The sequence below is a fragment of the Arthrobacter sp. 10L430 genome (genome assembly GCF_056395245.1).
Genome location: NZ_JBFTJD010000005.1, coordinates 171613 through 286955, shown reverse-complemented (window position 1 = coordinate 286955; position 115343 = coordinate 171613). Strand labels below are relative to the sequence as shown.

At 65.0% G+C, this 115343-nt stretch carries 109 protein-coding genes (2 of these 109 only partly in view); 73 read left to right on the top strand and 36 right to left on the bottom strand.

Going from position 1 to position 115343, the window contains the following annotated elements:
* The 3 genes from AC1DDG_RS07820 to AC1DDG_RS07810 form a co-directional block, all read right to left on the bottom strand.
* A protein-coding gene (locus AC1DDG_RS07820) for an ABC transporter substrate-binding protein (RefSeq protein WP_476875589.1) crosses the window boundary here: on the bottom strand, positions 1–1039 show its 5' portion. 263 nt of this gene lie to the left of the window's left edge; 1039 of the gene's 1302 nt are visible here — the first part of the coding sequence; it begins with the start codon at positions 1037–1039; its stop codon lies off the left edge, out of view.
* Between the two features lie 66 nt (positions 1040–1105).
* The gene (locus AC1DDG_RS07815) at positions 1106–2101 is read right to left on the bottom strand and encodes a LacI family DNA-binding transcriptional regulator (protein WP_476875588.1); all 996 of its coding nucleotides are present in this window, start codon (positions 2099–2101) and stop codon (positions 1106–1108) included.
* A gap of 174 nt (positions 2102–2275) precedes the next feature.
* Positions 2276–3280, bottom strand: coding sequence for a LacI family DNA-binding transcriptional regulator (locus AC1DDG_RS07810; RefSeq protein ID WP_476875587.1), 1005 nt, complete (start codon positions 3278–3280; stop codon positions 2276–2278).
* A gap of 658 nt (positions 3281–3938) precedes the next feature.
* On the opposite strand from AC1DDG_RS07810, the gene AC1DDG_RS07805 reads away from it, so the two are divergent.
* From AC1DDG_RS07805 to AC1DDG_RS07795, 3 genes are all read left to right on the top strand, one after another.
* On the top strand, positions 3939–4124 hold the full coding sequence (locus AC1DDG_RS07805) for a hypothetical protein (protein WP_476875586.1): 186 nt from the start codon (positions 3939–3941) through the stop codon (positions 4122–4124).
* Positions 4125–4588: 464 nt separating this feature from the next.
* Positions 4589–4852, top strand: a complete 264-nt coding sequence (locus AC1DDG_RS07800; protein ID WP_476875585.1) for a hypothetical protein — start codon at positions 4589–4591, stop codon at positions 4850–4852.
* A 244-nt stretch (positions 4853–5096) separates the two neighbouring features.
* On the top strand, positions 5097–5537 hold the full coding sequence (locus tag AC1DDG_RS07795) for a hypothetical protein (RefSeq protein ID WP_476875584.1): 441 nt from the start codon (positions 5097–5099) through the stop codon (positions 5535–5537).
* An 87-nt stretch (positions 5538–5624) separates the two neighbouring features.
* Here the strand turns inward: AC1DDG_RS07795 and AC1DDG_RS07790 are convergent, their stop codons facing one another.
* The 4 genes from AC1DDG_RS07790 to AC1DDG_RS07775 form a co-directional block, all read right to left on the bottom strand.
* Positions 5625–6107 carry a helicase associated domain-containing protein gene (locus tag AC1DDG_RS07790; protein WP_476875583.1) on the bottom strand — a complete coding sequence of 161 codons (483 nt, stop codon included), beginning with the start codon at positions 6105–6107 and terminating at the stop codon, positions 5625–5627.
* A 205-nt stretch (positions 6108–6312) separates the two neighbouring features.
* Entirely contained in the window at positions 6313–6747 is a 435-nt protein-coding gene (locus AC1DDG_RS07785; protein WP_476875582.1) for a hypothetical protein, read from the bottom strand.
* A 366-nt stretch (positions 6748–7113) separates the two neighbouring features.
* The gene (locus AC1DDG_RS07780; RefSeq protein WP_476875581.1) at positions 7114–8781 is read right to left on the bottom strand and encodes a phosphodiester glycosidase family protein; all 1668 of its coding nucleotides are present in this window, start codon (positions 8779–8781) and stop codon (positions 7114–7116) included.
* A gap of 255 nt (positions 8782–9036) precedes the next feature.
* Positions 9037–11934, bottom strand: coding sequence for an alkaline phosphatase family protein (locus AC1DDG_RS07775; protein ID WP_476875580.1), 2898 nt, complete (start codon positions 11932–11934; stop codon positions 9037–9039).
* 871 nt (positions 11935–12805) lie between these two features.
* Here AC1DDG_RS07775 and AC1DDG_RS07770 point away from each other — a divergent pair.
* Both AC1DDG_RS07770 and AC1DDG_RS07765 read left to right on the top strand, forming a co-directional pair.
* Entirely contained in the window at positions 12806–13201 is a 396-nt protein-coding gene (locus tag AC1DDG_RS07770) for a hypothetical protein (protein WP_476875579.1), read from the top strand.
* A gap of 39 nt (positions 13202–13240) precedes the next feature.
* The gene (locus tag AC1DDG_RS07765; RefSeq protein WP_476875578.1) at positions 13241–14425 is read left to right on the top strand and encodes a cation:proton antiporter; all 1185 of its coding nucleotides are present in this window, start codon (positions 13241–13243) and stop codon (positions 14423–14425) included.
* A 478-nt stretch (positions 14426–14903) separates the two neighbouring features.
* On the opposite strand, the gene AC1DDG_RS07760 is transcribed toward AC1DDG_RS07765, so the two are convergent.
* On the bottom strand, positions 14904–15815 hold the full coding sequence (locus AC1DDG_RS07760; protein ID WP_476875577.1) for an SMP-30/gluconolactonase/LRE family protein: 912 nt from the start codon (positions 15813–15815) through the stop codon (positions 14904–14906).
* A gap of 393 nt (positions 15816–16208) precedes the next feature.
* Complete coding sequence (locus AC1DDG_RS07755; protein WP_476875576.1) at positions 16209–18269, bottom strand: phosphocholine-specific phospholipase C; 2061 nt, start codon at positions 18267–18269, stop codon at positions 16209–16211.
* Positions 18270–18857: 588 nt separating this feature from the next.
* On the opposite strand from AC1DDG_RS07755, the gene AC1DDG_RS07750 reads away from it, so the two are divergent.
* The 10 genes from AC1DDG_RS07750 to AC1DDG_RS07705 all read left to right on the top strand — a co-directional run bounded on the left by AC1DDG_RS07750 (position 18858) and on the right by AC1DDG_RS07705 (position 30576).
* On the top strand, positions 18858–20552 hold the full coding sequence (locus AC1DDG_RS07750; protein ID WP_476875575.1) for a phospholipase C: 1695 nt from the start codon (positions 18858–18860) through the stop codon (positions 20550–20552).
* Between the two features lie 73 nt (positions 20553–20625).
* Complete coding sequence (locus AC1DDG_RS07745) at positions 20626–20793, top strand: hypothetical protein (protein ID WP_476875574.1); 168 nt, start codon at positions 20626–20628, stop codon at positions 20791–20793.
* Between the two features lie 404 nt (positions 20794–21197).
* Positions 21198–22949 carry an Ig-like domain-containing protein gene (locus tag AC1DDG_RS07740; RefSeq protein ID WP_476875573.1) on the top strand — a complete coding sequence of 584 codons (1752 nt, stop codon included), beginning with the start codon at positions 21198–21200 and terminating at the stop codon, positions 22947–22949.
* Between the two features lie 388 nt (positions 22950–23337).
* Positions 23338–23490, top strand: coding sequence for a hypothetical protein (locus AC1DDG_RS07735; RefSeq protein WP_476875572.1), 153 nt, complete (start codon positions 23338–23340; stop codon positions 23488–23490).
* 45 nt (positions 23491–23535) lie between these two features.
* Positions 23536–24054 carry a hypothetical protein gene (locus AC1DDG_RS07730; protein WP_476875571.1) on the top strand — a complete coding sequence of 173 codons (519 nt, stop codon included), beginning with the start codon at positions 23536–23538 and terminating at the stop codon, positions 24052–24054.
* Positions 24055–24609: an RES family NAD+ phosphorylase gene (locus AC1DDG_RS07725; protein ID WP_476875570.1), complete on the top strand. Its 555-nt coding sequence runs from the start codon at positions 24055–24057 to the stop codon at positions 24607–24609. It begins immediately after the preceding gene.
* Between the two features lie 251 nt (positions 24610–24860).
* Positions 24861–25601 carry a hypothetical protein gene (locus AC1DDG_RS07720; protein WP_476875569.1) on the top strand — a complete coding sequence of 247 codons (741 nt, stop codon included), beginning with the start codon at positions 24861–24863 and terminating at the stop codon, positions 25599–25601.
* A gap of 27 nt (positions 25602–25628) precedes the next feature.
* The gene (locus AC1DDG_RS07715; protein WP_476875568.1) at positions 25629–26261 is read left to right on the top strand and encodes a hypothetical protein; all 633 of its coding nucleotides are present in this window, start codon (positions 25629–25631) and stop codon (positions 26259–26261) included.
* A gap of 1266 nt (positions 26262–27527) precedes the next feature.
* The gene (locus tag AC1DDG_RS07710) at positions 27528–28985 is read left to right on the top strand and encodes an FAD-dependent monooxygenase (RefSeq protein WP_476875567.1); all 1458 of its coding nucleotides are present in this window, start codon (positions 27528–27530) and stop codon (positions 28983–28985) included.
* A 979-nt stretch (positions 28986–29964) separates the two neighbouring features.
* The gene (locus AC1DDG_RS07705) at positions 29965–30576 is read left to right on the top strand and encodes a carbonic anhydrase (RefSeq protein ID WP_476875566.1); all 612 of its coding nucleotides are present in this window, start codon (positions 29965–29967) and stop codon (positions 30574–30576) included.
* 294 nt (positions 30577–30870) lie between these two features.
* On the opposite strand, the gene AC1DDG_RS07700 is transcribed toward AC1DDG_RS07705, so the two are convergent.
* Positions 30871–31251 carry a DUF7793 family protein gene (locus AC1DDG_RS07700; protein ID WP_476875565.1) on the bottom strand — a complete coding sequence of 127 codons (381 nt, stop codon included), beginning with the start codon at positions 31249–31251 and terminating at the stop codon, positions 30871–30873.
* A gap of 573 nt (positions 31252–31824) precedes the next feature.
* On the opposite strand from AC1DDG_RS07700, the gene AC1DDG_RS07695 reads away from it, so the two are divergent.
* The 5 genes from AC1DDG_RS07695 (at position 31825) to AC1DDG_RS07675 (ending at position 35664) form a co-directional block, all read left to right on the top strand.
* On the top strand, positions 31825–32436 hold the full coding sequence (locus AC1DDG_RS07695) for a TetR/AcrR family transcriptional regulator (protein WP_476875564.1): 612 nt from the start codon (positions 31825–31827) through the stop codon (positions 32434–32436).
* Positions 32437–32563: 127 nt separating this feature from the next.
* Complete coding sequence (locus AC1DDG_RS07690) at positions 32564–32977, top strand: YegP family protein (protein ID WP_354962134.1); 414 nt, start codon at positions 32564–32566, stop codon at positions 32975–32977.
* Between the two features lie 420 nt (positions 32978–33397).
* A complete protein-coding gene (locus AC1DDG_RS07685; RefSeq protein WP_230118076.1) occupies positions 33398–33763 on the top strand; it encodes a hypothetical protein in 366 nt (121 codons plus the stop codon).
* Between the two features lie 204 nt (positions 33764–33967).
* Complete coding sequence (locus tag AC1DDG_RS07680) at positions 33968–34243, top strand: hypothetical protein (protein WP_230118075.1); 276 nt, start codon at positions 33968–33970, stop codon at positions 34241–34243.
* Positions 34244–34401: 158 nt separating this feature from the next.
* Positions 34402–35664: a MinD/ParA family ATP-binding protein gene (locus AC1DDG_RS07675; RefSeq protein WP_230118074.1), complete on the top strand. Its 1263-nt coding sequence runs from the start codon at positions 34402–34404 to the stop codon at positions 35662–35664.
* A gap of 25 nt (positions 35665–35689) precedes the next feature.
* Here AC1DDG_RS07675 and AC1DDG_RS07670 read toward each other — a convergent pair whose 3' ends face one another.
* From AC1DDG_RS07670 to AC1DDG_RS07645, 6 genes are all read right to left on the bottom strand, one after another.
* Positions 35690–36619, bottom strand: a complete 930-nt coding sequence (locus AC1DDG_RS07670; RefSeq protein WP_476875563.1) for a DUF6177 family protein — start codon at positions 36617–36619, stop codon at positions 35690–35692.
* Positions 36616–37041 (bottom strand): hypothetical protein, encoded by a 426-nt coding sequence (locus AC1DDG_RS07665; RefSeq protein WP_476875562.1) that lies wholly within the window; start codon positions 37039–37041, stop codon positions 36616–36618. The genes AC1DDG_RS07670 and AC1DDG_RS07665 overlap by 4 nt, the downstream gene beginning before the upstream one ends.
* Positions 37038–41021 carry a type VII secretion protein EccCa gene (eccCa, locus tag AC1DDG_RS07660; RefSeq protein WP_476875561.1) on the bottom strand — a complete coding sequence of 1328 codons (3984 nt, stop codon included), beginning with the start codon at positions 41019–41021 and terminating at the stop codon, positions 37038–37040. Before eccCa ends, AC1DDG_RS07665 begins: the two co-directional genes overlap by 4 nt.
* A gap of 3 nt (positions 41022–41024) precedes the next feature.
* Positions 41025–41927: a CpaE/TadZ family protein gene (locus tag AC1DDG_RS07655; protein WP_476875560.1), complete on the bottom strand. Its 903-nt coding sequence runs from the start codon at positions 41925–41927 to the stop codon at positions 41025–41027.
* Between the two features lie 205 nt (positions 41928–42132).
* Positions 42133–43500, bottom strand: a complete 1368-nt coding sequence (locus AC1DDG_RS07650; protein ID WP_476875559.1) for an EsaB/YukD family protein — start codon at positions 43498–43500, stop codon at positions 42133–42135.
* The gene (locus AC1DDG_RS07645; RefSeq protein ID WP_476875558.1) at positions 43497–43769 is read right to left on the bottom strand and encodes a hypothetical protein; all 273 of its coding nucleotides are present in this window, start codon (positions 43767–43769) and stop codon (positions 43497–43499) included. The genes AC1DDG_RS07650 and AC1DDG_RS07645 overlap by 4 nt, the downstream gene beginning before the upstream one ends.
* 195 nt (positions 43770–43964) lie before the next feature.
* Here AC1DDG_RS07645 and AC1DDG_RS07640 point away from each other — a divergent pair, with 195 nt between their 5' ends.
* The 6 genes from AC1DDG_RS07640 to AC1DDG_RS07615 all read left to right on the top strand — a co-directional run bounded on the left by AC1DDG_RS07640 (position 43965) and on the right by AC1DDG_RS07615 (position 49134).
* Positions 43965–44306 (top strand): hypothetical protein, encoded by a 342-nt coding sequence (locus tag AC1DDG_RS07640; protein ID WP_230118067.1) that lies wholly within the window; start codon positions 43965–43967, stop codon positions 44304–44306.
* Between the two features lie 82 nt (positions 44307–44388).
* The gene (locus AC1DDG_RS07635) at positions 44389–44694 is read left to right on the top strand and encodes a pore-forming ESAT-6 family protein (protein ID WP_230118066.1); all 306 of its coding nucleotides are present in this window, start codon (positions 44389–44391) and stop codon (positions 44692–44694) included.
* Positions 44695–44714: 20 nt separating this feature from the next.
* On the top strand, positions 44715–45095 hold the full coding sequence (locus AC1DDG_RS07630) for a DUF6507 family protein (RefSeq protein WP_476875557.1): 381 nt from the start codon (positions 44715–44717) through the stop codon (positions 45093–45095).
* A gap of 31 nt (positions 45096–45126) precedes the next feature.
* Positions 45127–47400 (top strand): DNA/RNA non-specific endonuclease, encoded by a 2274-nt coding sequence (locus AC1DDG_RS07625; protein ID WP_476875556.1) that lies wholly within the window; start codon positions 45127–45129, stop codon positions 47398–47400.
* A gap of 72 nt (positions 47401–47472) precedes the next feature.
* A complete protein-coding gene (locus tag AC1DDG_RS07620; RefSeq protein ID WP_476875555.1) occupies positions 47473–48048 on the top strand; it encodes a hypothetical protein in 576 nt (191 codons plus the stop codon).
* A gap of 108 nt (positions 48049–48156) precedes the next feature.
* Positions 48157–49134 carry a dienelactone hydrolase family protein gene (locus AC1DDG_RS07615; protein WP_476875554.1) on the top strand — a complete coding sequence of 326 codons (978 nt, stop codon included), beginning with the start codon at positions 48157–48159 and terminating at the stop codon, positions 49132–49134.
* A 70-nt stretch (positions 49135–49204) separates the two neighbouring features.
* On the opposite strand, the gene AC1DDG_RS07610 is transcribed toward AC1DDG_RS07615, so the two are convergent.
* The gene (locus AC1DDG_RS07610; RefSeq protein ID WP_476875553.1) at positions 49205–50095 is read right to left on the bottom strand and encodes a ribonuclease Z; all 891 of its coding nucleotides are present in this window, start codon (positions 50093–50095) and stop codon (positions 49205–49207) included.
* 161 nt (positions 50096–50256) lie between these two features.
* On the opposite strand from AC1DDG_RS07610, the gene AC1DDG_RS07605 reads away from it, so the two are divergent.
* Positions 50257–51474 (top strand): pyridoxal phosphate-dependent aminotransferase, encoded by a 1218-nt coding sequence (locus AC1DDG_RS07605; RefSeq protein ID WP_476875675.1) that lies wholly within the window; start codon positions 50257–50259, stop codon positions 51472–51474.
* Between the two features lie 22 nt (positions 51475–51496).
* Positions 51497–51916 carry a nuclear transport factor 2 family protein gene (locus AC1DDG_RS07600; protein ID WP_476875552.1) on the top strand — a complete coding sequence of 140 codons (420 nt, stop codon included), beginning with the start codon at positions 51497–51499 and terminating at the stop codon, positions 51914–51916.
* A 105-nt stretch (positions 51917–52021) separates the two neighbouring features.
* Here the strand turns inward: AC1DDG_RS07600 and AC1DDG_RS07595 are convergent, their stop codons facing one another.
* The 3 genes from AC1DDG_RS07595 to AC1DDG_RS07585 all read right to left on the bottom strand — a co-directional run bounded on the left by AC1DDG_RS07595 (position 52022) and on the right by AC1DDG_RS07585 (position 54296).
* Complete coding sequence (locus tag AC1DDG_RS07595; RefSeq protein WP_476875551.1) at positions 52022–52885, bottom strand: glycoside hydrolase family 16 protein; 864 nt, start codon at positions 52883–52885, stop codon at positions 52022–52024.
* Between the two features lie 592 nt (positions 52886–53477).
* On the bottom strand, positions 53478–53855 hold the full coding sequence (locus AC1DDG_RS07590) for a cupin domain-containing protein (protein WP_476875550.1): 378 nt from the start codon (positions 53853–53855) through the stop codon (positions 53478–53480).
* A gap of 207 nt (positions 53856–54062) precedes the next feature.
* A complete protein-coding gene (locus tag AC1DDG_RS07585) occupies positions 54063–54296 on the bottom strand; it encodes a hypothetical protein (RefSeq protein ID WP_230118057.1) in 234 nt (77 codons plus the stop codon).
* 165 nt (positions 54297–54461) lie between these two features.
* On the opposite strand from AC1DDG_RS07585, the gene AC1DDG_RS07580 reads away from it, so the two are divergent.
* Positions 54462–55115 carry a DNA alkylation repair protein gene (locus AC1DDG_RS07580; RefSeq protein WP_476875549.1) on the top strand — a complete coding sequence of 218 codons (654 nt, stop codon included), beginning with the start codon at positions 54462–54464 and terminating at the stop codon, positions 55113–55115.
* A 24-nt stretch (positions 55116–55139) separates the two neighbouring features.
* Here AC1DDG_RS07580 and AC1DDG_RS07575 read toward each other — a convergent pair whose 3' ends face one another.
* Positions 55140–56474: an ammonium transporter gene (locus AC1DDG_RS07575; RefSeq protein WP_476875548.1), complete on the bottom strand. Its 1335-nt coding sequence runs from the start codon at positions 56472–56474 to the stop codon at positions 55140–55142.
* A gap of 421 nt (positions 56475–56895) precedes the next feature.
* Here AC1DDG_RS07575 and AC1DDG_RS07570 point away from each other — a divergent pair, with 421 nt between their 5' ends.
* Positions 56896–57342: a DUF1810 domain-containing protein gene (locus AC1DDG_RS07570; RefSeq protein ID WP_476875547.1), complete on the top strand. Its 447-nt coding sequence runs from the start codon at positions 56896–56898 to the stop codon at positions 57340–57342.
* A gap of 331 nt (positions 57343–57673) precedes the next feature.
* Complete coding sequence (locus AC1DDG_RS07565; protein ID WP_476875546.1) at positions 57674–57850, top strand: CsbD family protein; 177 nt, start codon at positions 57674–57676, stop codon at positions 57848–57850.
* Here the strand turns inward: AC1DDG_RS07565 and AC1DDG_RS07560 are convergent.
* Complete coding sequence (locus tag AC1DDG_RS07560) at positions 57837–58343, bottom strand: metallophosphoesterase family protein (RefSeq protein ID WP_476875545.1); 507 nt, start codon at positions 58341–58343, stop codon at positions 57837–57839. The two genes, AC1DDG_RS07565 and AC1DDG_RS07560, sit on opposite strands and share 14 nt — an antisense overlap.
* Positions 58344–58375: 32 nt before the next feature.
* On the opposite strand from AC1DDG_RS07560, the gene AC1DDG_RS07555 reads away from it, so the two are divergent.
* From AC1DDG_RS07555 to AC1DDG_RS07540, 4 genes are all read left to right on the top strand, one after another.
* A complete protein-coding gene (locus tag AC1DDG_RS07555; RefSeq protein ID WP_230118051.1) occupies positions 58376–58900 on the top strand; it encodes an NUDIX domain-containing protein in 525 nt (174 codons plus the stop codon).
* Positions 58901–58911: 11 nt separating this feature from the next.
* A complete protein-coding gene (locus AC1DDG_RS07550; protein WP_476875544.1) occupies positions 58912–59265 on the top strand; it encodes a TraR/DksA family transcriptional regulator in 354 nt (117 codons plus the stop codon).
* Between the two features lie 84 nt (positions 59266–59349).
* Complete coding sequence (locus tag AC1DDG_RS07545) at positions 59350–59538, top strand: DUF1918 domain-containing protein (RefSeq protein WP_230118049.1); 189 nt, start codon at positions 59350–59352, stop codon at positions 59536–59538.
* A gap of 46 nt (positions 59539–59584) precedes the next feature.
* Positions 59585–60076, top strand: coding sequence for a hypothetical protein (locus tag AC1DDG_RS07540; RefSeq protein WP_476875543.1), 492 nt, complete (start codon positions 59585–59587; stop codon positions 60074–60076).
* Here AC1DDG_RS07540 and AC1DDG_RS07535 read toward each other — a convergent pair.
* The gene (locus tag AC1DDG_RS07535) at positions 60047–60751 is read right to left on the bottom strand and encodes an endonuclease/exonuclease/phosphatase family protein (protein WP_230118047.1); all 705 of its coding nucleotides are present in this window, start codon (positions 60749–60751) and stop codon (positions 60047–60049) included. The genes AC1DDG_RS07540 and AC1DDG_RS07535 overlap by 30 nt on opposite strands.
* Before the next feature lie 293 nt (positions 60752–61044).
* Here AC1DDG_RS07535 and AC1DDG_RS07530 point away from each other — a divergent pair, with 293 nt between their 5' ends.
* Entirely contained in the window at positions 61045–61848 is an 804-nt protein-coding gene (locus AC1DDG_RS07530) for a thioesterase family protein (RefSeq protein WP_476875542.1), read from the top strand.
* A gap of 27 nt (positions 61849–61875) precedes the next feature.
* Here the strand turns inward: AC1DDG_RS07530 and AC1DDG_RS07525 are convergent, their stop codons facing one another.
* Positions 61876–62259, bottom strand: a complete 384-nt coding sequence (locus tag AC1DDG_RS07525) for a DUF2177 family protein (RefSeq protein ID WP_476875541.1) — start codon at positions 62257–62259, stop codon at positions 61876–61878.
* A gap of 16 nt (positions 62260–62275) precedes the next feature.
* Here AC1DDG_RS07525 and AC1DDG_RS07520 point away from each other — a divergent pair, with 16 nt between their 5' ends.
* Both AC1DDG_RS07520 and AC1DDG_RS07515 read left to right on the top strand, forming a co-directional pair.
* The gene (locus AC1DDG_RS07520) at positions 62276–63025 is read left to right on the top strand and encodes a lipoate--protein ligase family protein (RefSeq protein ID WP_476875540.1); all 750 of its coding nucleotides are present in this window, start codon (positions 62276–62278) and stop codon (positions 63023–63025) included.
* An 81-nt stretch (positions 63026–63106) separates the two neighbouring features.
* Positions 63107–64162, top strand: coding sequence for a LysM peptidoglycan-binding domain-containing protein (locus AC1DDG_RS07515; RefSeq protein ID WP_476875539.1), 1056 nt, complete (start codon positions 63107–63109; stop codon positions 64160–64162).
* 10 nt (positions 64163–64172) lie between these two features.
* On the opposite strand, the gene AC1DDG_RS07510 is transcribed toward AC1DDG_RS07515, so the two are convergent.
* Positions 64173–64793, bottom strand: coding sequence for a LysE/ArgO family amino acid transporter (locus AC1DDG_RS07510; RefSeq protein ID WP_476875538.1), 621 nt, complete (start codon positions 64791–64793; stop codon positions 64173–64175).
* Between the two features lie 72 nt (positions 64794–64865).
* Here AC1DDG_RS07510 and AC1DDG_RS07505 point away from each other — a divergent pair, with 72 nt between their 5' ends.
* Complete coding sequence (locus tag AC1DDG_RS07505; protein ID WP_476875537.1) at positions 64866–65747, top strand: LysR family transcriptional regulator ArgP; 882 nt, start codon at positions 64866–64868, stop codon at positions 65745–65747.
* Positions 65748–65792: 45 nt separating this feature from the next.
* On the opposite strand, the gene AC1DDG_RS07500 is transcribed toward AC1DDG_RS07505, so the two are convergent.
* The gene (locus AC1DDG_RS07500; RefSeq protein WP_078028863.1) at positions 65793–66050 is read right to left on the bottom strand and encodes a mycoredoxin; all 258 of its coding nucleotides are present in this window, start codon (positions 66048–66050) and stop codon (positions 65793–65795) included.
* A gap of 106 nt (positions 66051–66156) precedes the next feature.
* Between AC1DDG_RS07500 and AC1DDG_RS07495 the strand changes: the two genes are divergently transcribed.
* The gene (locus tag AC1DDG_RS07495) at positions 66157–66906 is read left to right on the top strand and encodes an SOS response-associated peptidase (RefSeq protein WP_476875536.1); all 750 of its coding nucleotides are present in this window, start codon (positions 66157–66159) and stop codon (positions 66904–66906) included.
* Positions 66907–66930: 24 nt separating this feature from the next.
* Here AC1DDG_RS07495 and AC1DDG_RS07490 read toward each other — a convergent pair whose 3' ends face one another.
* Positions 66931–67350 carry a VOC family protein gene (locus AC1DDG_RS07490; protein WP_476875535.1) on the bottom strand — a complete coding sequence of 140 codons (420 nt, stop codon included), beginning with the start codon at positions 67348–67350 and terminating at the stop codon, positions 66931–66933.
* Positions 67351–67364: 14 nt separating this feature from the next.
* On the opposite strand from AC1DDG_RS07490, the gene AC1DDG_RS07485 reads away from it, so the two are divergent.
* Positions 67365–67691, top strand: a complete 327-nt coding sequence (locus AC1DDG_RS07485) for a chorismate mutase (protein ID WP_476875534.1) — start codon at positions 67365–67367, stop codon at positions 67689–67691.
* 14 nt (positions 67692–67705) lie between these two features.
* Here the strand turns inward: AC1DDG_RS07485 and AC1DDG_RS07480 are convergent, their stop codons facing one another.
* On the bottom strand, positions 67706–68092 hold the full coding sequence (locus tag AC1DDG_RS07480; RefSeq protein ID WP_230118038.1) for a hypothetical protein: 387 nt from the start codon (positions 68090–68092) through the stop codon (positions 67706–67708).
* 143 nt (positions 68093–68235) lie between these two features.
* On the opposite strand from AC1DDG_RS07480, the gene AC1DDG_RS07475 reads away from it, so the two are divergent.
* From AC1DDG_RS07475 to pdxS, 6 genes are all read left to right on the top strand, one after another.
* Positions 68236–68580: a DUF6504 family protein gene (locus tag AC1DDG_RS07475; RefSeq protein WP_476875533.1), complete on the top strand. Its 345-nt coding sequence runs from the start codon at positions 68236–68238 to the stop codon at positions 68578–68580.
* Positions 68577–72134 carry a DNA polymerase III subunit alpha gene (locus AC1DDG_RS07470; RefSeq protein ID WP_476875532.1) on the top strand — a complete coding sequence of 1186 codons (3558 nt, stop codon included), beginning with the start codon at positions 68577–68579 and terminating at the stop codon, positions 72132–72134. The genes AC1DDG_RS07475 and AC1DDG_RS07470 overlap by 4 nt, the downstream gene beginning before the upstream one ends.
* A 175-nt stretch (positions 72135–72309) precedes the next feature.
* Positions 72310–74274 (top strand): threonine--tRNA ligase, encoded by a 1965-nt coding sequence (thrS, locus tag AC1DDG_RS07465; protein WP_476875674.1) that lies wholly within the window; start codon positions 72310–72312, stop codon positions 74272–74274.
* A 21-nt stretch (positions 74275–74295) separates the two neighbouring features.
* Positions 74296–74883 carry an HIT family protein gene (locus AC1DDG_RS07460; protein WP_230118034.1) on the top strand — a complete coding sequence of 196 codons (588 nt, stop codon included), beginning with the start codon at positions 74296–74298 and terminating at the stop codon, positions 74881–74883.
* Complete coding sequence (pgsA, locus tag AC1DDG_RS07455; protein ID WP_476875531.1) at positions 74873–75493, top strand: phosphatidylinositol phosphate synthase; 621 nt, start codon at positions 74873–74875, stop codon at positions 75491–75493. Before AC1DDG_RS07460 ends, pgsA begins: the two co-directional genes overlap by 11 nt.
* 139 nt (positions 75494–75632) lie before the next feature.
* Positions 75633–76559, top strand: a complete 927-nt coding sequence (pdxS, locus tag AC1DDG_RS07450; RefSeq protein ID WP_476875530.1) for a pyridoxal 5'-phosphate synthase lyase subunit PdxS — start codon at positions 75633–75635, stop codon at positions 76557–76559.
* 137 nt (positions 76560–76696) lie between these two features.
* Here pdxS and AC1DDG_RS07445 read toward each other — a convergent pair whose 3' ends face one another.
* The gene (locus tag AC1DDG_RS07445; RefSeq protein WP_476875529.1) at positions 76697–78709 is read right to left on the bottom strand and encodes a M3 family metallopeptidase; all 2013 of its coding nucleotides are present in this window, start codon (positions 78707–78709) and stop codon (positions 76697–76699) included.
* A 94-nt stretch (positions 78710–78803) separates the two neighbouring features.
* On the opposite strand from AC1DDG_RS07445, the gene AC1DDG_RS07440 reads away from it, so the two are divergent.
* Positions 78804–80075 carry a CapA family protein gene (locus tag AC1DDG_RS07440; protein WP_476875528.1) on the top strand — a complete coding sequence of 424 codons (1272 nt, stop codon included), beginning with the start codon at positions 78804–78806 and terminating at the stop codon, positions 80073–80075.
* A 22-nt stretch (positions 80076–80097) separates the two neighbouring features.
* On the opposite strand, the gene AC1DDG_RS07435 is transcribed toward AC1DDG_RS07440, so the two are convergent.
* Both AC1DDG_RS07435 and AC1DDG_RS07430 read right to left on the bottom strand, forming a co-directional pair.
* On the bottom strand, positions 80098–80868 hold the full coding sequence (locus tag AC1DDG_RS07435) for a type 1 glutamine amidotransferase (RefSeq protein WP_476875527.1): 771 nt from the start codon (positions 80866–80868) through the stop codon (positions 80098–80100).
* Positions 80865–82157 carry a MurT ligase domain-containing protein gene (locus AC1DDG_RS07430; protein WP_476875526.1) on the bottom strand — a complete coding sequence of 431 codons (1293 nt, stop codon included), beginning with the start codon at positions 82155–82157 and terminating at the stop codon, positions 80865–80867. Before AC1DDG_RS07430 ends, AC1DDG_RS07435 begins: the two co-directional genes overlap by 4 nt.
* Positions 82158–82248: 91 nt before the next feature.
* On the opposite strand from AC1DDG_RS07430, the gene pdxT reads away from it, so the two are divergent.
* From pdxT to AC1DDG_RS07385, 9 genes are all read left to right on the top strand, one after another.
* A complete protein-coding gene (gene pdxT / locus AC1DDG_RS07425; RefSeq protein WP_476875525.1) occupies positions 82249–82971 on the top strand; it encodes a pyridoxal 5'-phosphate synthase glutaminase subunit PdxT in 723 nt (240 codons plus the stop codon).
* A 3-nt stretch (positions 82972–82974) separates the two neighbouring features.
* Positions 82975–83730, top strand: coding sequence for a YebC/PmpR family DNA-binding transcriptional regulator (locus tag AC1DDG_RS07420; RefSeq protein ID WP_230118028.1), 756 nt, complete (start codon positions 82975–82977; stop codon positions 83728–83730).
* Positions 83727–84305, top strand: a complete 579-nt coding sequence (ruvC, locus tag AC1DDG_RS07415; RefSeq protein WP_230118027.1) for a crossover junction endodeoxyribonuclease RuvC — start codon at positions 83727–83729, stop codon at positions 84303–84305. Before AC1DDG_RS07420 ends, ruvC begins: the two co-directional genes overlap by 4 nt.
* An 82-nt stretch (positions 84306–84387) precedes the next feature.
* Positions 84388–85032: a Holliday junction branch migration protein RuvA gene (ruvA, locus tag AC1DDG_RS07410; protein ID WP_476875524.1), complete on the top strand. Its 645-nt coding sequence runs from the start codon at positions 84388–84390 to the stop codon at positions 85030–85032.
* Complete coding sequence (ruvB, locus tag AC1DDG_RS07405; protein ID WP_476875523.1) at positions 85025–86113, top strand: Holliday junction branch migration DNA helicase RuvB; 1089 nt, start codon at positions 85025–85027, stop codon at positions 86111–86113. The genes ruvA and ruvB overlap by 8 nt, the downstream gene beginning before the upstream one ends.
* A 245-nt stretch (positions 86114–86358) precedes the next feature.
* Entirely contained in the window at positions 86359–86742 is a 384-nt protein-coding gene (gene yajC / locus AC1DDG_RS07400) for a preprotein translocase subunit YajC (RefSeq protein WP_476875673.1), read from the top strand.
* Positions 86743–86853: 111 nt separating this feature from the next.
* Positions 86854–88611: a protein translocase subunit SecD gene (gene secD, locus AC1DDG_RS07395; RefSeq protein WP_476875522.1), complete on the top strand. Its 1758-nt coding sequence runs from the start codon at positions 86854–86856 to the stop codon at positions 88609–88611.
* A complete protein-coding gene (gene secF, locus AC1DDG_RS07390; RefSeq protein ID WP_230118023.1) occupies positions 88611–89624 on the top strand; it encodes a protein translocase subunit SecF in 1014 nt (337 codons plus the stop codon). The genes secD and secF overlap by 1 nt, the downstream gene beginning before the upstream one ends.
* A 148-nt stretch (positions 89625–89772) precedes the next feature.
* Complete coding sequence (locus AC1DDG_RS07385) at positions 89773–92166, top strand: RelA/SpoT family protein (protein ID WP_230118022.1); 2394 nt, start codon at positions 89773–89775, stop codon at positions 92164–92166.
* Here AC1DDG_RS07385 and AC1DDG_RS07380 read toward each other — a convergent pair.
* The 3 genes from AC1DDG_RS07380 to AC1DDG_RS07370 form a co-directional block, all read right to left on the bottom strand.
* A complete protein-coding gene (locus AC1DDG_RS07380) occupies positions 92047–92763 on the bottom strand; it encodes a hypothetical protein (protein ID WP_476875521.1) in 717 nt (238 codons plus the stop codon). The two genes, AC1DDG_RS07385 and AC1DDG_RS07380, sit on opposite strands and share 120 nt — an antisense overlap.
* 87 nt (positions 92764–92850) lie before the next feature.
* A complete protein-coding gene (locus AC1DDG_RS07375; protein ID WP_230118020.1) occupies positions 92851–94500 on the bottom strand; it encodes a DUF349 domain-containing protein in 1650 nt (549 codons plus the stop codon).
* A 70-nt stretch (positions 94501–94570) separates the two neighbouring features.
* Entirely contained in the window at positions 94571–95371 is an 801-nt protein-coding gene (locus AC1DDG_RS07370) for a peptidylprolyl isomerase (RefSeq protein ID WP_476875520.1), read from the bottom strand.
* Between the two features lie 258 nt (positions 95372–95629).
* Between AC1DDG_RS07370 and hisS the strand changes: the two genes are divergently transcribed.
* Complete coding sequence (gene hisS / locus AC1DDG_RS07365) at positions 95630–96982, top strand: histidine--tRNA ligase (protein WP_230118018.1); 1353 nt, start codon at positions 95630–95632, stop codon at positions 96980–96982.
* A gap of 3 nt (positions 96983–96985) precedes the next feature.
* On the opposite strand, the gene AC1DDG_RS07360 is transcribed toward hisS, so the two are convergent.
* A complete protein-coding gene (locus tag AC1DDG_RS07360; RefSeq protein ID WP_230118017.1) occupies positions 96986–98260 on the bottom strand; it encodes an APC family permease in 1275 nt (424 codons plus the stop codon).
* 100 nt (positions 98261–98360) lie between these two features.
* Between AC1DDG_RS07360 and aspS the strand changes: the two genes are divergently transcribed.
* The 6 genes from aspS to AC1DDG_RS07330 all read left to right on the top strand — a co-directional run bounded on the left by aspS (position 98361) and on the right by AC1DDG_RS07330 (position 105217).
* Positions 98361–100154 carry an aspartate--tRNA ligase gene (aspS, locus tag AC1DDG_RS07355; RefSeq protein WP_230118016.1) on the top strand — a complete coding sequence of 598 codons (1794 nt, stop codon included), beginning with the start codon at positions 98361–98363 and terminating at the stop codon, positions 100152–100154.
* A 97-nt stretch (positions 100155–100251) separates the two neighbouring features.
* Positions 100252–101034 (top strand): GNAT family N-acetyltransferase, encoded by a 783-nt coding sequence (locus AC1DDG_RS07350; protein WP_476875519.1) that lies wholly within the window; start codon positions 100252–100254, stop codon positions 101032–101034.
* 316 nt (positions 101035–101350) lie between these two features.
* Entirely contained in the window at positions 101351–102121 is a 771-nt protein-coding gene (locus tag AC1DDG_RS07345; protein WP_476875518.1) for an IclR family transcriptional regulator, read from the top strand.
* Between the two features lie 221 nt (positions 102122–102342).
* Positions 102343–103602: a cytochrome P450 gene (locus tag AC1DDG_RS07340; RefSeq protein ID WP_476875517.1), complete on the top strand. Its 1260-nt coding sequence runs from the start codon at positions 102343–102345 to the stop codon at positions 103600–103602.
* Positions 103595–104884, top strand: coding sequence for an NAD(P)/FAD-dependent oxidoreductase (locus AC1DDG_RS07335; RefSeq protein WP_476875516.1), 1290 nt, complete (start codon positions 103595–103597; stop codon positions 104882–104884). The genes AC1DDG_RS07340 and AC1DDG_RS07335 overlap by 8 nt, the downstream gene beginning before the upstream one ends.
* Before the next feature lie 9 nt (positions 104885–104893).
* Positions 104894–105217, top strand: coding sequence for a 2Fe-2S iron-sulfur cluster-binding protein (locus AC1DDG_RS07330; protein WP_476875515.1), 324 nt, complete (start codon positions 104894–104896; stop codon positions 105215–105217).
* Between the two features lie 15 nt (positions 105218–105232).
* Here AC1DDG_RS07330 and AC1DDG_RS07325 read toward each other — a convergent pair whose 3' ends face one another.
* Positions 105233–105907, bottom strand: coding sequence for an acVLRF1 family peptidyl-tRNA hydrolase (locus tag AC1DDG_RS07325; RefSeq protein WP_476875514.1), 675 nt, complete (start codon positions 105905–105907; stop codon positions 105233–105235).
* Between the two features lie 62 nt (positions 105908–105969).
* Here AC1DDG_RS07325 and AC1DDG_RS07320 point away from each other — a divergent pair, with 62 nt between their 5' ends.
* From AC1DDG_RS07320 to aroC, 9 genes are all read left to right on the top strand, one after another.
* Positions 105970–107493 (top strand): replication-associated recombination protein A, encoded by a 1524-nt coding sequence (locus AC1DDG_RS07320; RefSeq protein WP_476875513.1) that lies wholly within the window; start codon positions 105970–105972, stop codon positions 107491–107493.
* A 171-nt stretch (positions 107494–107664) separates the two neighbouring features.
* Positions 107665–108291, top strand: coding sequence for a 30S ribosomal protein S4 (gene rpsD, locus AC1DDG_RS07315; RefSeq protein ID WP_476875512.1), 627 nt, complete (start codon positions 107665–107667; stop codon positions 108289–108291).
* A gap of 144 nt (positions 108292–108435) precedes the next feature.
* Positions 108436–108810, top strand: coding sequence for a DUF948 domain-containing protein (locus tag AC1DDG_RS07310; protein ID WP_230118008.1), 375 nt, complete (start codon positions 108436–108438; stop codon positions 108808–108810).
* 18 nt (positions 108811–108828) lie between these two features.
* Positions 108829–109059 carry a DUF6167 family protein gene (locus AC1DDG_RS07305; RefSeq protein ID WP_230118007.1) on the top strand — a complete coding sequence of 77 codons (231 nt, stop codon included), beginning with the start codon at positions 108829–108831 and terminating at the stop codon, positions 109057–109059.
* A gap of 115 nt (positions 109060–109174) precedes the next feature.
* Positions 109175–111853 carry an alanine--tRNA ligase gene (alaS, locus tag AC1DDG_RS07300; protein ID WP_230118006.1) on the top strand — a complete coding sequence of 893 codons (2679 nt, stop codon included), beginning with the start codon at positions 109175–109177 and terminating at the stop codon, positions 111851–111853.
* Between the two features lie 7 nt (positions 111854–111860).
* Positions 111861–112460 carry a Holliday junction resolvase RuvX gene (gene ruvX / locus AC1DDG_RS07295; protein ID WP_230118005.1) on the top strand — a complete coding sequence of 200 codons (600 nt, stop codon included), beginning with the start codon at positions 111861–111863 and terminating at the stop codon, positions 112458–112460.
* A complete protein-coding gene (gene mltG / locus AC1DDG_RS07290; RefSeq protein ID WP_476875511.1) occupies positions 112457–114151 on the top strand; it encodes an endolytic transglycosylase MltG in 1695 nt (564 codons plus the stop codon). The genes ruvX and mltG overlap by 4 nt, the downstream gene beginning before the upstream one ends.
* Positions 114148–115008 (top strand): shikimate dehydrogenase, encoded by an 861-nt coding sequence (locus tag AC1DDG_RS07285; RefSeq protein ID WP_230118003.1) that lies wholly within the window; start codon positions 114148–114150, stop codon positions 115006–115008. The genes mltG and AC1DDG_RS07285 overlap by 4 nt, the downstream gene beginning before the upstream one ends.
* Before the next feature lie 26 nt (positions 115009–115034).
* Positions 115035–115343 carry the 5' end (the start) of a chorismate synthase gene (aroC, locus tag AC1DDG_RS07280; RefSeq protein WP_230118002.1) on the top strand. 891 nt of this gene lie beyond the right edge of the window, so the window shows 309 of its 1200 coding nt (coding positions 1–309); its start codon is at positions 115035–115037; the stop codon falls past the right edge of the window.

Here is a 115343-nt window from a genome sequence, read left to right as displayed (position 1 = left end):
GCTGGTCGGTGAGCATCTTGATGAACTCCCAGGACAGTTCAGGGTTCTTGGACGTTTTGGAGATGGCGAACGCACCGGCGCCGAAGACCGTCGACTTGGTGGCGTTCTTGGGCCAGGGCAGGATGTCGTAGTCCGAGAAGCCTGCTGCCTTGAATCCGCCGGTGACAAAGTGTCCGGCGCCGGTCATAGCTGCCTTTCCGGCAGGGAAGAGCTGGTAGGGGTCAGAGCCCTTGGGCTGGGGGGCCACGCCGTACTTGGTGACCAGATCGCGGACCCACCCGACGGTCTCCTGAAGCTTAGGGTCGGTGAGCTGGGAGGTCTTGAGGTCATCGCTCATCATGGAGGTCCCGTTGGAGTACAGCCACGGCGTGATACCGAAGGTGTAGTACGGCAACGCAAAGCCGTAGACCTTGTTGGCGCCCGAGCCCGTGGTGAGCTTCTTCGAGATGGCCAGGAAGTCATCCCAGGTCCAGTCCTCACTGGGGCGTTCAATGCCTGCCGCCTTGAACATCTTCGTGTTGTAGTAGATGACCATGGTGTTGAAGGTGTTGGGCATCAGGTACGTTGAACCGTCCTTGCGGAACCCGTTGAGGAGTTTTGGATCTATGCTGTCCTGCAGCGTCTTCGCTTCAGGATCGTTTTTCAGGAATCTGTCCATCGGTGCGAACAGCTCATTGTCCAGCCCGAGCTGGACACCTTCGGTGGCGATGTTGATGACGTCGGGTGCCTGACCTGCCGCGGCCTGCGTGACGAGCTTGTTGACGTACTCAGTCCAGGTCGTGATCGGGGTGAAGTTGTTGTTCACCGTTACGTTCGGATACTTCTCCTTGAACCGGGCCGCAACACCGTCGTATACGGCCTTGTCGCCGGGATCGCCCCAGTTGGACACGGAGATGGTGGCGGTGACGTCCTTGGCTGGCACGGTGTAAGGCCCGTCTGCTGCAGGGGCGCTGCCGTTCTGCGTCCCGCCGCACGCGGTCAGCGCGAGGAGCGCCGATGCGGCTGTGGCCGCCATCGTGATACGCAGGGTCTTTTTCATGGGTGATGCTCCTTTGCATGCGGGCGTCCTGTTGAAGGTCGCCGCTGGATCTGATGCGGGTGGTGTCTAGTCGGTGGACCGGCGGAACTCGATAGTTGAGTTCAGCCGGCGGGTTTGGGTCCTGCTGCTTGGCTCGTTGATCCGATTCATGAGCAGCTCGACCGCGCTTTCGCCCAGCTCGAAGGCTGGCTGCCGTACGGTGGTGATCTGCGGCTCGAACAGGTCCGAATAAGTGAAGCCGTCGAACGTGGCGAAAGCCATGGTTTCCGGAATGGAAAGGTTTGCCTCCTGTACTGCTTTCAGGGCGCCCGCGGCCAGGACAGTAGAGCAGGCCAGAATAGCCGTGGGCCGGTTCTCCGGGTCGCGGAGCAGGTGTCCCACACGTTCCAGGGTTGCGGCCGCCGTGGAAGTTCCCTGACATATGATTCCCGGCGGTGTTCCCAAGCCCTGAGCCTCCAGTGCCGCCCGGAACCCCTCGAAGCGTTCCTTCAGGGAAGGCACCCTTAGATCCCCGGCCACGAGGAGAATGCGCTCGTGTCCCCTTTGTGTCAGATGGGCCACAAGGGCTGTCATAGCCGATGCGTTGTCCACACCGACCTGGTCGACGTCCAGGTCAGCCAGACGGTCCAGCAGAACCAGCGGCTTGTTCTCCTCCTGGATCCGCGTCAGCAGATCCCGGCCGGAGCCTGCTGCCCGCGCGATGATGAGCCCGTCAACCCGTCTGTCGAGCAAAGTCTCCACCGCGGTCCGCTCCCTGGCCGGATCCTCGGCCGAGTTTGCCAGCAGCAGCGACAGCCCGAGCTGCGCGGCCGCTTCTTCTACGCCGTGAACCATGTCTGCGAAAGCGGGCTCGCCGGCATCTGAGACCACCAGCCCGATGGAGTCCGTTTTGGAGCGCCGCATGGATCGGGCCAGGGCATCGCGCCGGTAGCCGACGCTCTGAACTGCAGCGAGCACTTTGGCGCGTGTCCCGGGTTCCACGCGGCGGGTCTCGTTGATGACATGGGAAACAGTAGACGTCGAGACGCCAGCCAGAGCCGCAACATCTACGATGGTTGCCATTTGGGCGTCTCCTTCATCGAAACGATTGCGCGAACGATTCGATAGTAGAGGCAAACGTTTCGATGTGCAATGGGTCACATGCAAGAGGCCGTGAATTTCTTTCGTACGGCAGTGAGAATTCTTTGCCGCCTTCTACGGATGAAGGCCTATTGATGCTTGGAAAGGCTCATGCCGTTAGCGCGTGGGGGCGGGCCCGCTGGACGCCCGGTACTCAATGGTGGGCGCGATACGGACGGTCGAGGGCGCGGCTGCCTTGTCGTCGATCCTTCGTGCGAGAAGTTCTGCAGCGGTCACACCGACCTCGAAGGCGGGATGGCGGACGGTCGTGAGGAGCGGCTCAAACAGGTCGGAGTATGCGAAACCGTCAAAGGTAGCGAAGGCAACGTCTTCCGGCATGCAAAGCCCGCGGCGCTTAATGATCCGGAGGGCAGTGGCGGCCAGGACCGTGCTGCAGGCAATCACGGCGGTGGCCCGGTCTGGCCCTACGAGTGCCTTCTCGATCTGAGCTTGAATCACATCGGGCTCAGTAGCGGTGATCGTTACCTGTCCGTCTGCTGGAAGCCCGGCGTTGGCGACGGCCTCGCCAAAGGCCTCCAGCCGTTCCCGCAAAGTAGAAACTCTGGTGTCGCCCGCGATCAGCAATATCCTCTGATGCCCTTGCCCCGCCAAGTGTGCCACGAGCTCGACTGTTGGCCCCCGGTTTTCGATCCCCACCTGGTCAAACGGAAGATCCGAGAGCCGGTCCATGAGCACCAAAGGAGTTTCCTGTTGCGCGAAAGCCGCCAGCGCATCGGGGTCAGAGCCGGCGGCCCGCGCCAGAATAAGCCCGTCAACACGCCGCTCGAGGAGTGCCTCCACCGCGCGGGCTTCGCGCTGTGGGTCTTCGGCGGAATTAGCCAGCAGTAAGGTGACTCCTTGGCGGCCTGCGGTTTGTTCCACTCCCCGGATCATCTCTGCGAAAGCCGGCTCTCCGCCGTCGGAAACGATGAGCCCGATGCTGTCTGTCTTGGAGCGGCGCATTGCCCGCGCCAAAGCATCCTGTCGGTAAGAGGTTTCCTTAATGGCCTTCAGTACCCGTTGCCGGGTCTCTTCACCGACGTGGCGAGTACCGTTAAGGACGTGTGACACTGTGGAAATGGACACCCCGGCAAGCTGCGCCACTTTTACCATCGTCGTCATTGTCGGCCCCTTGGAAAAAGCGTTTGCGCGAACGTTTCGCATTCACCGGCTAGTCTACAGAGGGCCCGTAGCGCAGCGCGGGAACGGCTCCATCCACAGCACGTTGGCCGCGGATGGCTACGTGACGGCTGGATGGAATCCTGCATTACCGGAGTTGGTCCTGTTGATGAAGGCTCGCCGATTGGAAGGCGTGGATCCGATCCGTGTCGGCGCGCTACCCGTTTCCTAGAGATCCTCGCTGTCGCCACGGGTGGCGGTACGGACAGTTTGGCCGGTGACCACAAGGTTTACCGTAGTTTCGACACTCCGTGGCTTCGCTGGCTCCGAGCCAAGCGCCATGTGGTCTAGGTCAAGTGGCCCAAGGCCCCGTAGCGTTGTCGACGACCCGGATCCGGGCAATCTGGCCAAAGTAGGCCGAAACGTCCCAGTTCTGCCAGTTCAGTTCCCTGCATTTGCGCCGGTCGCAGTCCCCGCCGGCCGCATGAAAAGGCGACGAATCTTCGTCCGCGTGAAGCTTGAAGATTGGATCTTGACAGTGTGGCCGAAATCAAGTTCACTCATACAAACGATCGCGCAAACGTTTTTCTCCTGGTCTAAAAAATTCTTGAGCAGGAGACGGAGTTCAAGCAGATTCGGTGACATAAGGAGGAGTGCCGTCTTGGAAGCACTAAAAAAGTTGGTCAGCAGACGCACAGTGGTTCGCAGCTTGGCTCTGGCAGCTTTGGCCCAAAACTTAATAACCGTTCAAATGGCGGAAGCCGCGGTATCCGATACAGTCAACGCCAACATGCAGGCTCAGGCTCCCGGTTACACCGGCCATGCGACCATCGTCGGCGTGCTCTAGCCCCGGCATCTTCCTACGGACAGTTCCTAGCGACCAGCTCCTTAGGGCCGCCAGACCAAAGATCGCCAGGGCATACATCGCCACGTGGGACACATATGCCCGCCAGTATCGATGAGCCTCTCAGCGAGGAGTGGAAGCGAGTTCACGACCTTTTCCGTCCGGCGGCCCAAGAAGGAACTCCGCGTAGGCCGATGGTTCACCCTCTCCAGCTAGATCGACCGACGTCCAGCCAAGGGCGAGGCGACATCTGGACGAACAAGGTAAGTAGCCTTACGATGAAGGCGCGTTATTGAGCCTTTGGGCTCCGGGGGGCAGCCCAATTGGGGAAGGCGGCCTCGAACGCCGCCGGTGGCGGCCCTGCAGGATCTCCTCGGGGCCGCCCCGGCAGTCCGCCGCGTTGTCTGCCCGTCCAGATGTCCACCACATCCATAGAGTTGCCGTTCTCGAACTGCTAGGCTCCCTCCATGGCCAGATGGTTCAGGCGCAAGACCCTCAGCTACGCCCGGACCTGGCTGATCGTCTTTGCCTTCCTCAACCTCGGCAACGCGGCCCTGACCGTATCCGAGTATCAGGCCGAAAACCGCGTCCCGCTCAGCGCTTGGGGATCCACGGCGATTTCTGTCTTTAGTGTCCTGGCTGCGGTCTACTACCAGAAGCGCCTGGATCAGGCCCGAGCCATGGTCGGGATCATGCGCAACCCCGATTCGGCTAAGCGACAAATGGGCTGACGGAGATGCCCGTTGGATGACCAGCCATGCGCAGGCGATGAGACCGCGGACCGGATCATCGAAGAGCGCACTTCCAGACCCTGACTTACGCCGGCGCTTCCCGTCGCATGGCCGGTCGGCTAGGTGGTCTCAGCACCAGTGTGAGTGCGTCGACCTTGTCAGTTTGGACCGGCGGTACCTTGAAGGATCACCTGTCAGTCTGGAGCGCATGCTTTGTACAGGTGCCTGGGCGTAACGTCGTGACATGGGCAAGCTTCTAGGGCTGGTGTCGGTCGGGGCTGTGCTGATGGTCGCGGCCTGCACATCACCGCCGGAGCCACCGCCACAGTTGCAGATTGAATCAGAACGCCAGGGGCTTCTCCCGAAGGAAGCGGTCACATCAAAGCCGACTCCTTCCGGTCCGGGTGAGCAGGGGCTGCCCTTCCCTTTGGTGGGCTGGCTCGAGAACGGACGCAAATTCGCCATTGTCATCGGCGGAAGCCTCGGCTGCCCGTCTTTTCCCTCCTCGATTGAGGTCGTTGACCGTCACCGGATGAAAATCGGCGTCGGCACGAGGGGCGGTCCAGTCTGCGACTCCGCCTGGGTGGGGCGCACGTTCGTGATCCGGACCCCCACGGAGATCGACCCGGCCCATGAGGTCACCGTCCAATACGGCGATACGACCGTCCGACTCCCGGCACTGTGACAACACGGCCCGGCGCCCGCGCAGAAATCAGCGCCCAGAACCTGCCCCTGGCGCGGCTCAGGAGTCGCCCCTTGGCCACCGGCCGCGCTACCTTCCGGTCCGCCGCCCGGGGACGGCGGCATCCAGGGCTGCCGCCTTTGCTGAGTCGAGCTCGCCACGGCGGGCCTTGAACCGCTGAGCATACAGCCACACACCGAGGTCGTGCTCTACGCCGGTGATGGTCGCCTTGTGCCGCGGCCAGTCATTACCTGCCGCGCGGTACCTGACCAGGGTTGCGAGCCGCTCCGGCCACCTGTCCTCATCCGCCTCGGCGCGGGGCTTTCCTTCCCAGCCGGGAAGCACCTCAAGGCCTTCACGGATCGCCGGGCCAGCCGGCCGGCCGGCCCGGGCATCCTCACGCCGGCGCTGCAGCCACACCGCCAAGGTCCGCTCCGAGACGCTCTCGGCGTTCCGGGACAGGTAGTGCCCGGTCTCCTGGACCATGGCCACGAGCTGGTGCATGCATTCCAGTCCCTGGGCCGTCACCCGGGAGGATCCCGTGCCGTTGGCCGCCTCGTGGGCTTCCCACACCCGGGGTCAGAAGCTCGCGCAAGGCCAAGGTGGTAGGCAACCGTTGGTGCAGGGACGCCGGCCAGCCCCGCGATCCGGGCCCGCGTCAGGCCGGACCGGTACATCAGCACCCACTCCGGGTTCGGAGCCGCATCCCGCCTCGTTGTCGCCACGGCATCCATCGTGCCATCTGACGTGTGCCCTATTGGAAGCACCAGATGGCCGCCTACGTAGCTTCCAGGGCCAGCCTGCCATCGGGCTTGCGAATAAGGATCCAGTAGTGGTTCGTCGCCGTCCACGGGTTGCTACTGGTCGGCGCGCGTTGTGCCCAGGCGACGACCCTTTCCAGCCAGACATCCCGGAGTTGCTGGCCGAGGTCGTAGCGCAGCTCCGAGGGAACGGCACCGATCGACATCATCAACGGGCTGAAGTCAGAGTCTCGGGTACCGAAGTACTTTGCCCGTGAATCCGACGGCCGGTATGCGTGCAGAACGTAAGGACCTCCTGACCTAATCCGATCGGTCCGGCTGAAGGAAAGGCTGCCCAGGCTCACACCCGCGGCGACCAGGGCGGCAGTGACCTCATCCCGCCCCAGCGGGTAGGCCCACCCCGTGGGCAGCTTGTCCCGGTCATAGCGCTGCCACGGTCCTTCTTCTGTCATTCCTGCATCGTAGACGCCGCGGCGGACGCCAGTACCTTGCCTTGGTGGACTGCGTTGGGCGCGTGAGGATGTGCCGATGGGGCATAAGAGGCAGTCACGGAAGAAAATTCTGTCCAGGCTTGAGCAGTCAATGGCTCAGCTGCAGCCGGTCAGTATTGCCCGTTCCGTCAAGAAGGGTACGGAACGGCACGGCGTGGTCCAGGAGATAGGCGATGAGTGGATGCTGATGGCATCGATCCGGGATGGCGGCTACCTCAATGGGTGCATGGCCCTCCGGCCTAGGTATGGCCCGGACGCAGCCGTCCGCGGTGCGCAATGTCTAGCCCGAACGCATCGCCGCCTGCACCTACTCCGGTCTTCCTGCCGTCAGCCCTTGCGGCGGGGGAGTACGAGAAGGGCATCACCCACAGGGCGCTCGCCGGTTGCGTCGGAGGGAGAGTTCACGACCTTCCCGTCTATGGCCAGGGTGGTCGATCCGCCGCCGTCCAGGTTTATTGCATCGACCATTCCCAAGGAGCGGGCAACATCGGCCGATTCCTTGATACTCAACCCCAGTGCCGTCGTCTGGCGACCATCGGCGGTGACGATCAGCGTGCGCCCCTGGGCGTCGACACCGGCGATTGTGCGGGGGTTGCGTTTGTGGACCCAGCCGTAATAGAAGCTGTTGCTGTCGCCCTCGTGGACCATGCCGTCCCGCTTTGCGGTGATCCTTTCCTGGCCGCCGGACACCAGCACCGGGCCGCCATTCACGACGTCGGTCGAGGAACGGGCCTTCAGCGGATTGCCCTGTTCGTTGATCAGGTCGGTGTCGAGCTTGAGCGGGGTCCCGATCTTAGCCACGCTCTTCAGTCGCTGCACGTCTACCCCAATAGCCTGGAGCGTCCGCCCGTGGGCGGGAACGGCCATACCGCGGGAACTGTTGACGGCGGTGACGGTGCCCCGTTCATCGAGGACAACTTCCAACCCCGGTCCTGAAGGCGTTGAGGCCGCGAACTCGGGCGTGAAGCCGACGATTTCGTCCGGATCAGTGCAGGTCGCATCGTGCACGGGGAGCGAGGTTGGGGTGTCGTCCGTCCCGCCACAGTTCCGGATCAGCCCCGGCACACGGTTCAGGCCATCCACCGCCAACTGGGCCTTGCCAGGCGCCGTGAGAGTGCCGTCCCAGTGCAGTCGCTGCACTGAGGAACGGTTCGTGGTGCCGTCAATCACGAGTGATGGCCGGTCGCCGACGGGCTCGCTGAGGATTTTCCCGTTGGTGACGGCGGTCCCGGCCGGGTCGCCCGGGGCGCCGGCTTTGGGATCCAGCACGAAGTAACCGCCATTGGTGGCTGCCAGTGCGCCGTCCGCGGCGGCCAGAGCGCTGGTTGTTTCCCGGTCCTGGAGGTTGGGTCCGAAGCTCGAGCTGAGTTCGCCCCGGAACTTCTTGGGGTCGATAGTGAGGACTTCGAGCTTCCAGGGGCCGCGGGTTTGTCCGCTGGTGTCGGAGTCGCCGTCCCAGCCGGTGTATAGCACCGAGGATGCGTAGCCGGCGGCCTTGATCTGTGCCACCGTGGCTGTGCCGTCAGCTTTGGATGAGAACTGCCCGGCTCGCACCCGGTATCCGAGGTCGCCTCCCGCGTCCGCGAGCTGAGGGGATTGCACATGTTCGACGCGGGCCTGGATGCCTGCTGCCTGAAGCTTTGCTGCGACTGCCTGGGCGTGAACCTGGTCGGAAAGGGCTGATGCAGGGGCGTCCGGGTCGGGGGAGTTCGCGGGGATGGCGACCTCGGCCGTCCAGAAAAGGGAAGCGTCCGGGGCTCCGCGGGTGATGGAGGTCCGGGTCAGTCCGGGGGCCAGCGTGGTGACAGTGCGCTTCTCGGGCAGATCCGAGGCGCCGAGATCCAGCTTGGCTGCACTGATCGGGGTGGTAGCTGGGCGTGAGGATACTGTCGGGGCTGCATTGACGGGGCCTACGGGGGTGAGGAAGGCTGCCGGGAGTCCCAGGGCCAGGGCCGCGATGGCAGCTCTGCTGACGCGTTGTTTGGGGAGAGTCATGCAGCCGAAGTTATCGCGGTCCGCCCATCCCGACGGCACTCAAACGGCGCTGTTCAGCGAGATTTGACGAACCGTTCACGCGCCGTTTCACCTTCCAACGCCCCGGCGACAGGGCATGCACGAGCGGACCTACCCCCAGTCTTCGGATCTTTCCTGAGTCCCAAAGCTGAAGGCCAACTCCGCAGAGGTGGCCTTCAGCTTTGGGGTGGATGCCGGCGATGGGTGATCGGCGGTCGTCAGCCGGTCAGTGGTGGATTAGCCGTCCTCGTGGCCGGTCGAGCCGGCGGGGATGCCCGGCACGTTGTTCGGGCCATAGATCTTGGCGTCGCCCGGGTACGGGCTCTGCCAGTTGTGGGCCTGGTACCAGGTCCAACGGTTGAACAGGTACGGGTTCGCGGAGTCTTCCTTCGCGCCTTCCCCGGTCAGGTGCTGCTGCTTGGACCAGGTGTCCCACTGTTCGGCGATGTCCTGCATCGGGGCTGGGACGGACGCTGCTTTGGCTGCGTTGGTGTTCACCGAGGTGGCGGCTGCGCCGGTCTGGCCCAGTGTGTCGGGGCCGCAGGCCGGGGCGGTCGTGACCCCTTCGGTCAGCGGGACCTGGTTCGGGACCGCCTTGTACGGGGTCAGGTCGGCCTTGTTGGTGAAGGCGGCGAACATCGGGGTGGCGGCGGCGACCTTCTGGTTCAGCGGCTGGGCACCGAGGATCTGCTCGATGGTCCGCACCATGTTGATCTGTGAGTAGAACGTGCTGACGGTCTTGCCGTGCACCGCGTACGGGCTGATGACCTGAACCGGGGCACGGTGGCCGTCGACGTGGTCGGCGCCGTCCTGGCTGTCGTCCTCAGCAATGAAGATCGCGGAGTCCTTCCAGTACTTCGAGTGCGAGATCTCGTCCACGATCTTGCCTACGGCGAGGTCGTTGTCCGCGACCTGGGCCCGCGGGCCGGCGGGGCCACCGGTGTGGTCGCTGGACAGCCATGTCATCTGGAAGTTCTTAGGACCGTTCTTCTTGAAGTCCTGTTTCCAGGTCTCGTAGCGGTAGATGTCCGGCACCGAGGTGTCGAACGGCGCCGCGTTCGGGTCTGTGATCGCGTTGAGCGAGGGGATGTCCGAGCTGGCGTGCATCTGCAGCGAGGGGGTGAAGAGCTGGGACGGGTCGCCGCCGGCCATCGTGCTCGTAGCCGCGCAGTAATACTGCTGCCAGGTCGCGCCGGCCGGCTTGCCCTCCCCATACTCGAACTCCCCGTAGTTCCTTGCGGTCTTGCCCGCAGACTCGATCGCGGTCCAGAGGAAGCCGGAGCGCTGGTGGCCCAGGACGTCCTCTTCGGTGTCGTACGAGCGGGCGTACTCACCTGCGCTGGTCTCGCTGTAGGCAGGGTTGTCGCCCTGCATCATCCAGTTGTGGCCCTCGGCCGAGTTCGTGCCGATGTCGTACGTGTTGTCGTACAGGCCAAACTGGCTGGCCAGTGCGTGCTGGTTCGGGGTGACTTTCGCGCCGAACTGGGCGAGGGAGGCGTCGCCGTTTCCCTTCTTCATGTCGCCGTAGATCTGGTCGTAGGTGCGGTTCTCTTTGACGATCAGGAACACGTGCTTGATCGTCGACGGGTCTCCGATCCGCTTGGGCACGGCCACGGCCGGGATCTTGGCGGCGGCTGCGGCCGTAGATTCCTTCACGGAGCTGCTGTCCCAGCCGTTTTGCTTGAACACGGTCTCGGTGTGGTGCTGGATCTGTTCATCGCTCGGCAGGATGAATTTGGTGAGCGAGGCGGTGGTGGAGTGTGTGCCGTGACCGGTTGCGACCGTGGTGCCCGGGCCCTTGTTGAAGCTCAGCTCCGGCCCGCGCGCGTCGATGCCGCGGGTGTTGGTGACCACGATCTGGCCGTTCACTGCGGTGACGTTCTGCGGGAAGTAGTCGGTCGGCAGCAGGCCGATGTAACTGGCGGGGTCCTTCGGGTCCTTCTTGTTGACCTTGTAGACCGCAATCGCGTTCGCACGGCCCAGGGAGACCAGCAGGTGGTCCCCCTGCATCGTGATGGCGGTTGGCTCATAGCCCACCTGCGAGGAGGCCCCCGGCTGGGTCGCGATGGTCTGCAGGACCTTGTTGCTCGCGGTGTCCACGACCGAGACGGTGTCGCTGTTGGTGTTCGCCACATACAGCGTGGGGCCGTCCAGGTGCATCGCGGTCGGGTGCAGCTGGACGTCGATCGAGGAAACCGGAGCGGAGGTGTTCGCCGTGTCGATGACGCTGAGCGTGCCGGTCGTGGAGGTACCCAGGTACGTGTCCGCGGGAACCTGCGTGCCGTAGGAACCCATCGTCGCCTCGCCCGTGGCGGCCTGGCGGCCTCCCTCGTTGGAAACGTAGAGTCTGGTGCCGGCGAACTTCAGCTGGCGGGGGGCGATGCCGGTGCTGAAGGTCTGCTTGACCGTTCCCGCGGCCGGGTCGATCGCGACGACGGTGTTCTGGCCGTTGACGGCCGCGTACAGCGTTGAGCCGTCCGGGGAGAACGCCATACCGGCGGTCAGCGCCTTCTTCCCGTCAGCGGTCGGGATGCTGATCTTCGTGCCGGCGCCGAGCGAACCGTCCGCGTTGAAGGGGTAGCGGACGAGGCCCGTGGCGACCGGGGCGTAAAGGAACTTGCCGTCGGGGGAGAAGACCGGTCCTTCCTGACCCACCGAACCGTCGGTGAGTTTCTGGTAGGCCGTGTCCTGGTAGCCTGCGTTCCTCCCCGCCGTCGCGAACGAGGCGGCCGCGAGGGTGCCGGCAGCCGCGACCGGCTTGTAGGTCTTGAGGTCAAATACCTGCAGGGCGACCGAACGGTCGGCGCTGGTCCCGACCAGGTAGCGGCCATCGGGGCTCACGGTCGAGCCCATGATCTTGCCGAACGGCGTCATCAGACGGTCACCGATGGGCTTGATCACCTGGTTCGAGGAGACCTGCTCCCCGTTCTCGTCCTGGGCTCCGACCTGCTGCTGGCCGAAAGGGATGGTCGACGCGACGGCGAGGCCGCCGCCCACCAGGGCAAGCATGCAGCTCGTGGCCACGATCGAGAGCGGCTTGCGAGCGAGTACGGCTGCCGACAGCCGACGCAGGCCGAAGTGACCGGGGTGTTGCTCGTCGAGGGATCTTTCGGTGGTTCTCGAAGGTCTTGTCATGCAAGTCAACGTACGAGTCGCGGCTTAAATCCAGGTGACGTTTTTGGTGCACCTGGGCAACCATTTGCCACCTGACTCGTGCCAGGTTGGCTTAGAGACCTGCGCGGCGAAGTTACCAGGAGGTCTTAAGCTTGCGGGGTGTGACGAGGCAGACTGAGACTTGGCCGTTGAGTTCGATCGTTGCCGAGCGGGCGGGGCGCAGGGCCTGGACGATCGCTGGAAGCACGGCGGCACCAGGTCGTTGACCACGTCCAGCGGGGTGAGTACTGTGAGCCCACTATTCATCCGCGCCGTGGAGGCAGCTGTGGGCGGCAAATTCCGAGAGCAGTACAGACTATGAATTTCTGGCCGTCTGGCGGGTCGTGCGGACCCCGCGTGAAGCCTTGGATATTTTGTCCGATGTCGGGACGTTGGCCCGTTGGTGGCCCTCCGGTGTTTGACCGTCATGCCACCGGATCTTGGAAACCCGGACGGCACCGGAAAGGCCGTCTTCTCCGTGCCCCCAAGGGTTGGCTGCCGTACACCCTGCGCTGGAGGTTCACGGTCACCGGGCCCATCATGGAGCATGGCTGCGCGGTCTCAGCACAAGGCGACCTGAACGGTACTGGACGCTGGACGTTCGAACAGGACGGGCAGGAAACGGTGATCGCCCACGACTGGCGGGTCTGCCCCGCGAAACCGCTGGTCCGGCGCCTAAGCTGGCCACTCAAGCCCGCCCTTTCCGCGAACCGCCCTGGGGCGATGGCCCGCGGCGAGGAAGCCCTCGCCCTTGAATTAGAACCGCGATGCCCCGGCACGGAACTTTCCAAGATCCCCCGGCCGGTGCCGCCTATGTTTGCGGGCCGATACCGCCGGTTAAGGACCACAACGCATGCGTGACGACAACAAGGGCGAGGTCCGCTGGTTGCCGCAGCCCGAGGCGCAAGACTATCCGGGCGCGGCGCAGTATCTGTCGTTACTTGAGTCCGAAGACGTCGTTGCCACCATCGTCGCATCGCTCATGGCCGCACCCATCCAGCATCGCAAGGCCAAGGACATTCTCCGGGCCGCGAGGCTGGTGTTGCTGCCCGAGGACAACGCCCATGTGGCCTCGGACCTGAAGAAAATCCAGGACGGCAAGAAGCTCTCGCCCATCCTGATGGTCAGGGGCGACCTGGCCCGGGGCATTCCCCCGCAGGTCGCTGATGGCTACCACCGGGTGTGCGCAAGCTACTACACGGACGAAAACACCGACATTCCACTCAAACTGGCTGACGCGCCCCGGTAACCATCACAAGTCAACCGCACTGCCGGCAGAAGGAGGAACGTGTCGTTCTTTCAGCTTTCGCTGATCGCCACGGTCGCGCTCCTCGGGCCGCTGCTGGCGTTCCCCCGGTCATGGCACCTTCCGGTGGTGCTGGGGCAATTGCTGGCTGGTATAGCCATCGGGCGCACGGGTTTGGGCCTGGTGGATTCCTCGGATCCCACGTTCACCTTTGCCGACGACGTCGGGTTCGCCCTCATCATGTTCGTCGCCGGGACGCATGTCCCCGTGCGGGACCGAGCCATCCGCGCCGCACTGGGTGGTGGCGCCCTGCGTGCCGGCATCGCCGCGGTGCTCGCGGCCGCCGTCGGAACCGTCATTGCCTTTGTCTTTGGCACCGGACATGCTCCCCTTTACATCGTTCTGCTCGCTTCCTCTTCTGCCGCCTTGGTCCTGCCGATCGTCGATTCGCTGCGGCTGACGGGACCAAAGGTCCTGACGACGACGGCGCAGGTGGCGGTAGCGGACATCGCCTGCATCGTGGCGCTTCCGCTTGCTGCCGACCCACCCAATGCGCCGAGGGCAGCGCTCGGGGCAGCCGTCGTCGCGGCGTGCGCTGTGGTTTTGTTCTTTGTGCTTCGCTGGCTGGAGCGCAGCGGCACGCGGGGACGGGTACATGACGTGTCCGAGGACCGGAAGTTCGCCCTGGAACTAAGGATCCAACTTGCCTTGCTCTTCGCGCTCTCCGGGCTTGCCGTCGCGGGCCGCGTGTCCATCATGCTCGCCGGGTTCTCCTTCGGCCTGGTGGTCGCAGCCGTGGGCGAACCCCGGCGACTGGCGCATCAACTCTTCGCCGTCAGCGACGGCTTTCTAGGGCCGGTGTTCTTCGTCTGGCTGGGCGCATCACTCGATCTGCGCACCCTCGCCGGAAGCCCCAGAATGATTCTCCTGGGGATTTGCCTTGGACTGGGAACCCTGCTGGTCCACGGAAGCCTGCGGTTACTCGGCCAGCCCCTGCCGCTCGCAGTGCTTGCAGCATCGCAATTGGGAGTGCCCGTTGCCGCCGCCACTATCGGCTCCCAACTGCATTTGCTGGAACCGGGAGAAGCCGCGGCCATGATCCTCGGAGCCCTCATCAGCATCGCGGCAAGCACCGCCGCGGGCTCACGAGCCGCCGGCACGTTTACACAGCCCGCCCCGGCGCCGGGGGGCAAGCCGTCCGAGGGCGGCCCGACCGTGGCGGAGTAGATCCCCTAAGCTACGGGGTGGCTTCCGCCAGTCTCTCAGTTCCACCGTGCCCGCCATGAAGCCGAACGTCAGAAGTGCTCCACGGAGCTTCCCTGCACTGGTCACCCGTACCTCGTCGCCTTTCGATGTTGCCCTGGCTTACGCAGGGAGCGATTGACGGCTCGGTGATCGAGGACGGCCCTCGAGGCCTCCCCGGTCGTGACAGCTGAGCAGCTCTGGTCCACGTCCGCTTCAGTGTTTAGGAAGGAAACGGTCACGGTCTTGTTTCCACTACACCACGGAGGGTCGTCATTCCCGCTGCATGCTGGAAGGCATTTCGGATGCCTTCGCGGCGAAGGATGAAACGTAATATTGGCTGCCAGTCTTCTGACCCAAAATGTAAGCGACCTTCCGCTCGTGCGATAAGTCGGGTGGGGGAGCGGACCCTTGCTGGCCGCGCTGGCTACCGTGACCGAGCCTGTGGCCTCAGACCAACGGGTTAGTTCCGTGCGCCTAGACCCGATCCGCCTGGTGCGTTCGTCTTTTGGGCAGCATCCCGTGTGTTGGTACGGATTCGGTACAGGCTGGTGGTTGCCGTTATGTAGAGATCCTGGCCGTCCAGGCCGCCGAAGCACAGGTTTGCCGCCCTCTCGGGCAGTGGAAGGGTGGCCAAAAGCTTGGCGGATGGGGAGTAGACCTGTACCGTGGGCCCCGCCGAAGTCCAAATCCTGCCCTGCACATCCACTCGGAGGCCGTCAGCGGGGTGATCGTCGTCGAACCCGATGAAGGTGCCGGCGAGGCTGCAGGTACCGTCAGCTACGTCGTATGCTGCAATCCTCAGTGGCACGCTATGACTTGGACCAGCGGTGTCCGCGACGTACAGCACCGACTCATCGGGCGAAAAGGCGAGACCGTTCGGGTGGACCAGGTCTTTGATCACGTCGGTTAGCGTGTCAGTCGCCGGGTCGTAGCGGAAGACATAGCAGCCGCCGTACTCTTGGTCGCCCTCGTGTCCCTCCACGGTGCCGGACAGGATCCCGTAGGGCGGGTCGGTAAACCAGATCGTCCCGTCTCGGGCGATCACCACGTCGTTGGGCGAGTTCAGTCGTCTGCCCTCGAAGGAATCGACCAGAGTCGTGACAGTCCCGTCACGGTCGCGCTCAACTCGGCGCTGTCCATGGCTGCACTGCACAACGCTTTCGTCAGTATCCAGTGTCCGGCCATTGGTGAACTCGACTCCCGTTGCGTATTCCCGGGTAATCCCCGCCGCGGAGGAGAACTCGAGTATGCGGTCATTCGGTATGTCGCTCCAGCGCACGGCCTGGGACGAGGGCACCCACACCGGGCCCTCGGCCCACGCCGTGCCATTGAAGAGTCGCTCCAGTCGGCCAGTCATCAGTTCCGGACCCATACGATTTCCTCCTTTGATCCGTCTAGTTTCCCCGTTTGTCGTCAGTGATCGAGCCACCGGCACGCGCAAGTGCTGATTTCCCCCGGTGACCTGCTCATTTTGCTTGCCGTAACCCGCGGTCGGTGCCGGTGGGAGTGCGAGATCATCGAGGCAGTCATGACGAACACGCTCATCGGATACGTGAAGGTGTCGACCAAAGGCGACGACAACGGTCGGCTGATCGAGGATCTGCTCTGGTCAGGTGTCCAAATGGATGACATTACAACGTCGGGGCAATCTGCAGAGGAACGGGTGAGCCCGCCCGGTTTTGATCAGGCCTTGAGTTCCCTGCATGCACTTCCGACTGGTAGGAAGCCACAACCGGGCGGGGTGTGGGCCCCCGCCCGGGTCCGGTCAGCGGCCGAGCTGCGGATCGCTTGTGAGCGTTCGGCCGTTCTCAATCCGGCCGGCGAGGAGACGCACGAACGCGGTGTCCGCGGCGGCAGTGACGGTGAGGTCGTACCAACCGCCCTGGGTCGGGATCACGACCGTCTTGCCCTGGCCGGGTTTGAGCGTGAGCGTCTGCGATCCGGTTCCGTATGCGTCGACCAGTGTGAGGGTGGCGGGGGTGGTTCCACCGTTGGTGATCTTCAGCCGCGCGTGGGAGGCGGTCCCGTCGCCGGCGATTGTGACTTGGATGTCGCTGGCCGCCGTGGTTCCTGCCAGGCGGCGGTACCAGCCCGCGGGGCCATGCATTTGCACGTCGTACTTGTCCCCAAGCGGCCATGTCGCGTCCAGTGAGGCGCCCGCCCCGATCGTGTACGAGTAGGGCGCTGCCGGGAGCAGGTTGGAGCGGACCTGTACGTGCGCGCCGAGCGTGCCCTGGTTCGTCCAGGACGCGGCGAGCTTACCGCCGGCGACCGTTGCCCGGACGTCGAGCATGTAGCCGAGCGGGCGGGATGGCCTGGTGCCTTTCTCCTGGGACGGCATGGAGTTCACTGGCGGTGGCGTCGGGACGTAGTCCGGGTGGAGGTTGTGGTCCGTCGGCTTGTACGAAGATGTGTCCGGCAGTGCCGGCGCCGCGCCGCCCCTGGCGGAGAAGTCGAACGCGCTTGTGAGGTCGCCGCAAACCGCACGGCGCCAGGGCGAGATGTTCGGCGACTTCACACCGAACCGAGCCTCAAGAAAGCGCACGATCGAGGTGTGGTCAAAGGTCTCCGAGCACACCCAGCCGCCCGTGCTCCACGGCGAGACGACGATCATCGGCACGCGCACACCGAGGCCGAAGTGTCCCGGGGCGTCAGCGTGGCCCACGGCAGTCCTGCGGCCGTCGTAGTATTCACCGGACGTCGAGACCGTCGAGGCGCCTGGGATTTGCGGCGTGTTGGGGTGCGGCGGAACGATGTGGTCGTAGAAACCGTCGTTCTCGTCGTACATGAACAGCACGGCCGTCTTGCTCCACACGTCCGGGTTGGAGGTGAGGATGTCCAGGATGTTCGCGGTGTACCAGGCGCCGAAGTTCGGTGGCCAGTTCGAGTGCTCCGTGTACGCCTCAGGGCCCGCGATATAGGACACCTGGGGGAGCTTGTCGCCCGCAACGTCCTCGCGGAAGATGCGGAAAAGGTCATCCCGGGCCTTGGCGTTCGTTCCCGTGCGCGCCTTCTCGTACAGCGGGCTTCCGGGCTTCGCGGCCTGGTACTGCTTGAAGTACAGGAGCGAGTTGTCGCCGTAATTGCCGATGTACGCGTCGCTTGTCCAGCCCCAGTAGCCCTTGGCATCGAGGCCTTCGCCGATGTCCTGGTAGACCTTCCAGCTCACACCGGATTTCTCGAGCTCTTCAGGGTAGGTGCTCCAGGAGTATCCGGCCTCGTCGTTCCACAGGTCCGGGCCGTTACCCGTGTAGTCGTTGCCCGTGTAGCCGCTCAACATGTAATAGCGGTTGGGGTCGGTCGGGCCGAGGATCGAGCAGTGGTACTGGTCGCAGATCGTGAACGCGTCCGCCAGGGCGAAGTGGAACGGGAGGTCGTTCCGCTCGTAGTGCGCCATGGTTGCCTCTGACTTTGCCGGCAGCCATTTGTCGTACTTGCCGGCGTTGAAGGCTTCGTGGGTCATTTTCCACGAGTGGTCGAGGTCCTCCATGAACTGCATGCCGAGGTTGGGCGCGGTCGGGTGGTAAGGGAGGACGTCTCTGGTCCCGTTGTTCTGGTAGAACGCGTTCTTGCCGCTGGGCAGGGTGGCGGGGTGTGGGTCTGAGAATCCGCGCACGCCTTTGAGGGTGCCGAAGTAGTGGTCGAACGCGCGGTTCTCCTGCATGAAGACGACCACGTGCTCGATGTCCTTGATGGAGCCCGTGGCCCGGTTGGCGGGAATGCTGGCGGCGCGGGCGATACTCTCGCCGAGCATCTCGGCGATGGCGGTGCTCGCGGCGCCGGCGGCCGTGAGCTGAAGAAAGTGTCGACGGTTGAGGTTGGGCATGAGCTGCTCCTAGTGCTTGCGTCACTGGTGAAAACCCCGAGGAAGTGTTCCGGCGCCAGGTTAAGGTGGGTGGCGGCGACGAACGCTGGGCGAAGTGTAGCTGCGTGGAACGGGGCGTACCGCCCCGGCTGCTCACAGCCTTATGGTTTGGTATTACCAGCGGGTAACCGGAACATGGAGGCAGGGTAAACGTCCGGAACGCCGGAGCACGTCCCGCCAGAACCCTCAAATCCGGGCGGCCATAACACTGCTATCACCGGAAATCCGTTGCCCGCATCGTTCGCCATCCCTCATTCCGACAGGCTTCCCGCTGCGCCGTGCGGCAAGCTGCAGCCCGGCCCGGCCGCACGACCGCGGGGGCAACACTAAGTGAACTTTCCTTTGTTGCCCGCCGTTCACGAATGGTTTACCTGGGCAACTTACTGTCGGCGTGCGAGCGAACCACCAGCGCCGCAATGCCCCTGGTCCACCGGGCGTTCTCTGTCCCTTATCGCGTCGGGACGGGATCCTGCGCGACGGATCCGGTGCCCCCTGCCTAACGGCCGGCAAGCAGAGCCGGCTCCCGATAAGGAACGAGTAGAAGGTCTCATGCCTCATCCAGCAAAGCGGTTCCCCAAGAAGCGAATAGCTCTTGCCACCGGTGCCGCGGCCGTCGCTGCCTGCACCCTGACCAGCGGCCTGCTGGGCCCCGGCGCCAGCCCGGCCTCCGCCAAGGAAGCACACCCGTCCGGCACCGGCACGCCCATCAAGCACGTCGTGGTGATCTTTGGAGAAAACGTCTCCTTCGATCATTACTTCGCCACGTACCCCAAGGCGGCGAACACGGCGGGAGAAGCCCAGCAGGGCACCGCCGCTGCCGCGGCCCGGTTCACTCCGGCGGCCGACACCCCGAAGAACATCGCGACCCTCGCCCATGACGGACTGCTCGCCCCAAACAACCCCAACGCCGTCCAGCCCGCCCGACTCAGCCCGGCCCAGGCCGTCACCTGCGACCAGGACCACACCTACACCGCCGAGCAGAAGGCGTACAACGGCGGCCTGATGGACAAGTTCGTCGAGTTCACCAGCCGCGACGCGTGCGGCGCCAACCAGTACGGCCGTGCCGGCCTCACCATGGACTACTACGACGGCAACACCGTCACCGGGATCTGGAACTACGCCCAGAACTACTCCATGAGCGACAACCACTTCAGCACCGTCTTCGGCCCCTCCACACCCGGCGCGCTGAACCTGGTCTCCGGCCAGACCCACGGCGCCAAGGAGTTCACGGCCGCGGGACAGCTGCTGGCGCCGACGGCCAGTGACAGTGCCGTGCGCGTCCCGGACGCCAACGGCGTGGGCACCGTTATCAACGACCCGGACCCGGTGTATGACGACTGCTCGAACAACAGCCACGCGAAAAGCAGCAACCTCATCGGAATGACCGGCAAGAACATCGGTGACCTGCTCAACGCCAAGGGAGTGAGCTGGGGCTGGTTCCAGGGCGGATTCACGCCCACGACCGCAGCCTCAGGCACGAGCCCGGCATCCTGCGGGGCTACGCATTCGAATGTCGCAGGGGTCTCCAGCACTGACTACAACCCGCACCACCAGCCGTTCCAGTACTACGCCTCCACGGCCAACCCCCACCACCTGGCCCCGGCCAGCGACGCGGAAATCGGCCACAACGGCCAGGCGAACCACCAGTACGACGTGAGCGATTTCGACAAGGTCGTCAACAGCGACAACATGCCCGCAGTGTCCTTCCTCAAGGCGCCGAACTACCAGGACGGCCACGCCTCCTACTCTGATCCGGTTGATGAGCAGAACTTCATCACCAAGCAGCTCAACGCCATCCAGAAGTCGAAGAACTGGGGCAGCACCGCCGTCGTGCTTGCCTACGACGACTCCGACGGCTGGTACGACCACGTCGCGGCCAAGGTGAAGAACTCCTCCAACAGTCCTGACGATGCGGCCTGGTGCCTGAATGCCTATACCAAGGGCGTTCCTATGTCCGGCGGCTACGCCGACCGCTGCGGCCCCGGCCCGCGCCAACCGCTCGTGGTCATCTCCCCGTACGCGAGGAAAAACTTCGTCGACCACACCGAAACCGACCAGGCCTCCATCCTCCGCTTCATCGAGGACAACTGGAGCACGGGTCAGATCGGCGACGCCTCCGCTGATGCGACGGCCGGGTCGATGACCGCCATGTTCAACTTCCACCACCAGCGCAACGACAAGGTGCTGCTGAACGAACAGACCGGCGCAGTCGCCTCCATCACCCGCACGCCAAACCGCAGATAGCAGGCTGTCAACACCCGGTAAGCCAAAGGAGGGGAGCCCAGCGGGCTCCCCTCCTTTGCTGTCTGGTAGGCACGTGCACCAGCCCGACCCCGGAACTGAACTGGAGGAACTCCTGCCGCACATCGAAGCCACCCTGGACTCGCACCCGGATGCACGTCTCGCCACCTCCCTGGACCATCTCGCCCGCACCGACGAGGCCGAACGCCATGGCCTTGCTGCCTCACACCTTGTACCGAGCTGACGGGGACGGGGACCCAATCGGGGCCCCTCGCTCCGGCCGTCGCCCAATGCTTCTGCAAGGTGCCCCTGTCCGGGGTAGCGGCTGGCGAAACCCGCCTGGGGGCGGACACAGGAAAAGCCCCGCGGCCTTGGAGGGAATACGGGGCATTTCCTAGCGTCAGGCCCGCCAAGTCTGTGACTCGGTGGGCCTGGTGTCCAAGGTAAAAGTCCTTCCTGAGAATTGCCTCCGAAACTCCAAGGAATTCACCGCGTCCGTGACGCTACTCGGGCGGTGCCAGGGGTTTTCGTAAAAGGTTTCCGCAGGGTCGCTTCCCGATACTGGCATCCACGCCGGCCATGGACCGGAGTGCATCATCGGCCCGGACTCGGCCCGGTGAAGTCTGGGGCTTCTGAGGGGAGTTTTCCATGAAATCTGAAAGAAACCATCAACGGGTGGCGGCCGGTCTCGCCGCCGGTGCGCTTGCCATCCTGGCGGTGCAGAGCGCAGCAGTGCCGGCTTTGGCCGCCATCAACGCGGTCCCGGTCGCGCCGCATTCCATCCTTGTTTTCCCGGTCCGGGACTTCGTCTCAGCATCCGGGTATGCCAGGACCGATGTGGCCACTGTTCAGGTACTTCGTGGCGGGGCCGTCATCGGTACCGCGTCCAACCTCACCCCGCAGGACGATCCCGGGACGCCGGGCTTTGACGGTCTCGTGGAAGTCAACCACCCCGGTGGAGGTTGCTGGGACGGTGTCACACCGGACATCCGCACCGGGGATGTCGTCCGCGTTCTCACCGCCCCCACCGTCGGGGACGAGACCTTCACCGCGAACGTCACCGTCACCCAGCAGGCCACGAAGACCGGACCCGGCACCGTGGTGATGAAGGGAACGGCTGTCGCCCCCGGCGGCGGACAGATTCCCATAGACCAGCTTGAGGCCCGCATCGTGGCCAAAAACCAGTCCTTCGTCCTCAACGGCAAGCGCACCCTCCGGGCCAGCGCCGCCGCCGGCGACGACGGCGCCCTGGCCTACGACGGCCCGGGCCTGACCACCTGGACGGCCACGTGGACAGGGCTCACAGGCGTCAGCGGATTCGATGGTCTTTCCGATGCGGACAGGGCATCGAACCCCGTCAACTCCGAAAGCCGCGGGATGTGGCTCGGCCGCAACCCCGCCCTCCTGACAGAAAACACGATCTTCGAGTTCGGTCAGATCGGAGGCCCCACCGCCCCCTGCACCGCGCCGCTGGCGAAGGGTCCGTCGATTCCCGACATGACTGCCGCTTCGGACACCGGCAGCTCCGCCGCGGACAACATCACCCGCAACGTCACCCCCACCTTCACCGGCGCTGTGGCACTCCCTGATTCCACGAGCGCCACGCTGTACGTAGACGGGGCGGCCAGCGGCACGGCCGCGGTCGCCGCGAATGGCAGCTTCTCGCTGACCCCGACCACGGCTCTGACCAACGGCCGACACACGATCACGGCCAGCGAAACCACGGCCGGGGGAACCGAAACCATGTCGGCCGGTTCCCTTGCCGTGACGGTCGATACCGTGGCGCCCCTCGTGACGGCGAAGGCCCCGGCAGTTAACTCCATGGCGGTAAGCCAAACGGGCAATGTCACGGCAACCTTCAATGAGCCCATTTCGGGTCTCAGCGCTGCGCGCTTCACGCTGAAGAACGCCGCCGGAGCCGTCGTTGCCGCACCCGTGACCTGGACCGCTGCGACCCGCGTTGCCACCTTGAACCCGACGGCGACCCTCGCCGCGGACAAACGGCACACGGCAAGCCTGACTGCAGGCATCACGGACCTCGCGGGCAACCCGCTGGCCCCGTCCTCCTGGGTCTTCACGACCGGGCCCAGGCCAGTGATGGCCACCAGGACACCAGCGGTCAACGCCACCGGTGTCAGCCGGACCGCCAACGTCACGGTCACCATCAGTGAGGCCGTCACCGGTGTCGCAAACGGAACCTTCGCGCTGAGGAACGCCACCACCGGGGCGCTCGTCAGCTACGCGGTCAGCTACAACGTCTCCACCCGGGTGGCAACACTGAACCCTAACGTGACCCTGGCCGCCAACACGAGATACACGGCATCGATGTCCTCAAGCATCAAGGACGCCGTCGGCAACACGCTCGCCGGAGGCTCCTGGAGCTTCACCACCGGCCGGTAGTGCACCCAGGTAGCAGGACGTCCGCCCGGTACCCCCCCGACAAGGGGTACCGGGCCGACCTCATGGGGCTGCGTGTGGAAACCGAGAAGCCTTTGCAGCTCACTGACAGACCCCGACAGCGGCCCATCGGCCCAAAACGGGGACCGCCGAGGAACAGTCGACGCCGACTCCGCCGGTTAGAACACTTTGTCCGAAGCCTGGATGGCGAGGGCAGGTTCCTACCGCTAACGGGTGCGGGGCCGTCCGGACCAGGACTCCACGGAGGCTACTCGGCACGGTCCCTACGCAAATCTACAAGGACGTCCAGGACCTGGGCCCGATCATCCCGGTCCATCCCACCCGGCTGCGCCTGGACCGCTCCCGGCGGCTGGCTCCCGGCCAGGTCTACGTGACGCGGACCGGCACGCTGTACCACCCGGCCTGGTGTGCGGTCGTCGCCCGCAAATGGGACAACGACCCCGCCGGGCTGATCCTCATCTCCGAAGACACGGTCGGTCGGCGCAAGGAATGCACGGACTGCGAGGAACCGCTCACCGACTGAGCCGCAGCTCTTCCGGCCGCCCTGCCCAACAGATAGTGTTGGCCTATGGAAAAGCAGCGGAAGGCCGTGGAGCAGACCGTCATCCTGAAAGGCGGCGGCCGCGAGACCCCGGTCAAAATGCGGAACGGCGTCATCCTTCTTCCCAAAGGATTCAGCGTGGCACCCAGACGCGCCCCGGCCCGGCACAGGACGCTGAAGGCGGTCACGGTCAACCTGGCAGGTCTGAGGGACGCGCCGGACTACGGTCCGCAGGCCATCACGCAGCGGCTGGTGAACGCGCTCGGCAACAACGCGGTGGCGGCCCTCCTCGGAGTTAATAAGGACAGGCCCGGCCGGTGGGTCTCCGGTCAGGACGCGCCGAACGAAGAGAACCGCGCCCAGCTCGCGGACCTCGATGCCCTCGTGGGCCATCTGCACAGCGCGTTCACCCCGGCCCAGGCCAAGCTCTGGCTGGAAGGCCAGGACGCCCACCTGCGCGCTCGCCCCATCGACGTGTACCGGCTCGAGGGTGCAGCGCCGGTGATCGAGGCGATCCGCGCCTTCGAACAGGGAGCGTTCGCCTAGGTGGAGTTCTGGCGCGTACTCAACTGGCACCCCGATGCTTCCTCCCCATCCGAGAACGGGCACCCGCTCTACATTTGGCCGCGGCAGGGCGCCGGCCGGGTGGACGACCCGGACCACCAATACATGGTGCTCTACGTCGGCGACTCGGCTGAGGGTGCCGTGGCTGAAGCCCTCGGGCGGTACCCCGTTTGGACTTCTGACATCCTGGCCCCGCCACCGGGAACACCTGACGGCACGAGGAAAGTGCTGGTGAAGTACGAGGGAGATCCGTCGATCCTGGATCTGGATGACCCGGAGGTGCTGCAGGACTGGTCCCTGCGGCCCAGCAACGTTGTCCCCCGGGACCGGGCCTCCACCCAGCAGTGGGCGCGGTCCATGTATGAAACCGGCGACTACGCCGGCCTCTCCTGGTGGTCCTTCTACGAGCCCCGCTGGGCAAGCTTCGGTCTGTGGGACGTTACCGGGGTGACGCTGGCCGGCGACCCGGAACCACTGACCATGGCCCATGATGCCGTTCAGGAGGCAGCTGCACTTATCAGGCGAGTCATCAGCTAGGCCGGTCCAAGGAATGCACGACGGTGAGCCACTGAAGCACCGCCAGGCCCGCCGTCTGCGCTTGTTCCTGATGAGGACCAACCGAGGGGACACGTGGAGCAGCTCGCATTGACGGCATCACTCGAGTCCTCCGCGAAGACCGGAAAGTTCTCTTGGTCCCAACACCGACCGGCTCCACGAATGGGTAACCAACTATCTTGAAGACAAGATCCGGGACTGAAATCCCTTTGAGCTGGCTAAAAAGGAACAATATGGCGGGGAACAAAACCCGGAATGAGATCTGGTACTACTCCATCTTTGGCGCGGTAGTCCTGATCGGGACTGTTGCACTCATGCTGTTCGGCAAAAACGCACAGGTGTCAGATGACATCGGGCCCCTGCTTGCCGGATTGGCGGTGAGCATCTACCTGTTCCGCTTCGGCGTACCTTGGGTATGGCTCAACTTCCTGCTCCTTGCATCGTTCCTCGTCGTCGGCCTCCTGCTGGGGCAGCCCGGACTCATGTGGATGGGCGGATACGTTGCCGGGTCGCAATTTGGTGTTGCTTGGCGGCTTTCGGTCGTCCAGCCAAAGGTGCAGTCCGAGTGGACCGTCAACGGTCGGGGCATGGGCACGTTGACCGAGGCGCGTAAGGCAGCCCAGGAAGCGCTGCACTCCCTGGACGGGGACAAGCGTGCGCGAGTCGTCGTTGAGCACGGCTCAGCACGCTTCGAGGTCGCCGGGACCTTGCCATCGAAGCTGGTATGCCACCGGAATCCTGATGCCGACGATGAGAACTCCTGGGCGATCCTGTCCCGGACCGGACATGCCTCAGATGAGTCGGTGGAAGTGCCGATGGGCCGGATGAAGGGTTTCATCCCGTCGCAATTCGTACACGACATTGGACCTGTCGAGGCGGCGCTGGAGGACTTCCTAAAGACTCCGAAGCCTCAGTCGCTGAGGCGGGAGTGGAACACCGACCCGATTGCATTCGACCTGCGCCTTAGCGTCTAGAGCAAGCACCCCGGAATGGAGACAGAGATGACTACCGATGTAAACGCCCTGACGCTCGACATGCTTAAGTTCGCGGGCCTGCTCAGACTCATCAGCCAGCCGCAATTGGCCCAGAATTATGAATCCCTCGCGGTGGAACTTCGATCTGATCGCTCAGATCAGGGCGTGGAAGATGCTCGGGAGTGGGTCCGCACAACACTCAGGGGAGGCAGCGGCGGCCTCGGTGACGTGTACGTGCAGAAGAAGGACGGATCCCTTGATGAGGTACTGGACCAGGAATATCAGGAGCTGCTTCAGAGGCTGACCGATTTTGCCAATGGTGGTGAAGCACCCCTATCGCCCCTGCTCAAGCAAATCGGGAACTCCATGTTCGCCAATGGATACGCGTACTTCCGCCAAGTTGAAGCTCCGGTCCGCAAGGGGCTGCTCGTGCGTGGTCACACCCTGTACGAAGTGATGACAGAACCGGGAGCGACGCGCCGTGTCGGGTGGAAGCAGTTGGGTGAAGCTCTAGGGCATGGACCTCAGTCTTCCCGGAGGGACATGCAGGAATGCCAAGCCGCAGCCCACCGACTCTTCCGGGAGGGCCGGAGCGACGACTGGGTTCACTACTCAAGCGCCCAAGTAGTGCCGGGAGAGTCGCTGCAGGGCCTCACATGACGTCTCGGCTTCAAGGCTCTGTTCGAGGCATCTAGCCCTCACCGCCCCATCACGTCCAGGACGTCGAATATGGTGCGGAGCAGCACCAGGGCCAGGCTGCACGCCGCGATCCACCGGCCGGTGACCTGGACGCGGGTTTCTCGCCTGACGGTGGGGCCGCACCCTGCCGACCGGGTGGGACCCCTGCAGAGCCTTGACGCTGCCAAAGCGGCCGCGGAACAAGATGCAGGGAACCGCTGCGGTGGCGCTGGATGGAGAACCGGTAAGTGTGGCGGGCCGAAGTCGGCTACCAGCGCGCCGCGGAGATCAGCAAGGGCACCATCCTGGAACGCGTTGACGTGGGGGTCGGCCTGATGACCTGATCATCCGGGCTGGCCGCCGGCCGCCGGCCCCTTTCCGGTAGCTCCGCTTCAGAGAAAAGGGTAAAGGGGGAAGATGTCGGGAAGATTCAACGCCGCGCGTGGGGGAACAGACTCTTCATCAGGCCCGACCGTCGGTGGGGCAGCGTCGTGCTGCGGCAGGTCGAAGAGCTGGAACTGAGTCTTCGGCTTGTCTTCGAAGAGGCTGTTTGTGATGGTCGTTGGCCGGACTGGCATTGCTGACCCCCTTTGCTAGCGCCGGAATTCATTCCGGCTTTCGTGAACGAAAAACGCTCCCTGCTGCTTGCCGCTCACCGCCCGGACAAACGCGGGCACCAAACCGGCTAAGCCTTGGCCCAGTCTTCCTCCCGCCCATCAAGTGTCGATCCGCCTTTCGTCAAGGTTTGCTCAAGAACCGTTTACATCTGCCAAGAGTCATGCAACCTCGGCCTGCTGCCGGGCCCTGGATTGGCGCAAAGCCGAGTTTGGCTACGAGGAACCAGCGGCGGTGATTCTGCCCGAAGCGACCACGTTCTGCACCATGTGTGTGGAAGTGATTCAGGGCCTCGGGGACTACCCGGCTCCGGCCAATGCCCGTTCGATGACCGGCCCTGCCCTGACGATGAGACCGTCAACCGGATGATCGAAGAGCGGACTTCGCGGATTGCCAATCACACCCGGGGCCTTTTGCGGTGGAGGTATTGGCCAGGTGGGCACCACACCGCTGAACGAGCGTCGACCGGAGGATGCGACGGCCGTGCCTCTCGTGCCTGCTGGCGCTGTGTGTTGCCACTTCCAATTTATCGCGTACACGGGGGCTTGCGGCAAGGCCCCCGTCATGCCGCAAACTGGCTCGGACGGGCCCTGAAAAGGTGCACGGAAAAGGCTTGGAGAGGCGGGGGTTGAGATGGTTGAAGTGATCGTTGCCGGAGGCGGTCCGACTGGGATGATGCTGGCCGGTGAGCTGACGCTGGCGGGGGTGGATACGGCGATTGTGGAGCGCCGCCCGACGCCCGAACTGGTGGGCTCGCGTGCAGGCGGGTTCCACTCGCGGACGATCGAAATCCTCGATCAGCGCGGGATTGCCGACCGGTTCCTCGCCGAGGGCAAGCCCGTCCAGGCGGCGTTCTTCGGGAAAACGATGCTGGACGTGAGTGACTTTCCTACGCGGCACCCTTACACGCTTGGCCTGTGGCAGAACCATATAGAGAGGATCTTGGCCGGATGGATCGAGGAGCTGGGTGTGCCTGTCCGCCGGGGTCTCGAGGTGGCCGGCTTCGCCCAGGACGACAGCGGGGTCGACGTGCATCTCGCCGACGGCGGGCCGATGCGCGCGCTGTACCTGGTCGGCGCCGACGGCGGGCGAAGTGCTGTCCGCAAGGCGGCCGGCATCGACTTCCCCGGCTGGGATGCGACGAGGAGCAGCCTGATCGCCGAAGTGGAGGTGACCGAGGAGACGCCGGCGGGCATCCGCATCGACGAGGTGGGGATCCACGGACTGCACCTGATGGAGGACGGGCGAACCACGCGGGTGATCGTGACCGAGAAACAACTTGGACCGGCGATCGAGCCCACCCTGGCTGACCTTGGCAAGGCGCTGACCGAGGTCTACAACACCGACTTCGGTGTCCACACTCCGACATGGATCTCGCGGTTCACCGACGCCACGCGGCAGGCAGCGGCCTACCGCAGCGGCCGCGTGCTGCTGGCCGGGGACGCCGCGCACATCCACGCTCCCTCGGGCGGGCAGGGGATCGGGCTCGGCATCCAGGACGCCGTGAACCTCGGCTGGAAGCTCGCCCAGGTGGTCAAGGGCATCGCGCCGGACAGCCTGCTGGACACCTATCACGCCGAGCGGCACCCCGCCGGGGCCCGCGCGCTGAAGCACACGATGGCGCAGTCGATCATGCAGCGGGCCGACCCGCGCATCGGCGCGTTGGCCGACACGGTGGCCGGCCTGCTGACGATCGATGAGGCACGGAAGCGGCTGGGCGGACTCATTTCCGGCCTGGACCTCCGCTACGACCTCGGTGAGGGGCACCCGCTGCTCGGGCGCCGTATGCCCGATCTCGACGTCGTCACGGCCAATGGCCCCCTGCGCGTGTTCACCCTCCTGCACGATGCCCGTGCGGTGCTGCTCAACCTCGGCGCGCCGGGCAGCATCGACCCGGGGCCCTGGGCGGATCGGGTGCAGTTGGTGGACGCCACGTACGACGGCGGGTGGGAGCTTCCGGTGATCGGTTCAGTCAGCGCTCCTGCGGCCGTGTTGATCCGGCCCGACGGGCATGTGGCGTGGACGGGAGACGGGACTCAGCCAGGGCTGGAGGATGCGCTGGCCGGCTGGTTCGGACCTGCGCGGCATTAACACCCCGCGAAGTACCGGCATTTCCGCTTTGTTGCACCTGATGCGGGAGTGCTTGACTGGAAGGTACGACGACGGCCACGCCGCCTTTCGCCGCCACCGGCGGTGCTCGAATGCGCAAAACACGTATGAGCTGATGGCCGGTATCTGGCCCACTGCCGACCGGTATCCTGACCTCTCGGCACCCCTGGTCGAGTTCGCCGGGTGTCCTGATTTGCTGCTCTGGACGGCTATCGGTCTCACGCCCATCTGGCAGCTCAAGCGCCGCAGCGCAAACAACGGCCCGGTGAAGCTGGCCGAAGCCGATGCGTGGAACCCGGCCGTCGTGACCCGCGGCGCAGTCGCCGCCGGCCGCCGTCGGCTTGACATTGCACCGGGCGGAGCGCCGGGAGGCCGAACGTGCCCAGGCGAAAGGTGCCGCTCCGACGGAACCGGAACAGCCGGAGTTCCGAGGCAGGGCTGGCGGCTCAACTACCTTGCGCCCGAACCTCGTCAGCACAGGTGCCTTCGACGCGAGGGTGGGCGGCCGAAATCGACCCTGCCTACCAGGCATAAGGGCAGCCGTCGGGGCCACGAGGAGTGCCCAAGCATCCTCAGCCCGAGGGGCCAGCGACGACTGGGGTACCAAAGCCCCGGTCTCAGAGGGCTTCAGTTCGTCGCCCGCCCCGGTCAAAGCCCGAACGCACCGTGCTCGGGAAGTGGTGAAGCAGCCGCTGAGCCCCCGCGGCGGGGCATGAAGGGCTGCTTCACCTTCAATTCAACACTGGCCGCCCGGGCACCGCACCAGTGGCCAATACCTGACTTTGTGCGTGCCTGGCTACTCGCCTGCGCAGGTGAGACCGACGCTGCGGATTTACGCCACCGGCATTCTGCAGGGCGGGTCCCGCCCCTATCGCCTAGCAGTCCGACCCAGACCCCTTAACCCGGCCGCGGAAGCGATACTTCCCCATATGAGTCAGGACGCCCCCGTAAAGTAAGCAGGGTGAGCAGAATCAGCCCGTACGATGCATGGCAGCGCCTACTTGAAGGCAACGCGCGTTTTATCTCGGGAGATTCACTGCACCCGAACCAGAACGCCTCCCGGCGCAGCGAACTGGTGAACACCCAAAACCCGTTCGCGGTCATCTTTGGCTGCGCGGACTCCCGTCTCGCCGCAGAGATCATCTTCGACGTCGGTCTCGGTGACGTCTTCGTGGTGCGCACTGCCGGGCACGTAATCGACGACGCCGTTCTCGGCTCGATCGAGTACGGTGTCTCGGTGCTCCACGTCCCGCTGATCGTTGTCCTCGGCCATGACAACTGCGGCGCCGTCACGGCCGCGAAAGACGCCGTGGAAACGGGGGAGGTGCCCCAGGGCCACATACGCGACTTGGTTGAACGGATCACACCGTCGGTGCTGAGCTCGCTGCGCGAGGACAAGACGGACGTCAACGACATGGTCGTCGAACATGCCAAGCAGACCGTGCGCCGGCTGCTGGACAGTTCACGGGTGATCTTCGACGCCGTGGACGATTACTCCACCGCGGTCATCGGCGTCGCGTACCGGCTCGAAGAAGGCCGGGCGCAGCTCGTCTCCACATCTGGCGTCCTCTAAAGCTGGCGGACCCTGCGCATCCCGGTGGCCGGATACGGCTAGTAAATCGAGTCCATTGAAGCACTGAAAAACGGCTCGGTACGCGTTCGCGGAAACGCTTCTGGTCCTGAGCGGGCCCTCCGCGACCTATTTCAGTCCTCCGCTGGTGAGAGCGTCCAGGCGCGGAAGGACTCCACGCGAAAGGCCCTACCCGCCCGCACGCGCCGCTGCAGCGGCAGCTGACCCAGTTCTCTCTCAACGCAGACCGTCTACTTGACATCACGCTGCCGTGGGCACGCTGACTGCGGCCGCTGGTCACGGTCGGTGACCGTGCAGCCAGCGCATGGCTTCGCGCTCGTCCGTGAAGTACTCGGTGGGGCATGGAGGCTTGGGGAGGCCGAGCATGCCGTGGGCAATGACCCTGTCCACGGGCGTGGCGCCGAGAATGGCGAAGGCCCTGACGGTGGCGGCTTCGCTGTAGACGCTGATCGCCTCTCTGCTGACGGAACCGACGCCGGTGATTTGGAGCAGTACGACCGAGGGTTCCCCGCCCATGAGCGCCAGAAGCCCTTCGCTGGCAGCGGCTCCATCCTCCGCTGTCATTCGTGCCCCAGGTTTCAGGGTGATCCGAACGATTCCTTCGCTGATCAGATCCACGCCAACATTGGCGGCAGCGGTGTCCTGGAGTGATTGCATTCGTGTTTGGGTCCCATCACGTGGCGAGTTAGTTTGGCCGCACAGGGACGCTCGTCAGGTGCGGCATAACGCATACGCGTCTTCCGCTCACCCCCGTGGCCTGACCTGCTCAGCCTACTGCTATTTTGCGTCAGACAAGTCGCAGTGCGGAGCGATTCCTCTGGGTGGTTACGCCGCCATCACGAACCCAGCAGGAAGTCTGCCAGAGCGGTAGTGGTCCGAAATCCGCCAAGAGATTTCGTCTAAGGTCAATCCGGTCATGATGTGCGGGACGGGTCGAATGATCCGGCGCGGCGGGGTCACTTTCCCAACCCACTGTCCGGGCGTACGCTGGGCGCCATCCAGTCGCCTGTATGGGCGATATGCAGCCCGGCCCAGGAAGGCAGCATCAATGTCGATAGGCATCAGGGGTAACTGGGACATGCCCAGCGTCTCGGCGCTGCAATGGCTCACCGACAACCCCGGATCCATGATCCTGCGGCGCACCATAGCCGCCATCATCTGCAAGAGATCGGCGGACCAGCGGAGTTTTTCGGCCCTGCATCGACGCCGCGGACCTAGGACATTTGGATCATGACCGCAGCAGAGGTTCCGCACGGCATGTCGCTTCCGGGGCCGCCCACGGTCGGCACTGTGGATCGTATCCTCGGCACAGCTTACGATTTGTTCTCCCGGCGGGGTATCCGGGATGTCGGCGTCAACGAACTGATCGAGTCGTCCGGGGTTGCGAAGTCGACCTTCTACCGGCATTTCCCGTCAAAGGACGATCTGGTCCTGGCAGTTCTGGCTCTACGGGACCAGATCTGGTTCGCGGAGGTCGTTGCCGAGGCACAGCGCCGCAGCGGGACCCCGGAGGAAGAGTTGCTGGTCATCTTCGACGTCTTTGCTGATTGGCTCGGAAGCGGCGGCTACGAATCCAACGTGTTTATCAAAGTCCTCATGGAAATGGGCCCTGACCATCCCTTGGGCCGTGCCAGTGTCGAATACCTGGCCAGGATCCGAGGACACGTCCAGACCTTGGCCAAGGACGCAGGGCTGGAGCACTCCGATGTGTTCGCGCGGGCATGGCACCTCCTGCTGAAGGGCTCTGTTATCTCCGCCATGGAAGGCGATGAGGGGGCCGCCGAACTCGCCCGGCAGATGGCCAAGTGTCTCATCCAGCGCCACCGCCGCTGCACGCTCTGACGGAAGAGCAGGGGGTCTGGAAGTACCCGCGTACTTGAGGGGGAGTTCCCCGTCTTTCCTAAAGGCCCCCTCCTGGTGACTGACTGCCGGCCAACCCTCATTGTTGCTGCCCGAACCCGGACTTATCATGGCCGAGAGCGGACAGCCGACCCCGCCCGTCCTCTCCAAACAGCAGAAACGGAGGCGCAACATGTCCGGGTACTTTGAAATTATTGATGCCCCTGACGGAGGATTCCGCACTCGGCTCCGAGGGCCGTCGGGGGAAATCCTGGCCGTATCAGAGACCTTTCCGACGAAGCGACGGGCGGCGGCCGGCATTGGTCTCATTAGGGAGGTTGCCGGGACCGGCCTCATCCGGGACATGTCCTCAGGGCATCGCGGGGAGCCGTTCCGGCGCAGGCTTCGGCTCCTTCGGGCACAATCCGGTCGCACCGTGGTTGGCCAGCTCCGGGCGCATCCAGATCCTTCGTTTGACAGCGCGGTCACCGCCAGGGCGACTCTGCAACGAGCCGGTTCACGCCGCTGGCATTCCGTCACCTGACCTCAGGTGGTGGAGCAGGGCGCAATGAGACAGCGGGTGGACCTCCCTGCCGGCAAGGCGAAGGAGCTGAAAGGCCGCCGGATGATCGCCGCGGCAAGGGTACAGGGGCGAATTGCAGGCCTAAGCGGCCGAGAAGTGGTGCCTCTCATGCCGGCGTCGCCCTTGTCGATCCCTTCGCTGCGGAGCTGACGCGCTTCCAGCATTGCCGCACGGATCAGGGGCACGAAGACGGAGGCCAGGACCGCGATGATCAAAGCGGAGCTCTAGGGCTGCGGAATGCCGGCTGTCTGCAGCCCCAAGCCCTCGAGTGAATCCGGCGGCCCGTGCCGTTCGCCTGCGGTGGCGGTACTCATTTTCTGCGTGCCTCTCGCGACCAGACACTCTCACGAGTAGCCTTTCAGCATCACCAGAGGGGTCACCATGCGCATACTCCAGACAGCCACCGATGCCATCAACGTTGCCAGGATTGACCGGATTGCCTATCTCAACCGCGAAGAGCGGATCTTTCTGACGAGGACGACCGGCAGGCCGGACTATGCCACCCCGGACCAGGGCGAAGTCATTGCTGACATAGGGCGGGCAGTCCCCGTCACCCTGGTCTACGTTGAGGACCAGCTCGAAGGGAGTCTCATCGTCGCGCGCCTCACAGACCTGATCGCCAATTCTGACTCCTCGGTCATCAAATTCGCCGAGGTTCGAAAGGATGCCCGGGACAGGGTTGCTGAAATGCGGTACAGAGATTCCGACGGCGGCGAAGATGCTCGCGATGTGGACTCCACTGACTAGGGGCACTCCACAGGTGAGGACGCCGTCGTTTACAAACGCGAAGGCGTGGTTGCTGTGCCCCGCCGCGGTGAAGGTGAGAAGGAAACTTCCGAACCGGAGTAGTGACATCGGACTCGTTGGCTGCCCCGGGGGAATAGCAGAACCTGCGAATGCCTTGTTCTGTGTGGGGCACCGAAGACTGGCTGCCCTCATGAAAGGATTCCCTTGCCCACCGCCTTTATCCCGTTCACCATGCACGCCACCGTCCAAGAGGGCCACAAACGGTCCTTCCGGACCGACATCGAGCGGCTCACCGCCGGCCACCGAGGCTGGGCGCCTCTGGATGTCGTGAAGTCCACAAACACCAAGGCGTTTTTTCGCGGTGCGATCCCGCAAAGTGAGCACACCGTAACCGATGCGAGTCTGGCCCGCTACCTCGAGGACCGCCTCGTGGCCGACAATGACATCCACCTGGATCTCAGCGTCACCATCGAGCGCTAGCAGCGCCAACGCAAGCCCCGGACCAGACAGGTCCGGGGTTCCTTGTTTGTGGCCGGAAAGCCCGAAAACGCGGCCGTGACATGACCCCGCCCACGGGCACCGGATAGTATCGCTGGGGCGGCGCCGTGTGGCGGACGCAGTACTTGAGGAGTGAAGTGATGGATCTGGGGGCCACACGCGTCGAGGTATTCGTCGATGGCAGGGTAACAGTTGGCGGGGAGCCCATCGCTCCTCCTGACGGAATGGACCCGTACTCAGCGGCCATTGCAGTCCTCGCCGAGTACGCCCGCAGTTCGGGTTCGCCGGCGCTTGCACATGCCGTAGACCACACCAATGGCCAAGAGGGCCGGTTCCGGGTGCTGGCCGATGGCACCGCAGAACCAGTCGCGGAGGCCGTATTGCCTGCTGCGCGGGAGGATTTCCCGCGCACCGAGCAGCCGGCTCCTCGGCCGGACATGGACACAGCGCCCGGCGCCGCGGGAGAACCCTCGCCGTACGGAGCGCGCCACATTGAGACCCAGTTCGTCCGGCCGGACCGTCCGCGGCCAACCAGCGGAGTCAGGGGCGTCCTGTACTCGGCCACCGGCGGGTTCGTGAACCTGGGCCCCAGTGCCAAGGACCAGGACGAGGCGGAACTGGAACGCCGGATCGCCCGGCCACTGTCCGGCAGCTTCAACACCGCCGTCCTTAGCCTCAAGGGAGGCATCGGCAAGACGTCCACCACGGTGGGTGTCGGGATGATCCTGGCCGAGTACAGGGGCGACCACCCCTGCGCCATCGACGCCAACCCGGACAGCGGGGACCTCGCCGAGCGCGCCCTGGGCGAGATGCTTTACCAGAAGGTCAAGCCCAGAACCGTGACGGACATCGTTCGTGACATCGATGCCATCAGCTCACTGACCGCCCTGACCGACTACATGCACCACGCGAACCGGTTGCACCTCGTGGCCGGTGAGCAGGATCCTGCGTTGTCGGACGCACTGACCGCCGACGAATACCTCAAGATCAAGAAGCTCGTGTCACAGTACTATTCGGTCACCCTGACGGACTGCGGCACCGGCGTCTCCCATCCCGCGATGGCGGGGGTGCTGCCGGAGGCCACCAACCTGGTGATCGCGTCCGGCTATGCCGTGAGCGGAGCAAAGCGCGCCAGGAACACGCTGCAGTGGCTGGCCGAACACGGCTATGAAAATCTTGCGCGGAACGCGATCGTTGTGGTCACGGACAAGGACCAGGTGTCCAACCGCGTAAACAAACGCGCCATTGAAGAGCACTTGGCCGGCTACTGCCGGCGGCTCATCACCGTGCCGCACGACCGTGGCGTGGCCGACGGGGACCGCATTTCGCTGGACAAGATCTCAGCAGGGACGCGCCGGTCATACAAGGAAATTGCCGCGGCTATCGTGGACGGCTACGTCTAGGCCAGGATCCTGCAGACCCAAAATCCTAGGCATCTGCTGCCAGGCCGAGCAGCAGACGCTCCCGAAGTGCCAGTGCACGGCCCGCGTCCCAGCCAGCCGCGTCCTGGCTCACCGCCTCAGGGAACCGGACCGCCAGGTGCCGCAGCGGCGGTGATCCCCGGAACTCGGCGCTGACGCCGTCGAGGGTGGAAGGATCCAGCCGCAGCTGGCGAACCAGGCCGGGCCCCATCAGTGCCAGTTGCGGCACGCGGAAACCGTCGTGGCCGGCCGGAACCGCGAGCCCGTCGGCACCGAAATGCAGCTCCACTCCGAACTCCTGCGCGCCGGACGCCACCGCCACCTTCTCGGCATTCCGCCAGTCAGGATCTGCACGCGCAGGATTAGCCCGCACCTCAGCGGAAACCATGGCATCAAAGGATTCCACGACGCCGGATCCCGTGCGGGCAACGGTCAGCGCACCCGCAAAGCCCCGGCCGGAGAACAGCATCGTTGCCGACGGCATGTGCTTCCGGAACCATGTGGTCATGGGTGCCGTCTCCCAGGGCTGACCCAGCGGCTCGGCGGGCCCGGCGTACTCCGGCCTGCCGCCGGTGACGGCCTGCAGCATCCCGGCCGTGAAATCTCCGATGACGAGTTCATGGCTCCCCGCATGCAGGACGCTGCCATGAAGGACGACGGCGGGATGCGGCGCCGGTGCGTCGCCCGGCCCGCGCGCCGAGAAGGCGCCGCAGAGCCCGGTTCCGTTTGGGACTTCAGTCACCCAAGTGACGCCGGAGGCCTTGAGGAACGCCAGCAGCGGATAACTGGGTGCTGCCAGCGGCTGGGTCTGCAGGGCGACGACGCTGCCGGGGGCGGCTGCCCGGGCGGCGTCGCCGAGCTGGGCGCGCAGCGTACGGCTTAGCCAGGGGTGCGGCGCCGGCGCGGCCACGAGCAGCAGCGGCAGCGTCGCGTTCACGATCCCCAGCCCGCGTTCAGGACCTGGTTGGCCTGCGGATCAACGACGAGCCCTTTGGTGCCAATCACAGTGATCATGAGGAAGGCGCGGACCGACTCGGCGGTTTCCTTGTCCGCGTCTTCCGACTCCGCATCTTCCTTGTCCGCATCTTCCTTGTCCACAGCGCAGCTGACTTCCGAGACCCAAGCCTCTCCCTCGAGCTGGCCGGCCACATCAGCGCCGAAGATGCGCTGAAGTTCCTCGTTGGCAGTGCGTTGGGGTGCGCTGAGCAGCGCGAGGTCTTCACCGTTGAAAGCGATGACCAGGTCCGCAGAATTCTCTGCGGGCACCAACGTGAACTTGTTTTCAAACTGCGCCGAAGCCCGGTGGAAGAGCCCCAGCCGTGGATCCTGGTCTGAAATCAGGTGGAAGTCGTAACTCACGGCTGGGCGGCCTCGCTGTCGTGGTGGAAAGTCTGCAGTACCGTGGCGTGCCGTCCGGGGCGGAGTATCCTGGCGCGCCCGGTGACCAGCGGCATGGGCCGCTCTCCGTTGGCGATCACGCCTTCGGACCGGTCGCCGGAGAACATGACCACCGGGGCACCGGCAGCGCGCAGTCCTGCGACGAACGGATCGTGCACAGTCAACGCCGCACCGCTGATCCTGCCAGTGACCAGTGCAAACAGCCCGACGTCGGAGCCCGAGGGCAGGTAACCGGCCAGTGGCCGCAGCGGCTGGCTGCCTGTTGCGGCGAGGATGTCGTAGTCGTCCACAAGCAGCACAATGCGGGGTGACCTCACAGGCGCGCCGGTGCCGTCGCCGAGCCGTTCCCTGACCTGGCCAGCGACAAAGTCGGCCAGCTGCGCGGCGCGCTGGCCGTTGGAGGCGTACTCGCCGAGATACTCATCCGGGATGAAATTTTGCAGCTGCTGCCGCGGATCGAACACGGCAAAAGCGAGTTGGCCGGGTTCATGCGTGGCGATGAGCTGGGTGGCAACGGCCTTGAGCAGGTTGGTCCGGCCCGTTTCCGGGTCACCGAAGATCACCGCTCCGCGGTCTGATCCGAACAGGTCCAGATGCTCTGTTTCGGCGTCATGCTCACGGATGCCCAGTGCGACCGTGCCGGTTACCGGGGCGCCTGCGGGCAGCGGGACGAGCGGCGGCAGCACCCGGACGGGGGGTGCCGTCCGGTCACTGAACTGCCGGAGGGCGTGGGCGAGTTCGCCAAGCTCGTCGGCGGAGTTGCCGGCGTCAGGGGCTTCGGCCAGGGACGGCAGCGCAAACTGGCCGATGGTTCTGTCCATGGTCAGAGCCCTTCCGGGCCGGTTCGGCCCCAGCGTGCTGGCGAGCCTGCGGTCCAGCGAGTCCGCGGGATCGGCGATGTGCAGTTCGATCCTGTTGCCGAGCAGCGATTGCCTGGTCATGCGGACCTCCGACCAGTTCCGGACGCTCACCACGACGTGGATCCCCAGGGAGCTGCCGCGGGTCATGATGTCGTGGACTGCATCTTCGATTTCCGGGAACTCCGAACTCAGGCTGCCGAATCCGTCGATCAGCAGGAACACGTCGGTGCAGCTGAGTTCTTCGAGCCGGCCTTTGCCGCGTGCCGACCGCATCGCCTGAACCGTGTCGAGCCTGTTCGCGTCAAACACCGTCTGGCGGATGTTGAGGAGGCCCTGGACCTCCTCAACGGTGCGTCGGAGCAGTTCGCGGTTTCCGCGGCCGGCCACGCCGGCGCAATGCGGCAGGTCCGCCAGTCCGGCGAGGGCGTTGCCGAGCAGATCCACGGCATAGAGGTTGACGTCGGACACGCTGTGACTCAGGGCCAGCGCAGCAGCGACGGTCCGCAGCGCCGTGGACCGGCCGCTTTGCGGCGCGCCGATCACTGCCAGGTTGCCGCCGCGCGCCGTGAAGTCCAGATGCCAAGGGCCCTGCCACTGCCGGGCGGGGTCATCCAGTATGCCGACGGCGGGGGCCAGGTAACGGGGCTGGGCCAGCCGCGGCCCTGTGGAGGTCAAGTTCAGGGCGGCGCCGGTACCGTGCAGGGACACGGCCGCCGGAAGGGGCGGCAGCCACACCGGCTGTGTCATGCGCGGCTGCGCGGATGCGAAGCCGACGACGGCGGACAGGATGGTGGGGCGGTCCCCGGAACCGTCGGACGAGTGGGTTTCGGGCTGGATCCCGACGCTGGAACCGTCGGGGGAGACGGATCCGCCTGCTGGGCCGGCTCCCTGCAGTACGGGGAGCGGCGGCTGTGCCCCTAGTTTGAACAGCGTGACCGGGACAGTCTCCTCGGCGGGGGCGCCGCCGTCGTCGTCCTTCGACGGAAGGGCGCCGGACACGTACGCTGCCCGGAATCTCTTGAACACCGTGGTGTCCACCTTCAGGATTCCGTGCCCCGGTGTGCTGGGCAGGTGGTAGGCGTCCGGAACATCGATGATGGTGCGGCTTTCGCTTTCCGAGTTCGTGTGCAGCGCGATCCGGTAGGCAAGGTACGTGTCCAGGCCGCGGAGCATCCCTGATTCGACCTTCTGGGAGGCGAGCAGCAGGTGGATGCCGATGGAACGGCCGATCCTGCCGATGGAGAGCAGCAGGTCGATGAAGTCTGAGCGGGCGGTGAGCAGTTCGCCGAATTCGTCGATGCAGACGAACAGATAAGGCAGCGGCTCCTGCAGCGCCGGGTTGCCCGGCGTCCGTTCCCGCGCCAGCCGGTAGTCGTTGATGTGGGCGAAATCGCCGCCGCGCTTGAGCAGTTCCTGACGCCGCTTGACCTCACCCGAGAGGCTGGAATGGATCCGGTCCACCAGGCTGGCGTCGCTCACCAGGTTGGTGACGAGGCCTGAGACATGGGGTGCGTCCTCAAAGGGGGCAAAGGTGGCGCCGCCCTTGTAGTCCACCAGGACCATGTTCAGGTCCTGCGGGGAGTGCGTGGCGATCAGCGAAAGGACGATGGTGCGGAGCAGCTCTGACTTGCCGGACCCCGTCGCCCCTACGCATAACCCGTGCGGGCCCATGCCCTGCTGGGCCGGTTCCTTCAGGTCCAGGTGGACGGGGGCGCCGTCATCGTCTTCGCCGATGGCCACGCGGAGGAAATCCGGACCCCGGTCCGTGTGCCACAGGCGGAGCATTGCCTCGGCCGTGTACTCGGTGAGCCCCAGGGCTTCCGCGTAGCTGCGGGATGACTTGTGCTCGCCGAATTCGTGCGACATCTCGGACAGGCGCAGGGGCGCGAGGGCACGCGCCAAGCCATCGGCAACCTCGGGCGGCACCTCGTCGGCAATGCCTGTGACCATTTGGCCGGTGGCCGTGGCCTCCACTGTCAGTGCATCAGATGAGACGGTCAGGCGAAGGTCAACGCGTTCGGGCTCGTGCTGCTGTTCCGTCAGCAGGTGGATCCTCGTGATCGCGAGCCGGTTCAGGTCAAGGCCGGCCGGCACGCCGGGAAGGGGCGTTGCGTCGTGTCCCGGCAGGTCCGAGATGACCACAAGGCGGGGCAGGGCGTCTGCCGGGAGCAGCTGGAAGTTACGGGCGGCGCTGGTGAGGGCCGCCGCTCGTGCGTCCAGTGAGCTTCGCAGCAGTGGGGCCAGCTCCTGGAAGGACGCAGCCTGCCGGACGTTGCCACCCGTCTCCTGCAGGTGCGGCAGCCATTTGGCCCAGTCCCAATCGTCCAGCTGCCGTTCTCCGGCGACGATGGCCAGCTCCACATCCTCGGGGGAGTGGGCGGCTGCGAGCTGGCCCAACAGGCTGCGGCATACCATCAGGGCCGCGGCGCGGTCACCGACGATTGAAACCTCGGAGACGGATCCCAGCGGCAGGGTCAGGGGAACATCCGGGGTGGACATGAACCGCTGCCGCAGCTGCTCGGCTTCGGACAGCATGAAAGTGTCGGGCCGCTCCACCGCGTCGCCGCTGTCCTGGACCGTGATACTCCGCCGGGGGACGGCACCCGTGCCGAAACGCGTCAGCAGGAAGTCCGGACTGGTCCGCCGCCGCTCCCACAGCCGGTGCGGATCATTGACCACATTTTCGACCAGCCTGGAGGCGGGCGGGTGTGCGGCGTTGGCCGAAGCCCGGGCACGGTGCTCCTCCGCCTCAAAGTCCTGCCGCCGCCGTCGCAGGTAGTCCAGGTAGAGGCGGCGTTTGGCCGCCCGCTGCCGCGTTGACTTGCCGCGCTGGGAAAACAGCAGCACCACGGAGGCCAAAACGGTGGCCACCATCATGATGGCTCCGATGCCGGCCAGGGATGAACCGCGGAACAGCATCATGACGGTCACGGAGGTCGCGGCGCCCAGCATGGGTACAAGTGCCAGCAGGTTTGTGCCGCCACCGGTCGCCAGCTGCGGGGGCGCGTCCAGCTGGGCGGCATCCGAGGCCCGTTCGGGGAGGGTTGTCCGGGCCGGCCTGTGGACGATTCGGATAGTCATGGCTCAGCTCCTGTTGGCCGCCAGCAGAGCCCGACCTGCCAGTTCCGTGGCGGCGATCCTGGTCCGTGAACCGAGCCTGCTGAGCTGGACGGCGCCGCCTGAGGCCAGGTGGCGGTCGTAGGGCAGGCCGTCCGCGGCTGCCGCCCCGGCCTGCCGCGAGCGCACGGTGGCGCTCAGCTGCTGGGCAGCCGGGAACGAATCCGCCAGGTCAGCGCGGATCTTGCCTAGGAGGGCCACATCGGCGTCTCCCGGCGGAGTGACCAGCACGACGGCGTGCGCCGTCGACAGCAGCGCGGCCGAGTGGCGCGACAGCGGGGAGTGCCCGGCGTCGACCACCGTGACGGCCATGAACCGCGACAGGGTAGAGGACACATCAGTCCATTCCGCGACGCCGATTGGCGAGTCGGCCAGCGTCAGCACGTCCCGGCGGTCCGCGGCAAAGATCTGGTTTCCGCACAGGACCGCACAGGCCGTGGCGTCCGGCAGGGTACGGACAGGTTGGGTACGCAGCTGATGCATCAGCGCGGACAGGGGCGCCGGTCCTGGCGCGCCCAGGTAGCGCAGAAGCCTCCCCGACTGGTCCGTGCTGTCCAGAGCCATGACCGTTTCCTGCCGGAGGCTGCCGAAGAGTTTCGCCAGGACCGCGGTCACCGTTGACGTACCGGCACCGCCGGCAGTTCCGACGACGACGATCCGCCGTCCCGTGGTGATGGGCGCCTCGACAGCGGCGCTGGCCCGGATCAGGCGCTCCGACAGCGACCCGGACGTCACAGCGTCGGTGACTTCGAAGCGGATCCGTTCCCACAACGTGTCGCCGTTCTTTCGGTGGCCTGTTGAAGAGCTCGGCGCGGGATCGGGACGCGGCGTCGTGTCGGGACGCGGCGTCGGAACGGCGGGCGTTTCCACGACCGGTTCCTGCGCTCGCGGTGCCCGGGCTCGGGGTGGCGCAGGAGCAGCGAGCGGTGCCGAATGTCCAACTGGCGCGGGCGCAGCGGCGACCATGCCTGGAAAGCCAGCTGCCGCCGTCGTTGTTTCCGGCGGAGCCGCATCCTCTGGGGAGGCCAGCCGTCGCTCGGATGTCATGCCGAGAGGGAATCCGTTGCGGCGTTTGTCAGCCAAAGGTCTGTCCTAGCTGTGTGTAGGCTCCGGACAGACCGAGAACCAGTGGGATGGTGGAGAGCACGCAACAGAGTTCTATCCGTGCGGCGACCACGCGGAGGCGGGCTGCGGTCTGGTCCCGGACCCGGGCCGCGGAGGCTGCCAGTACGAGCACGCCCAGACCTGCAGCCCCGGCCAGCAGGAACGGCTGCTCCGCCGCGCGGGAAAGCACAATGACGGAAGCCAGGAATCCGGCGGCGGCGGCGACATAGACTCCGGCGCGTTGTGCCAGCAGCGGCAGCGACAGTCCGCGGAAAGTCAGCGCGCCCAGCAACGCGAGGGGCAGCAAGGCTGCCCAGACGGGCCGGTCCGCGGCAGTCGCGGTGACGGCTGCGGCGGTTGCTGTCACTGCGGACGAAATCAGGGTCCACCCCGTGAGCGCCCCGTGGGCCGAATGGATGGCGTCCAAGGTGCTGCGTCGGGTGATGCGCCTGCCTTGGCGCTGGTCGTCGTCGAGGCCGCTGAGACCCGCAATCGCCGTGGCCATCCGCGGGGCGACACCCAGCGTGAAGATGCCGGCAATACCCGCCAGCCCTGCGGCCAGAGGCGCATCGGACGTGCTCCAGTTGAGCAGCGCCCAGGTCCCGCCCAGCGCCGAGAGCAGTCCGGCGCTGGAAAGCCAGGGAACATACTTCCCCGTCCCCACGGCCATGGCGGCCATGGCCAGAGTTATGGCGCCGCCCGCCAACAGCGCTCCCGTGCCAGGATCGGCCGTGGCCCAGGCAGCCGTCGTCACCGACACGGCGGCGCCTGCAGCCGTCAACGCCACCCCGGCCGGCAGGGCACGCAGGCGCATGACGGGGGCGCCGAGCAGGATGAGGGCCGCCGCGGAGATGATCCCGGTCAGCGTGCCGGACCCGCCGCCCGGTCCGGTACCTTGCAGCAAGACGGCGGCGGTGCTGCTGCCGGCCAGAAGCAGTCCTGCGACTGCGGCCAGTCCGACCGTCCGCAGGGTGCCTGACCAGAGCGCTGGCATCCGCTCGGTGGCCGCCGCTGCAAACGACGGGACGTCGTAGACCTCCGGGGCAGGCGGCACATCGCGCTCATCACGCAAGTACAGCAGTGCGCCGTCGACGATCCCGGACTGCCGCAGTGTATGCGACACATCCAGGGTCGATCCCAGGCTGGTGGTCAGGACCAACGACGTGATGAGAGCGGGGGCCGTTCCACGCGAGGGCTGTGGCGGCGCGTCCGGGGGCCCATCGTGCAGGAGCGTGAGGATTTGGGGTATGAGCGAGGCCAGTGGCTCGTCTGATGGAAGCCGCAGGTCCAGATGCCGGTGAGCGGAAATGACCGTGACGCGGCTGAGGGCTGTGCTCAAGGGGTGATCCCATTCATCATGGCGGAGTGGGTGGTGGCTGCGGAGCCGGCCTGCTTGCGGTTCTGGTCCTCCAACAGGCTGTGGACAAAGCTGTAGCCAACGCAGATCGCGGCGACGAGGGCAGCGATCAGCAACGATTGCAGGAGGCGGCCCGTTGCCGAGCTATAGCTCCGCTCCTGGGTGTTGCCGCCAAAGAGCAGTGAGTCGTCCAGCCTGTGCTTCCTTACGCGTGCTGATTCAAGTAGCCGGGCGTCATAGTCGTCTGCCACGAACGGGCCCCCTTCCATATCCGTTACCAGGGCACCCACAAACCTACCGCGGCACTATTCAGACTCCGCAAGTCACGCGTTGTCGGAGCCTGTTTAGTGCATCGACTGGACTTATGCGCCGGGATTCTCCATGCTGGTTAACGTGCCTTGGCGCCGTCCGGCGCCGGCGCGGTCTCATATTCCGGTGGGGGAGCTATGGCCATTTTTGATATGGGTGCCGACACGATCGGTAACCTGAACAAGCAGACTGACGTGTCGCATCAGGACCTCGGTGCCTTGGTCCGGCGTTTTGTGGATGCGGTGACGCCACTCGAGGGCCGATTCAGCGGAGCAGGCAAGGCGTCGTTTGATGCCTTCAAGAACCGCTCCGATCTCGTGGCGTCCGAACTCAACGCGGCCCTCGCCGCAATCGTGCACGGCCAGTCCGGGATGAACACAGCCTTCCAGCAGGGCGACCTGGCGGCCAGTGATAACGCCCGCCGTACGGAAGGGTCCGCGAACTTCGACGGCGCACGCTTCCAGGGCCGGGCCAACTGAGGCAGTTCCTGCCGCCTGTCCGCAACAAATTTTCCTTTGAATCCGGAACGGAGCAGGAGCCGCCGCAGGCTCCGACATACCCATGACTGCTAACCGCATCGCATACGACACCAACGTTTCCGCCCAGGTACAGGGCGACATTCAGGCGCTCGCCGCCCAACTCGAAGGCCTCATCGCCCAGCGCCAGTCCGACGTCAATCAAGCGATGGCCGACTTTCGCGCAGACGGCGTCGACGCCGAATACCAGGCGGTTGAGGCGCGGTGGGGCAACGCGGCGAACGAGGTCAAGGCAATCGTCGCGCTGGTCCGCAGCACGCTCGGCCTTAACGACGAATCCGCCTCCACGGCTGCCACCTCTGCCCGCAATGCGGTGCAGGGCATCGGCTAACGCGGTCGGATGTCCGGCTGATGACAGGCTCGTGGAACATCGACGTCGCTGCGACAGCGGCGACCATTAAGGCGACGGCCGCTCAGGTTGAATCCGTCCAGCCCGCACTCGTCGGCATGGGCAGGTCATTGCAGCAGGCAGCGGCAGCGATCCCGGGCGAAGCAGCCGTGGTGCTGGCCGCCCTAAACGATGTGCTGAACCTGGGAATTGGGCCCGCAGCCAATGAAGTGGTGGGACGGTCCGGGACCATCATCACGTCCACAGTGCAGGCAGTGAATTTCTACCAGCAGGGCGACCTTGCGATGGCCTCCTCGGCGCAGCGGAGTGCCGGTGCCGCGGCAGTGCTTGCGGGCGACGAGTCGGCAGGTTTCAAGAACGCCGGCCCGGCGACAGTTCAATGATGAGAATTTTAGTGAGGGGTTGAACGGCGAAATGGCTTTGGCTCCCGATGTCTGTGTTCAGACCGGATCGTCCGGACTGGATCCGAGCGGCGGCTTCCGCCTGCCCGACGTCGATGCCCTGGACGCTGCGGCGCATGGGCTGCAGCGGCACGCAGACGACTTCATGGCGGGCATCTCCTCCTCGGCCAGCCAATGGCAGGGGCTGGGGTCGTCGTACTCCACCGACGATGCTCCAACTGTTCTGGCCGCCTTCGGGAAGGTCACACCCGCCGCAGAACGGGTGCAGCGCGGCGGAGCGGAGACGGCGACTGCCCTCACCGCGTTTTCTTCAACCTGCCGGGAGTTGAAGCAACGCTTGGAAGCCTACGGGCGGCGGGTTCATTCGCTGGATGCGGACATCGATTCGTTTCCCACCTCGGTGGAAGTGACCACGATGGTTAAGGGTGAGCAGGTCACCACGAACGTCACCCGGCACTGGAGCGGCGACGCCGACCTGACAGGCCGGCGCAACGCCCTTGCAGCTGAAGTCGCGGCCATTCGCAGTGACTATGACGCGGCCCAAAACACCTGTGCGGCTGCCTTGGCGGTGCTCTCCGGAGGAGACGTGCGCACCGTGGCGCAGGCACCCATGACGGATCACCGGTCCGGAAACTGGGTGGATGACTGGCTGTGGGACGCCGGCACGTTCGTGGGTATCGACCACCACGACGAAGAGCAGCCCTGGGGCATGCAGACCGTCCCGTACCGGCCGAACGGGGTTTTGGGGTTCCTGCAGGGTGTGGGCGCAGGGGCGGTGGAACTTGTGGACGGTGTCTGGTCCCTGACTGGCACTGGAAACCAGGCAAAGCGCGATCAGGCCTGGGGTGGCATCAACACCCTGGTCACCAATCCGGGTTCTGTGGACTGGGGGTCAGTTCTTTCATCGTTTGCGCATTTGGACGAAGCGGGCACGAACCAGAATTGGGCCATGGGTGCTGCGATATTCAACACCGCTTCCTTGTTCGTTGGCGGCGGGGCCGGCGCCGCAGTGAAGTCCGGGACGGTCGCCAGTAAGGCCGGGCTGGCGGCGGAGAAACTCAGCATCGCGACGATGGACAGTGCCCGGCTTGGAAAGGTCTCCGCCCTGCTCGGGACCACGGCCCAAGGGCTCTATTCCACCGGAACGGTCCTGTCAAAGCCCGGTTCGCTGGCACTGAAAGTTTCCGACCTCGTCATGCCACAAACAACCGCCAACGTTCTGGACGCTCTCACCAAAGTCAAGGTAGGTGCGTGGATGGCAGCTGAGCAGGCGCCGGTGGCCGTCTGGGACCATGCGGTGGTCCGTCCCTTGGAAGGTGCGTCGACGCTCCTGCGAGCGACCGATCAGGCGATCCCGAAAGTTGCCGTTTCACCCGCCGGTGCAGCCAGCCTTGGACACGGATCAATGGGTCGAATGGCCGACAGCCTGGACTCGGCCGCGGCACATGTCCGCGCGGCCAAGGTTCCCGAGACGCCCATGGCGCAGGTTGTCAGCCCCGTTGAACACTTTCCAAAACCCGGGACTGTCACGCAGACCATCGTGGTCCGGCATGGGGAGGCGAATTTCCCGGTCAGCAAGAGGGATAGCTTCGCCGACCGCGTGGGACTCAAGCCCAACGCGGAGTACGTGGTTGAACACCGCACAACGATGAACCACGTGACCCATGAACCCGTGGACTCGATTGAGAAGTACTACACGGATGCCACCGGCAAGGTAGTCAGGGTAGACACCTACGCTGGAGTCCGCGGTGCGTGGTCCCCGGAGCTCAATAAGCCGGTGCCGAATGTGACATACAACGTGGTGGCAAAGGTCGACGGAGACCTCGAAAATACATTCACCTACGCAACTGACGCCACGGGACATGCCCAGAGTGTTTCGGGCCGCATCACGTCGACCTTTGCCGGGAACATGAACCGAAACGCCTGGCAGCAGCTGCTGGCAGGAAAGCGAGTCGGCGGACCGGCCTACGAGGGTGGGCATTCAGCACCCTCGTTCCTAGGGGGTGCAGGGGAACGAATCGGCCTGTTCGCCCAGCACCAGTTCCAGAATCGCGGCGCCGGTGTGCCTAACGCTGGCGGCCCCGCGTTCCACGAGTTGGAGCGTACGATGAGGGACGACGTCAAGCAGCGACTGGCGGCCGGCCAGGCGGTAGATCTGAGCTGGTCCATGGAGAACGTGCCCGGGCCTAAGCCCGGAATGCCGCACTCAATTGCGGTTGGGTACGAGTTCGCGGGCGAACGCGAAGTCTTCGACGTCTTCGAGAACCTCGTTCAGGGAGTGAAGTAGGTGCCAGATTTTAGCCAGTCGGCCGGGACAGCTGAGGTGCAGACGGCCCTCCAAGCTCTCCAGAGAACGTGCATGGGGCCGGATGGCGCCTTTGCCGACGTCGATGAGTTGGTCATCACGCAATCCACTTTTGCGGGATTCTCACACCGATACGGGGATATGAGGACCGGGGACACGTGGACCTTCACTACGGGCCGCCACCGCGTTCCTGTCTCTGAGCTGGCCTGGCTCGGCGAGTTCAAGAGGAGCGCGTTTCGTCCCGGTTTCGGTAGCTGGATCACGGTACGCGTCCATGTATTTCCCGATGCACCTGGATTCGTTGAGGTTTTCGACGAGGAAATTCCGGCTTCCGGAGGTGCCGGTGGAGTTGCATCCCGGCGAGTCGGTACGGCGGGCGTACTGACTTCGGAGTTATTGGCATTTCCCCGTACTGTCGACCACATTCCTCAGTGGATGTGGGATGTTTTTCGCGCCGACGGCATTTCCCCTCCGGTGTACAACGCCGATATGAAAACTGTCGACTGGGATAACAAACGTCTGCCCGTGTCCGATACCGGCACAGATTTCTCTGTGGATCCTGTGGTCATTGATCCGACAAAGGAGCCCGGCGTCTTTTCAAAGATCAGCAAGAAGATTTTCGGGAAATGAGCTGATCGGTAGCTGCCGGCGGACGACCACCGGGACCGGTCGCACCGTGCCCCTTGAAGTACGGCGGGCTTCGGAGGAGGATTTGCGGCAAAACTCCAGGAGGCCCTCATGACCCAGCTTGGCAAGTTTGAGAAGTACCTGATCGAGGAATTCTTCGACGATTACAGCGCTGGCGCCATGACCCAGCACGCATTCACTCGCAGGGTCGCATTCATCACCGGCAGCATGGCGGCAGCATCGGCCGCGATGCTGCTGGTCGGTTGCTCGCCGAATGAAGTTCCGCGCAGCACCGATCCCATGCCCACCCCGGCGCCTTCGTCGTCGCTTCCCGGGAGCAGCGCGGCTTCCGCCGGCGCAGTACCGGGGGCGAAAAGCCCCCTTTCCGTTCCTGAGGGTGCGGCGGGCCTGGTGACGGCCACGGTGCGATTCCCTGCCGGCGGAGCAGACGTCAGCGGCTACCTTGCCCGCCCCGAGGCCAGTAAGGCAGGGCCCGCTGTACTGGTCTGCCATGAGAACCGCGGGCTGACCCCGCACATCCAGGACGTGGCACGCCGGTTCGCCAAGGCCGGATACACAGCGTTGGCGCTGGACCTGCTGAGCAGGGAGGGAGGCACGGCGAGTTTGGACCGGGATGCCGTCCCTGGGGCACTGACCAAGGCCGGAGCACAACGCCACGTGGCGGACTTTTCCGCCGGTTTCGACTACCTGCAGTCCCAGGACTTCGTAGATCCGGACCGGATCGCCATGACCGGCTACTGCTTCGGCGGCGGGATCACCTGGCAGGCGGCGACGGAGCTGACTGGTCTGAAGGCAACCTCGGCGTTCTACGGACCCGCTCCCGATCTGGACAAGGTCCCGTCCATCAAGCCGGCGGTCTTTGGCGTGTATGCGGAACTTGACGACCGGATTACCGGCGCAATGCCGGCGTTCCGGGATGCGCTGGCCGCCACAGACGTCCGCCACGAGCTCAAGGTATATCCCGGCGTCGACCACGCGTTCCACAACGACACCGGAGATCGCTACAACGAAACGCAGGCGACCGCCGCCTGGAACGACACACTGGCCTGGTTCGGCAAGTACGTCTGACGGTGCGCGCGTTGGCGTGAGGCGTCCATGTGGCCCGTATGCTCACGACGACTACGTTGCGTCCCGCACGTTACAGCGTCCGCTGCCGGCTGGGGAATGTGATCCTGTCAAGGTCCTTCGCGGCCACGACTGTTGCCCCGCCGGCGCATGCCCGGGCCTGCCCGGCAAGCAGGTTGACATCCCCATAGCGGGACGAGAAGTGGGTGAGGACGAGCGTGCCGACTCCAGCTGCGGCAGCCAGTTCGCCTGCCTGCCCGGCGGTGAGGTGGGCGTACTGGGCGGCCAGGCCGGCGTCGTCGTCACTGAAGGTGGATTCCGCCACCAGCAGGTCAGCTCCTTCCGCGAGTTCCTCTGCGCCCCGGCACGGCGCCGTATCCATGACGAAGGCGAAACGCTGACCGCGCCGACGGACGCTTACGTCGTTGAGGTGCACTCCGCGCAAGCTGCCGTCCCTTTGCAGGCGGCCGATGTCCGGCCCTGCAATGCCGGCCGCTGCGAGCCGGTCCGGGAGGAGTGTGTGGCCGTCCGGCTCGGTGAGCCGGTAGCCGTAGGTCTCGACGCGATGCTTCAGTGGCCGCACTTCCAGCCCCGGTGCGATCTGTCCGGGACCGGAGTGCGGGTGCAATCGCAGGTCAATGCGTGGAGGGGTGACGGACACGAGCGCCCGGACCACGTCCTCGCCGGAGGCGGGATAGTGCAGGTGCACCGGATGCGCCACGCCGTCCAGAACCATGCGCGAAAGCACTCCGGGCAGCCCAAAGCAGTGGTCGCCGTGGACATGAGTGAGGCAGATGCGCGTGATTTGGCTGGCCGAGACTCCGGCGTGGATCATCTGCCGCTGAGTGCCTTCCCCCGGGTCGAAGAGCAGGCCCTCGCCGTCCCACCGCAGCAGGTAGCCGTTGTGGTTGCGGGTCCGCGTCGGAACCTGGGAGGACGTGCCAAGGACGACCAATTCACGCATGAAGGGAGTGTCTCACCGGCTCGCGGCGCAGGGCCATCGTGCGGGGCAACTTCATGGGGCGCTTGGGAACAATACTTCATATCTCTAATGGGCTGCGCGCGGGTTGGCGAAAACAAATCGGCGGCAACAACGTTCGTGGCGGGATTATGAAAAGATCAACCATGCGTCCGATGCAGCTCTCCAGCAAACTCCAGAACGTCCGGTATGAACTCCGAGGACCCCTGCTCCAGACGGCCAAGCAAATGGAGGCCGAGGGACACAGGATTCTCAAAATGAATCTGGGGGACACCGCGCAATTCGGACTTGAAGCGCCTGAATCCGTAGTGGTGGACATGATCCACCACTTGCGCGGCGCCCAGGGCTACAGCGATTCCAAGGGCATCTTCTCGGCACGCACCGCCATCTCACAGTATTACCAGACCAGGGGTCTCCTGCAGATTGGCGTCGAGGATATTTTCGTTGGCAACGGGGTCAGCGAACTCATTTCCATGAGTCTTCAGGCATTCATGGAAAACGGTGACGAAGTTCTCATCCCTGCTCCGGATTACCCCTTGTGGACAGCCGCCGTTTCGCTCACTGGCGGCAAACCCGTGCATTATCTGTGCGACGAGGACGAAAACTGGTGGCCGGACATGGCCGACGTCGAGGCGAAGATCACCCAGCGCACTAAAGCGATCGTTATTATCAATCCGAACAACCCCACCGGGGCCGTCTATCCGCGGCAGGTTCTGGAGCAGTTCGCCGCCCTGGCACGCAAGCACAATCTCGTCCTTTTCTCCGACGAGATTTACGAGAAAATCCGCTACGAGGACGCCGAGCACATCCACACTGCCGCAGTGGCGGACGATGTCTGCTGCCTAACGTTCAGCGGTCTGTCCAAGGCGTACCGCATGCCCGGCTACCGCGCTGGCTGGGTGGCCGTCACCGGTCCGCACGCGGCGACGCTGGCTTACCGCGAAGGGCTGGAACTGCTGGCTTCTCTCCGCCTGTGTCCAAACGTCCCTGCCCAGCACGCGATTCAAACCTGTCTCGGCGGCTACCAGAGCATCGATGCGCTGATCCGGCCCGGGGGAAGACTGCGGGAACAGCGTGACCGAGCGCTGAAACTGCTCACCGCCATACCCGGCGTGACGTGCGTCCCCGCCGCGGGAGCAATGTATTTGTTTCCACGCCTTGATCCAGAGCTCTATCCGGTAAAGAACGACGAGCAGTTTGTCCTGGATTTGCTGCGGGACCAGAAGATCCTGGTTTCGCACGGAACGGCGTTCAATTGGCCCGAGCCTGACCATTTCCGCTTCGTCATCCTTCCATCCGTGGAAGACATCGAGGAAGCAGTGCGCAGAATCTCCGCGTTCCTTGCAGCCTACCGGAGCAGCTAGCAACTAAAAAGGGAGCGAACTATTGAATGAAATTGTTGATCGACTGGCGGCGGCAATGAACGCCCATGACCTCGAAGCGGCAGCCGCGCTGTTCCACGAGGACTACCGAAGCGAGCAGCCGGCGCATCCTGGCAGGGCCTTCGTTGGCCGGGCCCAAATGCACGCAAACTGGCGGGCGATGTTTGCCGGCATTCCTGATTTCCGCGCGGAAGTGGTCCGTTCAGTCGACGACGGCAACACCACATGGAGCGAATGGTTGTGGTCCGGAAACCGGACTGACGGGCAGCGGTTCCACGTCCGTGGGGTGACCCTTTTCGAAGTGGCTGGCGCGTTCATCACCGCAGGCCGCCTCTACCTTGAAAATGTCGAGCGCGAAGATGTGGGCATCCAGCAAGCGGTGCAGGACCTGTCCGGACGCCGACCCGGCCGCTCAGGGGACTGAGCAGGCAGGCCCTGTGCAGTGCGGAAGCTGCCCCGACGTTCCTCCTCTCCGGCATGCCCGGAGGAGAGGAAACAGGGACCCGCCAAGCCTGCGTTGGTGCCCGTCTTACTTGTAGACGCGGACCCAGTCGACCTGCATCTGAGAAGGCGTGGTGCGTGCCCCGTTCGGGAACCAGTCGAGCTGCAGTGTCTGGTGCATGGCAACCGACGGCAAGTGCGCCCGGTTGGTGTCGGTGAAGGTCTTCACGCCGTCGATGTATCCGGTGATGCCGGAAGGAGTCCATTCCACCGCGTAGTTGTGCCACTGCGTCGTATCAACGGCCTTCGCCATCGTGGTCTGGGAACTGGAGCCGCCACAGGCGTAGTGCAGGAAGAACTTCATCTTGGTGGTATCAGACGTGCCCTCGGCATAGTCGACCTCGGAGCATTTCGAACCCGTGCTGCTGTTGGGCCAGAGGATCAGAACCGGATGATACTGCGGTGCCCGCGCGCTGGTCCTCATGCGGGTTTCCCAGCGGCCGTACTTTTGGCGCCCGAACTTTGCAGACATGCCGCCGGTGGTCCCGGCCGAGTCACCCTTTACCGTGGCAACGCCGTTGGCGACGGACCAGGCCTTCGCGCTGCGGACACCCTTGCCCGCATGCCCTGAACCCTTGTAGACGCTCCATTTTGTGGCGGCCGGTGCACCGGCGCGGGAGAACTCGTCGCCCGCAAGGACCGGGCCCCAGCGCAGGCTTGTGGCGGCCTGCTTGTCTGTGCTCGCTGTGGTGAGGTAGGAGGCTGGCACAACCGTCGTTGCCGCAGCGCCGCGTGCGTAGGACGCGGGGGCTGCAGCACCCGCTGCAGCACCCGCGGCTGAACCGGCGGCAACCGAGGGGCTGGTGGTGCCGGTTGCAGATGGAGCGACGCTGCACCCGGTCAGGGACAGAGCGCCGATGGCAATGGCTATGGCGAGCTTGTTCTTGGACAAAAGAGGACCCCTCCGGGCATAGGAATGGCGCACACGAAACACAGCTGGGGTGTGATGACGCATGCGGAAGTTCTTCGGCCCCCTTTACGGGAGCCGGGGCGGCAACGGTGCCGCCCGACGCGTCCAGAGCCCTGCGTTCAGGCATCCGGGGCCCGGTTTTCGGGCCAGCCCTCCGGGCCAGTCGCCAACGTTACCTGTTCGTGACCATCGACTGCAAACCGAAATCGGTTGACAGGATGGAATCGAGTGCTTGGCAATGTCCGGTCGCATGGGAATGGTCACCATGCAGGAGCAGGCGTCGGCTGGCGATTTTGATGTTTCGGGCGCAACGGCCCCGTGGGACCGACGCTGCCGTTCAGCGCGGGCTCTACCCGCTACCGATCAGCGCTATTGGCGCATCTAACGGCGCCTGCATGCAGCGGGCTCCCGGTGTTCAAGCGTCCGACGGATCGGTGGCCAGGTTCCCTGGTTACCGATCCGGGAAGCCGGCCCACGGATCCGGGAAGCCGGCCCACCGATCCGGGAAGCCGGCGCGGACCCAAAGACTGCAGGCAAAAACCGCGTCGGGAGCCGGCGGCGCGGCGCAGTAAGGCTAGTCCGCCGCCTTGGCGAACGTGGCAGCGCTCAGGAACTCGATGCCCGTAAACGAGTCGTCTCCTTCGACCCAGGCGTCGTGGCCTGGCGGGATGGTGTACGAATCGCCTTGAGTGATGTTGATACGTTTTCCATCAGTCGTTTCGACGACCAGTTTCCCGGCGACGCAGAAGCCGACGTGGCTGTTCTGGCACGAGTCGGTATTGACCACGGGCTTGATTGACTCGGACCAACGCCATCCGGGCTCAAATGTGAGCCGGCCAATGGTGTAGTCGCCAACCGTGACGACGTCGACCGCGGCCTTATCCGGGCGGCGCTTTTCGTCAGGGGTGTTGTGTGACTTCACATCCAGCTGAGTGACAACGTTACTGGGCATTGCACTCCTTCTTTCAACGTGGGGTGGATATGGGCCGTCAGGTCAGATACTGAAACCCGACAGCAGAATGAGCACGCGCGCGCAGATATCACGGCAAACCATTCACCAGATTGCGTACGGTGACAGCCTCCTCCGTTCGGTCGCAGTTGTCGATACTCCACGATGGAGGCCGGGACTCAATGGCCGGGGGTGCCTTTGCGCTGATGATCAACCGACGGGATGCCCGTGGTCGCAGGTGGTTTCGCCGGGCCTGACCTCATGCCCCTGGATGCAGGTCACGCCGGGAGGCGACGGCGTGTCATGCGCGATGAAGAACAGGCTGCTGTTGCCGTGGCTGAATTGGCTTTCTTCGCGCTGCAGCCATGAGGTGGTTTTGTGCCTGTGCTTCTTCGAAGCCTCAGAGTCATCGTGCTGTAGGTGCCGAAACGGGTTCGTGACCACGGCGACCTCGACCTTTCAATATTCCGTCGCTGCCTCTGCGCAGTGAAAGAGCCGGTGCAACGAGTATAGGCGCGGCCGCCGGCTCGGATAAGCCCTCACAATTGACCAAGACACGTGCATCAGGGGGATTAGACGTCGCGGCGCGGGACCGGAAAGAATAGTCAGGTGAGTGAGGCTGGCGAGTTCATCGACATCGCCCTTCAACGTGAAGGTGCGTGGCATCGGGCCGAAGATATGCGTCTCAAGCTTGGCGACGATCTTCAGTTCTACGGCTCCTCGGTTGGGGCGGTGCGGGGCACCATCCGCGATGCCCTCCGCCGCCACTCCGACCTGACGCACGACGAGGTCACCGCATTGAGTTCGGAGCTCTGGGCTGTGCCGGTTTTTGAACGCCGCCTCGCCGCCGTCGTACTGCTTCAATCCAAAGTGCGGCTACTGATGAACTCAGACCTGACCCGTATCGAAGGCTTTGTCAGGACGGCACGATTGCGCGACTTGGTCGATCCTTTGGCGGTGGACGTCGTTGGTCCCCTGATGGAGGGTCTCGACGCTCAGGGCAGGGGACGGGCTGACGCTGTGCTGGACCGGTGGGCGGGGGAGTCTGACGTCTGGTTGCGCCGTGCTGCCCTCTTGGCGCCGCTGCGGGCACTTCGGGGCGGCAGGGGTGACTGGGACAGGTTCTCCAGCCAGGCGAGGACCATTCTCGCGGAACCCGCGGGCGATGGACCCGAGTGCAGGGCAGCCCGTGAGGCAATCTCCCTCGTACTGGATGAAGTGGCGAAAAGCCGGCCGGAGTTGCGGCTTTCGACCGGCGTATAGGCGCGCGGCTGTACCCGAAGGCGCTTAGGCGCTGACCGTTTCCGGCACGGGCTGGACGCTCTGCTGCGCCGACGGCATGGTGTGGATGTGCTGGCGGAGCGGGTGGAACTGGCTTGGGCCAAGTCCGCCGAACTCGTACGCGGTCTCGGCGTGCTCGGTCAGGTCTACGCCCGTGACCTCGTCCTCATGGCTGACACGGAAGCCGATGGTCTTGTGCAGGGCGATGCCGATCACCGCCGTCATGAACGCGGACAGTGCAAGGGTGATGAGGACGGCAACAGTCTGGGCAACGAGCTGCTGGATGCCGCCGCCGTAGAAGAGGCCGCCGCCTTCGCCGTTGACGGGCAGGGCGATGAAGCCCAGGGCCAGTGTGCCGACGAGCCCGGCACCGAGGTGGACACCGACGACGTCGAGCGAATCGTCAAATCCAAACTTGTACTTCAGCTCCACGAACATGGCCGAAGCAAACCCGGCAACCAAACCGAGGGCCACCGCGGCGACAGGGCTGACGTTGGCACAGGCGGGAGTGATGGCGACCAGCCCGGCGACGGCGCCGGACGCAGCACCCAGCGAAGTCGGGTGGCCATGGCGGACTTTTTCGGTGACGAGCCAGCTGAGCATCGCCGCTGCCGGAGCCGCAAGCGTGTTGATCCAGATCAGTCCGGCCTGCTCGGCGGTGGTGGCCGCGCCGGCGTTGAAACCGAACCAGCCGAACCAGAGGATACCCGCGCCGAGCATGATGAACGGGACGTTGTGCGGCCGGTTGCTGGCGTCCTTGCCGAAGCCGTGGCGCTTGCCGATGATGAGGGCAAGAACCAGGGCTGCGATGCCGGAGCTGATTTCGACGACGGTGCCGCCGGCGAAGTCGATGACCTGTCCGAAGACTGCGCTGACCGCTCCGCCGTGGCTCATGAGGCCGCCGCCCCAGACCATGAAAGCGAGGGGGCAGTAGACGGCTGTGATCCAGAGCGGGACGAAAATGACCCAGGCGGTGAACTTCGCCCGGTCCGCGATGGCGCCGCTGATCAGGGCCACGGTGACCATGGCGAACGTTCCGCTGAAGCCGGCCTTGATCAGGTCGGAACCAACGATGTTGGAGAGGCCGAAACTGGCGAACGGATTGCCGAACACGCCCAGGAAGCCTTCGCCGCCGCTCATCGAATAACCCCAGAGGACCCAGACGACTCCGACGATGCCCGCCGAGACGAAGCTCATCATGATCATGTTGAGGGCAGCCTTCGCACGGGTCATGCCGCCGTAGAAGAGGCCCAGACCTGGGGTCATGAGTAGAACGAGTGCCGCCGACACCATTACCCAGACGTTTCCCGCAGTGAGTTCCACCCGTGTGTCCCTTCGCATCAAGTTTGCCAACCGGGCTCCGATGATGCCGGCCGATTTCCCCCGTATCGATACTCGTGGACGTTTGTTTCAGGCCATGGCTAGCCGAGTTACGTCAACGTTTCAGAAATCGTCCTAAAGTAAAGCCCGCATGACCGCTCTGTTTCCGGAATGTTAACGGGGCCGCTTGAGGCGCGGCCTTATTGGGCGCTCACAAGGCCTTTGGAGCGGAAACATGGGCCTTGGCCGGCGTGGCTCGGTGAGGATACGTCCAGACGGTTCATTACGGCTGCGTGAACGGCTCCTAACCGGGCATCCGGAGTGGCCGTGCGGCGGCCGGGATGTTGACCGCTACCTCGCGGCGCGCCCACGATGGCGTATGTGCAGTGCGGGAAACCCGTCTGTACAGTGCGGGAATCCCGTCGACGACCGAGGAGCAGCTGTGGATGATCCCTATAACCTTGATCGCTTTCTGACCGCCCAGAACGACGGCGGCACCTACGATCACGCACTGGTCGAGCTGCGGGGCGGCAGCAAGAGAGGTCACTGGATGTGGTTCGTGTTTCCCCAGATTGCCGGGCTGGGCCAGAGCGCCACGTCCAGGCTGTACGCCATCTCCTCGCTGGATGAAGCGCGGGCCTACCTCCGGCATCCGGTGCTTGGCCCGAGGCTGACCGAGTGTGCGGACGCAGTGGCCGGACTCAAGAACCGGACGGCGGGACAGATCTTCGGCGGCATCGACGCGCAGAAGCTGCATTCTTCCGTGACCTTGTTCTTCCGCGCAGCGCCAGCGGAACCGGCCTTCCAGAAAATTCTTGAACAATACTTCCAGGGACAGCCTGACTCCGCAACGGACGAATTGCTGGCGGAGCAGCGACCTCGCGGCTGACCCCTTCCTGGGGTGAGCGGATGGGCTGAGCGGCCAGGCAAGCGTTGTAGCCGGGTCCGGCGCTTCGGGGGGAGTGCGCCCGGACCCGGCAGTCCCTCATCGACGGTTCGCGGCTTCCTTCAACTTCAGGACACAGCTACTCTCGCTGCTTACTCTTGGGAAAAGCCCGGGCCTCAGACCCGATCTGGTGGTCCGTGCCGCACCCCCCAAATTGGGGGTCAGCCCATATTCTGCACGCCATCCGCCCGACTCTTCACCGGTCGGGTCGGCGGTTCTACACTGGAAACACGAGCCGGCCCGCAGCCAGCGGGGGCGCGACGGAAGGACAGTCATGGGTCTGGACGACAAGATTGATAACGCAGCAGAAAAGCTTGGCGGCAAGGTCAAAGAAGGCGCTGGCAAGGCCAGAGACGATGAAGGCCTCGAAGCCGAAGGCAAGGCTGACCAGGCCAAAGCCGACATCAAGCAGGCTGGCGAAAAGGTCAAGGACGCCTTCAAGCATGACTGACCTCGACCAGTTCCACGTCCAGCAGGCGGCCGTCGCCGACGGCGGCCGTCATGTACGTGCACACGGGCTGGCGCCGGCGGTCGGTGGGTGAGCCGGGGTTGAGCAGGCGCAGGCCACCGCCCGACGTCGTGTCCCAGGGAATGTGCGAGTGGCCGAAGACCACGACGTCTGCGTCCGGGAAGAGCGCTTCGCAGCGATCTTCCCGCCCTTTCGCCGGCCCAGTCTCGTGGATCATGCTGAAGCGCACGCCGTCCAACGTGACGCTGGCCGTCTCGGGCAGCCGCTGCCGCACGTCGCCGCCGTCGTTATTGCCCCAGACACCGATCAGCCTGCGGCTGCGCCGCTCGAAGTCGTCCAGTAGTTCCCCCGTCACCCAGTCCCCAGCGTGGAACACCACGTCCGCTTCGGCGACGGCGGCCCACACCTGTTCAGGCAGCGTCCTGGCCCGCTTGGGGACGTGGGTGTCGGAAACAAGAAGCAGCCGCAGGCTCATCAAAGCATCTTCCCATGGGGCACACTGGAACGATGGAGAATATGGTTTCGCCGCCGCCCGGAGATCCCCGCCGCCCGTTCGGCCCGCGTGATCCCGGCGACGCCTGGGTGGAGGGGGAGCGCGGGCGATTCTGGGGCCGGTTCGGTTCAGCAGGGCTCCTGGCCCACGATGCGGAGAAGGGTATCCTGCTGCAGCACCGCGCCACGTGGAGTGACCACGGCGGTACGTGGGGCCTGCCCGGCGGCGCGCTCCATCAGGGAGAGGACCCTGTCACCGGTGCACTCCGGGAAGCCTTCGAAGAGGCCGCTGTCCCGGAGGAGAACGTCAGGGTCCTGTTCACCTCTGTGTTCGACGTCGGCTACTGGTCCTACACGACTGTCGCGGTCGTCGTCCTGGAGCCGTTCGAAGCCGCCATCACCGACCCCGAAAGCATTGAACTGAAGTGGATCCCCGTCGACGATGTGGCCGGGCTCAACCTTCACCCCGCCTTCGCTGCGTCCTGGCCCGCACTCAGCGAAAAACTGCTCGAGCACGAACGGCCGGTGCTTCATGACTGACCCGCTGCAGCATGATTGATCTCGAGCGGTTCCGAATGCTTCTTGAAGCGGAACGTGCCCGCAAACTCGCCCTGCTGCCCGCGCTCCGCGCCGACATTGCCTCGGCCAACGCCGCCCGGCAGAACTCCAATGTGGACGACGAGCACGATCCTGAAGGCGCCACGATCGCCTTCGAATTGTCCCAGGCCTCGGCACTGCTGGACCAAAGCAGGTCCGGCCTGACACAGGTCGAGGCCGCCCTGGAGCGGATCTCCGCAGGCACCTACGGTTCATGCTCCATCTGCGGGGAGCAAATCGGGGAGGGGCGGCTTGAGGCGCGGCCGTGGACGCCATTTTGCATCCGTCACGCGCGGGGCAAAGCCTGACGAAACACGGCCCGTCATCCTGTCCTGACGCCCTGTTCCGAAGATGGGGCCAGCACCGTACGCTAGGGCTGGGAGGTGATTGCCATGGAGGCAACCCAGGGAGACCGCATCATCATCCACGGTAGGACGGTTGAATCGTCGGACCGGCATGGTGAGATTCTGGAAGTCCGCGGGCCCAACGGAACCCCGCCGTACCACGTCCGCTTTGACGACGGCCACGAGACGATTATGTATCCCGGCGGCGACTTCACTGTCGAGCACCGCCCCACATAGTCCCCTCCAGTGGGCGCATCCACGAGGCGGCCCGACAGGATCCTGATTGTCACTTTTTTCATCATCGCCGGCCTCGAACGGGTCGGGCCCTTTCGGGAACCCGGAGTACGAGACCGAGGATGTGTTTGATCTCGTCAAGGTCAACGGAAGATGGCTCGTGCAAACCGCCCCGTGGCGACTCGCCATCTGTCTGGTCTGGGCCGCTGTGTGGGGGTGGCACCGGTGGACGTGGCTGCATCCTGCCAATGGGCCCGGCCGGCTCGCAGAGGTGCCCACCGTGGCGGGCTCGGTGTTCGGACTGCTGATCGGCGCCGGCGGGGCGGTCAGCGCTTTGGGGGCGCTGCTCGATTCCGGCCTTCAGGGATTCACTGGCACTCATTCGATCGGGGCGCCATGGTGGGCCGGAGGCGGGTATGTGGTGGTGGTCATTGGCCGGAATGCCCTGATCGACGTCATTCCGCTGGCGGGCGATTCCCTGAAGGGAATGCCCGTGCCAGGAACTGCCGGGTCAGGACACGGGCTGCTGTTTGATCGGTGAGCGGTCCTGACCGTATTCCGCGGTGACCAGGATAGGCAGGTGGTCGGACTTGCCGCGGGGCAGCGTCTCAACGCTTTCAATGTCCAGCCCGAGGGACGTCGCGAAGTCGAAGTGGCCTTTGAAGACCTTGTAGCGCGTATAGGTCCTGCGGTTACTGAGCGACAGGGCGTAACCCGAGTCCTTCATGTTGGCGTGCAGACTCTTGGTGAAGAAGGGGTAGTTGAAGTCCCCGACCATCAGCGTCATGAGCCCGCTGCCCATGCTCAGCAGCTCCGCATGCGCGGCATGGATCTGCTTGCGGCGGAGCGAATTCGAGGCGGTCAGCGGCGCCGCGTGGAAGGAGCCGATGACCAATTCGTGGTCCGTCTCGTTGTCCACCATTCGGGTGCCGATCAGACGCTCGTGGGCGGGCGCCATCACACGGTCGTGCATGGACTTTTTCAGGGCAAAGGTCTTGGTTTCCAGCGCCGTGAACCGTTCGGTGCGGTAGTAGATTGCCAAGCCGAGCCGGTTGCCCTTGGTGAAGTCGGCCAAGTGCAGGGGACCGAGGGTGTCGGGCAGGTCGGCTGAATCGCACTCCTGCAGGCAAAGGGCATCGACCCCGAAGTTGCGGGCCAGATTGACCAGCTCGCCGCTCGCCTTGTGCTTGCGGAGGTTGTAGCTAATTACTCGCATCAGTGGAACACCTCTTCTGAGGGCTGCTAGAAGGACCAGTCTCCGAGTCTACCCAGAACATCATATGGAGAACGGGAGCTTTAAGCGCGCGCGTCCGGCGGTCGCCGCGGCCAGGCGGAACCAGCACCCAGCCGCGGCCGTCGTCGGTGTCGTTGTCCGATGTGGAGCACTCCCCGCACCCGAGTGGCCGGAGGATTCGGTGCCCCCGAGGCAGGGGGCCTGGGACATCTGCCCGGGGCGCGAAGCGATAGGGTGATTCGGGATGATCAATCAGAGCTTCGAAGGGGTCGACGTTGACTGCTGCACTGCCGGAACTCGCCGAGGGCGACTTCTATTACAAGGACCTGGGTGGGGGACGCTTCTGCTCAACCCTCCATGCCCAGGGGGCCTGGAACGTGCACGAACAGCACATGGCGCCGGCCTCGGGATTGCTCGCCGACCGGCTGGAACGGCACGAGCCGCGCGCTGACATGCGCATGGCGCGCCTCAGCTACGAGATCCTGGGCCTGATTCCCGGCGGCGGCTTCGACATCGTCACCACAACGCTCCGCCCCGGCCGGACCATCGAACTCCTGCAGGCAGAACTGGTGGCGGCCGGACGGGTGGCCATCCGGGCCACCGCGTGGCGGATGGTCACTTCCGATACCGCTGCCGTCGCTGCCTTCGAGGACACCGCGATCCCGTCCCCTGGCGACTGCAAGCCATACGACGGCGCCAGTGTTTGGCCCGGCGGGTACATCCGGTCGCTCGAGATGAGGGTAGCGGACGGTCACCGGCCAGGCTCGGGCAAGGTCTGGTTGCGCACCGACCACCCGCTGACGAACGCGGCGGACAGCACTGACATGGCACGGCTGATGGGCCTCGTGGACACGGCAAACGGCATTGCCGCCAGGGTGCCCCCTGGTAAGGACAGCTATGCGTTCCCCAACCTGGACCTGCAGATCCACATGTACCGCCGTCCGGAGGGCGAATGGCTGGGTCTGGACAACGCCGTGTCTTTTGGCACCGACGGGATCGGGCTCACGTCCACAGTGCTGCATGACCTGGCCGGGCCGTTCGGCCGCGCAGAGCAGATCCTGACGCTGCGGAAGAGCTAGGAGGCCGCCGCCGTCCGGTGAACCGGCCTAGTGGAACACCAGCCAGCCGGCCAGCGTGGCGAGCGCGGTCAGCACGGCGCCCCAGGCCAGGTCAACGAGAATCAGCTGGAGAGGCCAGTTTTTGAGCGTCGCGGCGTTCGTCAGGTCATACGTCGCGTATGCGAACGCACCCAGCGCCGCCCCATAGCCGACGGCGGCCAGCCAGCCGCCGCCGTCGAGCGCTGGCCGCAGCGCGAAAAAGACGATCCCGGCGATGTAAATCAGGTAGAAAGCGACGGCGTACCCTAGATTGGGCCGATCGGCCAGCAGGTCGCCGATGTGGCTGCGGTAGAACGGGTTCATGAGCTTGAGCCATACGGCGTCGATCACGGCGAACGCACTTGCTACGACCAGGAATTGCACTATGACCATAAGGGAGCTTAGCAATATGCAGCAGGCTGGGGCCGGACCGCGGGCGCTGACCGTCGTTCGCCAGCACCACTCGCTGGGGGCAGCCAGGGACCTTGACTTCGGGATCGAGCTGCTGGGCCTGGCCAAGGCTGGCCGGATCGGGCCCACGCTCAGGCTCTACCGCCCCGCGCCGACGGTGGCCTTCGGGCAGCGCGACACCCATCTCGCCGGCTTCGGAGCCGCCGCGCAGGCGTGCCGCGAGCAGGGCTTCGAGCCGCTGATCCGCAAAGCCGGCGGACGGGCCGCCGCGTACCACGAGGGCACCCTGATCGTTGACCATGTGGAACCCCACACTGATGCGATCGCCGGAGCCAAGGGCAGGTTCGCGTTCTTCGGCGAGATGCTGGCGCAGGCGCTCCGCAGCACCGGTGTGGATGCTGCCGTAGGCGAGATCCCGGGGGAGTACTGCCCGGGCGAATTCAGCGTCCACGGCACCGATCCGGAGGTTCCGTCGCATCAGGTCAAGCTCGTAGGAACCGCGCAGCGCGTCGTGTCCGGCGCGTGGCTGTTCAGCTCGGTCATCGTGGTGGAGAATTCGGCGCCGATCCGCAGCGTCCTTGCAGCGAGCTATGCCGCCCTTGGTCTGGACTGGGATCCGGCGACGGCAGGCGCGGTGGACGACCTCGTGCCGCACCTGGACGTTCAGGCCATCGAGGATGCCGTGATCAGCACTTATGGCGGCTACGCAGCCCTCGCGCACGCGGACTTCAGCAGCCTGCAGGGTTAACGGCAGCCAGCCGGTGTATCGCCTATGCTCGATGGCGTGCTTTGCGCGGGTTTCCCGCGTTGCCGGATTGGGGGGACTGCAATGGTTGAAACAGGGAAAAGAAGCTCAGATGTACCGGCCAAAGGGCTGGCGCTCGCCGTCGTGCTTGCCGGCGCACTAACCGGCGGACTGACGGGGTGCGGCGCTCAGGCGGTGCGGGCGACGGACCCGGCGGCGCCTGAGACGCAGGCGTCCGCGGCTGTGGCGACGTCGGGTGTGCCCGCTCCGAGGTCACTGAAGGGGCCCAAGGTGGCCGATTCGTTTGGAAACGTCGATTTCTACACGACGGCGGCGGGTGACACCCACGCGGCCCTGGCTGACGCGTTTGGGATCTCGGAGGCCAAGATCGCCGCTTTTAACGGGCTCACTCCCGGGGCGCCGCTGTCACCCGGAACGAAACTGCGGCTGATTCCTCCTGCCGGCCCGATGGCCGCAGCCACCGGTACCGCGAGTGTCGATGGCGCCGGCATCCCCAGGACGTACATCGTGTCGGCCGACGACACGCTGGACGGCATCACGTACCGCTTCGGCATCACTGAGGAACAGCTGGCGGAGGCAAACAAGGTCCCGTTCGTCCACGAGCAGGGGAACGTATACTTCCTTCACCCGGGTCAGCAGATCGAGCTGCAGAAGAAGCCGGTGGACAGCCGATCCGGCACCGGAAAGACCGTCAACAGCTCATTCGGCCGGGCCGACTTCTACACCACGGTGGACGGGGACTCCCTTGACGGCCTCGGCTACCGGTTCCGCTCCACCACCCGGCAGCTGCTGCTGTACAACCCCGGATTAAAGGCAGACCGGCCGATCCCCGCCGGAACCCGGGTGAGGCTAATGCCAGGAGACCTGAAGATCGAGGGCGCGCAGGGCACCGCCACTGCCAACGCCGACGGCGTGCCTGTCACCTACACGACGGCGGCCGGGGACGTCGAGCGCCAGGTCGCGTTCCGCTTCAATCTGCGCCTCGATGAACTCGAATCCGCCAATCGGCCGCTGGCGCCGGGGACGCGGACCTGGATTGAATTCACGGACCTGCCGTCCGGCGAGCTTAAGCCCGGCCAGACGGTCAGCCTCACCCTGGACCAGCCCATCACCAAATGAGCGGGCAACCCTACGGAACGGCCAGGAACGCGGCCAGGATCACCATCAGGACGGCGATGGCGCCGTCGAGAACCCGCCAGGCTCCGGGGCGGGCAAAAACCGGGGCCAGGAACTTCGCACCGAAGCCCAGGAGGCTGAACCAGAGCGTGCTTCCCGCGATCGCTCCCCAGGCAAACGGCCAGCGGCCATCGGGGCCCCTGTCGGAAGCAAGGGAGCCCAGGAGCACCACGGTGTCCAGATACACGTGCGGGTTCAACCATGTCAGGGCGACGGCGGTACTCACCGTTGCTGCCAGCGTGCTGCGTGCGGATGGGGCGGCGGCCGTCATGGCGCCAGGCTTCAGGGCGCGCCTGGCCGCGAAAAAAGCATAGGTGAGAAGAAAGGCGGCTCCGGCCCAGCGGACAATGGCCAGTGCCAGCGGTGCGGCCTGGATCAGCGCGCCCACGCCAGCCACGCCCGCAGCAATCAGGACCGCGTCGCTTGCGATGCAGACAGCCACGATGGGGACCATGTGCTCGCGGCGCAGTCCCTGGCGCAGGACGAAGGCGTTTTGCGCGCCAATGGCGACGATGAGGGACAGGCCGGCTCCAAAGCCGGTGGCAAGGGCAGCGAGAGTGTCGGGGATTTCCACCTGCCTGACTCTAGGCGTCACGGGATCATGAGTACAGCTAAACTTTCTTAACTGTATTAAGGAAAATTCAGGATGGATGCAACAACCGAACAGCTAAGAACGCTCGCGGCGGTGATCGACCACGGCACCTTCGACCGTGCCGCCGCGGCGCTGCATGTGACGTCGTCTGCGGTCAGCCAGAGGATCAAGGCACTGGAGCAGCAGACCGGACGCGTCCTGCTGCTCCGCACCAAGCCGGTCCGGCCCACGAAGTCCGGAAGCGTTGTGGTTCGGCTGGCCCGCCAGGTGGCTCTCCTCGAAAGTGAGGCCATGGATGAACTGGGGCTGGAGGGTGCCGGGGCGCGCCCGCGCATTCCGCTGGTCATCAACGCCGATTCGCTGGCTACGTGGGTTCTCCCGGCCCTGGCGCGAGTTGAACGGGCAAGTTTTGAGATCACCATCGACGATCAGGACCACTCCATCGACCGCCTCCGCGAAGGAACCTCGATGGCGGCCATCACTTCCAATCCTGAGCCGGTGCAGGGATGCACTGCCCGCCCGCTGGGCGTCATGCGCTACCGCCCCGTGGCCAGCGTCCCGTTTGCGGAACAGTGGCTGCCCGAGGGGTTTACCGACGAGGCCCTGTCCTCGGCGCCGGTGGTGGTTTTCGACCGCAAGGATGCCCTCCAGGACCGCTACCTTGAGCGCAGGCTGGGCTCAGGTGTCAAGTTCCCGCCCCGCCACTACGTCCCCGCGTCCTCGGCCTTCGTGCACGCGATCGAACTCGGGCTCGGCTGGGGCATGCTGCCCGACCTTCAGGCCATGCCACTTCTTGACGCCGGCGCCCTCACCGTGTTGGACGCAAACGGGTATCTGGACGTACCGCTCTACTGGCAGCAGTGGTCCATCGAATCAACCACGCTCACCCGGATCGCTACGTCACTCGCAAGAGAGGCGGCCGCGCAACTGCGCTGACCGCCTCCCTCCCTACGCCAGGTTGAACCTGCGCGGCTGTTGACCTTATGCCGCGAGACGGCTCTTGACCTCGGCGGCCGACGGGTTCGTGGCGGCGGTGCCGTCCGGGAAAAGGACGGTGGGAACCGTGCGGTTACCGCCGTTGATCTGCTCGACGAGTTCGGCCGTGCCATCGACTTCTTCGATATTGATCTCGGTATAGCCAATTCCCTGGGCATCGAGCTGCTTCTTGAGCCTGTTGCAGTAGCCGCACCAGGTGGTGGAAAACATGGTGATGGTGCCGTCTTCGGGAGTGAAGTCCACGGAGCTCTCCTCGTGTTTAGGTTTTATGCCGGTCAGTTTCGTTCCTGTCAACCGTAACCCGTGCGTCGGTATTCCCCCGCTTGTATTGCGATGGCATGCTGGTGCCATGTGTGGACGCTACGTGATGGCCAGGGCCGTCGGGGACCTGCTGGCAGAATTCGACGCCGAACTCGAAAATGAAATAGCCATCCCGCCGTCCTGGAACGTTGCCCCCACGGACGATGCCCCCATCGTCCTGGAACGCCTGATCGACGGCGGCACCACCCGCCAGCTGCACATCGCCCGCTGGGGCCTCGTGCCGTCCTGGGCGAAAGACCCGCGCATCGGGCCGAAGATGATCAACGCCCGGAGTGAAACCGTGCTGGAAAAGCCGGCGTTCCGCAAGGCCGTGCAGTCACGGCGCTGCGCTGTGCCGGCGGACGGCTACTACGAATGGAAGCAGGGCGAGGGCCGCAGCAAGCAGCCCTACTACGTCCACCCCACCGAAGGCACCGGCATTGTCTTTGCCGGGCTGTACGAGTGGTGGAAGGATCCGTCCACGCCGCAGGGCGACCCGGCACGGTGGATGCTTTCGATGTCCATCATGACGGCGGATTCCCCGCCGGAGGGCGCTGAAGCCACGGTGTTCGGTGAACTCACGGCGCTCCACGACCGTGTCCCGCTGCCCATGAGCAGGGAAACGATGGCCGCCTGGCTCGACCCGCAGGTTGATGATGCCGCCGGGCTGGTGGACCTGGTCCGCTCCGGGGTGAAGGATGTCGCGTCCGGCTGGCGCGTGGATTCGGTGGGGAAAGCCGTGGGCAACGTCCGCAATAATTCGCCGGAACTCATCGAGCCCGTGGAAGCCCTCTTCTGACGCCGCACACTCCGCCGGCAGCCATCAGACGGTGACACGTCCGCCGTCGTCAACTGTCCAGGTGGGGTTGAAAGCAATCTCCCACCGGAAGCCGTCCGGATCGGCGACGTACCCCGTGTAGCCTCCCCACGGCTGGGTCTTGGGGCTGGCCACCACAGTGGCTCCGGCGGCTTGCGCCTGTGCCACCACCTGGTCGACTTCGTCTGCGCTTGCCACGTTGTGGCTGAGCGTAATGCAGGGGACGGCGGCCGGGGCGTCGACGGCCGCCTCGGCCTGCATCTGCCCGGCGTCCCAGAGCGAGAGAATGAGGCCGTGGTTGACCTGGATGAACACCACCTCTGGAAACTCGCGGTGGACGGGCCAGCCAAGGCCGTCCACATAGAAGCGGCGGGAGGCGGCGACGCTTCGCACTCCCAGTGAAATAAAATCGACTCGGGGCTGCATGGTTCGATACTGTCATGGACATGCCCACAAATCACGGAGACGATAAGAACGCCAAGGCTGACAGGGAACAGCTCGCAGCTGTCCGGATCGCCGTGGACGAGGTTGATGACCAGATCGTCACGCTGATTGCGCGCCGCGAACGACTGATCAGGATCGCGGGAACGCTCAAGGGCGACGACGCGGAAGTCCGGGCCCCCGGACGGGTGGAGCGCGTGATCGAACATGTCCGTGCCGCGGCCGAGAAAAAAGAAATTGACCCGGATATCGTGGAAAGCACCTACCGGGCCATGATCTCGAAGTTCATCGAGCTTGAGCTGCAAATCCACAAGGACAACAGCTAGAACTTGCGAAGCGCCTAGAGCGCTTCGTCCACCGGCACTCCTGACTGGAATTCCCGGCCGTCGGCCTCGCTGAAGGCCGACATGAGGTGGCCTTTGCCCAGCCCGAGCACAGTGCTCATGGGGAAACTGCCGGTAATGGTGCTGCCGGAATGTTCGACGCTGTTGACGTCGAAGTTCTCCTCCGTGCCGTCATGGCTGAACGAGTAAATCGACACCGCCTCGCCGTTCATGAACTCAATTCCAAGCCTCCGTTGATGTGAGTAATCCGGAGTTGCAGCCACGAGCCCCACTACGAAGGCGCCCGATCCTGGAATGTTGCCGTCAATATCGAATTTGGCCACCAGGGTGGTGTCTTTGGCGGCGATGCTTACGTGCTTCAGGAGTGCGTCATTGGAACTCATGGCTCCATCCTGCCCCCTGAGCCGCCGTCCGTCCACACCTCATCTAGGTTTTGTCGGGGCTCCGGCGTAGACTGATGTTATTCGAATACATGTTCGAATAACCCCTATGTACAGCAGATTCAGTTTGGTTTCCGGAGGCACCTATGGGCATGTTCAGCGAGTCCGTAGACGTCCTTACTGGGCCGGAAGGCCAGCCGGTGGAGCTTCAATGGGGCGGCAGGACGTATACGGTAGTCGCTGAACCGGTGCGTTGGTATGAACGCCGCCAATGGTGGGCTGAGGAGCAGCGGGCCCCGCTGGGCAGCGGCCCGGGGCTCGTGGATCACGAGATCTGGCGCGTCCAGGTGGTCTCTGCGAAAACGCCTGCCAAGGCCACCCAGGCACCGCCGGCTGATGAGCACCTGACCCTTGACCTGGTAAGGCATACCGGCAGCGGACGGTGGAGGCTGCTCCGGATCCACGATGCACTCCGGCATAAAACAGCATGAGCTTCACCCACCTGCACGTTTCCACCGCCTTCAGCGCCCATTACGGGGTTTCCTGGCCTGATGAGCTTGCCCAGTCGGCAGCAGCCGAAGGGGCAACAGCCCTTGCCTGCACTGACAGGGACGGACTGTACGGCACCATCAAGCACCTCAAGGCGTGCATGGGTGCCGGACTCGACCCCGTCGTCGGGGTGGACCTCGCCGTTTTCGACGACGACGGAGACCTCCGCACCCAGCTTGCCGGCCGCGTCGTGGTGCTTGCGCACGGCCATAACAACGGAGCAGGATACAAGGCGCTCTGCCGGCTGATTTCGGATGCGCATGCACGCACCACTGGTAAAGCCGGGGGAGTCGTCCCTGTTGCCGTAACCCGGGCAGAACTGGCATCAAGGATCCTTGACCCGGAAACCCTGAAGCCGGTCCTCACCGTGCTGATTGGTCCGGATTCCGACGTCGGACGGGCCATGGGAGGACGGCGGTACCTCCGGCCGCGCACCCTGTTCAAGGGCTGGCTTGAAACGATGCCAGCCGGAAGCCTCGCTGCCGAAGTTGTTTCCCATCTCAGCACCCCCGGCGAGCCGCTGAGCACTGCCCACGCAGTACGGATGCTCAAACTTGCCGAGGAGTACAGTGTTCCGGCCGTGCTCACCAATGCTGTCCGCTATTGTGCCGAGGACGGGGCAGCCACGGCCGACGTTCTTGACTCCGCCCGCACTTTGAAGTCACTGCCGGAACTTTCCGCCGCCCCTCTCCTGCAGCCCAACGGACAGGGCTGGCTGAAATCGCCGGCGCAGATGCTGCAGCTGGGTCGGGAAATTATTCACGCCGCCGGGTATGGGGCAGCGGATCTTCAAGTGCTGCTCGCTCAAACGGAGGCGCTCGCCGACCGCTGCAGGATAGATCCCGTTTCAGACATGGGCTGGAAGCAGCCGGTGGTTCCGGAAGCGTCGGTGATCGGCATAGAGGGTGATCCCCTCGCGGAGCTGGCGCTGAGGTGTGAGGCAGGTGTGGCACGCCGGTTCCCCGGGATTTCCGGCAAAGCGGAGGCTGAGATGCGCGCCCGCCTGGGTCACGAGCTGAAGATCATCTCCAACCTGGGCTTTGCCTCATATTTTCTGACCGTGGCTGAAGTGTCGCGGATGATCATGGATATGGGGGTGAGGGCCGCTGCCAGGGGGTCGGGAGCGTCCAGTCTGGTCAATTACCTGATCGATGTCAGCCAGGTGAACCCGCTGCAGCATGACCTCATCTTCGAACGCTTCCTGTCAGGGGACAGGTCCACCCTGCCGGACATCGACATCGACGTCGAAAGCGCCGAGCGGCACAATGTTTACCGGAAGATCTTTGACCGCTTCGGCGCTCAACGCGTCACGCTTATGAGCATGCAGAACGGGTACCGTGCGCGGGGTGCCGTGCGCGACGCCGGGATGGCCTTGGGAATGGATGATGGCGATGTCGGGGAGATCGCCAAGCAGCTGTGGCGGTTCTCTGCCCGGAAGTTCAGGGAAGCGCTTGAGGAAAAACCTGAACTTCGTGAATTTGCTGGCCGGGTGGAGCATCGGGACCTTTCCGGAAACCAGCAGCTTGACCTGCTCGTGGATCTGACCGAACGTCTGGACAGGCTTCCCCGCCACATCTCCATGCACCCCTGCGGGGTGATCCTTGGCGATGCGGGCCTGCTGGACCGGACCCCCGTCCAGCCCAGCGGACTGGGGCTTCCAATGAGCCAGTTCGATAAGCACGACATGGACCCCATGGGCATGCTCAAACTGGATGTGCTGGGAGTCCGGATGCAAAGCGCCATGGCCTTCGCCGTCCGGGAGATCATCAGGATCCATCCTTCAAAGGCTGAAGTGGTGGCTGCCGGCGCCCATCCCGTGGGACCTGACGGCAACGGGCCCGACTACATCAGGGAGGACGGCCGCATAGAGCTCAACGCTGTGCCGCTGGATGATGAGCCCACATACGAACTTATCCGGAGCACCCATACTCTTGGCTGTTTCCAGATCGAATCGCCGGGCCAACGCGAACTCGTGGGCAAATTGGCCCCCCGGGAATTCAACGATCTCATCATCGATATCTCGCTGTTCCGTCCCGGGCCCATGAAATCGGACATGGTGCGGCCTTTTTTGGAACACCGGCATGGGTTCGCGCCGGAGGTCTACCCGCATCCGGACCTGAAACCTGTGCTTCAGGAAACCCACGGGGTGACCGTATTCCACGAGCAGATCCTCAAGACATTTGACGTCATGACGGGCTGCGGGCTGGCCAGGGCCGACGAATTCCGCCGCGCCCTGGGCAACGGGGAGCTTGAGCCGAAGGTTGAGGAGTTCTTCCGCCGGAAAGCGCGGGAAAACCATTACACCCCGGAAGTGGTGGACAAGGTCTGGGGAACCCTCAAGGCCTTCGGCAGCTTCGGGTTCTGCAAGGCCCACGGTGCGGCCTTTGCCGTGCCCACCTACCAGTCAGCCTGGCTGAAAGCCCATCATCCTGAGGCGTTCCTTGCCGGTCTCTGGGAGCACGACCCCGGCATGTACCCCAAGCGCCTGCTTGTCGCCGAGGCCCGCCGTCTGGGGATTCCAATTCTTCCGCTGGACATCAACCGCAGCCTGGCTGAGTACCGGGTGGAGCGGATCGACGAGGGGCCGGACCGCGGGAAACTTGGCATCCGGCTGAGCCTGAACGGTATCTTCGGGCTCTCAGGAGCGGAACTGAAACGAATCGTTGCCGGGCAGCCCTATGACTCCCTGGCTGATCTCAGGGCACGGTCAAGGCTGAGCAAACCGAGCATCAAGAGACTGGCGCAGCTGGGTGCCTTCGATTCGCTGCACCGTGAATCCGGCGGTGCCGCCAACCGGGCTGACCTTGTCCAGCATCTTCAGAGCCTGCAGAACCGGCAGGCCAGGAAAGGAATCGACGTTATTGATGGCCAACTGGCCCTGCCCCTTGGAGACGTTGAACTGAGGAATATTAAGGCTGAACTCCCACCGCCCACCATGATCGAAAACGTCAGGGCTGAGCTGGACCTGATGGCTGTTGATGTCAGCGAGCACCTGATGTCGAGCCACCGGCCTCTTCTGGACAGGCTGGGCGTCACCACCGCGGACAAACTCCTCGGGTTGAGGAACGGCACGGAGGTTCTGGTGGCCGGGGTAAGGATCGCCACCCAGACCCCGCCGATGCGCGGGGGCCGGCGGGTGGTGTTCATCAGCATCGATGACGGCACAGGGTGCGTGGACTCTGTGTTCTTCCACGAGGCCCAGGAGCAGGCGGGATCTCTGCTTTTCGGAACCCGGCTTCTGCTGGTCCGCGGAACAACACGCAGAACCGGCCCGCGGGGGATCAGCCTCAGTGCCAGCTTGGCCTGGGATCTCAGCCGGATTGACACCCTGCCCTTCCCTGAGAATGCGCCCTTCCCCGGGGAGGAATCCCACCACCTGCATAAGCCGGACAGCGGGGAGCCTCATCCCGGCACCGTCATTCCGGACGAATTCCGGCTCCCCGGGCCACTCAGCGGAATCAGCAGGAACCTTGCCATCACCGGGCTGGGCAGCTGACCTGCCCGGTCCCGCCCCTGCCGTGCGCCGCTTTGGCTGGCCTCTGTCCTTGCAGATACCATGGACGAGGCTGGCTGTGGTCCCCGTATGCCACAAGCTACGAAGCCTTAACTTTGAATAGGAGACACCCGTGTCAGATGCCCAGCAGATCACCCTCATCGTCGATGGCGAAGAGATGAAGGTGACTACCGGGACCACCGGCGCGGAACTCTTCTTTGAGCGCCGTGACGTCGTTGTGGCCCGCGTTGATGGCGAGCTGAGGGACCTGGACCAGCCGCTTCCCGAAGGTGCCGAGATTGAAGGCGTCACCATCGATTCCCCGGACGGCCTCAACGTGCTGCGCCACTCCACCGCCCACGTCATGGCCCAGGCCGTGCAGCAGCTGCGTCCCGACGCCAAGCTCGGAATCGGCCCTTACATCACCGACGGTTTCTACTTCGACTTCGACGTCGCCGAGCCGTTCACCCCGGAAGACCTGAAGACTCTGGAAAAGATGATGCTCAAGATCGTCAACCAGAACCAGAAGTTCGTCCGGCGCGTCGTATCCGAAGATGAAGCACGCGAAGCCATGAAGGATGAGCCCTACAAGCTCGAGCTGCTGGGCAAGAAAAACAACGCCGCCGAAGCCGGAGAGGGCGTCAACGTTGAGGTCGGCGCCGGCGATATCACCATTTACGACAACGTGGACCGCAAGAGCGGCGACAGCGTCTGGTGTGATCTGTGCCGCGGCCCGCATCTGCCCAACACCAAGCTGATCTCCAACGCCTTTGCCCTGACCCGTTCGTCGGCCGCCTATTGGCTGGGCAACCAGAACAACCAGCAGCTCCAGCGCATCTACGGCACCGCCTGGCCCACCAAGGACGCCCTCAAGGCCTACCAGGAGCGCATCGCCGAGGCCGAGCGCCGCGACCACCGCAAGCTTGGCGCCGAACTGGACCTGTTCTCTTTCCCCGATGAGTTGGGTTCCGGCCTGCCGGTCTTCCACCCCAAGGGCGGAATTATCCGCAAGGCCATGGAGGACTACTCCCGCCAGCGCCACGTGGACGCCGGCTACGACTTCGTGTACACCCCGCATATCACCAAGGGGCACCTTTACGAGGTCTCAGGCCACCTCGACTGGTACAAGGAAGGCATGTTCCCCGCGATGCACATCGATGCGGAACTGAACGAGGACGGCACCGTGCGCAAGCCCGGCCAGGACTACTACCTCAAGCCGATGAACTGCCCCATGCACAACCTCATCTTCCGTTCCCGCGGACGGTCCTACCGCGAACTGCCGCTGCGCCTCTTCGAATTCGGTTCTGTCTACCGCTACGAGAAGTCCGGCGTGGTCCACGGCCTGACCCGCGTGCGGGGCATGACACAGGATGACGCCCACATCTACTGCACCCGTGAGCAGATGAAGGACGAGCTCACCACCACGCTGAACTTTGTCCTCGGTCTGCTCAAGGACTACGGCCTGGACGACTTCTACCTGGAACTCTCCACCAAGAACGAAGACAAGTTCGTCGGCGAGGACGCTGCGTGGGAAGAGGCCACCCGCACCCTGGCTGAAGTCGCCGAAGCCTCGGGCCTGGAACTGGTTCCGGACCCGGGCGGAGCCGCGTTCTACGGTCCCAAGATTTCCGTTCAGGCGAAGGACGCGCTTGGCCGAACCTGGCAGATGTCCACCATCCAGCTGGACTTCAACCTTCCGGAACGCTTCGAGCTTGAGTTCCAGGCCGCCGACGGCACCCGGCAGCGCCCGGTCATGATCCACCGTGCCCTCTTCGGCTCGGTGGAGCGATTCATGGGTGTACTCACCGAGCACTACGCGGGAGCCTTCCCGGCCTGGCTTGCACCGGTCCAGGTGGTGGGCATTCCCGTCGCCGAAACCTTCAACGACTACATGTTCGACGTCGTGGACCAGCTGAAAGCCGCCGGCATCCGAGCCGAGGTCGATATCTCCTCCGACCGCTTCCCCAAGAAGATCCGTACAGCCAGCAAGGACAAGATCCCGTTTGTCCTGATCGCCGGCGGCGAGGACGCCGACGCAGGCGCTGTGTCCTTCCGTTTCCGTGATGGCAGCCAGGACAACGGCGTGCCGGTGGCCGAGGCTGTCCAGCGGATCGTGGACGCCGTCCGCAACCGGACCAGCTAGCCCGCGGCGGAAAGGCACACAGTGCAGGAGAACACAGGCGCAGGCTATCCGGGCGACGCCGAGGTGACGGACGACTTTGGCCTCGCCGGCGTTCCGGATGCCTTCCAGCGCCTGTGGACTCCGCACCGCATGGCGTACATCAAGGGCGGCCAGCACCAGTTCAAGAACCAGGACGACTGCCCCTTTTGTGTGGCCCCGGCACGCACCGATGAGGAATCCCTGATCGTGTACCGCGGCCGCACCAGTTACGTGGTGCTGAACCTCTTCCCGTACAACCCGGGCCACCTGCTGGTCTGCCCCTTCCGCCACGTTCCGGATTACACGGACCTGACCGTTGAGGAGACCGCCGAATTCGCCGACCTCACCCAGACCGCCATGCGCGTGCTGCGGAAGGTGGCGAACCCCGGCGGCTTCAACCTGGGCATGAACCAGGGGGTAGTGGGCGGCGCAGGCATCGCCGGGCACCTGCACCAGCACATCGTTCCGCGCTGGGGCGGGGACGGGAACTTCTTCCCGATCATTGCCCAGACCAAGGCCATCACCCAGACCCTCGACGAAGTCCGCCAGCAGGTTGCCGAGGCCTGGCCAGGGGAGACGCATGCTGAATAGGCATGCCCGCGGTTTCTTCACCGCGCTGTTCTCCCCGCTTGCCCGCTGGCTGCTCAAAATTGGCGTCTCGCCGGACGCCATCACCATCGTGGGAACGGCCGGTGTGGTGGTGGGCGCTCTCGTGTTCTACCCGCTGGGGCAGCTCTGGTGGGGGACGATCTTCATCACGGCCTTCATCTTCTCCGATGTCATCGACGGCATCATGGCCCGGATGCAGGACCGGGGCGGCCCCTGGGGGAATTTCCTCGACTCGACGCTGGACCGCGTGGCCGACGGGGCGCTCTTTGCCGGCCTCACCATCTGGTTTTTCACCGGCGGCGGGGAGACGGCGATAGCCGTGGCCGCCGTCGTCTGCCTTGTCCTGGGCATGGTGGTGTCCTACGTCAGGGCCAAGGCGGAATCTCTCGGATTCCAGGCGAATGTGGGCATCGCCGAACGAGCCGAGCGGCTGGTCTCGGTGCTTGTCGTCACCGGATTCACCGGCCTGGGGCTGCCGAGCATCGTGCTGTTCGTGACCCTCGTTCTGCTGGGCGTGGCGAGCCTGGTCACGGTGGTCCAGCGTGTGCTGGCAGTCCGGCGCCAGGCCTGCGAAGACACCCGGCCATCCTGATTAAGCCGGGCTGCCGCGGTGGGACTAGTATTAGGACTGCCTGGTCAATGGATCCGGTAATCCGGTGTGTGCGAACTACGGCATTGCCGTGCCACCTGCACTCCCGGCGAAGGTCATCTATCTACCCATAGGGGTTTTTGTGTCTACACCTGATGTAAGCAGCGAAGCCGGCTCGTCCGCCAACAGCGTCACGGGCAGCAACCGCGTCAAGCGCGGCATGGCAGAGATGCTCAAAGGCGGCGTCATTATGGACGTCGTCAACGTCGAACAGGCCCGCATCGCCGAAGACGCCGGTGCCGTTGCCGTCATGGCGCTTGAGCGCGTTCCGGCCGACATCCGCGCCCAGGGCGGCGTGTCCCGCATGTCCGATCCGGACATGATCGACAAGATCATCGACGCCGTCTCCGTCCCGGTCATGGCCAAGGCCCGCATCGGCCACTTCGTCGAGGCGCAGATCCTGCAGTCGCTCGGCGTGGACTACATCGACGAGTCCGAGGTCCTGACCCCGGCCGACTACACCAACCACATCGACAAGTGGAACTTCACCGTTCCCTTCGTCTGCGGCGCCACCAACCTCGGTGAGGCCCTGCGCCGCATCAACGAGGGCGCGGCCATGATCCGCTCCAAGGGCGAGGCCGGCACCGGAGATGTCTCCAACGCCACCACGCACATGCGCCAGATCCGCGCCGAGATCCTCAAGCTCGCCGCCCTCCCCGAGGACGAGCTGTACGTCGCGGCCAAGGAACTGCAGGCCCCGTACGAACTGGTCAAGGAAATCGCCACCACCGGCAAGCTCCCCGTGGTGCTGTTCACCGCCGGCGGCATTGCCACCCCGGCTGACGCCGCGATGATGATGCAGCTCGGCGCCGACGGCGTGTTCGTCGGCTCCGGCATCTTCAAGTCCGGCAACCCCGCCCAGCGTGCGGCCGCCGTGGTGAAGGCCACCACCTTCTTCGACGACCCCGACGTCATCGCCAAGGCCTCCCGCGGCCTGGGCGAAGCCATGGTCGGCATCAACGTCGACGAGATCCCGCAGCCGCACCGCCTCGCCGAGCGCGGCTGGTAACGGCTCCAAAAGCAGTACGACGGCGGCCGGTCACCTTTTCTAGGTGACCGGCCGCCGTCGTTCTGCTTTGCCCGTCGATTGCTCCGTAACTGCCCTTTAGGGCGTCGAAAAGGGCAGTTACGGAGCAATCGATGCTCTTATTCCAGGCCGCGGCGCTTCAGGAGCGGCTCCAGGGCTGCGTCGCGGCCGCGGAGCGTGCGGAAGGACTCCAGCGGGTCCCTGCTGTTCCCGCGGGACAGGAGATCATTGCGGAAACGCTCGCCGTTGGCACGCGTGAGGCCACCATTTTCACTGAACCAGTCCACCGTTTCGGCGTCGAGCACCTCACTCCAGATGTACGAGTAGTAGCCGGCCGCGTAGCCGTCCCCGGCGAAGATGTGCTGGAAGTAGCCGGTCCGGTACCGGGGCGGAATGAGGGCATGCGCGACTCCGGCTGCGGCCAGGGCCTTCGCCTCGAACTCCTGCGCGTGCTGCGGAACGCTGCCGGGATCCAGCACGTGCCAGGCCAGATCAAGCAGGGCGGCGCCGAGGTATTCCGTGGTGGCAAAGCCCTCGCCCCACAGCCGGGACTCATTCAGCCTGTCGATAATGTCCTGGGGAAGTGGATCTCCGGTGGCGTGATGGCGTGCGTAATTGGCCAGGACCTCGGGCCACATGATCCACATTTCGTTCACCTGGGACGGGTATTCCACGAAGTCACGGGGCACGTTGGTCCCTGAGAATCGCGGATAGGTGACACGGGAGAACAGCCCGTGCAGGGCGTGCCCGAATTCGTGGAAGGTGGTGCGGACCTCATCCAGCGTCAGCAGCGTGGGTTCCCCGGCAGGCGGTTTGGAGATGTTCAGGTTATTGATCACCACAGGCTTGGCGCCAAGGAGGTCAGACTGCTCAACCAGTGAATTCATCCAGGCTCCGCCGCGCTTGGATTCCCTCGTGTAATAGTCGCCCATGAAGAGTCCCAGTTCGGTGCCGTCCTCGTTGCGCACCTCCCAGACGCGGACGTCCGGGTGGTAGCCGGCGAGGTCTTTGCGTTCCTGGAAGGTGATGCCGTAAAGCGACGTCGCGGCAAGGAATACGCCGTCCACCAGGACGCGGTCCAGTTCGAAGTAGGGCCGGATGGCTTGCTCGTCCACGGAGTAGCGTTCCAGGCGCACCTTGGCGGAGTAATAGGACCAGTCCCAGGCCTCCAGCGGGTGCCCGGCGCTCTCGGCCAGGGCGGCGGCTTCGGCGTCCGCGTTCCGGACGGCCGGCGGGGCCAGCCGGTTGAGCATGGTCCGCACCGCCTCGAAGTCCGGCGCGGTCTGCCGGTCCACCACGAGTTCGGCGTAGTTGGCGAAACCCAAAAGCTCAGCCTTCTCGGCACGCAGCTGCACCATGGACTTTACGAGGTCGAGGACGTCAAGGCTGCCTCCGCTGCTTCCCCGGGCTACGGAGGCCTCGTGGAGGCGCCGGCGGACCTCGCGGTTCTCCAGAGCTGCCAGGGCGGGCTGGTTGCTGGGCTGGATGAGGGTCAGGAGGAATTTGCCCTCGTGGCCCGCCACGCGGGCTGCTTCGGCGGCGCTGGCGACCTCATCCGCCGGCAGGCCGGCCAGGTCCCCGGCATCGTCCAGAAGCAGGGCTGCCGACTTCATCCCTTCCTTGACGCGCTGCCCGAATTCCGTGCCCAGCCGGGAAAGTTCCGCATTCAGTGACTTGAGCTTCTCCTGGCCGGCGTCGTCCAGCTGGATCCCGGACTGGCGGAATTCCTTCAGGTATTCCTCCACGAGCCGCGCCGACTCCGCGTCGAGGCCTTCCGTATCGATGTCGGCGAAGCGCTCATAGAGTCCGCGGTTGAGGTAGACGGCATCCTGGTGGGCGGCAAAGCGGGGAGAGAGCTCGGTTTCGAGGTCGCGGATGGCGTCCGAGGCGTCTGCCGAAACCAATGTGAAGAAGGAGGCGGCAGCACGCTGGAGCAGGCCTCCCGACCGTTCCATGGCCACGGCGGTGTTTTGAAAGGTGGCCGGCGCGGCGTTGTCCACAATGGCCTGGATCTCAGCCAGGTGTTCGGCCAGACCGGCATCGACAGCTTCGGCGTAGTGGGCGTCTGTTATGTCCGCAAACGGCGGCAGCCCGAACGGCAGTTCACTCGGGCTCAGCAGTGGATTAGTCATGAAGCAACACTTTCATGCAGGAGACGCGTTCTCAATGGTGTCCGCCGTGTTTTGACTGCAGGTTCCGGCAGGGTCCCGCCGTAGGATTGCGACCATGGGGAACTCAGGGAGCGTACTTTTCCACCGGACGGCCCGTGCTGCCGCCGCGGCAGCACTTGTTGCATCACTGGCGTCCTGCGGCGTGATTGCCGAACAAGGCAGGCCTCAGGACGCCAGGCAGGCCAGCCCCCCGAACACCGTCAGCGCGGCGCCGGGCAGTTCGGCCGCGTCCGCCGCCGCTGCCCCTACTCCCAAACCGACCCCGACGCCGGGCGCCGGCCCAGCGTGCACCGCCATCCGTTGTACGTCCGTCCTGGTCACCGGCGACATGCTGGTCCATGCCCAGTTGTGGGAGCAGGCACGGCAGGACGCACTGGCAACCGGCGCCAAGGGTCTTGACTTCGGTCCGCTGCTGGAGGGGCAGCGGCGGTATATCGACAAGAGCGATCTCGCCATCTGCCACCAGGAAACGCCTGTGGCGCTTCCGCAGGGACCGTTCTCCGCCTATCCTTCCTTCAACGTGCCGCCACAGATCATCGCCGCGTCCAAGGCGGTGGGCTACCGCGCGTGCACCACGGCCAGCAACCATACGATTGACCAGGGCACGGAGGGCCTCGTGCGGACGCTGGACGTCCTCGACGCGTCGGGGCTCGAGCACACGGGGTCGTACCGGACGGCCGTGGAGTCCCAGGGCGTCCTCATCCTGCAGACGCCGGCCGCAAAGGTTGCCGTCATTGAGGCCGCCTATGGCCTGAACGGTCAGATCCCGGAGCAGGCCTGGCAGGTGGACATGCTCGACGCCCCGGCGATGATCGCGAAAGCGAAGAAGGCCAGAAAACTCGGCGCCGATATTGTGCTGGGCGTCATGCACGCCGGAGACGAGTATGCCAGCGCCCCGAATGCGCAACAGCAGGACGTGGCGCACGCCCTGGTGGACAGCGGCCAGTTCACCATGGTCTACGGCCATCACACGCACTCGGTGTTGCCCATTGAGAAATACAAGGGCACCTGGATCGTGTACGGCCTGGGCAACGGAGTGACGGAACTTTCGCCCACCTACGTGGTCAACAACGAGGGGCTGCTCGTGCGCGCCCAGTTCAGCCAGGACGCCACGGGAAAATGGACAGCCTCTGACCTCGGCTGGGCGCCGTCCGTCATTGTCAATGCTCCCTACCGCTGGTGTTCAGTGGCTTCGGACGCGCCGCAGGGCGTCTGTGCCAGCCCGGCGGCGGACGCCGAGACGCGGCAGCGGACCAAATCGGTGGTGGAGTCGATGGGTGCCGCCACGGCGGGGGCCCACGAACTGCTCATCAGCAAGGGGCGCTGACCCGCTTGGACGGGCGTCCCGCCTAACGCGGACGGCGGGTTGCGTGCTCGCGGGCAAGAACCGCATAGCGGTCATCCGGTCCGCCGGGCGTGAAGCTCCCATACTTGCGTTCGACGGCGGTCCGGATCAGGTAGTCAGCGATGGCCGGGTTCTTGGGGAGCAGCGATCCGTGAAGGTAGCTCGCCACGATGTTGCGGTAGCGGGCGCCCTCCTGCCCGTCTTTGCTGTTGTTGCCGGTTCCCTTGGGTACGGTGCCAAGCGGCGCCACGCCCGGGCCGAGAGTGGTCTGGCCGCTGTGGTTCTCATAGCCGAGAACCTCGCCGAACTCCGTCGTTGTGACCTTGACATTGCCGATCAGCCGTTCATCCGTGCCGTGCGTTTCCACGTCAAGAACACCGATGCCGGGAATGACCGACCCGGAACGTGTCTTGAAGAAGCGCCCGAACAGCTGGTACGTCCCGCAGATCAGCAGCATGGGCGTGTCGTCCTCCGCGAGGCCCCTGAGGGTTTCCGCGCGCGACTGCAGGTCGTCTTGAATGACCAACTGCCCGCTGTCCTGCCCGCCGCCGCCGACAATGAGGTCCACATCGTCAGGGAATTCGTCCCCCACGTTGTACTCAAGCAGTTCTGGAGTGTAGCCGTGCCATTTCAGCCGCTGTTGCAGGACCAGGGCATTGCCCCAGTCGCCGTAGATGTTCATGTCGCGGGGATACAGCTGCAGGACCCGGATGGTGCCTTTGCTGGCGTCCGCGGACGGGGTTGTCGGGGGAGCGTGTCCCGAATCGGCGGTCAAGAGACTACCTCCACTGTGGTGATTTTGGACAGTTCGCGGCGGATGGCGAGCATGGCAGTGTAGGTGCAGAAGACGCGCTTCGGCTTGCCTTGGGCGTTGCGGATGAAGTCGGCCAGCGCGGGGGCGATGTCCGTCTGCACTGCTCTGATGCTGACCTCGTCATACTGCAGCCGCAGTGCCATGTCGTAAGCGCGGGAGCCGGTCAACTGATCCACACCGTCATCCTGCAGCGACTCAAAATCCACGTCCCACAGCCACGACATATCGCGGCCGTCCGCGTAGTTGTCGTTGATCGCGATCATGGTGGCGTAGCCGCCCGCCGGGAAGGACTGGAGGCCCAGCCGGAAACCGCTCGGGTTCTTGACCAGCACGAGGTCCAAGGGGAGGCCGTCCACGACGAGGCTCTCACCGCGGCCGAAGGCCGGCGCCACCTGGGACAGGGCCGTCAGCAGTGCGGCGTGGTCCGGCGCCGCGGAGTCCCCGCCGCAGATGCTGCGTGCCAGGGTCAGGGCCGCGGCCGCATTGAAGATGTTGTAGACACCCCGGAGCTTCATCCCGGTGGTGACCGTGGCGCCATCGTACTCAAAATCGGCGTTGTCCGCCCCCACCCGTCGAAGGACGACGTCGGCAGGCGGCTTTTGCGGCAGGGCCGCCGGTGCAGGGCTGCCGGGACCGGCGCGGAGTTCGTCGTCGTTGGGGAAGGTGCTGAGGAGGGAGTCGTCCAGTCCGAAGTAACGGACCTCGGGGCCGTCCAGGGTCGCGGCGATCCGGGCTACGCGCGGATCCTCACGGTTCAGGACCACAGTCCCCGTGGTTTTGGAGGCGATGTGCTGAAGCAGCTGGGCGGTCTTATCGATTTCCCCGAAGCGGTCCAGCTGGTCGCGCAGTACGTTCAGCAGGAGGCTGAACCGCGGCGGAACCCGGTTGACGAAGTGCACGGCGTGGGCCTCGTCGAGCTCAAGCACGGCGATGTCCGCCTCGAGGCGGCCGCGCCAGTCCACCTCGCCCAGCAGTGCGGCGGCCACGCCCCTGGTGAAGTTGCTGCCGGTGCGGTTGGTGAAGACCTTCAGCCCCTGGCTTTCCAGCAGCTCCACCACCATTTTGGTGGTTGTTGTCTTGCCGTTGGTTCCGCTCACCACCGCCACGCCATGAGGGAGTGTGGACAGTGTCCGCTGCATGAAGCCTGGATCGATTTTTTCGACCACAAGCCCGGGAAGAGCGGAGCCTCCGCCCCTGAGCCGGGAAACCCGGCGGACGAGCTTGCCGAGCGGAACGCTGAAGGAAAACATGCTCTGTAATATATCCCAGCAGCGGCATGCAATGAGGCCAGGCAGGGCGGGCGGGGGCGTCGCCCGGTATCCGGGACACTATGATATTTGGATGACCAATCCCCTTTCTGCCGCGGTTCCCCGCGTTCCCCCGGGTGCCGGTTCTGGCTTGCGCATCGGCGTCCTGGCGCTCCAGGGCGATTTCCGCGAGCACCTTCGTGCCGTCGAAGCGGCCGGTGCCACCGGCGTCGGAGTCCGCCGGCCCGCGGAGCTTGACGGCCTGGACGGGCTCATTATTCCCGGCGGCGAATCCACCGCCATCGACAAGCTGGCGCGGGCCTTCGAACTCGCCGAACCGCTCCGCAAGCACATTGCGGATGGCCTTCCGGTCTACGGGTCCTGTGCCGGAATGATCCTGCTCGCGGATGACATTGCCGACCCTGCCACCGATCTCGCCGGAAATCCCCAGCAGACCTTCTGCGGACTCGACATCACTGTGCGGCGCAACGCGTTCGGCCGCCAGCGCGAATCGTTCGAGACCGATCTGGATTTCAAGGGCCTGGACTTCAGCGCCACCGAAAATGGCGTGGCGCCCGTGCACGCAGTGTTCATCCGGGGACCGTGGGTGGAGCGCGTAGGACCGGGCGTCGACGTGCTGGCCCAGGTGGAGCCGGCGGATCCTGCCCACGCCTCCCACACAGCCGATCTGCAAGGGACAGCTAGAATTGTTGCAGTGCGTTCAGGCCATCTGCTGGCCACCTCCTTCCACCCGGAAGTGACGGGGGAGAAGCGCGTACATGAACTTTTTATCCGCATGATCAGAGGAGAAGCGTAAAGCATGTCAGGCCACTCCAAATGGGCAACGACCAAGCACAAGAAGGCCATCCTTGATAGCCGCCGGGCAAAGTCGTTCGCCAAGCTGATCAAGAACATCGAAGTCGCGGCACGCATGGGCGGCCCGGACCTGGCCGGCAACCCCAGCCTGGAACTGGCAGTAACGAAGGCGAAGAAGACCTCGGTCCCCGCCGACAATATCGACCGTGCCATCAAGCGCGGCGCAGGCCTCACCGGCGAAGTCGTGGACTACACGGAGATCATGTACGAATGCCGAGGCCCGCAGGGCTCTGCGCTGCTGATCGAATGCCTCACGGACAACAAGAACCGTGCCGCGTCCGAGGTCCGGCTCGCCATTTCCCGCAACGGCGGCACCATCGCCGATCCTGGTTCTGTCAGTTACCTCTTTTCCCGCAAGGGCGTGGTGACCTTGCCCAAGAACGGCCTCGGCGAGGACGACGTCCTGATGGCCGTGCTGGACGCCGGTGCCGAGGAAGTCAAGGACAACGGCGAGACCTTTGAGATCCACTCGGAGCCGACAGACCTGCAGGCCATCCGTGACGCCCTCAAGGAAGCCGGCATTGAATACGACACCGATGAGGCGGAATTCGTTCCGTCCATGGAGGTGCCCCTCGACCTGGATGCGGCCAAGAAGTTCATGAAGCTGGTTGACGCCCTGGAAGAGCTTGACGACGTCCAGAACGTCTACAGCAACGCCGACCTCAGCGACGAAGTGCAGGCCGCACTGGAAGCCGAGTGACCCTTCGCGTCCTCGGCGTCGATCCGGGCCTCACACGGTGCGGCATCGGCGTGGTGGACGTCGAAAAGAACCGCCGCGCCACCATGGTGGCGGTGGGCGTGGTGGGGACGTCTCCAGAGGAGACGCTGGATCAGCGCCTCCTTGTCATCGCCCTCGCCATCGATGACTGGCTCGACCGGTACGAACCGCACGTGCTGGCGGTGGAGCGGGTCTTCTCCCAGCTCAACGTCAGCACGGTCATGGGCGTGGCCCAGGCCTCCGGCGTCGTGATTGCCGCGGCCGCCCGGAGGGGCATCCCGGTGGCGCTCCACACGCCGTCGGAAGTCAAAGCGGCGGTGACGGGCAGCGGAACGTCTAATAAGGATGCCGTCACCAAACTGGTGACCAAGATTCTGCGGCTGGACTCCCCGCCGCGTCCCGCCGACGCCGCCGATGCGCTTGCCCTCGCCATCACGCATGCGTGGCGGGCCGGCAGCGGGGCCACGGTTGCCACCACCGGCCCGGGCAGCCAGTCGCTGACTCCGGCCCAGCGCGCCTGGGCCGAGGCGGAGGCCAAGGCGCGCCGTGCGCGCTGATTGTCCGCGGCCCTTGCTAGGGTATTCGTAGATATGTTCGGATAGTCGGTTCTTGGGCCGGCGGTAGTTCAGGAGCCCGGCCTTGATAAGTTTTCTCCGCGGAACCGTAGCGCACGTTGGCCTGTCCACCGCCGTGATCGATCTCAACGGCGCCGGCATGAGTGTCCACGCCACGCCGCAGACCCTCACCAGGCTCCGCACAGGCGAGGAAGGGAAACTCTTCACATCCCTGATCGTGCGGGAGGATTCCCTGACCCTGTTCGGCTTCGCCAGCGACGACGAACGCGAGGTCTTCGACGTCCTGCTCAGCGTCAGCGGCGTGGGTCCGCGGCTTGCCCTGGCGGTCCTGGCCGTCCATGACCCGGAAGCGATCCGGGTGGCTGCACACACCGGTGACAGCAAGACATTCACCAAGGTTCCAGGCATCGGCCCGAAGGTTGCCGGCCGCATCGTGCTGGAACTGGCCGGAAAGCTGGTGCCCCACGGCACTGCGCCGAGTTCGGCCCCGGCGCCGTCCGGCGAGTCGGTCTGGAAGCCGCAGGTGGTCGCTGCCATGACCAGCCTCGGCTGGTCCGAAAAGGACGCCACTGGCAGCATCGACAAGGCGCTGGCGGATGCACCTGATCTGGCAGACCAGGGCAACGTGGCCGAGATCCTGCGGACCACCCTGCGCTGGCTTGGCCAGGACGGCGCCCGCGCCGGCAACAGGGTAGGCAGCCGTGGCTGAACCGTCCCTCGTGGCCGGGGGAGAGGAACCCGAGGAAAGAGTTATCGAGGCCGCCCTGCGGCCCAAGAACCTGCACGACTTCGTGGGCCAGCACCGGGTCCGCAAGCAGCTCTCCCTCGTGCTGCAGGCGTCCCGCATGCGGGGCCGCAGCGCCGACCACGTGCTTTTCTCCGGTCCGCCGGGTCTGGGCAAAACCACGCTGGCCATGATTGTCGCCGCGGAGATGAATGCCCCTCTGCGGATCAGCAGCGGCCCCGCCATCCAGCACGCCGGCGACCTTGCTGCCATCCTTTCTTCCCTCTCCGAGGGTGAGGTCCTCTTCCTGGATGAAATCCACCGGATGTCCCGGCCTGCGGAGGAAATGCTCTACATGGCCATGGAGGACTTCCGCGTAGACATTGTGGTGGGCAAGGGGGCCGGTGCGACGGCCATCCCGCTGGAGCTGCCGGCCTTCACCCTGGTCGGCGCCACCACCCGCGCCGGGCTGCTGCCGGGGCCGCTGCGCGACAGGTTCGGGTTCACGGGGCACCTGGAGTTCTATTCCGTCGAAGAGCTCGAGCTCGTGCTGCGCAGATCGGCGGGACTCCTAGACCTCAAGGTGAACTCCGCGGGCTTCAGCGAAATCGCGGGCAGATCACGGGGTACTCCGCGCATAGCCAACCGGCTGCTGCGCCGTGTAAGGGACTGGGCACTGGTCCACGGGATCGAACAGATTGACGCCCGGTCGGCGTCCGCCGCCTTGGACATGTACGAGGTGGACAAACGCGGGCTGGACCGCCTGGACCGGGCAGTCCTGGAGGCGCTCATCACCAAGTTCGGCGGCGGGCCCGTCGGCCTGTCGACTCTCGCCATCGCCGTGGGGGAAGAACCGGAGACTGTCGAGACTGTGGCGGAGCCGTATCTGGTCCGCGAGGGACTGCTGGGGCGCACGCCCCGGGGCCGTATTGCCATGGCCCCGGCCTGGACCCATCTGGGCTTCGCCGTTCCCGCCGGCGTGTTCGGCCAGGAGACCTTGGACCTGTTCGACGACGGTGCGGCTGATGAACAAACACCGTCCGAACGGATTTCCAGCACGCAATAGCAGCGTCCTTCCAGCTTTCCCTCTAGACTGGAATGACGCTCGGCACGTCCGTGTCTTTGTTTTCGTGTCTTGTTTACGTGGTTGGCCCCAACAGGCCGCCGCTGCCGGCCATTGAGTTGGCCCGAGAACGCGGTGCGGGACGGACGCTGCCGTCAACCAGCTATGCAAGTACAGAACGGAACTACCCCGTGTTCGGACATATTTCTGCCCAGGCCCAGCCGCAGGCAGGCGGCGGCATCGACATCATGACCATCCTGCTGTTCGTCATGCTCGGCCTCTTCATCTTCATGATGTTCCGCCGCAACAAGAAGACACAGCAGCAGCAGGCCACGCTCCAGTCGCAGTTTGCGCCGGGCATCGAGGTCATGACGAGTTTCGGCCTCTACGGCCGCATCGTGTCGATCGACGACGAAAACAACAAGGTTCTTCTCGAACTGTCACCGGGCAACGTGGCCACTGTCCACCGCCAGTCCGTCACGAAGATCGTCGAGCCCGCCGCCGAGACGCAGACAGTTCCCGACGACGCGTCGTCCCTCACCGCCGATGATGACACAAACGCTGCGGCGGTCAACGAAACCCCGGACGAGACCCTGAAGCGCCTCAACGATGAAGGTAAAAAGGACATTTAGTCCGCCGCCGCGTTCTGTCCCGCTAAGTACCAAATCTACGGCTGCGGGCGGCCGCCGGAGCGTGTCTGACCCGCACCGTCGGCTCCTCCGTAATTAATAGAAAGATCGACAATGGCACGAACTGGCCGCAAGAAACCATCCCTCCGGGTGCTGGTCTGGCTTGGCGTAATCCTGGCTGTCCTGACGGCCGTCCTTGCGGGCGGCACCATGGCCGGAAAGGCAAGCTGGGCACCCAAGCTCGCGCTGGACCTCGAAGGCGGTACCCAGATGATCCTGGCGCCCAAGGTCGAGGGCGGTTCGGACATCAACGAGGAGCAGCTCAACCAGGCCGTGGCGATCATCCGTCAGCGCGTGGACGGCTCGGGCGTTGCGGAAGCTGAAATCAGCACCCAGTCCGGCCGCAACGTGGTGGTCAGCCTCCCCGGAACCCCTTCCGCAGAGACCCGTGCCCTGATCCAGGCTTCGGCGGACATGAACTTCCGCCCCGTTCTGGTAACGGGCCCCGGCGCGGCGGTTCCCGCAGCGCAGCGCACCCCGGCGGCAAAACTGCCAAAGCCCACGGCGAAGCCGCAGAACGGCAGTGACTCCAACTGGATTACGGCTGACGTCCAGAAGCAGTTCGAGGCACTCGACTGTGCCAAGCCGGAGCAGGACAAGCAGCAGCGTTCCGATCCCGCCAAGCCGCTGGTGACCTGCGAGCCTGCCACCGATCAGACCCCCGCGATCAAATACATCCTGGGCCCCGTGGAGGTCAAGGGTGTGGAGATCCAGGGGTCCACTTTCCAGCTCCAGCAGGGCGCGCAGGGTGCCGTCACCAACGAGTGGGCCGTTAACATCCAGTTCAACGGCGAGGGCACGGCCAAGTTCAAGACGGTCACCGAGCGCCTGAACCAGTTCTATGTGACGGCCGGCGGGGAAACCGGCTCGGACCCGAAATCGCAGTTCGCCATCGTCCTGGACGACCAGGTCATCTCCGCGCCGCGGTCGCAGGCGGTCATCACCGACGGCCGTCCGCAGATCACCGGCGGATTCACCGAGAAGTCAGCCAAGGCGCTGTCCGACCAGCTGCGCTTCGGTGCCCTGCCGATCAGCTTCGACATCCAGAGCGAGCAGCAGATCTCGGCGACCCTCGGCGGCGAGCAGCTCCGCATGGGTCTGCTGGCCGGCCTGATCGGGCTCCTGCTCGTGGTCGTCTACTCCCTGTTCCAGTACCGCGCCCTCGGATTTGTCACGATCGCTTCCCTCGTGGTGGCAGGTGCCCTGACATACCTGGCCATTGCCATCCTCGGCTGGACCGAAAACTACCGGCTGTCCCTCGCCGGTGTGGCCGGCATCATCGTGTCCATCGGCCAGACCGCGGACTCGTTCATTGTCTACTTCGAGCGCATCCGCGATGAGCTGCGTGAAGGCCGCGGCCTCGTCTCCGCCGTGGAAAACGGCTGGAAGCGGGCCAAGCGCACAGTCCTTGCCTCCAAGGCAGTCAACCTCCTGGCGGCGCTCGTGCTGTACTTCGTGGCCGTGGGCAACGTCCGGGGCTTTGCGTTCACCCTTGGCCTGACAGCCATCGCTGACCTCATCGTCGTGTTCATGTTCACGCACCCGACGCTGCAGCAGCTGGCTCGCACGCGGTTCTTCGGCGAAGGCCACAAGTTCTCCGGCCTTGACCCTGAGCGTCTCGGCGCGGTTCCGCTGTACCGGGGCGCCGGCAGGATCCGGACCCCGGACGACAAGCCGTCCGTGGTACGGGCAAAGAACACGGGCGCAGCCGCTGAGGCGGAACGCCGGATGACCATCGCTGAACGCCGCCGCGCTGAGCAGCAGGACCAGCTTGCGGGTTCCTCCAAGGGCCCGGCCAAGGAAGGCAAGTAATGTCCAGTTTCGCCAAATTCGGTAATGAGCTCTACACGGGCAAGCGTTCCTACAACTTTGTCGGTTCCAAGAAGATCTGGTTCCTGATTGCCGCCGCCGCCGTTGCACTGTCCATTCTGATCCCGGTCGCCAAGGGCGGGTTCAACCTGGGTATTGAATTCCGCGGCGGCTCGGAATTCACCGTGTCCAACGTCAAGACCACTGATGCGACGCTGGGCGAAAAAGCGGTGCACGATGTTGTAGCGGGAAGCGTCCCCAGGGTCGCGAACGTCGCCGGCAACACGATGCGGATCCAGACAGACAAGCTCACCGACGATGAAACCATCAAGATCAAGCAGGGCCTGACCTCGGCGTACGGCGTCACGGACAACGAGGTGACGTCCACGTTCGTGGGTCCCACGTGGGGTGCTGACGTCACCAAGCAGGCCCTGATTGGCCTCGTGGTGTTCGTTGCCCTCGCCACCATCCTGATGGCCCTGTACTTCAGGACCTGGAAGATGTCGCTCTCGGCAATCTCGGGCATGCTCGTGACGATGTTTATCACGGCCGGCGTCTATGCCCTGAGTGACTTCGAGGTAACGCCCTCGGCAATCATCGGCTTCCTGACGGTGCTCAGCTACTCGCTCTACGACACTGTGGTGGTGTTCGACAAGATCCGCGAGAACACGGCGGACCTCGAGTCTTCCACCCGACGGACGTTTGCCGAGGAGGTTAACCTGGCGGTCAACCAGACCCTGGTGCGGTCCATCAACACCATGATGGTGGCCATCCTGCCCGTGGGTGCGATCCTGTTCATCGGTGCCGGACTGCTCGGTGCCGGAACTCTCCGCGACCTGTCGCTGGCGCTGTTCGTCGGGATCCTCATCGGCACGGCCGCAACGATCTTCATCGCCGCGCCGATGTATGCCTTGCTGCGCCAGAAAGAACCTTTGCTCGTCAAGCAGGCCCAACGGGTGGAGCACCGGCGGGCAGACAGTGCCGCCAAGGTCACCGCCGAGCCAGCCAAGGCGTAGCAGCGATAGCTGAAGGCCGGATGCCGTCATGATGACGGCGTCCGGCCTTTTTGCGTCGGGTCCCGGCCCTGGGAAGCGTTCCGGTTATTGAGGCGGCCCGCGGCGGGAATAGACTGGAATAATTAAATGGGTCGTGAGGGGTGCTTCATTGGAAGAACGTTCGACGTCGGCGCCAGAGGCTGCCGGGGATAACGGTCCGGGCCAGGGCCCGCCGACTGGTCTGGTGGCTGCCGGACGTCCCGGTCCGGGTGTTCCGGTGGACAACTCGGGCGTGCGCCCCACATTTCCTGGCCGCCGTGAACGTACCCGGTCCCGGCTCGCGAGGCTGACTGGCCGGAGCACTGCGACGTATTCGCCCATCCTGGAGCCCCTGCTCCGGACAGTCCGGGCGAACAACCCTAAAGAGGACTTTGACCTCATCCAGCGCGCCTTCGTGGTCGCGGAGCAGAGCCACCGGGGACAGAAGCGTAAGAGCGGCGATCCCTACATCACGCACCCGGTAGCCGTGGCCACCATCCTCGCGGAACTCGGGCTCAGCGGCACCACGCTGGCGGCTGCACTGCTCCACGACACCGTGGAAGACACGCCTTACACCCTCGCCGACCTGAAGGCAGACTTCGGCCCAGAAGTGGCCATGCTGGTGGACGGCGTGACCAAGCTGGACAAGGTCAGCTTCGGCGAGGCCGCGCAGTCGGAGACGGTCCGCAAGATGGTCGTGGCGATGGCCAAGGACATCCGGGTCCTCATGATCAAGCTTGCGGACAGGCTGCACAACGCACGGACTTGGCGCTTCGTCTCCGCGGAATCCTCGGCGCGCAAGGCCCGCGAAACACTGGAAATCTTCGCGCCGCTGGCGCATCGCCTCGGCATGAACACCATCAAGTGGGAACTCGAGGACCTATCCTTCGCCGCGCTGTACCCCAAGGTGTACGAGGAAATCGTGCGCATGGTGGGTGACCGGACGCCTGAGCGCGAGAAGAGCCTCAGCGTCATTCGGAACCAGATTGCCGACGATCTTCGCACGGCCAAGATCAAGGCGACCATTACCGGCCGGCCCAAACACTACTACTCGATTTACCAAAAGATGATTGTCCGCGACAAGGACTTCGACGACATCAACGACCTCATGGGTGTCCGCGTGCTGGTGGACTCCGTCCGGGACTGCTACGCGGCGCTGGGGACCCTGCATTCGCGGTGGAACCCGCTGCCCGGGCGGTTCAAGGACTACATCGCCATGCCCAAGTTCAACATGTACCAGTCGCTGCACACGACAGTGATCGGCCCGGGCGGCAAGCCCGTCGAGATTCAGATCCGCACGCACGAGATGCACCGGCGCGCGGAGTACGGTGTGGCGGCGCACTGGAAGTACAAGGACCAGCCGAACCGCACCGCCACCGGGCCAGGGAGTCCCCGCGACGGCGACATGGGCTGGCTCCGTTCCCTGGTGGACTGGCAGCAGGAAACGTCCGACCCCGGTGAATTCCTGGATTCGCTGCGCTTCGAAATCAACGCCCGGGAAGTCTTCGTGTTCACGCCCAAGGGCGAGGTCATGGCGCTCCCGGCAGGATCCACGCCCGTGGACTTTGCCTATGCGGTGCACACCGAGGTGGGCCACCGGACCATCGGGGCCAGAGTCAACGGAAAACTGGTGCCGCTCAACAGCGAGCTCAACCACGGCGACTGGGTGGAGATCTTCACCTCGAAGGCCGAGGGGGCGGGACCCAGCCAGGACTGGCAGCATTTCGTCAAAAGCGCCCGCGCACGGAACAAGATCCGCCAGTGGTTCAGCAAGGAGCGTCGCGAGGAGGCCATTGACCGCGGCAAGGAACTGCTGACACGCGCCATGCGGAAGCAAAACCTGCCGCTGCAGCGCCTCATGACCCATGATGCCCTCGCGGCTGTGGCCGAGGATTTCAAATATGTGGACATCTCCGGGCTGTACGCGGGCGTGGGAGACGGGCACACCTCGGCGCAGTCCGTCATGGAAAAGCTCATCGAGAGCCTCGGCGGGAACGAAACCCCGGACGACGACCTCACCGAGGTCAGCATTCCCACGCAGGTCAGCAAGGCCCGCTTCTCGGACTCCGGTGTGGTGGTCCGCGGTGTGGGGGACGTGTGGGTCAAGCTGGCCCGCTGTTGCACCCCCGTGCCGCCGGACCCCATCCTCGGGTTCGTCACTCGCGGTTCGGGTGTTTCCGTGCACCGGACGGACTGTACCAACATCTCCGACCTCAAGGACCAGCCCGACAGGATTGTGGACGTTGACTGGGCTCCGACCCAGTCGAGCGTTTTCCTCGTGGAAATCCAGGTGGAGGCGCTGGACCGGAAGTCGCTCCTGTCCGACGTCACCCGCATTCTGTCCGAGAATCACGTGAACATCCTCGCCGCGAGCGTCCACACGTCAACCGACCGTGTGGCCATCTCAAAGTTTGCCTTCGAGATGGGCGACCCCAAGTACCTGAGCCACGTCCTGAGCGCCGTCCGGAGGATCGACGGCGTCTTCGATGTCTATCGGACCACGGGCAACCGCCGGCGAAGCTAGGGCGAGCTTTTCCAGCGCTGCCTTCTTGTGGGGCAATCTGGGCGTCGCCTCCACGGCCAGGCAGAGGAGCCGGAGCCGGACATCGAGCTCGGGCCGCTCCAGCAGCTGGCGCAGCGCGGGGACCGCGCGCTCGGCGTCGACATGCAATGCGACGTCCAGCGCGGTGCGCAGCGGGCTTGAAACCATCAGGCCACCCAGGCTGACCACGTCGAAGGGGCCGAGCCGGACCTCGTGGAGAGTGCAGCCGCGGGTGGACCGCAGGCTGGAGATCCGACGTTTGGCATCCACCAGGAGGGCCAAGCGGTCCGGTTCACGGGCGCAGCCGTAGATCCAGGCGGCTGTCATCCGTCCTGCGACCACACGCTGCCGGATGGCTGGCGGCACGGCCAACGCAGCGGCTCGCGCGCGCAGCTGCGGCGAAGAGGGTGCTCCCGGCAGCGTATAGCCATGCTGGTACAGGTGGGTCAGTACGCCGTCGGCGGCCATGGACTGCAACTCGGGCCAGGAAAACAGCTGTCCCGGCGCATAGAGGTCCAGCAGGTGTGCGGGGGAGTGCTGGCCGGGCCCCGCGACGGGCCGACGCGATATCGGGGTCATCCAGCAATCCTGCCGGAATGGCCCGGAACGAGGACAGGCCCCGACCCGGCTATGTGGATAACCGGGGCGGGGCCTGCAAAAAACTGACTAGGAAAGCTCGCTGGCCGACCGCTGGATCTGGTCGAGCCAGGCCTGGCGGGCGTCGAGGGCTTCCTGGGCGGCTTTGATCTTGCGCTGGTCGCCTACCTTCTCTGCCTTCACCAGGTCGTCCTTGAGTCCGGCGATTGCCGACTCTAGCTGGCTCAGCGCGCTGTTCGTGCGGGCCTTGGTTTCGGGGTTAGACCGCTGCCAGTTTTCGTCCTCGGCCTGGCGGACGGCATCCTCAATCCGGCGCAGACCGGCTTCGATGCGTCCCATGTCCGCGCGGGGCACCTTTCCGGCATCCTCCCAGCGGTCGCGGATGGACTGGAGAGCCTTCTTGGCGGCGCCCAGGTCCTTGACGGGAAGAATAGTGTTGGCCTCCTCGAGGAGGGCTTCCTTCACCTTCAGGTTTGCGGCGTATTCCTGGTCAATCTCATCGTTAGCAGCCTGGCGGTTGGTAAAGAAAACGTCCTGGGCGGCGCGGAAGCGGGCCCAGAGAGCGTCGTCGTCCTTGCGGCTGGCGCGTGGTGATGCCTTCCACTCGTCCATGAGGCGGCGGTATTCGCCGGCGGCGAATCCCCAGTCGGTGGACGAGGACAGCGCTTCCGCCTCGGTGATTAGCTTTTCCTTGGCGGACTTGGCGGCCGAGTTGTTGCTGTCCAGCTGGGAGAAGTAGGCACGGCGGTGACGGTCAAAAACCGTCCGGGCAGCCCGGAACCGCTTCCAGAGTGCGTCCTCATTGCTCCGGCCCAGCCTGATGCCGCTCTTCTGCGCTGTCTTCCAGCTTTCGAACAGCTCGTTCATCCTGGCGCTGGAAGTCTTCCACTGGATCTGCGCCGGATCGGTTCCCGAAATGGCTTCGGCCTCGGCGACGATGGCCTCCCGGGCGGCAAGCTCGGCTGCCCGGACGGCGTCATGCTGGGCTTTTTCGGTCTTTTCGAGTTCGGTGATCTGCGTGGACAGCGTGTCCAGACGGCCTTCGGCGGCGCGGATGTCTCCCACCATGTTCCGCTCAGCGAGCTGCTCGCGCAGGTGCGTAACGGTCTTCTGCATGTCCGTAGTGGGCGCCTTGGAGGCAACCCGCTGTTCCAGCAGGACAATCTGGGCCACGATGTCGTCATACTTGCGGGCGAAGTAGGCGAGGGCCTCGTCGTTGCTGACATCGGGGTACTGACCAACAGGGTGTTCCTCGCCGTCGATGGTCAGGAAGACGTGACCGTCCCCTTCCACCCGGCCCCAGCGGGCTGCTTCCGCGAGCGATGTGGCGGAAGGCGCGGCAACAGGCACCACGTTGGCTGCGGGGCCTGCCTTGGGGCGTGCAGCGAATGCTGCAGGTGACGGCGCCGGACGGGGAGCCGGCACGGGATGCGGAGCAGGAGCGCTTGCCTCAGTTTCGACGGGCTGCTCAGCTTCTGGCTGCTCAGACGGGGTTTCCTCCGCTGCGGGCTGCTCAGTTGCGGTTTCCTCGGCCGCCTCAGCAGCCGCCTCTTCAGCAGGTGCTTCCTCGGCCGGAGCCCCCTCCGTCTCTGCGCTCTCCGGCTGTGCTTCTTCTGCCTGGGTACCTTCGGCAGCTGCCTCCGCGGGCTCGGCCGGAGGGGCCGGAACCTCGATCAGGTCTGCTGCTGCTGTTTCGTCGGATTTCTGACTGTCTGTCACCGCTAAAAGTCTTTCGCTTGGAGGAAAATACTCTCGTAATACACCGTTGGCCGCCTGGGACGCGGGCTTCTTACTTCAGAGAGAACGAGTCTATCGTGACTGGTTCCGCAGGCGCGCCGTCGGTGGCGTTTTCGCCCTTCTTAAGACCCGCGGCCGCAATCTTCGTGACTACATCCAGCCCCGAGGTCACTTTGCCCACCACCGTATAACCGCCGGCGGCGTCGGCTGGAATTACCGTGTCCTTGTACACGATGAAGAACTGGGTGCCGTTGCCGTAGGCATTTCCGGCGGTGCGGGCCACCGCGATGGTGCCGGCCGGGTATTTGTTGTCCGCCGGAGTGTTTTCCAGCGGACCCCAGGTATAGGCCGGGTCACCCTGCCCGTTTCCGGTCTTGGAGCCGCACTGCAGGACGCCAAAGTTGTCCGCGATGGTGAGGCGGTGGCAGCTGACGCCCTGGTAGTAGCCCGAGCCGGCAAGGGACTTGAAGACGGCGGCGGCCTGCGGCGCCTTGGTACCGTCCAGCTGGACGCCCAGGCTTCCGCGGTTGAGTTTCAGCGCGCCAGTGAACACCTTGCCCGCGGCCGATTCCGGCTTGGGGATGTTGGGGGCGTTGGTGGCCGCGGCGGACGTCGAAGCTGAGGGGGAGTTCAGCCCTGCTTCCGCGGCCGCGAACTCTTCTTCGGTCGGGTTTGCGGAAAAAACCGCCATTTGAAGCACGACGGCGAGTATCACCGCCGCCGCTCCGGCGCCGCCCGCAATCAGGTTGTCCCGCCTTCGCCGCTTCTCCTGGTCCCGTCGAAGCTCGCGCTTGGCTTCCATCTGCTGGATGCGCCGCTTGGCTTCACGCGTTTCGCGTGGACTGGCCGCCACAGGTCCTCCTCGTTGATCGGGCTGCCGGCCAGGGCCGCCCGATTAAGGCATCCCCGGCTGCAACTGCACAGCGGCAGAGCATACGGTCCGGCGGCCGCATTAGAGATGCCGGCGCCGAAAGCATAAACTGACTGCCGCACATAGTTTATGCATGACAGCTTGGACTCCCGCCCTTGCCGCCGCTTTTTGATCCAAATGGCGACGTGGAATACTGCGCAGCGGACTCCGGTCGTCGGTTACCTGAGGAGAAACTCCACCATGGCACGCACAGCCTCCCTGTCCGGATTCCCCGAGTGGCTTCCCGAGGAACGGCTGGTGGAGCAGCATGTCCTGGACACCCTGCGGCGTACCTTTGAACTCCATGGCTTTTCCTCCATTGAGACGCGCGCGGTTGAAACCGTGGGCCAGTTGCTGCGCAAAGGCGACATCGACAAAGAGGTATACGGGCTCAGCCGGCTTCAGGACGACGAAGGCGAAGAAGGCAAAGGCAAGCACGATCCCCACGCACTTGCCCTGCACTTTGACCTGACGGTTCCGTTTGCGCGCTACGTCGTGGAGAACGCCGGCTATCTCGCGTTCCCGTTCCGGCGCTACCAGATCCAGAAGGTATGGCGTGGTGAGCGCCCGCAGGAGGGCCGCGCGCGCGAATTCACCCAGGCAGACATCGACGTGGTGGGGGACGGCGACCTGCCCTTCCGTTATGACGTCGAAATCGCGCTGGTCATCGCCGAGGCGCTGGGCGCCCTCCCCATTCCGGACTTCCGCCTCCGCATTAACAACAGGAAACTTGCCGAAGGTTTCTACCGCGGCGTCGGCCTGGCGGACACGGCCGGCGTGCTCCGCAGCATCGACAAGCTGGAAAAGATCGGCCCGGACAAAGTGGCCGAACTCCTCAAGACCGAGCTGGGCGCCACGGATGACCAGGTTCAGGCGGCATTGAAGCTTGCCGGCATCCGGACCGAGGACACGTCCTTTGTGGCGCAGGTCCGTTCCTTGGGCGTGAGCAATGAGCTCCTCGAGGAGGGCCTGGATGAGCTTGAGCAGGTCATCGAGGCGGCGGTGAAGCGCGCTCCGGGCAAGGTTGTCGCCGATCTGAGCATCGCCCGAGGGCTGGACTATTACACCGGCACGGTGGTGGAAACCGTGCTCGTGGGCCACGAGCAGCTCGGGTCCATCTGCTCCGGCGGCCGGTATGACGCCCTCGCAAGCAAAGGCAACAGGAAGTTCCCCGGCGTCGGGCTCTCCATCGGGGTCACACGGCTGGTTTCGCGCATCCTCAGCCAGGACCTCGCGAAGGCCTCCCGCTCCGTGCCCACGGCGGTGCTGGTCGCGCTGAACGCCGACGACACCTGGGGGGAGGCCCAGGACGTCGCCACGCAGCTGCGCAGCCGGGGCATCGCCACGGAAGTCGCCGCCAAGGCCGAGAAGTTCGGAAAGCAGATCAAGTTTGCTGACCGCCGCGGCATCCCGTTTGTCTGGTTCACCGACGACGACGGCAAACACCAGGTCAAGGACATCCGCTCCGGTGTGCAGGTCGACGCCGATCCGGCGACGTGGACGCCGTCGGACGAGGACCTGCACGTCCAGGTCACCGGCGTGTCGCCTGAATAGCGGTCAGCGCTTGCTGGCTAGCCTCCGGCGCAGCCGCAGCGCCACCGCACGGGCGGCGACCCCCGCCGCCAACACGCCGGCCATGGCCAGGACCGATGACGGCGGCAGCGTGAAGGCCAGGACAAGGCAGCCCACGAGTCCGGCAGCATTGAGCCATTTCGGTGCGTGCCCGGGACGCTCCCGGAGCGTGTAGGCCGCTGCATTGGCCACGGCGTAGTACACGAGTACGCCGAAGCTGGAGAAACCCACCACCGTCAGCACGCTGCTGGTCAGCAACAGCAAAACCACGACGGCGGCCACGGCCAGTTCGGCGGCGAAGGGCACCGTGTGGCGTCCGCCGATCCGGGCAAGCGGACCCGGCAGGTCACGTTCCCGGGCCATGGCCATCGCCGTGCGCCCTACCCCGGTAATGAGCGCCAGCAGTGCTCCGAGGGACCCGGCGGCAGCTCCGCCCTGCACGAAGGGGGCGCCGGCAGCCAGCCGCGAGTGGGTCACGGCTTCGAGAAGCGGGGCCGCCGATGAGGCCAGTTGTGCCAACGGGAGGTGGGCCAGAAGCAGCACTGCCAGACCCAGGTAGATGGCAAACGCCACGGCGAGGGCGCCCAGGATGGCCCGAGGGATCACCCTCGCCGGATCCTTCACCTCTTCGCCGAGGGTGGCAATCCGTGCATACCCGGCAAACGCGAAGAACACCAGGCCGGCGGCGGGAAGGATGCCCCAGGCGCTGCCGACATCCGCCGCGGACACAGCACCGGCAGGATATGGACCAGCAGGATGTGGACCGATGATGGCCGCCGCGGCAACAAAGGCCAGGGTGGCCAGCACAAGGCCCAGCAGGATGCGCGTCAACAATGCCGTCCGGGTGATGCCCAGCAGATTGATGCCGGTCAGCACCGTCACCGCGGCGACGGCTACAGGCGTGGCGTAGCCCGGCGCGACATACTGCCCGAACGTGAGGGCCATGGCGGCGCAGGAGGCTGTCTTGCCGGTCACAAAAGCCCATCCCGCGAGGAACCCCGGCCATTCGCCCAGCTGCCGGCGGCCATAAATGTACGTGCCGCCGCTTTGCGGGTACTTGGCCGCGAGCTGGGCGGACGCCACAGCGTTGCAATAGGCGACCGCCCCGGCGATGACGATGGAAACAACGAGCAGTTTTCCGGCCAGGCCGGCAGCGGGGGCAAAAACCACGAAGACACCGGCCCCAAGCATGGATCCGAGTCCGATCGATGTCGCGTCGAACACACCCAGCCTGCGCTGCAGCTGCTCATGCCTGGTCATGGCGGGGCAGGGACCTTTCCAACGGGTAAACTCGGACGGGATCGTTCCCGCAACGATCCTAATTCAACTTCGTTTCTGTCTTCCTTCTGAAAGGAATGCTGTGCTGCGCACACATGACCTCGGATCCCTTCGCTCCGAGCACATTGGACAAACCGTAACCCTGGCTGGCTGGGTCGGCCGCCGTCGTGATCACGGTGGTGTCGCATTCGTCGATCTGCGTGACGCCTCGGGCGTCGCGCAGGTTGTGGTCCGCGAAGAAGAGGTTTTCCACGGCCTGCGCAACGAGTACGTGCTGCAGGTGACCGGCACGGTGTCCAAGCGCCCCGAGGGCAACGAGAACCCGGCGCTGGCCACCGGCGAGATCGAGGTCATGGCGGACAAGGTGGTTATCCTCAACACCGCGGACCCGCTGCCCTTCCAGATCGATGAGCACGTGGAAGTGGGGGAGGAAGCACGCCTGAAGCACCGATACCTTGACCTCCGCCGCCCGGGCCCCAGCCGCAACCTCCGCCTGCGCTCCGAGGCCAACCGCGTGGCCCGAGAACTCCTTCACAAGGAGGGTTTCGTTGAAATCGAAACCCCCACACTGACGCGTTCGACGCCGGAAGGCGCCCGCGACTTCGTGGTCCCCGCCCGCCTGGCCCCGGGATCCTGGTACGCGCTGCCGCAGTCGCCGCAGCTTTTCAAGCAGCTGCTGCAGGTGGGCGGCTTCGAGAAGTACTACCAGATTGCCCGCTGCTACCGCGACGAAGACTTCCGCGCGGACCGCCAGCCGGAGTTCACGCAGCTGGACATCGAGGCCAGCTTCGTCGACCAGGACGACATCATCTCCCTGGGCGAAAACATCGTGAAGGCGCTGTGGAAGCTGATCGACGTCGAAATCCCGACGCCGATTCAGCGCATCACCTACGCGGACGCCATGGCCCGCTACGGCTCTGACAAGCCGGACCTGCGGTTCGGCCAGGAGCTGACCGAGCTGACCGAGTTCTTCAAGGAGACCAACTTCGGCGTCTTCAAGGCGCCCTACGTCGGTGCCGTGGTCATGCCCGGCGGCGCCTCCCAGCCGCGCCGTACCCTGGACGGCTGGCAGGAATTCGCTAAGCAGCGCGGTGCAAAGGGACTGGCATATGTCCTGTTTAAGGAAGACGGCGAGCTCGCCGGTCCGGTGGCCAAGAACCTCACGGAGACCGAACGCGCCGGCCTGGCCGACGCCGTAGGCGCCAAGCCCGGTGACTGCATCTTCTTCGCCGCCGGCGAGAAGACCCCGTCCCGCGCACTGCTCGGTGCGGCACGCGTCGAAATCGGCCACCGCACCGGCCTGATCGACCCCACTGACTGGGCGTTCTGCTGGGTGGTGGACGCACCGATGTTCGAACCGGCCGCCGCAGCGGTGGCCTCCGGCGACGTGGCCGTGGGTGCCGGCAAGTGGACGGCCGTCCATCACGCCTTCACCTCCCCCAAGCCCGAATTCCTCGACACGTTTGACAAGGACCCGGAGTCGGCCCTGTCTTACGCGTACGACATCGTCTGCAACGGCAACGAAATCGGCGGCGGCTCCATCCGTATCCACGAGCGCGACGTCCAGGAACGGGTCTTCGAGCTGATGGGCCTGGACCGTGCGGATGCGCAGACTAAGTTTGGCTTCCTGCTGGAAGGCTTCAAGTTCGGTGCACCTCCGCACGGCGGCATTGCCTTCGGCTGGGACCGCGTGGTCGCCCTGATGGCGGGAGTGGAGTCCATCCGCGACGTTATCGCCTTCCCGAAGACCGGCAACGGCTACGACCCGCTGACCCAGGCTCCCGCGCCGATCACGCCGCAGCAGCGCAAGGAAGCCGGCGTCGACTTCAAGGCTGAGGCCAAGAAGGCCGAGGCCGCCAAACCCGAACAGAAGTAGGCGGCCGGCACCGCCGGCGCCCGCGCCAACGGCTCCCTGGAATTCCAGGGAGCCGTTAGCGGCTCTCGACAGTTGGTGTCTCTCTGCAAAGGAAACCGTGGCACATCCGATCTCCTTGCGAACGCTGGAAATGCTGATGGACGCGGCGTGGCCTGCCCCGGACCGCCACGACACGGGTGAGTGGGTGCTCCGGGCGGCCGACGGCGTCACGCAGCGGGCAAACTCAGTGTGGCCGCGTGCGGAGGCGGAAGATCCCGCTGCTGCCGGCCGCGAGGCGGCAGCCTGGTACGGGAAGCGGCGGCTCCCCGTGATCTACCAGATATTCTCCAACGGCCTGACGGCGTCCTTGGACGGGTTGCTTGACCGGCAGGGTTTCTCCAGGCAGTCCGAAACGCTTGTGATGACGATGACGATGGCGGATCCCGGTGAGGGGGACAACCGCGCAGTGCCTCCAGTCGTCGAAATTACCGACCAGCCGTCCTCCGAATGGGCCCGGCTTTGGTGGTCAGTGGACGGCCGCGGCGGGCAGGACCACCTGGCGACAGCGTTGACCATCGCGACCGGCTGCCCCTCGTTGTACGCGCTGGTGAGGGACGACGACGGCGCTCCGGCCGCCGTCGGACGGCTCGCCATGGCAGACGGTTACGGCGGGCTGTATTGCATGGCCACCCGGCCGGACGCGCGGCGGCGCGGATTCGGGCGGGCAGTCCTGAAGGCCCTCCTGCGGGCCGGGTCGTCGCAGGGGATCGACCGGTACTGGCTCCTTGTCACGGCGTCCAATCACGGTGCCCAGGCAATGTACGGCAATGCCGGTTTCGCCGAAGGAGGGCGCTACGTGTATCGTCAGGCCCCTCTCAGGAGGGCCGGCTCCGGCTGCTAGGCCGTCTCACTCGGGCAGTGGAGACCGAACCAAGGCCAGGCGGCCAGGTCCGGATGGTTGGGGGACTGCACCGGCATTTCTCCGGCACCCGCGTCAAATTCTGGCCACGTTTGCACGGGCGGCGTTTGAGGGCCAGTAGGTGCGGACACTGGCATCTCCTTCCTGACTGCGCACAGCGCAGGCATTTTTACGGGCGCCGCCTCTATTGGCGGCCGCGCTCCAGCCAGAGTGCCAGTGTGATGTGACGGGAACCACAGCATTGCCGATGAACGGATGCGACGCGGGCATGATTCTGCGCGGGTAGGAGAATTTACCTATGGCAAACTCCCCAACAGGTGAATCCGTCATCAGCCGTGTCGTGCGGCTCATGAGCGCATTCGACCGGGATCTTCCGACCATGACGCTTTCCGGCCTCGCCCGCCGGGCGGATCTGCCACTGACCACCACCCGCCGCCTGCTTGAAGATCTCGTCGAGCACGGACTGATCGAGCGGCTCGGCGACGGAAGCCTCCGGCCGGGGATGCGGATGTGGGAACTTGCGGCGCGTGGCTCGCGGGCGCTGAACCTTCAGGAGCTGGCGTTGCCGTTCATGGACGATGTCCTGGCGACCGTACACCAGCACACGACGCTCGCGGTGCTGGACCACGGCAGCGTGCTGTACGTCGAGCGGCTCTCGTCGCCGGATTCCCGGCTGAATGCGGCGCACATCGCGCAGCGGATGCCGGTGCATGCCGCATCGTCAGGCCTCGTGCTCCTCGCGTTCTCGCCCCTTGCCGTCCAGGAGGAGGTTCTCGCCGCACCTTTGGCGAAAGTTACCCCCGAGACAATCACCGATCCGGCGCTGATCCGGAAGCACCTGGCGGAGATCCGGCAGCGAGGCTATGTGGCCATCCCGGGGATCGGCGTCACTGAGTGGACCGGAATCGCCGTGCCGGTCTTCGGTTCCGGCAACGAGATTGCCGCCGCCCTGAACGCGATCGTTCCGCGCGACGAAGCCGACGTTCCCTTCACCGTCCCGGCACTCCTGACGGCCGCCCACGGCATTTCCCGCGCGCTGAAGTCGATGGGCCCTGTACCGCGTCGGTAGAAGCGCTTTGAACGATCCGAGCCGATGAACGGAAGTCCGCTGGGACGCGCAGGGACACCGCAGGCATTCTTGGTGAGACGTGGATCACGAATCCGCACTTTCGGCGGGGATTACGCCTCCTGGCGGCCCGCGGATCATCCTGCTTCACCATTATCCAACTGCTATCGAACCTGCCGGTCTGCAGTGCTATCGATCGGAACGGCCCGGAAAGAAGGACAACGATGTCTGCTGCAACGACAGAACAAAGCGCCACCACGGCGGAGCTTCCCCCGTACTCCCATGACCTGGACTGGCCCGCGGGTATGGCCCCGTTCAAGGTCGTCGACGACGGAACCCAGGGTGATCCCTACGCGCACTACGCATGGATGAGGGACAACGCCCCGGTGCTCCGCGCTGCCTCGCCGGTTTCAGACGTCTGGTTCATCTCCCGGTACGACGACGTCCGTAAGGCCATGCGGGCCCCTAAAGTCTTCTCCTCGCAGGTTGTGGACCCGGTTCCGCTGACGTTCCTGACCTTGTTCGATGCTCCCAACCACACCCGTCTGCGCCAGGTGGTGGCTCAGGCCTTCACGCCAAAGGCAATCGCCGCCTTCGAGGGCCGCGTCCGGGAAAACGCCGAAAAATACCTGGACCCGATGATCGCTGCCGGGGGCGGCGATGCCGTGGACGAGTACGCGATCCCCCTGAGCATGTCCACCATCAGTGCCCTGCTCGACGTCCCCGCCGCGGACTTCGAAAAGATGAAGTTCTGGTCGGACGAGACGTTCAGCTACTTCGGCCGGCTCGCCCGCAACGCCGAAGGGACGGGCACCGACGAACAGAGCACCTTTGAATTCTTCGCTTACCTGAAGGACACCATGGAGCGGCTCTACCGCGAGGAAAACGACTCCGTTGGCGGCCACATCGCCAGAATGTGGAAGGAGGGCCTGCTCAGCGAGAAGGAAGCCAAGGAACTCTGTGCCTTTGTCTTCGTCGCCGGACATGACACCACCACCATTTTGCTGGCCAATGCGTTCCGAGTCTTCAGCGAACAACCGGAACTGCTGGGCCGGATCCGGCAGGATCCGGCGGACGCCAGCATGTTCGTCGAAGAACTTGCCCGTTACCGCGGCACGGTGCAACGGGCCAGCCGGATCACCACCGAGGAGGTCGAGGTAGCCGGGGTGACAATACCCGCCGGGGCGATTGTCCGGCTGCTGCCCGCCGCCGCGAACCGGGACAGCAGCAAGTACGCCGACGGCGAGACCTTCGACATCGACCGCACCACGGACGGCCACCTTGGCTTCGGCCATGGAGTGCACAGCTGCCTTGGCGCACCGCTGGCCCGGCTGGAAACAAAGGTGACGGTGGAGATCCTCGCCGCGAAGCTGGGCTCCCTGACGCTGAATACGACCAGGCCGATCGAATACGTCCGCGGAAACAACCTGACCAACTCGGGGCCGGAGCACCTTCACGTGGAACTGGAGTCGTTCAGTGCCTGATCTGCAGCCTGGAATCAACAACGGGCAGCCCGTCATCATCGTCGGCGCTGGCCATTCCGGGGTCGCGGTCGCTGCGGGATTGCGCACGCGCGGCTGGGTCGGGGGCATTCTCCTGCTCGACGGCGAAACGGAGACGCCCTACGAGCGTCCGCCCTTGTCCAAGGAACTCCTGAAGTCCGGCGCCCCGGACGAGTCCACAGTGCTGCGCAAGGAGAAGTTTTACCAGGACAAGCGCATTGAACGGCTGGCGGGGATCACCGCCGAAGCCATCGACCGGCAAAGCCGGACCGTGGTGCTCTCCGACGGCAGCCGCCGCGGTTACGACCGCCTGGTCGTCGCGACCGGCTCCCGCGCCCGCCCCCTCACCGTTCCCGGCTCCGGACTCCCGGGCGTCCACGCCCTGCGGACCCGTGAAGACGCTCTCGACCTTAAACGCGCTCTCGTCGCCGGCACGCGGGTCGCCATCATCGGCGCTGGTTACATTGGGCTCGAAGTTGCCGCCGCCGCTGCTGCGAGGGGATGCAAGGTCACGGTGCTGGAGTTCCAGGACCGCGTGATGAGCCGGGTGACGTCGGAACCGGTCTCCCGCTTCTTCGAGCAGCTCCACGAACAGAACGGTATTCGGTTCGTTTTTGGTGCCGCGGTTACGGCGATTGAAGGTCAGCGCCGGGCCGAGCGCGTGGTCACGGCCGACGGCGCCGTCCACCCGGCCGACGTCGTGCTGGCAGGCATCGGCGTGCTTCCCAACCAGGAGCTGGCCGCGGAGGCCGGACTGGAGTGCCGGGATGGCATCCTCGTGGACGGGGAAGGCCGGACGTCGGACTCCGCCATTTACGCCACCGGCGACGTCACCCGTTTCGCCAGCCCTATCGACGGCACCAGCCAGCGCCTCGAATGCATCCAGAACGCGCAGGCCCAGGCCGACCGGGTGGCCGCGCACATCACCGGCCAGCAGCCGGCGGAGCCGGAAATCCCGTGGTTCTGGACCGTTCAGCACGGCGTACGGCTGCAGACCGCCGGCGTTCGCCACCCGGACGACGACGTCATCGTCAGAGGCACGCCCGCAGTCGGCAAGTTCGCAGTCGTCTATCTCCGTGACGGACGCCTCGCCGCCGTCGACACTGTTGCGGGGCTTGCCGACTTCCGGCCGGCCAAAAAACTGATCGCCGCTGGAGCCCTGATCGACCCGGCGCTGGCAGCGGACCCCCGCATCCCCCTCACGGACACCATTCCCAATGACCCCAGTCTTACCGACGCTGACCTGGCATCAGCCCGAATCTAAGGAACCGCCATGAGCAACAACAAACTGACCGTCGTCGACCGCGAAGGCAAGTCCCGCGACCTCGAATGGGAGCCGGACCAGACCCTGATGGAGGCCTTGAGGGACAATGACCTGCCCGTTTTGGCTTCCTGCGGCGGGACCGCCTCCTGCGCAACGTGCCACGTATTCCTCGCGGAAGAGGTCTTCGACACACTGGGGGAGCGCAGTGAGGATGAGATTGAACTGCTGGTCGAAGCCGAGGGTTATCGGGAGTGCGGCTCGCGGCTCTCCTGCCAGCTGGACTTCACCAAGGACCTCGACGGCGTCACCGTCACGCTGGCCCCCGAAGAGTAGCGCCGTCGCAGCCGGCTATGCCAGCGGGTCCGTGACCGTGACGCGTACGGAGCAGGCATCCGCGGCGGCCTTCTTCAGGACGGCAGCACGGGGATCGGCAACATCGAGGTAAGCCAGCCGCGGCAGCCGGGCGTAGGCCTTCAGCGCAGGCTCATCGAGCACGAGATCGGCCAGTGACCTGTCGCCCCCCGGAACCACGTACTCGAAGACCTGGCCGCTGAAGACCTGCCGGGCCTGTTCCGCGACCGCCTCCACCATCGCATCCGCCTGGTTGGAACGGCGCCGCGCAAACCGCTGCTGGGACTGGCCTCCTGCGGCTGTCCGGGACTGAACGTATTTGGACCCGGTTTTGGAGGCACGGATCAGGCCTTCGCTGGCGACCGCCACACCATAGCCTCCACGCCGGACCAGGAGGAGGCCGATGCTGCGCGGCTGGGACGCCAGCGACGCCAGCCGGGCCACCAGATCGGGGCCGCGCCCCGGCCGGCCGTCGTCCGGCCACGGCGCCTGCAGCAGCGCGCTGGCGCCGTCGGCCGCGAGCAGCCGCACGCCGTCGTCGTGGTCTTCAATCCGGAGCGGGCCGTGGCTGGCGCCGAAGCGGTCCACCCAGCCGGCCAGCCGAGGTCCGGACACGAACGCGGTCCGCGATGCCGGTGCCGGACGTCCGCCCGGTGAACCGCTCTGTGGCATTGCCGAATCCTTGCTGTACGTGACCGGACATTGCCCGATGAATCTATGAGTAGCCTATCTATGTGGATGATCTCTTTGGCCCGGGGCAGGGCAACGACGACGACGGCGACGACTCGCCGACGGCTGGCGGCGCTGGCAGCCGCCCGGCCGCAGGGGCGCAGGGTCCGTCCCGGACTGCCTCGCCACGCGGGCCCTTGGCCGTCCGGATGCGGCCCCGCACGCTGCACGACGTGGTGGGGCAGCAGCACCTGCTGGGACAGGGGTCGCCGCTTCGTCAGCTGGCTGCCGGTGCCGACGCCACCGGGCCCGCGGGCCCCAGCTCTCTCATCCTCTGGGGTCCGCCCGGCACCGGAAAGACAACCCTCGCGCACGTGATCGCCAGGGGACCCGGGCGGAAGTTCGTGGAACTCTCGGCCATCACGGCCGGGGTCAAGGACGTACGCCGGGTCATGGACGATGCGCTGACGGCCCGCGATCTCTACAAAACCACCACTGTCCTGTTCCTCGACGAGATCCACCGCTTCAACAAGGCCCAGCAGGATGCGCTGCTGCCCGGCGTCGAGAACCGCTGGGTGGTGCTGGTGGCGGCAACCACCGAGAACCCGTCCTTCTCGGTCGTCTCGCCGCTGCTGTCCCGTTCACTTTTGCTGACTCTCAGGCCGCTGACCGACACCGACATTGAAGGCCTGCTCCTGCGCGCCGTTGAGGATGTCCGCGGGCTCGGCGGCAAAGTCAGGCTCAGCGCCGAGGCGCTGGCACACCTCGTGCGGCTGTCCGGAGGGGACGCGCGGCGGGCTTTGACAGCTCTCGAAGCGGCCGCCGGGGTCGCCTTCGGTGACGCCGACGACGTCGACACCTCCGAGAGTGCCGACGGCGCCGATGATTCCGCGGACGGCGCCGGTGATTCCGCGGACGGCGCCGGTGCCAGCCGGCCGGTCACAGTCGAGCCCGTTGCGGTGGAACTGCGGCACACCGAACGCGCCCTTGACGTGGCTGCAGTGCGCTACGACCGCGCGGGCGACCAGCACTACGACGTCACCAGCGCGTTCATCAAGTCCATCCGGGGCTCCGACGTGGACGCGGCCCTGCACTACCTTGCCCGGATGCTGGAGGCGGGGGAGGACCCGCGCTTCGTGGCACGGCGCATTGTGATTTCCGCAGCGGAGGACGTCGGCATGGCAGATCCCACTGCCCTGCAGACCGCCGTGGCCGCGGCGCAGGCCGTCCAGCTCATCGGCATGCCGGAAGGCAGGATTGTCCTGGCCGAAGCGGTGGTCCACCTGGCCACGGCGCCCAAGTCCAATGCCGCGTACATGGGCCTGAACAAGGCCATTGCTGACGTCCGGGCGGGACTGGGCAACGGGATCCCCGCTCACCTACGCGATGCGCACTACCCTGGATCGAAGCAACTGGGACATGGTTTGGGCTACAAGTACGCCCACGACGCCCCGCACTCCGTGGCCAGCCAGCAGTACCCTCCGGACGATCTTGTGGGCCGCGACTACTACGAGCCCACCGGCAACGGCGCAGAGCGTGACATCGCTGTGCGGCTTGAGCGACTCCGGAAGATCATCCGGGGCAAGTGAGCTTTCTGGTAGGATTGATCGTTGTCTGGCAAGGCACGGACGCACAATCCACCAAAGTTTTTGTTTGATGAGGTTATGTCTGTGCCCAGTAGCAAAAGGCAGCGGTTGGCCGATGCTCTCCATCGTGGAGGCCAGTAACACTGACACACCGCAGATATTGGAAGGACACAAGTGGCTAACAACACTCGTGCTCGCCGTACAGCACGCCTCTCGCGTGCACTCGGCATCGCTCTGACCCCCAAGGCCGCCAAGTACATGGAGCGCCGCCCGTACGGCCCCGGTGAGCATGGCCGTGCCCGCAAGAAGCAGGACTCCGACTACGCCGTACGTCTGCGCGAAAAGCAGCGCCTGCGCGCCCAGTACGGCATCCGCGAAGCCCAGATGACCCGTGCCTTCGAAGAAGCACGCCGCACCAAGGGCCTGACCGGTGAAAACCTGATCGAACTGCTCGAAATGCGTCTTGACGCCCTCGTGCTGCGTGCCGGCTTCGCCCGCACCATCGCCCAGGCCCGCCAGCTGGTTGTACACCGCCACATCCTGGTTGACGGCATCCGCGTTGACCGCCCGTCTTTCCGCGTCGGCGAGGGCCAGCTGGTCCACGTTCACAGCCGCAGCGAGCCCATGCCTCCGTTCCAGGTTGCAGCAGCCGGCGCACACCGCGACGTCCTGCCCCAGGTTCCCGCCTACCTGGACGTCAAGCTTGACGCCCTGCAGGCACGCCTGGTCCGTCGCCCGAAGCGCTCCGAGGTCCCCGTGACCTGCGAAGAGCAGCTCGTCGTCGAATTCTACGCACGCTAAATTTCGGCAGCGTATCCAAAGAAGCCCGTGGCAAGCGCCGCGGGCTTCTTTGTATGTAAGGTACTTGGGGGACATCCGCGGCTGCAGCACGCTGCCGCCACGCACCATGTCCCGTTCCACGGAGATTCAAGGAGATGAACGTCTATGTCTGGTGGCGATATTGCCGGCCTGATCGCGGCCGGGGTATTTGCGCTCCTGGTCCTGTTGCTTGCTGTCCCTATCCTCAAACTGGGCCGGGTATTCGATGAAGTGCGGACCTCGATCCGTTCCATCAGCGACGGCGCTACGCCCCTCATGGACGAAGTCACGGCTACCGTCTCCACCACCAACCAGCAGCTGAAGAAAGTGGACGGCATCGCCTCGAACGTTTCGGACGCTTCGGCGAACCTTTCGGCGCTGTCCTCGCTGGTTGCAGCCACCGTTGGCTCCCCGCTGATCAAGGTGGCCGCCTTCAGTTACGGCGTGCGCTCCGCCTTAGCCGCCCGCAAGAAACCCGCCGCCGGCCGCCGCAGCCGCTAAGCCACCCGGAGAACTGAAATGAAGAGACTTGTCTGGATGGGCATCGGCGTTGCAATCGGTGTCATAGCTTTCCGCAAAGTGACCGAGGCGCAGGCGAACCTGGGGCCGGAAGGCCTGAACCGGGCTGTGGGCCGGCTGGCCGACGGTGTCTACGACTTCGCGGACGCAGTCCGCGCCGGCATGCGCGAGCGGGAGACCGATCTGCGCACCGCGCTCGGCGTCGAGTCCCAGGATGTTGTTCGCCGCTAGGCACAGCCGCGAGAGAATTAAAACGGCAGCGTCCGGCGTTAGCGCCGGAACTGCTATCTGAATCAAACTGTCACGCGTCAGAACGCGTGAACCAAGAAGGGTATGTAATCAGCTCATGAAGTCGCAGGAGATCACAAAGCGCTGGGTGGACTTTTTTGTCAGCAAAGGCCACACCGCGGTTCCCTCCGCGTCGCTGGTCTCCAGCGACCCCTCCCTGCTGTTCACGGTTGCGGGCATGGTCCCGTTCATCCCTTACCTGACCGCCCGTGAAGAAGCACCCTACTCCCGCGCCACCAGCGTGCAGAAGTGCATCCGCACCGGCGACATCGAGGAAGTGGGCAAGACTGCCCGCCACGGCACGTTCTTTCAGATGTGCGGCAACTTCTCCTTCGGCGACTACTTCAAGGAAGACGCCATCAAGTTCGCCTGGGAACTGCTCACCACCAGCGTCGACGACGGCGGCTACGGACTTGCGCCGGAACTCCTGTGGGTCACCGTTTACGAAGAGGACGACGAAGCCAAGGACCTGTGGCTGAAGAACACCGGCATCCCGGCCAGCCGCATCCAGCGCATGGGCAAGGCTGACAACTACTGGCACACCGGCCAGCCCGGTCCTGCCGGTCCCTGCTCGGAGATCTACTACGACCGCGGCCCGGCCTACGGCGTTGACGGCGGGCCCATTGCCGACGAAAACCGCTACGTCGAGATCTGGAACCTCGTGTTCATGCAGTACCAAATCGACAACGTCCGCTCGAAGGACGACTTCGACATCGTGGGCGAACTGCCCAAGAAGAACATCGACACCGGCCTCGGCATGGAACGCCTCGCGATGATCCTGCAGGGCGTCGAGAACATGTACGAGACGGACCAGGTCCGTCCGGTCATCGACAAGGCCGCCGAACTCTCCGGCAAGGAGTACACCTCCGCCGAAACCGTCGAGGATCCCCACCACACTGATGACGTCCGGATGCGCGTTGTCGGCGACCACATCCGCTCGGCGCTCATGCTCATTGCCGACGGCGTGACGCCGTCCAACGAGGGCCGCGGCTACGTGCTGCGCCGCCTGATCCGCCGCGCCGTGCGCTCGATGCGCCTGCTCGGCGTCGAAAAAGCCTGCCTGCCGGACCTCCTGCCCGCCTCGCGTGACGCCATGAAGGGCGTCTACCCGATCGTGGCGACCGACTTCGACCGCATCAGCCGCATCGCGTACGCGGAAGAAAAAGCCTTCCTGCGGACCATCGCGTCGGGCACCGCCCGGCTCGAGGATGCCGTCAACGAGTCGAAGGCTGCCGGCCGTCCGCTGTCCGGCGCCGACGCGTTCGCGCTTCACGACACGTACGGGTTCCCGATCGACCTCACGCTTGAAATGGCGGAGGAAGCCGGCCTCAGGGTCGACGAGCCCGAGTTCCGCAAGCTCATGCTCGAACAGCGCAAGCGCGCCCAGGCGGACGCCAAGGGCAAGAAGGGGGCCCACGCGGACCTCAGCGCCTTCCAGGAACTGCTCTCCGAGGGCGAGACAGTCTTCACCGGCTACGCCGAACTCGACGGAGAATCGCGGGTCCGCGGGATCCTCAGCGCCGGCCGCAAGGTCTCGCAGGCTGCCACCGGCGACGAGATCGAACTGGTCCTCGCCGAGACGCCGTTCTACGCCGAAGCCGGCGGCCAGGCTGCGGACACGGGCCTGATCACCGGTGACGGATTCGTCGTCGAGGTCCTCGACGTCCAGCGGCCGGTGAAGGGCCTGAGCGTCCACAAGGCGATCGTGCGTGAGGGCGAAATCGCCTCCGACGCGCTGGTCAGGGCAGCGGTGGACCGCGAGCGGCGGCACGCCGCCGAGCAGGCACACACCGGCACCCACATCGTGCACGCCGCACTGCACCAGATCCTGGGCCCGGAAGCCACCCAGCGTGGTTCCTACAACAAGGCCGGGTACCTGCGCTTCGACTTCGCCTGGGGCGAAGGCCTCAGCACAGCCACCCGCTCCGAGATCGAGGAAGTGTCCAACCTGGCCATCCGGAACAACTTCCGGGTGGACACCAAGGTGATGCCCCTCGCTGAAGCAAAGGCCCTCGGCGCCATGGCGCTGTTCGGCGAGAATTACGGCAGCGAAGTCCGCGTCGTGGAGATCGACGGCGCGTGGTCCCGTGAGCTCTGCGGCGGAACCCACGTTTCAAACACGTCGCTAATCGGCAGCCTGTCGCTGCTCGGCGAACAGTCCGTGGGGTCAGGAAACCGCCGCGTGGAGGCCTTCGTGGGCATGGATGCCTTCCGGCACCTTGCCGCCGAACGCGCCCTCGTCACCGAGCTGACCGAAATGCTCAAGGTGCCCTCCGGCCAGCTTGCCGACCGGATTGCCACTACCCTGACCAAGCTCAAGACCGCGGAAAAAGAGCTCGAGCGGCTCCGCAAGGAGCAGCTCGCCGCCGCAGCCGCGCAGCTCGTCGGTACCGCCCGGGACGCCGCCGGCGTGCGCGTCATTGCGCACGACGCCGGGCAGATCGGCGGAGCTGACGACCTCCGGGGCCTGGCCCTCGACCTGCGGAACCGTCTCGGAGCAGCTGCTTCCACTGTGGCCGTGGCCGGCGTCAGCAACGACCGCCCGGTGATCCTCATTGCCACCAACGAGGCCGCACGCGAAACGGGCGTCAAGGCTGGTGCGCTGGTACGGCTCGCGGCCGGCATCCTGGGCGGCGGCGGAGGCGGCAAAGACGACGTTGCCCAGGGCGGGGGCACCGACGCATCCAAGGTCGGCGCCGCGCTGTCGGCCGTCGTAGACGCCGTAACCGGGCGCTAGCGAATCCGTGACCTCATCTGCAGCGTCCGGCGTCTACCCCCGGGGAATCAAACTGGGGGTAGACGTTGGCACCGTCCGAGTCGGCGTCGCCATCTGTGACAGTGATGCCATCCTGGCCACTCCGTTGAAAACCCTTGACCGCAACCCCAAAAAGAATTCGGACGTGCGCGTCATTGCCGGCCTTGCCGCGGAGCGGGAGGCGGTGCAGATTTTTGTGGGCCTGCCCAGGACCATGAAGGGTGAAGAACATGCTTCCGCCCGCATGGCCACAGAGTATGCCGAGCTGCTGGCAGAGGAGCTTATTCGCGCCGGACTGGACGTGCCCGTGCACCTCGTCGACGAACGCCTGAGCACCGTAACCGCACACCGCCACCTTCACGAAGCTGGCATGAGCAGCAAAAATCACCGTAAAGTGGTGGATCAGGTTGCTGCTGCGGGAATTCTGCAGCACGCCATCGACATGCAAAAAGCCAGGGGAACGGATGTGGGAAGCCGCGTACGCGCGCTTTCTCAGCCGGGGCTTTCCGGAGACGCCGCAGCGGTTAATGCTGTGCAGGCCGTCCCGGAGAAAGACACGCAATCTTCAGAAGATGGAAGGCTACAGTGAGCCCGGTCAATAGCGACGACTCCTCCGGCAGGAACCTCAGGGACGCCGGACGGCCGCTGACGCGCAAGGAAATCCGTGCCCGGGAGAAGTCCCTCACGGCGGATTCCGGGGACCTCGTGCCCGAACAGGCCTACGAGTCAGTGAACGATACGACGCCGGACGTTCCGGAGCGCGGTCAGGAGCGCCCTCAGGCCGCATCTCCCGCACCGGCTCCGGCCCCGTCCGCAGTTTCGGCCCAGGAGCGGGTTCAGCCTCCCGCGACTGCGCCGGAGGGTGTGGCCCCGGATCTGATGGCGCCGACTGTTGGGGTTCCCATGGTTCCGCCAGCTCCGCCCACCATCCGGCCGCCTGCGGGAGGAGCTGGCCCGGCTCCGGCCAGCCACGACGATGGCGGCGTCGCGGAAGCGGACGTCCACGCTGACGGCGTTGCGCACCATGCCGGTCCTGCAGGCGAGGATTACGCGGCGTCACACCACGACGCGCACCACCACACGCACGGCGACCACGACGCGCACCACGAGACGTACGTGCACCACGAGACCTACGAGGACCACGAGCCGTATGAACACGAGGCCGTCGGGCACCAGCTTCTCGGCAGCCCCGAAAGCGTGACAGCAGTGCCGCGTGCGTCCAAGAAGGTCCGTCGCCGACGCCGCCTTGTGGCGCTTCTGCTGTCGCTCGCACTCTTCGTCACCGCCACGGTCGTCGGCGCCCAGTTCCTCAAGCCGCTGCTCGGCACGGACAAGCCCGCCGACTATCCGGGCCCGGGCACGGGCCAGGTCAAGGTCGCAGTCCTGGCCGGTGAAGGACCCGTCTCGGTCGCCGCCAAGCTGGAGGACGCGAAGGTGGTCGCCAACGCGGAAACGTTCGTATCTGAACTGGCCGCTGCGGGCGGCACCCTGGCTCCCGGCGAGTATGACTTCAAGCAGGAAATGAAGAATTCCGACGCCGTGGCCGTCCTGCTCAACGTGGGGCAGTCGAAGGTCATGTACTTCGCACTAAGCGCCGGGCTCAGGGTCAATGAATCGCTGGACGCCATTGCGGAGGGCTCAGGCCTTCCCGTGTCCCAGCTCAAGGCGCTCAGTGATTCGCCCAAGCAGTTCGGCCTCCCGGCCAAGGCGAAAAACCTGGAGGGGTTCCTGTTCCCGGGCGAGTACAGGTTCCCGGTCGGGAGCACTGCCAAAGACATCCTCCAAGCGCTGGTCAAGAGCACGCAAGACGAGTTGAAAGCGCAAGGCGTCACGGACCCGGCCAAGCAGTACGACACCGTCACGGTCGCGAGCATCGTGCAGGCGGAGGGCGGCCAGGCTGAGTACAAGGACGTGGCCGGTGCAATCTACAACAGGCTCAAGCCGACCAACACGGAAACCAACGGCCTGATCCAGTCCGACGCCACGGTTACCTACGGCCTGGGCAAGAAGACCTTCCAGCTCGATGAGTCCGAGAAGGCCGACAAATCCAACCCGTACAACACCTACGCCAACAAGGGCCTTCCGGTGGGTCCCATAGGCTCGCCGGGCAAGACTGCCATCGACGCAGCGGCCAAGCCGAAGGACAACGACTACCTGTACTGGGTGACCATCAACCTGGACACCAACGAGACGAAGTTCTCCAAGACCCTGGCGGAGCACAGCAAGTATGTTGACCAGTACAACGCCTGGTGTGCGGAGCATGCCGGCCGTTGCGTATGAGCCGTCGGGCGGCCGTCCTCGGGCATCCGATCGGCCATTCCAAATCGCCTGCTCTCCACCTGGCCGCATATGCGAAGCTAGGTGAGGAAATCGGCTACAGCGCCATCGACGTGACCGAGGATTCCCTGCCGGCATTCATGGCCTCTGTGGGTGCCGAAAAGGGTTGGCGTGGGCTTTCCGTCACCATGCCGCTCAAGAAGGCCATGGTCGGAGAGGTAGATGAAATCCGCGGCGTGGCACGCGTGCTCGGCGTCATTAACACCGTTGTGTTCGAAGGCGAAGGCCCCTCCGGCCGGCGGATCGGCTACAACACGGACGTGGCGGGGATCATCAACGCCCTCCGCAACGCCGGTGCGGCCGAAGCGCCTGCCGCCGTAGTTCTTGGCGGCGGCGGAACCGCAGCCGCCGCTGTGGCCGCCCTCCAGGAACTCGGCGCAAAGTCCGTTGATGTCTACGTCAGGGACACGGCGAGGGCGGCGGAAGCGAGGGCCGCGGCCAGCGGGCTGGCCCTGGACATCGCGGTGCGTCCCATGGCCGACGCCGTTGCCGCAATGGCGCGCGCCGACGTCGTAATTTCCACCCTGCCGCCACGGGCGGCGGACGGAATGGCTGCGGAGCTAGAGCAGCTCGGCCTGACAACGGGCGGCGTGCTGCTCGACGTCGCCTACGACCCCTGGCCCAGCCGCATCGCCGCCGCCTGGCAAAAAGGCGGGGGAGCGGTGGTGCCTGGACTGGAGATGCTGCTCTACCAGGCCGTTGAGCAGGTCCGCTATTTCACGGGCCGCGAGGATGCGTCCAGCGCCGAAGTCATAGATGTGATGTGTGACGCAGTCGGGGCACCCCGACGCGTGTTCTGACCGCCATACATGGCAGGATGGATTCTATGTTGCGTTGGTTGACTGCCGGTGAATCCCATGGTCCGGCCCTGGTCGGAATTATTGAAGGCGTCCCCGCAGGTGTTGAACTCACCAGCGGGCACATCGCCGATGCCTTGGCGCGACGCCGCCTCGGGTACGGACGCGGTGCCCGGATGAAGTTCGAGCAGGATGTGGTCACCATCCTTGGCGGCGTCCGTCACGGCATTACACAGGGGGGCCCCGTCGCTGTCCAGGTCGGCAACACTGAATGGCCCAAGTGGGAGCAGATCATGTCTGCCGATCCCGTGGACGCCGAGACACTCGCAGACCAGGCG

Coding starts and splice junctions, on each gene's coding strand:
- yajC (WP_476875673.1), top strand. CDS start 86,359: ATGACCATCCTGCTGTTCGTCATGCTCGGCCTCTTCATCTTCATGATG.
- AC1DDG_RS07590 (WP_476875550.1), bottom strand. CDS start 53,855: ATGCCCAGTAACGTTGTCACTCAGCTGGATGTGAAGTCACACAACACC.
- AC1DDG_RS07515 (WP_476875539.1), top strand. CDS start 63,107: ATGGTTGAAACAGGGAAAAGAAGCTCAGATGTACCGGCCAAAGGGCTG.
- AC1DDG_RS07685 (WP_230118076.1), top strand. CDS start 33,398: ATGCGCATACTCCAGACAGCCACCGATGCCATCAACGTTGCCAGGATT.
- AC1DDG_RS07565 (WP_476875546.1), top strand. CDS start 57,674: ATGGGTCTGGACGACAAGATTGATAACGCAGCAGAAAAGCTTGGCGGC.
- hisS (WP_230118018.1), top strand. CDS start 95,630: ATGGCACGCACAGCCTCCCTGTCCGGATTCCCCGAGTGGCTTCCCGAG.
- AC1DDG_RS07740 (WP_476875573.1), top strand. CDS start 21,198: ATGAAATCTGAAAGAAACCATCAACGGGTGGCGGCCGGTCTCGCCGCC.
- AC1DDG_RS07610 (WP_476875553.1), bottom strand. CDS start 50,095: ATGCGTGAATTGGTCGTCCTTGGCACGTCCTCCCAGGTTCCGACGCGG.
- AC1DDG_RS07545 (WP_230118049.1), top strand. CDS start 59,350: ATGGAGGCAACCCAGGGAGACCGCATCATCATCCACGGTAGGACGGTT.
- AC1DDG_RS07785 (WP_476875582.1), bottom strand. CDS start 6,747: ATGACAGAAGAAGGACCGTGGCAGCGCTATGACCGGGACAAGCTGCCC.
- AC1DDG_RS07795 (WP_476875584.1), top strand. CDS start 5,097: ATGGGCAAGCTTCTAGGGCTGGTGTCGGTCGGGGCTGTGCTGATGGTC.
- AC1DDG_RS07605 (WP_476875675.1), top strand. CDS start 50,257: ATGCGTCCGATGCAGCTCTCCAGCAAACTCCAGAACGTCCGGTATGAA.
- AC1DDG_RS07495 (WP_476875536.1), top strand. CDS start 66,157: ATGTGTGGACGCTACGTGATGGCCAGGGCCGTCGGGGACCTGCTGGCA.
- AC1DDG_RS07325 (WP_476875514.1), bottom strand. CDS start 105,907: ATGCCACAGAGCGGTTCACCGGGCGGACGTCCGGCACCGGCATCGCGG.
- AC1DDG_RS07700 (WP_476875565.1), bottom strand. CDS start 31,251: ATGCAATCACTCCAGGACACCGCTGCCGCCAATGTTGGCGTGGATCTG.
- AC1DDG_RS07360 (WP_230118017.1), bottom strand. CDS start 98,260: ATGACCAGGCATGAGCAGCTGCAGCGCAGGCTGGGTGTGTTCGACGCG.
- AC1DDG_RS07480 (WP_230118038.1), bottom strand. CDS start 68,092: ATGAGTTCCAATGACGCACTCCTGAAGCACGTAAGCATCGCCGCCAAA.
- AC1DDG_RS07815 (WP_476875588.1), bottom strand. CDS start 2,101: ATGGCAACCATCGTAGATGTTGCGGCTCTGGCTGGCGTCTCGACGTCT.
- AC1DDG_RS07575 (WP_476875548.1), bottom strand. CDS start 56,474: ATGCGAAGGGACACACGGGTGGAACTCACTGCGGGAAACGTCTGGGTA.
- AC1DDG_RS07690 (WP_354962134.1), top strand. CDS start 32,564: ATGGCCGAGAGCGGACAGCCGACCCCGCCCGTCCTCTCCAAACAGCAG.
- AC1DDG_RS07380 (WP_476875521.1), bottom strand. CDS start 92,763: ATGACCCCGATATCGCGTCGGCCCGTCGCGGGGCCCGGCCAGCACTCC.
- AC1DDG_RS07475 (WP_476875533.1), top strand. CDS start 68,236: ATGGGCATGTTCAGCGAGTCCGTAGACGTCCTTACTGGGCCGGAAGGC.
- AC1DDG_RS07330 (WP_476875515.1), top strand. CDS start 104,894: ATGAGCAACAACAAACTGACCGTCGTCGACCGCGAAGGCAAGTCCCGC.
- AC1DDG_RS07525 (WP_476875541.1), bottom strand. CDS start 62,259: ATGGTCATAGTGCAATTCCTGGTCGTAGCAAGTGCGTTCGCCGTGATC.
- AC1DDG_RS07640 (WP_230118067.1), top strand. CDS start 43,965: ATGGCCATTTTTGATATGGGTGCCGACACGATCGGTAACCTGAACAAG.
- AC1DDG_RS07695 (WP_476875564.1), top strand. CDS start 31,825: ATGACCGCAGCAGAGGTTCCGCACGGCATGTCGCTTCCGGGGCCGCCC.
- AC1DDG_RS07710 (WP_476875567.1), top strand. CDS start 27,528: ATGGTTGAAGTGATCGTTGCCGGAGGCGGTCCGACTGGGATGATGCTG.
- AC1DDG_RS07430 (WP_476875526.1), bottom strand. CDS start 82,157: ATGTTTTCCTTCAGCGTTCCGCTCGGCAAGCTCGTCCGCCGGGTTTCC.
- AC1DDG_RS07550 (WP_476875544.1), top strand. CDS start 58,912: ATGATTGATCTCGAGCGGTTCCGAATGCTTCTTGAAGCGGAACGTGCC.
- AC1DDG_RS07505 (WP_476875537.1), top strand. CDS start 64,866: ATGGATGCAACAACCGAACAGCTAAGAACGCTCGCGGCGGTGATCGAC.
- AC1DDG_RS07715 (WP_476875568.1), top strand. CDS start 25,629: ATGACTACCGATGTAAACGCCCTGACGCTCGACATGCTTAAGTTCGCG.
- secF (WP_230118023.1), top strand. CDS start 88,611: ATGTCCAGTTTCGCCAAATTCGGTAATGAGCTCTACACGGGCAAGCGT.
- AC1DDG_RS07750 (WP_476875575.1), top strand. CDS start 18,858: ATGCCTCATCCAGCAAAGCGGTTCCCCAAGAAGCGAATAGCTCTTGCC.
- AC1DDG_RS07440 (WP_476875528.1), top strand. CDS start 78,804: ATGGGGAACTCAGGGAGCGTACTTTTCCACCGGACGGCCCGTGCTGCC.
- AC1DDG_RS07615 (WP_476875554.1), top strand. CDS start 48,157: ATGACCCAGCTTGGCAAGTTTGAGAAGTACCTGATCGAGGAATTCTTC.
- AC1DDG_RS07305 (WP_230118007.1), top strand. CDS start 108,829: ATGAAGAGACTTGTCTGGATGGGCATCGGCGTTGCAATCGGTGTCATA.
- thrS (WP_476875674.1), top strand. CDS start 72,310: ATGAAGGTGACTACCGGGACCACCGGCGCGGAACTCTTCTTTGAGCGC.
- AC1DDG_RS07420 (WP_230118028.1), top strand. CDS start 82,975: ATGTCAGGCCACTCCAAATGGGCAACGACCAAGCACAAGAAGGCCATC.
- AC1DDG_RS07810 (WP_476875587.1), bottom strand. CDS start 3,280: ATGACGACGATGGTAAAAGTGGCGCAGCTTGCCGGGGTGTCCATTTCC.
- AC1DDG_RS07780 (WP_476875581.1), bottom strand. CDS start 8,781: ATGACTCTCCCCAAACAACGCGTCAGCAGAGCTGCCATCGCGGCCCTG.
- AC1DDG_RS07345 (WP_476875518.1), top strand. CDS start 101,351: ATGGCAAACTCCCCAACAGGTGAATCCGTCATCAGCCGTGTCGTGCGG.
- alaS (WP_230118006.1), top strand. CDS start 109,175: ATGAAGTCGCAGGAGATCACAAAGCGCTGGGTGGACTTTTTTGTCAGC.
- AC1DDG_RS07730 (WP_476875571.1), top strand. CDS start 23,536: ATGGAAAAGCAGCGGAAGGCCGTGGAGCAGACCGTCATCCTGAAAGGC.
- AC1DDG_RS07620 (WP_476875555.1), top strand. CDS start 47,473: ATGGGGCCGGATGGCGCCTTTGCCGACGTCGATGAGTTGGTCATCACG.
- AC1DDG_RS07630 (WP_476875557.1), top strand. CDS start 44,715: ATGACAGGCTCGTGGAACATCGACGTCGCTGCGACAGCGGCGACCATT.
- AC1DDG_RS07555 (WP_230118051.1), top strand. CDS start 58,376: ATGGAGAATATGGTTTCGCCGCCGCCCGGAGATCCCCGCCGCCCGTTC.
- pdxT (WP_476875525.1), top strand. CDS start 82,249: ATGACCAATCCCCTTTCTGCCGCGGTTCCCCGCGTTCCCCCGGGTGCC.
- AC1DDG_RS07775 (WP_476875580.1), bottom strand. CDS start 11,934: ATGACAAGACCTTCGAGAACCACCGAAAGATCCCTCGACGAGCAACAC.
- AC1DDG_RS07310 (WP_230118008.1), top strand. CDS start 108,436: ATGTCTGGTGGCGATATTGCCGGCCTGATCGCGGCCGGGGTATTTGCG.
- AC1DDG_RS07485 (WP_476875534.1), top strand. CDS start 67,365: ATGGACATGCCCACAAATCACGGAGACGATAAGAACGCCAAGGCTGAC.
- AC1DDG_RS07720 (WP_476875569.1), top strand. CDS start 24,861: ATGGCGGGGAACAAAACCCGGAATGAGATCTGGTACTACTCCATCTTT.
- pgsA (WP_476875531.1), top strand. CDS start 74,873: ATGCTGAATAGGCATGCCCGCGGTTTCTTCACCGCGCTGTTCTCCCCG.
- AC1DDG_RS07770 (WP_476875579.1), top strand. CDS start 12,806: ATGCGTGACGACAACAAGGGCGAGGTCCGCTGGTTGCCGCAGCCCGAG.
- AC1DDG_RS07560 (WP_476875545.1), bottom strand. CDS start 58,343: ATGAGCCTGCGGCTGCTTCTTGTTTCCGACACCCACGTCCCCAAGCGG.
- AC1DDG_RS07520 (WP_476875540.1), top strand. CDS start 62,276: ATGCAGCAGGCTGGGGCCGGACCGCGGGCGCTGACCGTCGTTCGCCAG.
- AC1DDG_RS07285 (WP_230118003.1), top strand. CDS start 114,148: ATGAGCCGTCGGGCGGCCGTCCTCGGGCATCCGATCGGCCATTCCAAA.
- AC1DDG_RS07625 (WP_476875556.1), top strand. CDS start 45,127: ATGGCTTTGGCTCCCGATGTCTGTGTTCAGACCGGATCGTCCGGACTG.
- AC1DDG_RS07755 (WP_476875576.1), bottom strand. CDS start 18,269: ATGCCCAACCTCAACCGTCGACACTTTCTTCAGCTCACGGCCGCCGGC.
- AC1DDG_RS07675 (WP_230118074.1), top strand. CDS start 34,402: ATGGATCTGGGGGCCACACGCGTCGAGGTATTCGTCGATGGCAGGGTA.
- AC1DDG_RS07800 (WP_476875585.1), top strand. CDS start 4,589: ATGGCCAGATGGTTCAGGCGCAAGACCCTCAGCTACGCCCGGACCTGG.
- AC1DDG_RS07340 (WP_476875517.1), top strand. CDS start 102,343: ATGTCTGCTGCAACGACAGAACAAAGCGCCACCACGGCGGAGCTTCCC.
- AC1DDG_RS07535 (WP_230118047.1), bottom strand. CDS start 60,751: ATGCGAGTAATTAGCTACAACCTCCGCAAGCACAAGGCGAGCGGCGAG.
- AC1DDG_RS07490 (WP_476875535.1), bottom strand. CDS start 67,350: ATGCAGCCCCGAGTCGATTTTATTTCACTGGGAGTGCGAAGCGTCGCC.
- AC1DDG_RS07635 (WP_230118066.1), top strand. CDS start 44,389: ATGACTGCTAACCGCATCGCATACGACACCAACGTTTCCGCCCAGGTA.
- secD (WP_476875522.1), top strand. CDS start 86,854: ATGGCACGAACTGGCCGCAAGAAACCATCCCTCCGGGTGCTGGTCTGG.
- AC1DDG_RS07445 (WP_476875529.1), bottom strand. CDS start 78,709: ATGACTAATCCACTGCTGAGCCCGAGTGAACTGCCGTTCGGGCTGCCG.
- AC1DDG_RS07760 (WP_476875577.1), bottom strand. CDS start 15,815: ATGGGTCCGGAACTGATGACTGGCCGACTGGAGCGACTCTTCAATGGC.
- AC1DDG_RS07470 (WP_476875532.1), top strand. CDS start 68,577: ATGAGCTTCACCCACCTGCACGTTTCCACCGCCTTCAGCGCCCATTAC.
- eccCa (WP_476875561.1), bottom strand. CDS start 41,021: ATGACTATCCGAATCGTCCACAGGCCGGCCCGGACAACCCTCCCCGAA.